We start from the raw sequence: 114,561 nt of genomic DNA, 5'->3' as shown, positions 1-114,561 counted from the left end.
ACGTAGCGCTGCCTCCGCCTGGTCTGACTGCCCTGCCCACGCAAGGGATTCCACAAGATCAGCGTCCACAAGGAACATAGCTGGGTCCGTGTAACCGACCTCGCGCAAGGTCGCCAGGCAGCTGCCGAACAGTCGGGCAGCGGCGCGGTGTTCCCCGCGCAGCACCGCGACCCGGGCGCGCAACCCGCTGGCGTACGCCGCCCACTCGCCGTCCCTGGCCTGTTCGTCGGCCTCGGCCGCCTGGGCCAGCAGGGTGCTCGCCTCGTCGAGGCTGCCGGTGTTCAGCTCGGCGAGCGCGCGCAGGGTGAGCCCGATCCCGGGGTGCTGGTCGACGTCGACGCGCAAGCGGGCGCCCCACAGCGCGGCGCGGCGGGCGTCGGCGCAGCGGCCGGCGCGTTCGTAGGCCGAGGTCAGCGAGTACAGCACGGCGATGAGGTCGCGGATGCGGCCAGCCGCCTCGGTCTCGTGGCGCAGCCGCTCCAGCATCTCGACCGCCTGGACCGTCTCGCCGCGGCGCAGGGTGATCACCGCCAGGTAGACGCGCGCGAAGACCACGGGCTCCGACAGCGGCAGACCCGCGGTGTGCCGGGCCAACCGGCGGAACAGGTCGGTCTCGGTGTCCGGGCCGGACGCGGCGGCGAACGGGATGCGCATGATCAGCGACCGGATCACCAGCGTCGGGTCGTCGGCGCGGGCGGCCAGCGCGTCGGCGTGGTCGAGGTGCGCGAGCGCCTCGGCCGTCCGTCCTATGTGGGCGGCGAGTTCCGCGCGGCGCAACACCAACGCGCACCGCAGCGCCGGGTCGTCACCCCCGTCGGCGGCGACCTCGTCGAGCAGACCCGAGAACGCCACCATGTCCCGACCGGCCAGGTCGAACAGCAGCAGCCGCGCCCACGCCCTGGTCGGACCGGTCGCGATCCGGGCGACGGCGCGGCACAGCTCGGCGGCGGCAGCGGTCAACCCCGCCTCCGCGGCGGCTCGGGCGGCCCCCAGCAGGCGTTCGGCGCGCTGCGCCGGGGCAGGCGTGCGGTGCGCGGCGAGTCGCAGCAGGTCGGCCGCGGTCGCCGGGGCACCTCGGGCGGTCGCGAGCCGGGCCGCCTCGACCAGTTCGGCGGCGATCGGGCCGTCCGGCCGCGGGGTGGCCAGCGCGCGGTGGCGGGCGCGTTCGATCGGGTCGGTCACCAGCGCGGCCATCCTGGCGTGCGCGGCGGTCCACTGCGCCGCGGTCGCCTCGGCGGCCACCACCTCGGCCACCAGCGCGTGGCTGAACCGCAGCGCCCCGTCCTCGTCGGCGACCAGGACCCCGGCGGCCATGGCGGCGTCGAGCCCCGGGTCGCCCAGCGGCAGCAGGTCGAGCCCCGGCCGGACCGCGACGGTGACCAACCTGAGCACGTCCCACGCGCCGTCCGGCAGCGGGGCGAGCCGGTCGCCCACCAGCTCGCGCAGCCTGCCCGGCACCGGCAACGGCTCGTCCGCGCCGACCGAGCCGCCGTGCCTGGCCAGCGCGCGGCCCAGTTCCAGCGCGTAGAACGGGTTCCCGCCGCTGGCCGCGACCACCCGGCTGACCGTGGCCGACGACAGCGGCCGCACCAACCGGGTGCGCAACAACTCGGCGACCGACCCGGCGTCGATCCCGGTCAGCTCCACCTCGACCACCGGCGCGGGCGCCAGGTCCGCCGTGGTCGGCGCGCCCTCGGTCCGCTCGGCGACCAGCACCCGCACCTGGTGGTCGGTGAGCCTGCGCGCCGCGAACGCCAGCACCTCGGCGCTGGCCGGGTCCAGCCACTGCGCGTCGTCGATGACCAGCAGCACCGCCTGGCGCTCGGCGAGGCCCCGCAGCAGGTCGACCACCGCCAGCCGCAACGCGAGCGGGTCGACCGGGTGCCGCGGCGCGGCCCGCAGCAGGGCGGTGTCGAGGGCGGCCCGCAGGTGCGCGGGCAGCTCGACCGCCGCCAGCACCTTCGCGAACAGGTCGTACAGCGCGACGTGCGGCAACTCCCGGTCCGCCGCGGCCGGACTGGTCCGCAGCACCAGCTCCGCCCCCGCGCCCGCCACCAACACCTCGACCAGCAGCGACTTGCCGATCCCGGCGGGCCCGTGCAGCAGCACCCCACCCCCGTCGGCCAACCCACCCCGACAGCGGGCGATCACCGAGGCCCGGCCCAGCACCGGAGGAACAGCCGCCATCCCCCGAACGTACCCAACCCGCTCAAATCCGACGAGACCGAACTACGTCAACGGCCGAAAGGGGACACCACCCTGCCGCACCCCCACCACCACATGTTGCTGTTCGCACCACCCGATGATGGCTCCCAACCACCCCCTTATACCCGCCTCCCGCCCAACGTAGCCATCACACGGAAGGCTGACGCCACACCTGGTCGCGCTGCCCCTCCTCCCACAACTCCCTCATCTCACGGACGAACGGATCCACCTCCCGCCCCACCCGCCGCCGCACCGCGCCTTGAACCACCATCCCCACCACAACCCCCACGACGGCGCAGGCGGCAACCACCCAGAACCAAGTCACACCACACCCCCGCCCACAGCCAATCGCGCATACCCGTGCCCACAACGGATCCGCACCTCAGCAGGCTCGCTTCCCCCGGCACCTCAGCACCCCGGCACCCGAAACCCCGGCAAGCCGGATCCCGTCGCGGCCAAGATCAACTCCGCTCCCGAGGCCCTCCCTCCCGGGGGCCGGGAGCCCATCTCTGAACCTATCGAAGTGGGCGGCTTGTCAATAGGGGCGCGGTGGGGGCTGTGGATGGATGAGGGCGTTGTGGACAAGTGAGTGATCAGTGGAGATGGAGCGAGGCAGGGAAAGGGAACCGGAACCGGGGGAAGTGGAGGCTACTTCTCGGCTTCGGTGAGCAGGATTCGGGCCAGTTCGCGGGGTTGGGAGAACATGGGCCAGTGGCCGGTGTTCAGCTCCACCAGTCGCCAGTGGGGTGGGGGCGGGTCGGTGGGGGTGCCGTGGGGGAGGAGGGAGGCGATGTAGGTCGTGGGGGTGGTGTCGAGTGGGTGGGGGAGTTCGGCGGGTTCGGTGAGGGAGGAGCCGGGGTGTGGGGTGGAGTTGGTCAGGATGCGGGTGATCTGGTCGTCGGTGAGGTCGTGGCCGGCGAAGTGGCTCGCGGGTGCGACGGGCCACCAGCCTCCATTCGCGACGATCAGGGCCTGGAGTTCCGCGCCGCCGTCCTGCCAGGATGCGGCGAATGACTCCCCGTCGACCGCGACGGACGCGTCGATGAGGAGTACGCGGTTGAGTCGGTCGCCTATCCGCTGGGCGGCCTGGCAGACCGGGATGCCCGCGTAGCTGTGTCCAACCAGGACCACGTCCCGCAGTCCTATCGCGACGTCCACAATGTCCTGGACGTGGATCTGTTGTCCCGCAGGCACATCCTGCTTCTCCGCGAGTCCGGACAGCGTCACCGCGTGGACGCCGTGACCGGCCGCGCGCAGGTGCGGCACCACGTCATCCCACGCCCACGCCCCGAGTCGCGCACCGGCGACCAGTACGAAGTTCCCCATACCTCAGCGTATCTAGCTCACGCGGGCGTGGGCCGGGCGGGAGCCGCGCAGGACCTCGACGTGGTCGCTGCCGGGGCGGCCGAGGATCCAGCTGGAGCCGGGGACGGACTTGGCCCGCTTCTTGAGGGGTGCCAGCAGGCGGGAGGCCTCGCGGTAGGAGCGGACCGAGCCGACGCCGCACACCAGGGAGGCCAGGGAGACGCTGACCGCCATGCCCTCGGTGACCCACTGGCGGTCGACCAGGCGGGCGGCGAGGGCGCTGATCTCGTCGAGGTCGGTCACCACCAGGAAGTCGTCGCCGCCGACGTGCGCGACGCGGGTGCCGGGCAGGTCGCGCTCGGCGTCGGCGAGGCAGCGGCCGATGTGGCGGATCAGGTCGTCGCCAGCCGCGAAGCCGACCGTGTCGTTGACCTGCTTGAACGAGTCCACGTCCAGCCAGGCCACCACGAACATCTCGGCGGCGTGGATGCGCCGGTCGATGTCGCGGTCGACGGTGTCGCTGCCCGGCAGGCGGGTCAGCGGGTTCAGCGCGGCGGCCTGCTCGATCTTGGCCTCCGCCACCCCGCGCACGACCTCGGAGATGCGCGCCACCCCGACGCACACCCGTTCCGCGTCGACCACCACGACCTCGTCGCCGTGCCGGTCCCAGTCCGTGTCGCCCACCAGGTCGAGCAGTTGCAGGCTCCCGGCGTCCGCGCGGATGGTGCGGGGGATGTCGCCGTGGCGCACCGCGGGCTTCTTGGCGTTGAGCGCGTGCCCGTACGGACCGGTGACGGCCAGCAGGAACCGGCTGCGCGGCAACGTGCTCACCGGCCTGCCCTCCGGGTCGACGAGCACCACGCCGCTGATGGTCGGGTTGGCGGCGAAGGTGTCGCGGACCTCCTCGGCGCTGGCGTCCTGCGCCATCGTGGTCGCGGGCCGCAGGTAGTCCGACACCAGCGGGACCGGTGCGGCGCCAGTGGTGGCGTTGAGCTCGATGATCTCGGCGACCGGCCGGGGCAGCGGCAGCGCGATCCCGCCCTCCTGGCTGGCGCCCGCGAGCAGGTTGCCCTGCGCGAGCCGCACGCCGAGCCGGTTGAGGCACAGCAGCTGCTCCTCGGACTCGACGCCGACCGCGGCCAGCCGGGTGCCGGTGCGGGTGCAGTACTGCGCCAGGCACTCGACGACGGCCAGGCACGCCGGGTCGTCCGGAAGGCCCGCGATCAGGTGCGCGTCCAGCTTGATCAGGTCGGGGCCGACGTCGGTGAGCAGCGACAGCGGCAGGTCGCCGTCGCCGATGGCGTCGAAGGCGATCCCGCACCCGGCCTCGCGCAGCACCTCCAGGCCGCGGATCAGCTCGGCGCGGTGCACCCGGCTGAACGGCGGGGTGATCTCCAGCACGATGTCGCGGGGCTTGCGGCCGGTCTGGTTGAGTGCGGGGCGCAGGAACCGCAGCAGTTCCTCCGGCGCCGTCGCGGTCGCGGCCACGACGTTGACGTGCAGTGGCAGCGGTGGGTCCTGGCGCGACGAGGCGAGCACGGCGCGGCTGGCCAGCGAGATGTCGGTCTGCACCAGCCTGCCCGCCTTCCCGGCGGCGCGGAGCAGGTCGTAGATGTCGCCGGTGCGCGGTCGGGCCAGGGCCTCCACGGCTATGGCCTCACCGGTACGGGTGCTGAGCAACGGCTGGAACGCGAAGCTGACGTCCGGTGCGACGGTCACCCTGCCATCGTGCCCGGTACCCGCGCGGAGGTGATGGTTAGTCACCATCTGTTCATCCAGCTGTGCCCGGAAGCACCACACCGCGCCGAGCCCCCGTCATCCTGGTGGGTAATCGCGCGATAGCAGCAGCTTCCGGCGAATTCCCCACGGGGTCGACCTGAACACCGCGGCCATCGCGGCAGCGGTCCCCGCCACGTCCTCGCGTCCGCTGAGGTAGGCGCGCTGCAACCGGGGGGACAGGGCGAAGAAGGCGCCGAAGAACTCCGGCAATAGGGCTGGTGGGAGGCCCAGCAACGCTCTTAGACCGTGCGACCGCATGGCGTGCACGGCGCGAGCTTGGGGTGACCACACCGCGGCCCGTCCCGCCGCTGCGGCCGCTGCTGGCCCCCGCGTCATCGCGGATGTAATCGCGTCCGCCACCGCTGGGGCCAACGCGAGCGCGTCACCGACGCTGTAACCGGTGGCCGGGTGCACCATCCCCGCTGCCGCGCCGAAGGGCACCGAACCCCTGTACCACAGCGGCGTCGGCGGTAGATCTACCGGGAACCGGACCCGCTCCACCGCAAGCGCTTCCGGTTCATACCCCAGCCGTTCGGACAATCGGCGCCGCAAGACGTCCCAGCTCATGCCGGGGCGGGCTGCCAGAGAGGTCTCCTCCAGCAGTACCCGGTCGGTCGCCACCCCGACGGCGTAGAGGAAGGTCGGCGGCCTGCCCCAGTCCATCAGGACCGCGTCACCCGATCGGACAATCTCCTCAGCGGCGGCCGAAGGAACCACGACCCCGTAGGCCGTTTGCTCCACGCGGACTCCCGCGGCGGGCCCGCCCGAGACCACCCGCCGGGCGCCACTCGCGTCGACGACCACCGCGCACGCCAGCCGCCGCCCGGACCCGAGGACCACCGTCGCGCCCCGCCGCCCGAACTCCGCGCCGACCACCTCGTCGTCCACCGCGGTGGCGGGGCCGCGCCACAGCTCCGCGCACACCGCCGCGTTGTCCAGCACCAGGTACTCCCGCGCGATCTCGTGCCCGGCCGCCAGCACCCGCGTGCTCGACACACCCCGGTACCGGTCCAGCGGCACCTGGTCAGCCCACACCCCGAACGTCGCCGCCCACACCCGCCGCCCACCCGGCGCGACCACCACGGTCCGCAACCCCACCCGCCCACACGCGTCCGCGACCGCCCACCCCGCCGGACCACCGCCGACCACCACCACATCCACCCTGCTCACCCCCTCTCGCTACCACGCCCCACCCCTCCACAACAGCGCAAGCCCCCAAGCCCACCCGACAACCACAGGCGCCGAGCGATCCGCGCCGGCCGAACCCCAGTACGTCTTGTACTGGCGACTACCGTCCGCGCACCTGGGAACCGTGCGGGTGCCAATCCCGTGCGCCACGCCGACGCGGCCCCTCGGCGGGGAAGCCCGACTGCGTCCAGCACGAGCGGCTCCCCGTCCGCACACCCGGATCGCGAATCCCGCGCGCCGCCCCCACCGGGCTGCACCTAGGCTCGCGGCATGTCGGATCTCCACGAGCGCCGGGTTGACCGCAGGGACGGCAAGGGGGGCACGGACCTCACCGCGAACCCGTTCCGGGCCGATCGCGACCGGATCGTTTCCTCGCCGTTCTTCGCGCGGCTCGGTGGGGTCACGCAGGTGGTCAGCGCCAGTGGGTCGGGGTTGTTGCACAACCGGTTGACCCACAGCCTCAAGGTCGCCCAGATCGGTCGGGCCATCGCGGAGCGGTTGACCGCTGACCCCGATCACGCCCCGCTGCTGGAGCGGCTCGGTGGCTGTGACCCGGACGTGGTGGAGGCGGCGGCGTTGGCGCACGACCTGGGGCACCCGCCGTTCGGGCACCTCGGGGAGCAGGTGCTCGACCGGCTCGCCCGGCACCGGTTCGGGTTGCCCGACGGGTTCGAGGGCAACGCGCAGAGCTTCCGGATCATCACCACCACCGACACCAGGGGGCCGTCCGCGGCGGGGCTCGACCTCACCGCCGCCGTTCGGGCCGCGACGCTCAAGTACCCGTGGACCCGGCTCTCGCACCCCGACCCGCACCCCCGCGACCTGGCCGACCCGCCGCGCGGGGCCGCCGAGCCGCCGGAGGCGCCCGGTACCGGGTCGAGCAAGTTCTCCGCCTACGTCACCGAGCTCGAGGACCTGATCCAGGCGCGCGCGGTGTTCGACGGGCTCGTGCCGCCGTGGCAGCAGACCGTCGAGGCGTCGGTGATGGACAACGCCGACGACATCGCCTACGCCATCCACGACCTGGAGGACTTCCACCGCATCGGGGTGCTGCAGCACGCGCCGGTGTCGGCCGAGCTGGGCCAGTGGGAGGCCGACCGGGCCGAGTTCGCCCGGCTCGACGCCGCCGAGCTGGACTCCGGGCGGCGCCCCGGCCAGTCGTTGGAGCGCTTGCGCAGGCGGCTGCACGCGCGCGACTCCTGGGTGGTCGACGACGACGCGTTCGCCGCGGCGGTGTCGCGGGTGCGCGCGGAACTGGTCGACGACCTGCTGTCCATGCCCTTCGACGGCTCGGTCGACGCCGAGCAGGCGTTCGGCCGGTTCTCCTCCGGGTGGACCGCGCGGCTCGTGGCGGGCGTGCACGTGGTGGCCGACCCGCCGACCCGCTCCGGGCACGTGCTGCTCGGCGCCCGGCAGTGGCACGAGGTGCAGGTGCTCAAGTTCGTGCACCGCCGGTTCGTGCTGCTGCGCCCGGACCTGGCGCTGCACCAGCGCGGCCAGGCCAGGTTGCTGACCAGGCTGGTCGAGGCGCTCGAGCAGTGGCTCGGGGACCGCTACGAGGCCGACCGGCTGCCGCGCAGGCTGCACGACCTGGTCGAGCTGGCCCGCGTGGAGTACGACTGGCTGGCCCGCGAGCACCCGCGCGCGCTGGTCGGCGCGACGGGGGAGTGGCCGGAGGGGCAGGGCACCGTGGCCGCCCTCGCCCGCGGCCGGGCCGTGATCGACTTCGCCGCCTCGCTCGCCGACGGGCAGGCCGCGACGCTGCTGGAGGCGCTGTCCGGCCGGACCGGACAGTTCTGGTCGGACGCCTTCGTGCTCTGAGCCACCGGCAGTTTTGCCACGGTGGGAAAAATACCGAGCGTGACACCTGGACAGTGAGTATCACTCGAACGGTAGATGTCACCTCGTTGGTGTGAACCATACGTTCACCTGGCCGGGAGTACTCCCGGCGTCGGTGGGCGTGGGTCGGGGCACGCACTAGCGGGGGAGGACCCGTGCGTTCGTCCGATCGCTCGAAGTTATCCACACGCGCCACAACCGGTCTGACGGCGGGGGTTTCCGCCCTCGCCCTCGTGGTCGGGATGACCACCCCGGCTTCCGGGCAGGCCCTGCCCGCGAACCAACTCACCGCGGCCCAGGAGAACGCGGCCCGCCAGATCTCGGCACTGCAGAAGGTCAAGCAGACGCAGTCCAAGGCGGAGTCCAAACTGGACAGCAAGCTCGCGGTGGAGAACCGGCTGCGCAAGGACCGCTCGCTCGTCTCGGCCGCGCCCCGGCTGCAGAGCGGGGTCACGCTGTCGGTGTCCGACACCGTGCTCGTCGACATCAGCGTCGAGAAGGTCACCGACGACCTGGTGGCGGCGCTGACCAAGTCCGGCGCCGGGATCCGCGCCGTGTCGACCGGCCTGGGGGAGATCCGGGCCGAGGTCCCCTTCGCCGCGCTGACCGGCATCTCCGGCCGCGCCGACGTCCGCAAGGTCGAGACGGCCAGTGGCGCGATCACGGCGTCGGCGAGGCCGCGTGGGACCGCCCCGGCCAAGACCGAGACCAAGGAGCAGAAGGAAGCCCGGCTCGCCGCGCAGGTCCAGGCCGCCCTCGAGCAGCGCGGCACGGCGGCGCTGGTGACCAGTGAGGGCGATCGCGCGCACAAGGCCGACACCGCCCGCGCCGAGTTCGGCGTCACCGGTGTCGGCGTGAAGATCTGCGCACTGTCGGACGGCGTCGACTCGCTCGCTGTGTCGCAGGCCGCGGGTGAGCTGCCCGCCGTCGACGTGCTGCCCACCCAGGAGGGCGAGGGCGACGAGGGCACCGCGATGCTGGAGATCCTGCACGACCTCGCCCCCGGCGCCGCGCTCGGCTTCGCCTCGGCGTTCAACAGCGAGGCAAGCTTCGCCGACAACATCCGCGCCCTGCGCCAACAACTGCGCTGCGACATCATCGTCGACGACGTCCTGTACTTCGTCGAGTCGCCGTTCCAGGACGGCCTGATCGCGCGCGCGGTCAACGACGTCACCGCGGACGGCGCGCTCTACTTCTCCTCCGCGGGCAACGAGGGCAACACCGCGGACGGCACCGCCGGGCACTGGGAGGGCGACTTCCGCGACTCCGGTCGCATCGTCGGCAAGTTCGCGGGCACCGCCCACGACTGGGACCCCTCGGCGACCACCCAGGTGTTCCAGCCGATCTCCAACGCGTCCTCCGCGCAGGTCCCCGTGACGCTGCACTGGTCCGACCCGCTGGGCGCCTCCGCCAACGACTACGACCTGTACCTGTTCGACCGCACCGGCAACGTCGTGACCTTCAGCCAGGACGTGCAGGACGGCGAGCAGGACCCGTACGAGATCCTGCAGACGCCCACCTTCGGCGGCAACGGGTTGCGGCTCGCGGTCGTGAAGTTCTACGGCGAGAACAGGTACCTGTCGCTCTCGGCGCTGCGCGGCCGGTTCGCCGACTCCGCGGACGGCCTCAAGGCGTTCAACACCCCCGGTGTCACCGTGGGCCACTCGGCGGCCAAGCAGGCGTTCAGCGTCGCCGCCGCGCCCGCGGCCGGTCCGCTGCCGTTCGACCTGGAACCGGGCGACCCGGCCAACCCGCGCGGCCCGTTCCCCGGCTCGTTCAGCGCTTCCTCGGCGCTGGAACGGTTCTCCTCCGACGGCCCGCGCCGCGTGTTCTACAAGGCCGACGGAACCCCGATCACCCCGGGCAACGTCAGCGGGACCGGCGGCGAGGTGCGCGCCAAGCCCGACATCACCGCCGCGGACGGTGTCCTGACCAGTGTGGACGGTTTCGACCCGTTCTTCGGCACCTCGGCCGCCGCCCCGCACGCGGCCGCGATCGCCGGGCTCGTGCTCTCCGGCAACCCGGGCATCGCTCCGGCGGAGGTGCGCGAGGCGCTGGTCAACACCGCCATCGACCTCGGCCCGGCCGGCTTCGACGGCCGCACCGGTGCCGGGATCGTCCTGGCCGACCGCGTGCTCGCCTACACCGGCGCCAGCCCGCAACCCCGTGCCCTGGCGCAGAACCCGACCACCGCCCCGACCGATGGCGGCGACCTGGTCGACCCGGGCGACACCGTGTCGGTGACCCTCCCGGTCCGCAACACGGGCGACGCCGACGCCGTGTCCACGAGCGTGGTGCTGACCTCGCCGACCGCGGGCGTCACCATCGCGCCGCGCTCGCAGAACTACGGCACTGTCCCGAAGGGACAGACGGTCAGCAAGGCCTACACCGTCACCGTCCCGTTGAGCCACCCGGTCGGCACGCCGGTCGTCCTCGACGCCCGGGTGACCTTCGCGGCGTCCTCGTCCCCGACCCGGGCGACGTTCAGCTTCTCGGTGGGACGGCCCTCGCCGGTCACCCGGGACTTCGCCTACGGCGGGGCGCCGGTCGCCGTGCCGGACAACAACCCGCTCGGTGCGAGCGTGACCATCCCGGTCACCGGCGTGGGCCGCGCGTCCAAGGTGAGCTTCTCGGTCGACGGTGCCACGTGCAGCACCGCCACCGGGGCGACCACCGTGGGCCTGGACCACACCTTCGTCGGCGACCTCGTCGGCACCCTCACCGCCCCGAACGGCGCCGTGGCCACCCTGCACTCCCGCAGCGGCGGCGGCGGCAACAACCTCTGCCAGGTCGTCTTCGCCGACTCGGCCACCGCGGCGTTCTCCTCGGTGACCTCCGCCAACGCCCCGTTCACGGGCACCTGGCGGCCCACGTCCCCGCTGAGCGGCTTCGCGTCGCTGGTCGCGGACGGGGCGTGGACGTACAAGGTGGTGGACCTGGCCGGTGGCGACACGGGCTCGATCCGCGCGGTGTCCTTGCACATCAACGGATACGCCACCCCGGGCGCCTGACTGATCGCGCTTGACTGATCGCTGGAGGCGGTCGCCCTGCCAGGGCGGCCGCCTCTCGGCGCAGTGGTGGACCTGCGCCGTAGCGTGGGGCGGTATGAGCAGGACGCGGGTGGTGGCCGGGGGTGGACGGGCGGTCGAGGTGCCGGTGGAGCGGGTGGCCGGGTGGTTCGCCCGGTTCGGCGACCGCCACCACGGCGTCACCCACACGTCCCTCGGGGCCGCGGCCGTGGTGTGCACGGCGGCTGACGGGGCCACCGCGAGTGCCGAGGTGCCGTTCCCGCCGCTGGCCGCGGTGGGGGAGCGGGCGGGGTTGGCGATCGGCGACCTCCTCGACCACCTCGCCGTCCCGCGGCGGGTGGGACTGGTCCTGGTGCGCCTCGGCGGGCACAGCGTCGGGGTGGTCGAACCGGGGCGCGTGCTGGTCTCGCGGACCGACCGCCACCTCGTCCAGGGGCGCAGCGCCGCGGGCGGCTGGTCCCAGCAGCGCTTCGCCAGGCGCCGCGAGGGCCAGGCCAGGCACGCGCTCGAGGCCGCCGCGCACGACATCGCCGAGGTCCTGCTCCCCCGCCTCCCCGACCTCACCACCATCACCCTCGGCGGCGACCGCCAGGCCCTCGACACCCTCCGCGCCGACCGCGCCCTCGCCCCGGTCTTCGCCCTCGCCACCCCCCGCGTCCTCGACGTCCCGGAACCCCGCCGCACAGTCCTGGACGACGCCGCCGCCCGCGTCTTCGCAGTGGAGATCGTCGTTCGCGATCCGACGTGATTCGCGGGCCGGTGGCGGGACTGGGGCGTTCACAGCGGGCACACAGGTTCGGGGAGGACAGTGTGCGGCATGAGCACGACCCCGTCCCCTGGTGAGCCCGCTGCCGAGCCCGTTCGCGACCAAGCACCGCCTGCCGCGGTGCCCGAGCCGGAACCCGCGCGGGTCGAGGGGCCACCGGCCGAGGTGGTCGTCGATTCGCGGCGGACGGTGAGTCTGCTCGTCGCGGGGTTGGCCGGTGCGGTGCTGCTGCTCGTCGGTGGCATCGTCGGGTACGCGATCGGGAACTCCGGGGACCGCCCGGGCAGGCACGGCGGACCAGGCCACTCGTGGCAGGTCGGGCCCGGTCGCCACGGTGGGCCCGGCGTGGACCGGCCCGGGCAGCCCGGCTTCCCGCCCGAGCGCGGCAGGCGGCCCAACACCCCGCCCGCGCCGTCGCCGTCCAGCGTCCTCCCGACGCCGAACCCGACGCCCGCCCCCACCCCGAGCAGCTAGCCCAGGGTTCCGGTGGCCAGCAGGCCGCCGTCCACCCGCACCGTCTCCCCGGTGATCCACGACGCCGCCGGGGAGCACAGGAACGCGACCAGCTCGGCGACGTCCTCCGGCGTGCCCAGGCGCTTCATCGGGTAGGCGGCCGCCGCCTCTTCCTCCCGGTTCTCGTACAGCGCCGTCGCGAAGCGGGTCTTCACCACCGCAGGCGCGACCGCGTTCACCCGGATCCCGGGGCCGAGCTGCCACGCCAGTTCCTCGGTGAGCCGCACCAGCGCCGCCTTGCTCGCCCCGTACGCCGCGATCACCCCCGACGACCGCAGGCCCGCCACCGAGGCGATGTTGATCACAGCGCCGCCGTGCTCCGCCATCCACGCGCGGTAGGCCAGCTGCACGAACCCCAGCGCCGCGACCACGTTCGTGTCGAAGATCTTGCGCACCCCGTCGAGGTCCACGTCCACCAGCGGCCCGTACACCGGGTTGATGCCGGTGTTGTTCACCAGCACGTCCAGCCCGCCCAGCTCGGCGACCACGCGCGCCACCACCGCCGCGCGGTCCTCGTCGCGCCCGGTGTTGCCCGCCACCGCCAGCACCCGCGCGTCCGGCACCGCGGCCGTGATCGACGCGGCGGCGGCGTCCAGGTCGGCCTGCTTGCGGGAGCTGATGGCGACCGCGGCGCCCCGGCGGGCCAGCTCGGTGGCGATGGCCAGGCCGATGCCCCGGCTCGCCCCGGTGACCAGCGCCGCCCTGCCCGCGTACTCGGCTGTTCCCATGGTCGGACTCTAGCCGGCGGGAAACCCGTGGCGCGGCGCGGCTAGACTGGGTCCCGTGGTTATCACCGAAGGGGATCGAGCGGGCAGGGCTGTGCTCACCGACTGATGGGCCAGTGGGCTCGCGGGTCACGGCACGCGAGCGGATCACCCCTGCCCACGACCACCGCACCCACGGAGCTCCCCCTTGATCACCGCAACTGACCTCGAACTGCGCGCGGGCTCGCGCATCCTGCTCTCCGACGCCTCCCTGCGGGTGCAGGCCGGGGACCGCATCGGCCTGGTCGGCCGCAACGGCGCGGGCAAGACCACCACCCTGCGCGTGCTCGCGGGCGAGGGCGAGCCCTACGGCGGCGACCTGCGCCGCACCGGCGAACTCGGCTACCTGCCGCAGGACCCCCGCGAGGGCGACCTGTCGGTCACCGCCAAGGACCGGGTGCTCTCCGCGCGCGGCCTCGACGAGCTGCTGCGCGAGATGGAGAAGGCGCAGACGGCCATGGCCGAGCACGCCGACGACTCCGTCCGCGACAACGCGGTCCGCAAGTACGGGCGGCTGGAGGAGCGCTTCTCCGCCCTCGGCGGGTACGCCGCCGAGAGCGAGGCCGCGCGGATCTGCTCCAACCTGGGCCTGGCCGACCGGGTGCTCGCCCAGCCGCTGCGCACGCTCTCGGGTGGTCAGCGCCGCCGGGTCGAGCTGGCCAGGATCCTGTTCGCCGCGTCCGAGGCGGGCGCTGGCGGCGGTTCCGGCACGATCCTGCTGCTCGACGAGCCGACCAACCACCTCGACGCCGACTCGATCACCTGGCTGCGCGGGTTCCTCAAGGGCCACAGCGGCGGCCTGGTGGTCATCAGCCACGACGTGGAACTGCTCGGCGACGTGGTCAACAAGGTGTGGTTCCTCGACGCCATGCGCGGCGAGGTGGACATCTACAACATGGGCTGGAAGCGCTACCTCGACGCGCGCGCCGCCGACGAGAAGCGCCGCAGGCGCGAGCGGGCCAACGCCGAGAAGAAGGCGGGCGTGCTCATGGAGCAGGCCAACAAGATGCGCGCCAAGGCCACCAAGGCGGTCGCCGCGCAGAACATGATCAAGCGCGCCGAGAAGCTGGTCTCCGGCCTCGACGACGTCCGCCAGTCGGACAAGGTCGCCAAGATCCGCTTCCCCGAGCCCGCGCCGTGCGGCAAGACCCCGCTGCTGGCCGAGGGGCTGAGCAAGTCCTACGGCTCGCTGGAGATCTTCTCCGGCGTCGACCTGGCCATCGACAAGGGCTCCCGGGTCGTCATCCTCGGCCTCAACGGCGCGGGCAAGACCACCCTGCTGCGGTTGCTCGGCGCCATGGAGACCCCCGACTCGGGCGAGGTCATCGCCGGTCACGGCCTGCGGTTGGGCTACTACGCCCAGGAGCACGAGACCCTCGACCACTCCGCCAGCGTGTGGGCCAACATCCGGCACGCCGCGCCCGACACCGGCGAGCAGCAACTGCGGTCGCTGCTGGGCACGTTCCTGTTCACCGGCGAGCAGCTCGACCAGCCCGCCGGGACGCTCTCCGGCGGCGAGAAGACCAGGCTCGCGCTGGCCGGGCTGGTCTCCAGCGCCGCCAACGTCCTGCTGCTCGACGAGCCCACCAACAACCTCGACCCGGCCAGCCGCGAGCAGGTGCTCGACGCGCTGCGCCGCTACTCCGGGGCGGTCGTGCTGGTCACCCACGACCCCGGCGCGGTCGAGGCACTGGAACCCGAGCGGGTGATCCTGCTCCCAGACGGCAGCGAGGACCACTGGTCGGCCGAGTACCTCGAACTCGTTCAGCTGGCCTGAAATTGGCCGTTTTGCTGGGATCTTGTATTCACAGATCACGCTGAGTCCCAGAGGTGCCGCCGCCGGTGATCAGCGGCGGCGGCAACCATTTGCGCGTCTCGTCTGGCATTTCGCGCGGCGGTGTTCGATCATTGCGGCGGTAGGGGCCACCCGTGGCCCCGGCCACACGTGACGGAAGGCGGACAACGTGGCTGACCTCAAGAAAGGCGCACGGATCACCGGCGCCCTGCGCGACAAGCTCGCCACCGACTTGAAGAAGAAGTACGAGAAGGGCGCCAGCATCAGGGCGCTCGCGGAAAGCACCGGCCGTTCCTATGGATTCGTGCACAGAGTGCTCTCGGAGTCCGGCGTGACGCTGCGCGGGCGAGGCGGAGCGACGCGGACGAAGAAGAAGTAAACCCCGCCTGGGTGCGGCGGCGTCGGCTCAGGCCGTGCGCGGTCCACCCGGCGGGCTGTCCACACCGGAGCGATCGGCCGGTGCGGGCACCCCGGTTCCCACCCGGGCCGGTCCACCGCGGCCCTGGGCCCTGCCTGCCGCGATGGCGGCGCCCGCCAGCACCACGGGGTACACCAGGTAGCCCCAGCGGGTCGCGGGCGCGAGCACGATCGCCAGGCCGATGCCGACCGCGGTGCACGCCAGCGCGTCCCCCGCCGTCCTCGGTGGACGGACGAGCACCCAGGTCGCCGTGGCGGCGGCGGCCAGTCCCAACAGGACGAGTGCCACGGCGTGCCCGACCGGCCCGAGCCCGGCGACCAGGTGCCCCGGCAGCGGGCTGGACGCGGGCGAGGACGCCTGGCCGAGGCCGACCGGGAACTTCAGCACGTGCTCGACGAACGACGTCGGGTCGGCCAGCAGCACCGGGAGCACCACGGCCGACCCGACCGCGACGAGCGCGGCGGTGAACGCGCCCGCGGCCCGCCACCCCCGGGTGGCGGCGACCCCGATGGCGAGCACCGCGACCGCGGGCAACGCGGTCAACTTCATGGTCACCAGCACCGCGCCGAGAGCACCCGCGCCCCAGGCGCCAGCCGGGTCGGCGCGGTAGGCGAGCGCGGCCGCGGCCACGATCAGCGCCACCACGGCGACGTCATCCCCGGCGGCGGCGAGGGTCAGCGCGGTCAGCGGGCTGGCCACGACCAGATGCCCGGCGCGCACCGGCAGCACCGGTTTGCCCAGCGCGTACCAGGCGAGCAGGAGCGCGCCCGCGGTCACCAGCAGGAACGCCACCCTGGCGTCGGTCAGCGGGTGGTCGCCGAACAGCGCGCGCGGGAACCCGAACACCGTCATCGACGGGCCGTACGGGGTGTAGTCGTCCGGGTGCGGTGCCCGGCCGAGGGTCGCCAGGTCGGTGTACGGGGTGCCGTGCGCGAACAGGTCCCGCGCGGACCGCTCGATGACCCAGACCTCCGGCTGCGCCGGGAACGACCACGGCCACGGACCCCAGGTGAACGTCGGCGACCGCCGGAACGCCAGGTACAGCAACGGTGCCACGGTCGCCACGACAGCGGTCACCCACACAGGTAGCCACCGGGACCCCCGACCGGTGATGGCGATCCACGCGGTGACGAGCAACGCGGCCAGGTACCCGGCGATCGCGAAGTCGCCCCACACGCGGTAGCCGTAGAACTCCGAGGCGAACGCGGTGATCACGGCGAAGACGAGGGCGCCGCCGTAGAGGGCGAGGTCCAGCCAGAGCGCTCGACGCGCGGGAGCACCCTGCATAGCCTCCGCTGTCCTCCTCGCGCCGTTGTTCCCAGATTACCGAGCACCGATCCGGCACCGGTGTCGGGGCCGAGGGGTGGGCCTGCTGGGGTTGGGGAACGTCGCGGGGTGGCACGGCGTTGCACAACGGCGTCCGGTCGACACCGGAGGGCCGAGGAGAGGGGACGCGTGGACAGTCCGCGCAGGCTGATGGCGGGAGCGGTGCGGGCAGCCGACGCGCCGAAGGGGATCCGACCGGGGACGGTGCGGCGGGTGTGGGATTTCAGCGCCCGGCACCGGCCGCGGCTGGCGCTGTTCCTGGTGCTGACCGTGGTGTCCTCGGCGCTCGGGGTGACCACGCCGCTGTTGGCCGGCCGGGTGGTCGACGCGATCGTGGGTCGGCACGCGGTGTCGACGGTGGTGTGGCTGGCGGTGGCGATCGCGGGGCTCGCGGTGGTCGGCGCCGGGTTGGGGCTGGCCGAGCGCAAGCAGTCGGCGATGGTGGGGGAGGGGCTGATCCACGACCTGCGCCGCGCGGTGTTCGAGCACGTGCAGCGGATGCCGGTGGCGTTCTTCACCAGGACCAGGACGGGCGCGCTGGTCAGCAGGCTCAACAACGACGTGATCGGGGCGCAGCGCACCTTCACTTCGGTGCTGTCCGGTCTGGTCGGCAACAGCATCCAGCTGGTGCTGTCCCTCGGGGTGATGCTCACGCTGTCCTGGCAGGTGACCGTGCTCGCGCTGGTGATGCTGCCGGTGTTCGTGCTGCCCACCAGGCGCGTGGGGCGGCGGATGGCGGACCTGCAACGCGAGTCCGCCGGGCTGTCCGCGGCGATGACCACGCAGATGACGGAACGGTTCTCGGCGCCGGGCGCGACCCTGGTCAAACTGTTCGGGCGACCAGCGGACGAGGCGGCGGAGTTCGGGGCGCGGGCTGCGCGGGTGCGTGACATCGGGGTGCGCACGGCGATGGCGGGCCGCTGGTTCCTCACCGGGTTGCAGCTGGTGTCGGCGTTGGCGCAGGCGTTGGTCTACGGGCTCGGCGGGTACCTGGCGCTGACCGGCAGCATCGCGCCGGGCACGGTGGTCGCGCTGGCGCTGCTGCTGACCCGGCTGTACTCGCCGCTCACCGCGCTGGCCAACGTGCGGGTGGACGTGATGACGGCGCTGGTGTCGTTCGAGCGGGTCTTCGAGGTGCTGGACCTGACGCCGATGGTGGCGGAGAAGGAGCGTCCCGTGCCGCTGCCCGCCGGTGGGGTGTCGGTGGAGTTCGACGACGTGCGGTTCGGATACCCGGCGGCGGAGAAGGTGTCACTGGCGTCGCTGGAGGACGTCGCGGTACTGGACCAGCGCGGCGGGCAGGAGGTGCTGCACGGGGTGTCGTTCCGCGCTTCGCCCGGGCAGTTGGTCGCCCTGGTGGGGCCTTCCGGCGCGGGCAAGTCGACCATCGCGGGGCTGGTGCCGCGGCTCTACGACGTCGACTCGGGAACGATCCGGTTGTCCGGTGTGGACGTACGCGACCTGTCGTTCGCGGACCTGCGCGCCGCGGTCGGGGTGGTCACCCAGGACGGGCACCTGTTCCACGACACGATCATGGCCAACCTGCGCTACGCCAACCCCGCGGCGACCGAGGCCGAGGTCCGCGCCGCGGTGGCCGCCGCCCGGCTGTCCACAGTGGTCGACGCGCTCCCCGACGGCCTCGACACCGTCGTCGGCGAACGCGGCTACCGCCTCTCCGGCGGCGAACGGCAACGGCTGACCATCGCCCGGCTCCTGCTGGCGCGGCCCGCGGTGGTGGTGCTGGACGAGGCCACCGCGCACCTGGACTCGGAATCGGAGGCGGCGGTCCAGGAAGCCCTGGCCGACGCCCTGCGCGACCGCACCGCCCTGGTCATCGCCCACCGGTTGTCGACGGTCCGCGCCGCCGACCTGATCCTGGTCGTCGAGAACGGCTCGATCACCGAACGCGGCACCCACCACGACCTGCTCGCCGCCAACGGCCGCTACGCCACCCTCTACCGCACCCAGTTCACCGACGACCCGACCCCCACAGCGAGCTGAGCGGAGAGGTTCGCCGCTCCTCCCCGGCCTGGGAGTCGGCGTCAGTGATGCGACTGACCCGTGGGCGAGGCCCGCTAGATCCAGCCCTCTTCCCAGGCGAGGCGGGCGGCGTCGTGGCGGGAGGTGACGTCGAGCTTGGTCATGGCGGAGGACAGGTAGTTGCGGACGGTGCCGTGGGCCAGGTGGACGGCGGTGGCGATGTCGAGCACGGAGCCGCCTGCCCTGGTGTGGCGCAGGACTTCCAGCTCGCGCGCGGTCAACGGGCAGGCGTCCTCGGTCAGCGCGCTCGCGGCGATCTCGGAGTCGACGTACCTGGCACCCGCGTGGACATCCCGCAAGATCGCGGCAAGCCGCGCCGCGGGGGTCGTCTTGGGCACGAACCCCCGCACCCCGGCGGCCAACGCCCTCCGCAACACCCCCGGCCGAGCATGCCGCGTCACGATCACCACAGCCGTCCCAGCCCCGATCTCAGCCGCCGCGGCGATCCCGTCCACCTTCGGCATCTCCAGATCCAACACCGCGATATCCGGCTGGTGCACCCCCACCGCCACCACCGCCGCCGCCCCATCACTGGCCTGCGCGACAACGGAGATATCCGGCTCCAACTCCAACAACGCCGCCAACGCCCCCCGAATCAGGTCCTCGTCATCGGCCAGCACCACCCGGATCACGCCACCGCCGCCTCGCTGATCAGGTGGAAGGTGCCTGGTTCCTGTTCGGTCCGCACCGTCCCGCCCACGATGGCGAAGCGTTCTCGCAGGCTCTGCAAACCGCTGCCCGGTATCGACACGCGGGGCTCGACGCCGTCGTTTGACAGCACTACCCGTACTCGGCCACCGTCCACATCGATCGTCAGTGAGCACTCTCCAGCCGCACTGTGGCGCAAGATGTTCGTAGTCCCCTCCCGCACCAGGATCCCGAACAGCGGCTGTAGCGGCGGCGGCACGTCGGTAGCGCTACCCCGGACAGTCGCGTTGATCCCCGCGGCTCGCAAGATGTCCACCGCGTTCCCGATCTCCGTGGACAGGCTCGACCGCCGGTACCCGTGCACCACCGCGCGCGTCTCCCGCAGCGCCGTCCGGGCCAGTTCGCTGACCTCGGTCGCCTGTGCCCGGGCCGCCGCGTCGTCCTGGCCGACCAGGCGGGCCGCCAGTTCGCCCTTGAGGGCGATGACCTGGAGGTGGTGGCCCTGGATGTCGTGCAGTTCGGCGGCGAAGCGCAGGCGTTCCTCGGCCACCGCGAGCTCGCCAGCCACCCGCCGGGCCTGGTCGAGTTGGCGGACCATGGACCACAGCCAGACCTGCAGGTAGTTGCAGAAGGTGAAGAACGGCACCGTCAGGGTCACGACCACCACCCACACCGCGGCGCCCTCGCGCGTGGGCTGACCGGCCACCGCCCCGGCGACCAGGCCGGACACCGCGACCACCAGACCGGCGGCCACCGACAGCGGCCAGCGCCACCAGGTCTCGACCATCGGCAGCCACGCGGCGAGCACCAGCGCGCACGGCAGCGTCCAGCCGAACCCCATCGGCTCCTGCGCCACGGCGACCCACCAGCCGACCAGCGTGATCGCGATCGTCACCGCGACCTCCCCGCGCCGCGCCGTCGCCGTGCGCAGCCCGGGCATGCTGAACCCGCTGATCCGCACGTACTGCACGAGGCCGAGCGCCGCGGCGGGGGCGAGCAGCGCGGTGGTCGGCGCGCTGTAGCGCAGCCCGACCAGGTCCAGCACCAGCACCAGCGCGACGAAGACCACCGCCACCATCAGCGAGACCAGGATGTAGCGCCGCACCCGGTCCATGAGGTTGCGCGACAGTCGGTCCACACGGTGAATGTAGGGGACACCCCGCCCCGCCCGCCGGGGCCCGGTGGTAGTCCTGACATTTGTCACGCCGGGGACGTGTCGAAACTCCCGGGTACGCCTGATCGGTGGCGCTACCCGCCCGCAACCCGGTTCGAGCAGACTCCGGGACATGAGGAAACCGGTGATCGAGGTGCGGGGGCTGCACTGCCGCTACGGCCCGTTCGAGGCCGTGCGCGGGGTGGACCTCGACGTGGCCGAGGGGGAGTTGTTCGCGCTGCTCGGCACGAACGGCGCGGGCAAGACCACCACCCTGGAGGTGCTGGAGGGGCTGCGGGCGCCCAGCGGGGGAACGGTGCGGGTGTTCGGCCTGCGCCCCGACGCCGACCGGGCGCGGATCCGCCCGCGCACCGGGGTGCTGCTGCAGGACAGCGGCGCGGGCGGCACGCTGACCGTCGTCGAGACGCTGCGGTTGTGGCGGTCGCTGACCTCCCGTCCCTCCGATGTGGACGGGGCGCTGGCCGCGGTCGGGCTCGACCACCGCGCCGACGTGCGGGTGAACGCCCTCTCCGGCGGTGAGCGCAGGCGGCTCGACCTCGCCGTCGCGACCCTCGGCGAGCCGGAGCTGCTGTTCCTCGACGAGCCGACCACCGGCCTGGACCCCGAGTCGCGCAGGCGGACCTGGGCGCTGGTGCGCGACATGGTCGCCCGCGGCACGACCGTGCTGCTGACCACCCACTACCTCGAGGAGGCCGAGCACCTCGCGCACCGGCTGGCGATCATGCACGAGGGCCGGGTCGCGGTCAGCGGCACGCTGGTCGACGTGCTGGAGCGGGAGGCGTCCCGGATCGGGTTCGTCGTCCCGCCCGGGATCACCGCCGCCGACCTGCCCGCCGTCACCGGCACCCTCGACCGCGACGCCTTCGCCGCGGGCCGGGTCGAGATCCGCACCCGCGCCCTGCAGGACGACCTGGCCGTGCTGCTGGCCTGGGCCGCCCACCGCGACCTGCAACTGGCCCGGCTGCGCGCCACGCACGCGTCGCTGACCGAGGTCTTCCACAACGTCCAGGACAAGGGGGTCGCGGCATGAACCCGGTCATCGCGCTCGCCCGCGCCGAGGTGCTGCAACTGCTGCGCAACAAGACCACGGCGGCGATGGTGCTGGTGCTGCCGGTCGTGTTCGCCGCGATGTTCCTGTTCGGACCCGGTGCGCAGGACTGGGACCTGGCCATCACCATGCTGCTCGTCGGCGCGCAGGGGCTCAGCGTCTACATCAGCACGACCGCCGCGATCGCCGCGCGCCGCCAGGACCTCTCGCTCAAGCGGTTGCGGGCCGGGGAGCTGCCGGATCTGGCGATCCTCGCGGGCGTGCTCTCGCCGTTCGCCGTCATCGGCGTCGCCCAGTGCGTGCTGCTGACCGGCGTGGTGTTCATCGCGGGGGCGCCGGTGCCGGACAACCCGCTGGGGCTGGTCGTCGCGATCGTCGGGGGAGTGGCGGTGAACGCGGCGGTCGGACTGCTCACCGCCGCGTTCACCGCCTCCGCCGAGGCCGCGCAGATCACCACCGCGCCGTTCTTCTTCGCCGGGCTCGGCGGCGCGATCTGGGCACTCACCACCGCCACCCCGTGGGCCACCGTGCTGCCGGGCGGGGCGATCGCCGCCCTGGTCGGCGGCGGCGACGTCCTGCGCCCACTGGCGTCCCTGGTGGTCTGGACCGCGGTGGCCGCCGCGCTCGGCCTGCGGTACACCAAGTGGGACCCCCGGGACTAACCCATGTTCGCACCCCTTCCGGCGCCCTGACCGCAGCGAGCGTGCCAAGTCGGGGACGATGCCGGGTGGGGACGAGGGGGTGGGTGGCGGGAGGGATCAGCCCAGCTGCGGGACGCGGTCGCCGTAGCGCTCCAGCAGGCTCGCGTTGGCCGCGTCGCCGCCCTCCACGTTCGAGCTGCGCCACAGCGGCAGGTCGACACCCGCGGCGGCGGCCTTGTCGAACACCCTGGCCAGCACCTGGTTCCACAGGTAGGCGTTGCTCAGCGTGGACAGCGACGCGGTCACCGGCGACTGCTCGGGGTAGCTCACGTCGCCGGGGCCGGTCAGCGTGTCCAGGATGATCGTGGCGTTGAGCGAGAGCTTCGTGCCCGCCCGCGGCGGGGTGTCGGCGGAGGCCACCGGCGAGGTCACCGCCACCACCGGGCACCCGGCCTCCAGCGCGGTCACCGCGAGCTCCACCGGGTAGTGGTTGATCCCGGAGTTGGAGAAGATGAACAGCACCTCGTGCCCGGTGCGGGTCACCAGCCCGAACACCGACCTGGCCAGCCCCGGCCGCCGCTCCGCCGCCGTCGCCCGCCGCGCCCCGCCGAAGACCTGCAGCTCCTCGGTGAACAGCGGCCGCACGCAGGCGAGGCCGCCCGCGCGGAAGAACGTCTCGGCGACCGCGGCCAGCGAGTGCCCCGCGCCCGCGGTCAGCACGAGCCCGTCCGCGCGGACGCAGGCGAGCACGAGGTCGGACACGTCGTCGAGGGCGTCCGCGTTGTGCGCGCCGACCTTGGCCAGGTGCGTCAGAACCTGGTCGCCGTAGACGTCTTCTGGCATGGTGCCTCCTCGTATCGTGGTCAGTCGAGATCTTCGGGACGGTCCGCGTCGGCACCGTCGGCGACGTCCTCGCACGCGACGTCGACGAACGGGTGCCCGGCCAGGTAGGGCCGCGCGCCGGTGTCGCCGACGGCCAGCTCGGCGACCCCCGCCCAGTGCGCGCGTCCGATGAGGACTGGATGACCGGGGACCCCGGCGTAGGTGGCTCGGGCCAGCGCGTCCGGCGCGGCGTGGGCGGCGAGCCTGGCGACCGCGGCGGCCGTCACGCCGGGAGTGTCCACGGGGAGCACGACGACCGCGTCGGCCCCGGAGTCGGCGAGCGCGGCCAGACCCAGCCGCAGCGACGACCCCATCCCGGTGGTCCAGACCTCGTTGTGCACGACGGTCGCGGGTAGCGGCGGCACCCGCTCCGCGCCCGCGCCGAGCACGACGACCACGGGCGCGCAGTCGGCCAACGCCAGGATCGCGTGCTCCACCAGCAGTCCACCGCGGTAGGGGGCCAGCGCCTTGGGCATGCCGAAGCGCCTGCCGCCGCCCGCGGCGAGCAACAGCCCCGCCACGCGCGCACCGCCGGAAACCGCCATGGCGGCAGCCTAGAGGCAGCTACCGCAGATGATCGAGTAGCAGGCCCGCCACCAGGTCGGGAGCTTCCTGCGGCACCCAGTGCGACGCCTCGTCCACCAGTTCGAATCGGTATAGACCATTCACCCACGCGCCGCAGCTCAGCGCCGCTGTGGACCCCACCGCGACGTCCTCGCCACCCCACACGTACATCGTCGGGACCGACACCGGGTCGGGGAGCACGTTCCACCGTTCGGCCCGGAACCAGTTCAGCGCCGCGGTCAGCGCACCCGGCTCGGAAAGCCGCGAAACGTACTCGTCGACCTCCGACCGCGGGATCCGCCACTCGAACAGCTGCCGCAACGCCGCCCCGTTGTCCGCCAGCAACCGGCGCTCGGCGGAGCGCTCCTTGAGGACCGGCACGTGCTGCGAGCGCATCCGCTGGTCCTCGTCCTCGCGCACCGCCGCCGCCAGCGCGGCCGGGTGCGGCGCCGACACCGCGGTGAGCGTGCGGACCCGCTCGGGGTGCGCCGCCGCCAGGTGCCAGGCCACCACCGCGCCCATGTCGTGGCCGACCAGGTCGAACTCGGCCATGTCCACCGCGTCGGCCACCGCGAGCACGTCCCCGACCAGCGCGTCCACCTGGTAGTCGGCGACGTCGTCTGGGCGCACGGAGGGTGAGTAACCGCGCTGGTCGAACGCGATCGCGCGCAGCCCGGCGTGCCCCAGCACATCCACCTGGTGCTCCCACGCGGTCGCCGCCTGCGGAAACCCGTGCAACAACAACACCGGTCGCCCACCGGCCGGACCAGCCCCCAGCGCGTCGAAGGTCCCCGCCTCGGTGGTGATCTGCCGGTGCTCGCTCACCGCGGCAGGTTACCGACCGCGACCGACACCCCCGACCCGCATCCACCGACCCCTCGACCACGATGGCGACCGGCACTCCGACCGCGACCGGCACCCTGCTGCGACGACGTCCCGGCCGCGATCCACCGACAGTGACCGGCACCCTGCCCTCCGGCCACAACCGACGCCCCGGCCGCGATCCACCGAGTGCGATTCGGTGGCCACGATCTGTTGACCTCGTCGTCGGTGGGTTTGTTCCACCAAGCCGAATCGCGGGTTTGCGCGAAGATGTTGCTGTGACCCCCGCGAGCCACCCGAGGACCCCAGCGACCGGCCCAGCGCCGAAGATCACCGTGTACGGGGCGGACCCGAGCGATGTCCGCGCGGTCGTGCTCGTGCTGCACGGCGGTCGTGAGCACGGTCACGGCCGGGTAGCCCGGCATCAGCTCGCCTATCTGCGGATGGTGCCCTTCGCCAAGGCCATTGCCAGGGTCGGTGCTGAGCACGGCATCGCGGCCTGGCTGCTGCGCAATCGCTACCGCGGCTGGAACGCGCCCGATCTGCACCCCGTGCAGGACGCCAGGTGGGCGCTCGACGAGGTGCGCCGCGTGCACGGTGACGTGCCGGTGCTGCTGGTCGGCCACTCGATGGGCGGCCGGGTCGCGTTGCGCGTTGCCGACGACCCGTCCGTGGTCGGGGTGTGTGCGCTCGCGCCGTGGACGCCCCAGGGGGAGCCGGTCGAGCAGTTGGCCAACCGCGAGGTGCTCATCGCCCACGGGGTGCTCGACCGGATGACCGACCCGCGGCTGTCCTACGACTACGCCCGCCGCGCCAAGGCGATCACCGAGCGGGTCGCCCGGTTCGACGTGCGCGGGGAGCGGCACGCGATGCTGCGCCGCGCCGACCAGTGGACCGAGTTGGTCACCGGTTTTGTCCTCGGGGCCTTCGCCACCCAACCGGGGGACCCCCGGATTACGAACGCCATGCGACAGCCCTCACCCGGAGGGCTGCGGGTGCCGCTCTAGCGGCGACCGGGAGGAGGAGCAGTGGCCGGTGGCGACAGACGGCGGGTGGCGGTCATCGGGAGTGGGGTCGCGGGCCTCACCGCCGCCTACCTGCTCCAACGCCGCTACGACGTGACCCTGTTCGAGGCGGACGACCGCGTCGGCGGGCACGCGCACACCCACGACGTGCCCACGCCCGACGGTGGCCTCACCCAGGTCGACACCGGGTTCATCGTGCACAACGAGCGCACGTACCCGAACCTGCTGCGCCTGTTCGGCGAGCTCGGCGTGGCGACCAGGGACACCGAGATGTCGATGAGCGTGCGCTGCGACGGCTGCGGCCTGGAGTACGCGGGAGCGCGCGGGCTACCGGGCGTGTTCGCCCAACCACGCAACCTGCTGCACCCGCGCTACCTGGCCATGTTGGCCGAGGTGAAGCGGTTCCACCTGCACGCCAAGCGCGTTCTGCGCGCCGACGACCCGGGCGATCTCACCCTGCGCGGGTTCGTGGTGGTCGGCGGGTACTCGCAGTACTTCGTGGACCACTTCCTCATCCCCGTCGTGTCCGCCGTGTGGTCGTCGGGCCCCGAGCTGAGCATGCGGTACCCGGCGCGGTACCTGTTCCGGTTCCTCGACAACCACGGCCTGCTGTCGGTCACCGGGTCCCCGCTGTGGCGGACCGTGGTCGGCGGCTCCCGCACCTATGTGGACCTGATCGCCAAGCAGGTGACCTCGGTGCTGGTGTCCACCCCGGTCCGCGCGCTGGTCCGGCACGGCGACCACGTCGAGGTCCGCGACGGCGCCGACCACGCGCACCGGTTCGACCGCGCCGTGGTCGCCACCCACCCGGACCAGGCGCTCCGGCTGCTGGCCGAGCCGACCGCCGACGAGCGCGAGGTGCTCGGCGCGATCGAGTACTCCACCAACGAGACGATCCTGCACACCGACCCGTCAGTCCTACCGCGCACGGAGAGGGCCAGGGCGTCCTGGAACTACCTCAAGCCCGCGTGCGACTCCCACGACGGCCCGGTGCAGGTCAGCTACCACATGAACCGGCTGATGGGCCTCGCCGAACCCGAGGACTACGTGGTCACGCTCAACGCCACCGACCTGGTGGCAGAGAAGTCCGTCTTGCGGCGGATGACCTACCACCACCCGATCTACACCCCCGAGTCCGTGGCGGCCCAACGCAGGCTGCCCGACCTCAACGACGGCGTTGTCGCCTACGCCGGTGCCTACCACGGGTGGGGCTTCCACGAGGACGGCTGCCTGTCCGGCGTCCGCGCGGCGGCGTCCCTCGGGTCTGGCTGGGACGGATGACCCCCGCGCTCTACGACGCGACCGTCCGGCACGTCCGGATGGAGCGGATCGACAACGCCTTCGAGCACCCGGTGTACCTCTGGTACGTCGACCTCGACGACCTGCCCAGGCTGCCCCGCCTGCTCCGGCCGTTCGCCCGGTTCGAGGCGCGCGATCACCTCGGCGACCCCGAGCGGTCCATCAAGGACAACCTGACCGCCTGGCTGGCCGGGCAGGGCATCACGGTCACCGGTCGGGTCCTGATGCTGGCCAACGCCCGCGTGCTCGGCCACGTGTTCAACCCGCTCACCGTCTACTGGGTGCACGACGCCGAGGGCGCGCTGGAGTGCGTCGTCGCCGAGGTCCACAACACCTACGGCGAACGGCACTGCTACCTGCTGCGCACCGACGAGGCCGGGCGCGCGGACACCGACAAGGAGTTCTACGTCTCACCCTTCCTCGAGATGGGTGGCCACTACCAGATGCGGTTACCCCGGCCGGGGCAGCGGCTCTCCCTCACGGTCACCCTGCGGCAGAACGGAACCGTCCCGTTCACCGCGACCCTCACCGGGGACCACCGCCCCGCCACCACCAACCAGGTCGCGCGCATGGTGCTGCGCCGACCGCTGATGACGCTGCGGGTCACCGCCCTGATCCGCGCGCACGGCATCGCGCTGTGGCTGCGCCGGGTCCCGGTGGTCCGCCGCCCCCAGCACGCCCGGCAAGAAGGAGTCCAGTGACCGAGCTGACCACCCGCCCCGCCAACGACGCCCACGACTGGGGCGACCTGTTCACCCCGCCGTGCGACCCCACCAGGGCGCGCATCGCCAGGGCGCTGTTCCAGCACGCCGTGCGCACCCTGCCGGTGCGCGTGGTGTTCCCCGGCGGCCGCAGGCTCGGCGCGGGCGGCCAGGACTCGCCGGTCATGCGGGTGCACCGGCCGTCGGCGTTCTTCCACCGCCTCGGCGTCGACTCCAAGATCGGCTTCGGCGAGTCGTACATGGTCGGCGACTGGACGTCGACGATGCTGCCCGAACTGCTCACCGCCTTCTCGGCGCGGATGGCGCGGCTGATCCCGACGCCGCTGCAGGTGTTCCGCAGGCTGGTGGACCGCCGCCAGCCGGAGGCGGAGGAGAACACGCTCACCGGGTCCCGCAACAACATCCACCGGCACTACGACCTGTCCAACGAGCTGTTCGAGCAGTTCCTCGACGAGACCATGACCTACTCGTCGGCGCTGTTCGAGCCGGGCTCCACCGACCTGGTCGCCGGTCAGCACCGCAAGCTCGACAGCGTCCTGGACTACGCGGGCGTGCGCGCGGGCAGCCACGTGCTGGAGATCGGCACCGGCTGGGGGTCGCTAGCCATCCGCGCCGCCCAGCGCGGCGCCAGGGTGACCTCGCTGACCATCTCCGCCGAGCAGAAGGCCCTCGCCGAGCGGCGGGTCGCCGAGGCCGGGCTGTCCGACCGGGTGCAGGTGCTGCTGCGCGACTACCGCGAGGCGCACGGCAGCTACGACGCCGTGGTCAGCGTGGAGATGATCGAGGCGGTGGGGGAGCGGTACTGGCCCACCTACTTCCAGACCGTGGACCGGCTGCTGCGGCCGGGCGGGCGGTTCGGCCTCCAGTCGATCACCATCCCGGACGACCGGCTGCGCGCCACCCGCGGCGGCTACACCTGGATCCACAAGTACGTGTTCCCCGGCGGCATCCTGCCGTCACCGGAGGCGATCGACCGGTCGCTGGTGGGCACCGGCCTGCGGGTCGGGCAGTACCGGGACTTCGGGCTCGACTACGCCGAGACGCTGCGGCAGTGGCGGGAGCGGTTCCTGGCCAACTGGGCGGGCATCGCCGCGCTCGGCTTCGACGACACCTTCCGGCGGCTGTGGGAGTTCTACCTGGCCTACTGCGAGGCGGGGTTCGCCTCCGGGTACATCGGGGTCCGGCAGATGTCGATCGGGCGCTGACGCCGTAGGTGCCCCGTGGGTGGCCGAGCGCGGCGGGCGCTGACCCTCGGCTCGGGTGCTGACCCTGGTGATCTTGGTGGGGGCCCGCCGGCTACGGTGTGCGCGCGGTGCGCCGCCGGTGGGCAACCCATCCCGGTCGTCCCGCGTCCTGACGGGTGAGGTGGGAGAATCCCACGGGTGAGGGGTCGGTCTGTGACGCGCCAGGTGGGTGGGCTCCGATGAGTTCTGGGATGGGTCCTGGGCAGCAGCCGAGGCCGCGCTACAACCCGACCAGGAAGATGGAGCAGCCCGGGTCCGACAACCGGCCGCCGCCCTATCGACCGGAGCCGGTGCCGAAGTACCAGCCGACGTCCTACCAGCCGCAGCCGAACCAGAACCGGTCCCAGCCGCCGCCCCGGCAGCAGCCCCGCGCGTACCAGCCGGAGCAGCCGCGCACGCCCTCCGGTCCGCCCGGACCGCCTGCCCGTCCCGGCTCGCCCGGGTTCGCCGGTGGGGTGCCGCCGCGTCGGCGCAGGCGCAAGGGCCGGATCGCGCTGATCGCGTTGGCCGTGGTGGTGGCGTTGTTCGCCGGGGTGTGGGTGTACCTGGAGACCTCGATCAACCGCGTGGCCGCGCTGACCGACTACGAGGGCAGGCCCGCGGCGGGCTCGGGCACCAACTGGCTGATCGTCGGGTCCGACAGCCGCGAGGAGCTCTCCGCCGAGGACGAGGCGCGGCTGGCCACCGGTGACGCGAAGGGCAAGCGCACCGACACGATCATGCTGATGCACCTGCCGGACAACGGGACCAAGCCGACGCTGGTGTCGCTGCTGCGCGACTCGCTGGTCGACATCCCCGGCAAGGGGCAGAACAAGCTCAACGCCGCGTTCGCCTTCGGTGGCGCGCCGCTGCTGGCGAAGACCGTCGAGCTGGAGACCGGGCTGCGGCTGGACCACTACATCGAGATCGGCTTCGGTGGGTTCGCCAACGTCGTTGACGCGGTCGGTGGCGTGGAGATGTGCCTGGACGCTCCTATGGAGGACCCGCTCGCGGGCATCAACCTCCCCGCGGGTTGCCAGGAACTCGATGGTGCCAACGCGCTCGGTTATGTCCGCACTCGTAAGGGCCCGCGTGCCGACTTGGACCGTGTGATCCGGCAGCGCGCGTTCATCGGCGCGCTCACCGACAAGGCCACCAGCTTCGGCACGCTCATCAACCCGTTCCGCGTGATCCCGCTGCTCGCCAGCGCGCCCGACGCCATCACCCTCGACGAGGGCGACCACCTGCACAACCTCCCCGGCCTCGCGCTCGCGATGGGCGCGGGCGACGGGCTGCTGACCACGACCGTCCCGTTCAGCGGCTCCAAGAGCGTCAAGGGCGTCGGGTCGGCGATCGTCTGGGACGAGGCCAAGTCCAAGAAGCTCTTCGGGGCGCTGCGCACCGACGCCGAGGTCCCCGCCGACGTGATCGTCGCGCCGCCCAAGTAGCGATCCGTGGACCCGGCCGCAGGGGTGCGTGGTCGGGTCGCGGAGGGTGCGGGAAACCGCAGGGGCGCGGGGTGTTTGGGCCATTCGGCCGTGCCGGGGTGCCGTCGCGCGCACCTGTTCTGGTGACGGCGCGACGGCCTACCCTCGCCGTCGGCGCCCGATACCCGGGCGCCGACTAGGAGGAACTCGTGACGTCCGTGCTCATCCGCGGTGTTGTCATCGCGGCGATGGCGTTGTCCGCCGCCGTGGTCGTCCCCGGTGCCGCTTCGGCCGCTGTGGACCAGCCGCCGAAGGTGACCAAGGGTCCGTGCCAGTACACCGAGACCCCGGACGACCCCGCCGCCCGCCCGGTGGGCCTGCCCCGCGACCCGCGGCACACCCCGAGCCGGGGGACGGTCAAGGTCGACCTGCCCACCAGCCAGGGCTCCATCGGCCTGACCCTGGACCGGGCGAAGGCGCCGTGCACGGTGCAGAGCTTCCTGCACCTGGCCGAGCACCGGTACTACGACTTCACCACCTGCCACCGCCTCACCGCCTACCCGACCCTCAAGGTCCTGCAGTGCGGCGACCCCACCGGCACCGGCGAGGGCGGCCCCGGCTACAAGTACAAGGACGAGCTCCCCACCGACCTGCCCACCTGGCCGGGTGACACCACCGGCACCCGCAAGGTCTACGCCCGAGGCCTGCTCGCCATGGCCAACGCGGGCCCCGCCACCAACGGCAGCCAGTTCTTCCTCGTCTACGGCGACTCCCGCCTCCTCGCCAACTACACCGTCTTCGGCTCCGTCGACACCCGCGGCTTGGCCACCCTCGACAAGGTAGCCGCGGGCGGCATCCAGCCCACTCCCGACAACCCCGACCCGGTGGACGGCACCCCCATCAAGACCACCAAGATCCTCCGCGCCCACGTCCGCTGCTGATCGTTCTGATCGCTGAATCGCCCTGACCGCAACAGGTCGCGCCTTTCCCAGGCGCGACCTGTTGCCATTTCTGGTACTACGTTCTCCTTCATCACGTCGACCGGAGCACCATGCCTGACACCTCGGACGAACCGATCGATACCGCGCAGGGCGGTTTGCAGCACCGCGCAGCGGGTCGGCGTCGGTGGCGGTGACGAGGTGCGGTCGAGTGCTCGGCCGGATGACATTCGGCGTAGTCAGCAGGAGTGGCTCACTGTTCGGCGGGCGCCGGGAGTGCGCGGGCGGGAACTCAGCGAACTGGCCGCCTGGCTCTACTCCGAGTCGGTTCGCGCCCCCGGCGGACACGTGCTCGAAGGCCCCGGTTGGCTCCTCGACCACCCCGTCGCGCTCGACGACGTGCGACTTACCTGGCGCGAGACACCACTGCCGCCAACCCGTCCCGTCGACCAGGTCCTCCCGCTGACCGATCGCGGAACGCCCTACGACGGCTACAGCCGTGCCGTGCGGGACATCGTGCGGCCTCGGCTCATGGAGAATCGCCCCAGCTACCGCCTGACCGGCATCGATACCTCCGCCGGGCTCGTCCTCGACTTCGGGCTCACCACCTTCTTCGCTGTGTTCGACGTCAAACAGGCGGTGGCGCACGAGTTCAAGGAGAAGTGGCTGCGCGGCGGACGGGCGCTACCGACCTGGGACGACCTACCGATCCGTACCGCCGTCGGTGATCCGTTCGATCCCGATACCTGGCTGATGTCCCCAGGCATCTCCACGCTCACCCTGCGCCGGGACCGCGACGGGGACCACGGGTTCGTGCTCCACGAGCGCGATGGCGCCAAGGTAGCCGATGGTGGCGGCCTCGCTCACGTCATGCCCGCGGGCGAGTTCCAGCCGGTGTCCGACCCGCAGGCTGACTTCTCGTTGTGGCGCAACATCATGCGGGAGTTCTCCGAGGAGTTCCTCGGCAACCCCGAGCACGACGGCATCACCGCAGGCCCGGTGGATTACGTCTCAGCGTCGCCGTACCGCGAACTCACGGCGTTGCGCAAGAGCGGTGATCTCACGCTCTGGCACTACGGGCTCATCATGGAGCCACTGGAGTTGGGTGCCAGTCAGCTGACCGTCGCGGTGTTCGATGGTGAGGAGTTCGACGCGTTGGTGGGGCACGGCGGGTTCGTCAATGACGAGGGGACCGCCGTGCTGCACCCGTTCACTGTGGACAGTGTGGCTCGGTTGGAGCCGAGGTTGTCCGGTAGTGCGCTGACCCTGCTCCGCAAGGCGTTGCGGGATCGGGAAGTGCTGCTCGGTTAGGCGGTCTTGGAGAGGCGTTCGCGGAGGACTTCCAGGGCCTTGTCGGCGTGGACGGCCATGCGGAGTTCGCTCTTGATGGCGGCCAGCACCGTGCGGTCGGAGTCGATGACGAACGTCATGCGCTTGGTCAGCAGCGGCCCGAAGCGGCGGCGGACACCGAACTGGGTGGCGACGGTGCCGTCGGTGTCGGCGAGCAGGGGGTAGTCGAAGGAGTTGATCTCCGAGAAGCGGGCCTGCTTGGCGACGTCGTCCGGGCTGATGCCGACCCGGTGCGCGCCCACCTCGGCGAACTCCTTGGCCAGGTCGCGGAAGTGGCAGGACTCCGCGGTGCAGCCGCCGGTCATCGCGGCCGGGTAGAAGAAGAGGACGACCGGGCCCGTCTCCAGCCACTCGCTCAGCGTGCGCGGCGTGCCGGTGTCGTCGGGGAGGGTGAAGTCCGGTGCGGTGTCGCCCGTCCTCATGCGCGGGTTCCTCTCTTCGGGGGGAGCGGGAAGAACCCGCTCGTGCGCGCCACGTAGTCGGCGTAGCCGGGGCGGCTGGACGACAGGTGGCGCTCGGTCAGGGGTTTGCCGGTGCCCTTGGCCAGCAGGTACGTCATGAGCACCGGCGACGCCAGGGTCGCCGCGCCGAGCCACGAGTGGCACGCGGTGAGGTACACGCCCCACCACACGCACGCGTCACCGAAGTAGTTGGGGTGGCGGGTGTAGCGCCAGAGCCCGGTGTCGAGCACGGTCCCCTTGGTCGACGGGTCGGCCTTGAAGCGGGCCAGTTGCCAGTCTCCCACGGTCTCGAACACCAGGCCGACCAGCCACACCGCGACGCCCGCGTATGTCACCGCGGTGACCCTGCCGTGCTCGGCGGCCAGCACCGGCAGCGACACGAACCACATGATCGCCGCCTGCGGGAGGAACACCCGGCGCAGCATGTGCAGCCGCGGGTCGCCCTGGGCGCCGCCGAGGATCTCGACGTACCGCCGGTCCTCGGGCCGGCCCCGGTTGCGCCGGTGGATGTGCACGGCCAGCCGCACGCCCCACAGCACGACCATCGCCGTCACCGTCAACCGCAGCGCCAAGTCCCCTGTGGACACAACGCACGCGACCACCGCGACGGCCGCGAAACCCAGTCCCCACACCGTATCGATCAGGTCCCAGCGCCCACGCCGGACGCTGACGACGAACGTGGCCCCGACGACGGCGGCCACCACACCGAGCGCGACGAGCAGGATCACACCGACTCCGAGGCGAGCAGCTCGGCGCGGGTCCGGGGCAGCCCGGCCACCCCCGCCGCGGTCGGACGAACGGCCAGCACCTGGTGCACCCCGATCCGGTTCTCCTCGAACGCCAGCGCACTGCCCGCCATGTACAGCCGCCACACCCGCGTGGTCGTCTCCCCGGCCAACGCGACCAGTTCGTCCCACCGCGACTCGATCGTCTCGCCCCACGCCCGGCACGTCCACACGTAGTGCTCCCGCAGCGCCTCGACGTCGCGGACCTCCAGACCCGTGTCCTCCAGCATGTCCACGGTCTGCCCCACCGGCCGCATGTTCATGTCCGGCGCGATGTAGGTCTCGATGAACGACCCACCGCCCTGCGCGACGGCCCCGCGCGACATCTGCTGCAACAGCAACCGGCCCTCGGGCTTGAGCATCCGGAACAGCGTCTGCGCGTACCGGGGGTAGTTCTCGGCGCCGACGTGCTCGCCCATCTCCAGCGTCCCGATCGCGTCGAACGGCTCGTCGGCGAGCTCCCGGTAGTCCTGCAACCGCACGTCGACCCGGTCGCCGAGCCCCTCGGCCGCGATCCGCTCCAGCACGAAGTCCCGCTGCTGCTCCGAGAGCGTGATCCCGGTGACGTGCACCCGGTGGTGCTTGGCCGCGTGGATCGCCAACGACCCCCACCCGCACCCCACGTCGAGCATCCGCATGCCCGGCCGCAGGCCCAGCTTCACGCAGACCAGCTCCAGCTTGTCCCGCTGCGCGTCCTCGACCCCGTAGTCGGGCGCGTCCGAGGTCCAGTACGCGCAGGAGTACGCCATGTTGGGGTCCAGCACGCGCTCGTAGAAGGCGTTGGACATGTCGTAGTGGTGCGCGATCGCCGCCCGGTCGCGGTGCCGGGTGTGCTTGCGGCCCGAGAGCCGGGCCTCCTCGGCGGGCGGGCGCGGGCGCGGACCGACCAGACCGAGCCGCACACCGGTGCCGACCAGCGACAGCTTGTCCTTGACCGTGACCTTCCGGATCCCGCCGCCACGCGCCATCGCCCAGAACAGGGACAGCGCCTCGCCGAGATCACCATCGACGTCCAGCTCACCGGAGACGTACGCGCGGGCCAGCCCGAGCTCGTTCGGGTCCCACAGCAACCGCCGCAACGCCCGCCGATCCCGCACCACCGCCACCGGCCCGCCCTCCGGCCCCGCCTCACTACCGTCCCAGGCGCGCACCCGCAGCGGCAGCGGACCACCGAGCACCCGTTCCACGACCTCCACAAGCACCGAGGCGACTGGGGATGTGGCCACGCGCGACTCCCATCTTCCGACTTCGAGCTGATACCGACCACGGGTCATTCGGTCCAGGTACCGCCGGGGATGGGTCGAGTGCGCGGGGAGGTGATGGTCGACGCTGGCGGGTGGGGCGACAGGTGACACCGTGCGGGTGTGGCCAGCACCGGATGAACGGGTCGGGCCCTGGTCGGCACTGTGCGGGCGTCATGACGAGCGAGAACGCCTCACTAGCCGCGGCACTCCGGCCGCCGCACCCTGACCGCCGCACCCTGACCGCCGCACCCTGACCGCCGCACCCTGACCGCCGCACCCCGACCGCGGCACCCCGACCGCGGCACCCCGGCCAAGATCAACTCCGCTCCGGGGGCCCACCCTCCCGGGGCCCGGGGCCCCATCTCTGAACGTATCGCCTGGGCCGACTTGTCAATACCCCTCGCGCCGGACCTGTGGACAAGTGGCGGCATTGGGGACAGCCCGCGCCTGGTCCGTGGTGGCGAGTGCCATCACCCGGTGACCACGTGCCCGATGCTCGCCCGAGCAGGGCACTGCGGTCGGCGCCGCGCGGGGTGGGGTGGTGGTTGGCGTTGGCGGGTGGGTGGGGTGGTGGTTGGCGTTGGCGGGTGGGTGGGGTGGTGATTGACACTGTGGGGGTGAGTGAGGTTGTGGTTCGGGGGAATCGGGTGGCCAGGGTGGTCAGTGAGGTGTGCTCGCCCGCGGTCGTGGTGCTGGTGCTCCCGCTGGTCGTCGCGTGGTCCGCCACCGGGGGCGATGTGGCGCGCACCCTGCTGTGGGGCCTGGAGGTCGCCCTGTTCTCCAGTGTGTTGCCGATGGTCTTCATCGTCCGCGGGGCCAGGGCGGGGCGGTGGGACACCCACCACGTCCGCGATCGGGAGCACCGGTTCGTCCCCCTCGCGGTCGGCCTCGGTTCCACGGCGGTGGGTATCGCGATCCTGGTGGTGGCCGACGCCCCGCCGGAGGTGTTGGCGTTGTCGCTGTCGATGTTCGCGACGCTCACTGTGTGCGTGGCGATCACCCGGCGCTGGAAGGTCTCGCTGCACGCGGCGGTCGCCGGGGGAGCGGTGGCCATGGTGGCGCTGCTGCACGGACCGTGGTCGTTGCTGCTGTTGCTCCCGGTGGCCCTGGTCTGTTGGTCGCGCGTGGTGCTCGGCGACCACACCGTGGCGCAGGTCGTGGTGGGCGCGCTGGTGGGTCCGGTGGTCGGTGGCGTGGTCTTCCTGGCGCTGATCTGACCCACCGTGACCGGTTGTCACCCGAACGGCGGTTGTCGGCCTGTGGTCCTTCAGGTCTGACCGGTGTGGTCGATGGGATACGTGTGGGGGTCTCGGCTGGTCGGCTCGGGAGGCGCACGTGGTGGACGAGGCCGCGCGGCTCGCCGCGCTGCACGAGTACGGAGTGCTCGACGCGCCCGCCGACGACGAGTTGGCCGCGGTGGTCCGGGTCGCCGCGATGCTGGCCTCGGTGCCCACCGCGACGCTGAACCTGTTCGACGAGAACCGGCAGTGCCAGCTCACCACGGTCGGGTTCGAGGGCTCCGACTCGCCCCGCTCGACCGCCATGTGCGAGGTGGTCGTCAGCACCGGCGTCCCCGTGCACGTCGCCGACGCCAGCACCGACGAGCGCTTCGCCGCCAACCCGTGGGTCACCGGGGAGCTGGCCAGGGTGCGCGGCTACGCCTCGGTCCCGCTGATGACCCCGGCCGGGCACGTGCTGGGCACGCTGTGCGCGTTCGACAGCGAGGCGCGCGCGTTCACCGACGAGCAGATCACCGCCCTGGAGGACCTCGCCACCGTCGTGCTGTCGCTGTTCGAGCGGCGCAGGCAGGCCAGGGTCACCGCCGCGCTGGCGGGGGAGGCGGAGCAGGCTCTGGCGCTGGCCGAGGACTACGCGCGGCAGCTGGAGGCGCGCGGGCAGCTCACCGACGCCGTGCACGAGTCGATCGACGTGGCCATCGTGGTGTGCGACGAGTACGGCCGCCTGTCGATGTTCAACCGCGCCGCCCGCGAGTGGCACGGCATCGACCCGGACGCGGGGGTCGACGCCGCCGACTGGGCGGGCCGCTACAGCCTGTACGACCGCGACGGCGTCACCCCGCTGCCGGTGCCGCAGATCCCGCTGTACCGGGCGCTGCACGAGGGCGAGGTCACCGGCCAGGAGATGGTGATCGCGCCCGCCGGTCGACCGCCGGTGCGGGTCGTGTGCACGGGCCGGGCGCTGCGCCGGGCCGACGGGAGTCCGCTGGGCGCGGTCGTGGCGATGAGCGACGTCACGGTGGAGCGGGCGCAGCGGCGCGAGCTGGCGGACCGGGAACGGCTGCTGACGACGGTGCTCGACACGGCGCAGGACGCGTTCGTGGTCACCGATCCGGACGGCGTGGTGACCCGGTGGAACCCGGCGGCCGAGGCGATGTTCGGCTGGTCGTCGATCGAGGCTGGCGGGCGCAGGCTGGAGGAGCTGGTGTTCCCGCAGCGCGCGGACGGCGAGAGCCTGCTGGCCCGTGCCGCGCTGGGCAACACCCGACTGGTGCGGGTGCCCGCGCGGCGCCGGGACGGGACGGCACTGCTGGTGGAGCTGAGCCTGGCGCCGTTCACCTGGCAGGGGGAGAAGCGCTTCCACGCCTTCCTGCGGGACGTGACCGAGCGTGAGGCGGCCCGGGAGCGGCTGGCGCTGGCCAACAGCGAGCTGGCGGCGGCCAACGACGAGCTCGACCGGTTCACCGCGATGGTCGCCCACGACCTGAAGAGCCCGCTGACCGCGATCACCGCCTACGCCGAGGTGTTCGCCGAACTGGGGGAGCGGTCACCGAGCGAGGTCAAGGCCGTCGCCGCGATCACCCGCTCCGCCGGGCGGATGACCTCGATGATCGACGACCTGCTGGCCCACGCCAAGGCCTGCCACGAACCGCTGAGCCTGCACGCGGTCGACCTCGACACCCTCGTCGACGACCTCACCACCGAACTGCGCACCTCCCGCGGCGCCCACATCACCATCACCCACGACCACCTCCCGGCCATCCCCGCCCAACCCACCTTCCTGCGCCAGGTCATGGCCAACCTCCTCGGCAACGCCGTCAAGTACGTGGCCCCCGACGTCGCCCCCCGGGTCCACATCACCGCCGAGTCCACCGACGGCTGGGTCACGATCCGCACCACCGACAACGGCATCGGTATCCCGGAACAAGCCCGGGAGAAGGTCTTCGCCCTCTTCCACCGCGAGGACTCCGGCTTGGGCTACCAGGGAACCGGTATCGGGCTCAGCACCTGCAAGCGCATCATCGAACGCCACGGCGGCCGCATCTGGATCGAACCCGGCCCGACTGACGGCACGACTGTCTGCTTCACCATCCCCGCCCGCAGCAACACCGCCCCACCACAGCGTTCCGGCCCCGACCACCGCGCTGCCGTCGACCGACCCAGATAAGCGAGTGTGGTTCGCCCTCCTGGGCGATGTGGACCTGCTGGCGCGGACTGACAAGGTAGCGGCGTCCCGTGTGCACTTGGCGCTCTTTGATGAGGTGAGCCAGCCGCACATCTTGGCGCTTTTCCGCGATCCGGCCCTGTTGATCGCTGTGCCTACACTGGGCGCTGATCATCCGAGGAGGAACCATGAATGTGGCGGCCGAACGCAAGAAATTGGACAAACTGACAGCTGATCGCGATGCGTGCGTTAAGGAGCACGTAGCCGCCGAAAGGGAGGTGACGGTAAGGAAGGACGACCTCGCCACCGCGAAGAAGCTCTTGAAGGAAGCTGAAGACAAGTTCGCATCACTCGGGCGGAACGTCAAGAAGACGAATGAGGCTGTCAAAGCTCAAGAGAGAAAGGTTGAAAGGGCAGAGGCCGCGGCCGAAAAGGCGAAGCGCTCCTGACAGTTCTGTTGGCGGAGTCGTTCGGGGTGTCGCAGTCGACGATCGGTCGGGCGATCACCGCAGTGACACCGGTGTTGGCCAGGCTGTTGGCGGAGTGCGTGCCCACGGTCGACGAGTTGGATCCCCGGTCGACTTATGTCGTGGATGGCACGTTGTTGCCGTGCTGGTCATGGGTGTCGCGGGAGAAGAACCTGTACTCGGACAAACACCGCACGACCGGGCTCAAACGTCCTAGTGGCCTGCACGCTTGATGGCCGGTTGGCGTGGGTGTCGGATCCCTTACCCGGCCATTGGCATGACACTCGTTGCCTTACCGAGTCGGGCGTCTTCGACGGAGATGTGCCCCATTGGATGAGCGATAAGGCCTATGTCGGCACGGGGATCCTCACGCCGATCCGCAAGCCCGCGCGCCGGGAGTTGGTGAAGTGGGGGCGCAACTTCAATCATGAACACAACGCGATCCGCGTCCGTGTCGAACACGCCATCGCCAACCTCAAGACCTGGCGCGTCCTCCACACCGACTGTCGACGCCCTTTCACCACCTTCGCCGCAACCATCACCGCCGTGCTTGGATTGCAGTTCTACCGCCAGGCCTGCATAGCCCTCACAGTCTTCAAAGGTCCCGCGAACTCGGCCGCTCCTTAGAGCGGGTGGCACCGTCTTCGTCGACGTGTGAGGCCATCGTTGTCGGCGGGTGAGCGTGGTCAGCGGTCGGCAGCTCAGTAGTCGGTGCGGTCGAGGCGGGTGGTCCAGGTTGTGAAGGGGGTCGACTCGGTGCCGGGGCGGAGTTGGTCGACCTTCAGCGGCCACGTGTCGCGCGGGCGGGCGAGGACGTCGTAGAACTCGCTGTCGGCGAAGCCTGCCTTGGCGGCGTCGTCTCGGTCGGCGGCGTACACGACTCGGTCCAGGCGGGACCACAGCGACGCCGACAGGCACAGGGGGCACGGTTCGCAGGAGGAGATCAGGGTGCAGCCGTACAGGCGGAAGTCGCCGAGGGTGTGGCAGGCGGTGCGGATGGCCACCACTTCGGCGTGGGCCGTGGGGTCGAGGTCGGCGGTGACGCGGTTGACGCCGCGGGCGATGACCTCGGTGCCGCGCACGACCAGGGCGCCGAAGGGGCCGCCGCCGCGGGTGACGTTGGTGGTGGCCAGGTCGATGGCCTCGGCCAGCCAGTGCTCGACGGTCGTCCGGTCGGCGGTCATCGCAGGGTCCTGCTCCTGCCGCGGAACTCGGCGACGACCTCGTCGCCCCTGGTCACCGTGACGTCGTAGATGCCGCTGCGGCCGTAGACGGTCCGCTCGGTGGCGGTGGCGACCAGGTCGTCACCCAGGTGGACGGCGGCGACGAAGGTGATGTCGGCCCCGGCGGCGACGGTGACCGGGCCGTGGCTGTTGCAGGCGCAGGCGAACGCGGTGTCGGCCAGCAGGAACACGTACCCGCCGTGGCCGATGCCGTGCCCGTTGACCATGGTCTCGGTGATCCGCATAGCCGCCGCGGCGCGACCGGGTCCGGCGTCGAGCAGCCGGATGCCCAGCGCGGTGGACGCCAGGTCGTCGGCCAGCATCCTGGTGACCGGTTCGGGTATCACCGGGCCATCCTACGGCCGTTAGTTCAGCCACACGGTACTTGCCCGTCCGAAAGTAGGACGTCAAACTAAATGGGTACGTCGCACCCCTCCTGGAGGACCCATGTCCGCCGAGCTGTACCGACCGGCCAACCCGGTCCGGTTCGTCACCGCGGCCAGCCTGTTCGACGGCCACGACGCGGCGATCAACATCATGCGCCGGATCCTGCAGTCGCAGGGCGCCGAGGTGATCCACCTCGGGCACAACCGCTCGGTCCGCGAGGTGGTCACCGCCGCCATCCAGGAGGACACCCAGGGCGTGGCCATCAGCGCCTACCAGGGCGGGCACGTCGAGTACTTCAGCTACCTGGTGGAGCTGCTGGCCGAGAACGGCGCTGGCCACGTCAAGGTGTTCGGCGGCGGTGGCGGCGTCATCGTGCCCGAGGAGATCAAGCTGCTGCACTCGCGCGGCGTCGCCCGGATCTTCTCCCCCGAGGACGGCCAGCGGCTGGGCCTGGCCAAGATGATCAACTCGATGGTCGAGGCCTGCGACTTCACCCCACCGGGTGACGTGACCCGCGACGCGCTGCTCGCCGGGGACCACGCCGCGCTGGCCAGGACGATCTCCCGGATCGAGGCGGGCACCCTGCCCGACGACGTCCGCACCGCCCTGGACCCCACCGACCGGACCGTCCCCGTGCTGGGCATCACCGGCACCGGCGGCTCCGGCAAGTCGTCGCTGACCGACGAGATCGTCCGCCGCCTGCGACTCGACCAGCAGGACAAGCTGCGCGTCGCGGTCATCGCCGTCGACCCGACCCGCCGCCGCGGCGGTGGCGCCCTGCTCGGCGACCGGATCCGGATGAACTCGCTGGAGGGCGACCGGGTCTTCTTCCGCTCGCTGGCCACCCGCGGCGCGGGCTCCGAGGTCCCCGAGGGCCTGGCAGGCGCGATCGCCGCCGCCAAGGCCGCTGGCAACGACCTGGTCATCGTCGAGACCCCCGGCATCGGCCAGGGCGACGCCGCGATCGTGCCCTACGTCGACGTCTCGCTGTACGTGATGACGCCGGAGTTCGGCGCCGCCTCGCAGCTGGAGAAGATCGACATGCTCGACTTCGCCGACGTGGTCGCCATCAACAAGTTCGAGCGCCGCGGCGCCGAGGACGCCCGCCGCGACGTGGCCCGGCAGCTGGTGCGCAACCGGGAGGCGTTCGGCAAGTCCTGGGAGGACATGCCGGTCTACGGCACCAGCGCCGCCACCTTCAACGACGACGGCGTCACCGCGCTCTACCAGGAGCTGCGCAAGCTGTTGGCGGACAAGGGGGTCGCGTTCGCCGAGGGCGCGCTCCCGCTCGTCGAGGGCAAGGTGTCCACTTCAGCCGCGACGGTCGTGCCGCCGCAGCGCGCCCGCTACCTGTCCGACATCGCCGAGTCCGTGCGCGGGTACCACCGCAAGACCGACCAGCAGGTCGACGCGGTGCGCGCCCACTCCGCGCTCTCGTTCACCCACAGGGCCCTCGTCGAGGCAGGCGCGTCCACAGAGGACGTGGAGAAGCTGGCCGCCGAGGCCGCCCGCAAGGTCGAGCGCGAGACCGAGGACCTGCTCGCCGACTGGCCGTCCACTGTGGAGCAGTATCGGGCCGAGGAGCTCGTGGTCAAGGTCCGCGACAAGGAGCTGCGCACCCAGCTGTGGCGCGAGACCCTGTCCGGCAACAAGGTTCCCCGCGTCGCGCTGCCCCGCTTCGACGACGACGCCTCGCTGGTCCGGTTCCTGCGCCGGGAGAACCTGCCCGGCCGGTTCCCGTTCGCCGCAGGCGTGTTCCCGTTCAAGCGCGAGGGCGAGGACCCGGCCCGCATGTTCGCCGGTGAGGGCGACGCGTTCCGCACCAACCGCCGGTTCAAGCTGCTGTCGGCGGGCAACCCGGCCACCCGGCTGTCCACCGCGTTCGACTCGGTGACCCTCTACGGCCGCGACCCCGACACCCCGCCGGACGTCTACGGCAAGATCGGCACCTCCGGGGTGTCCATCGCCTCGCTGGAGGACATGAAGGTCCTCTACGACGGGTTCGACCTGACCGCGCCGACCACCTCGGTGTCGATGACGATCAACGGCCCGGCGCCGACGATCCTGGCGTACTTCCTCAACACCGCGATCGACCAGCGGGTCGACAAGTTCGTGGCGGACAACGGGAGGCAGCCCACCGACGACGAGCGGGTCGAGCTGACCGCGTGGGCGCTGGCCAACGTGCGCGGCACGGTGCAGGCCGACATCCTCAAGGAGGACCAGGGCCAGAACACCTGCATCTTCTCCACCGAGTTCAGCCTGCGGATGATGGCCGACATCCAGGAGTGGTTCATCCGCAACAAGGTCCGCAACTTCTACTCGGTGTCCATCTCCGGCTACCACATCGCCGAGGCCGGGGCGAACCCCATCAGCCAGCTCGCCTTCACCCTGGCCAACGGGTTCACCTACGTCGAGTCGTACCTCGCGCGCGGCATGGACATCAACGACTTCGCGCCGAACCTGTCGTTCTTCTTCTCCAACGGCATGGACGCCGAGTACTCGGTGATCGGCCGGGTCGCCCGCCGGATCTGGGCGGTGGCCATGCGGGAGCGCTACGGCGCCGCCGAGCGGTCGCAGAAGCTGAAGTACCACGTGCAGACCTCCGGGCGCTCGCTGCACGCCCAGGAGATGAACTTCAACGACATCCGCACCACGCTCCAGGCTCTGTGCGCGCTCTACGACAACGCGAACTCGTTGCACACCAACGCCTTCGACGAGGCGATCACCACGCCCACCGAGTCGTCGGTGCGCCGCGCGATGGCGATCCAGCTCATCATCAACAAGGAGTGGGGCCTGTCGATGAACGAGAACCCGCTGCAGGGTTCCTTCGTCATCGACGAGCTCACCGACCTGGTCGAGGAGGCCGTGCTCACCGAGTTCGACCGCATCTCCGACCGCGGCGGCGTCCTGGGCGCCATGGAGACCGGCTACCAGCGCGGCCGCATCCAGGACGAGTCGATGCTCTACGAGCACCGCAAGCACGACGGCACCCTCCCGCTGGTCGGCGTCAACACCTTCCTGCCTGCCAAGGGCGAGGAGGACGAGGTCGTGGAGATCGAACTGGCCCGCGCCACCGAGGACGAGAAGCGCGCCCAGGTCGAGCGCACCCGCGACTTCCAGCAGCGCCACCGCGACGAGGCCACTGCCGCGCTGGTGCGGCTGCGCGAGGTCGCCGCGTCCGACGAGAACGTCTTCGACGTGCTGATGGCCGCGGCCAGGGTGTGCACGCTGGGTCAGATCACCGAGGCCTTCTTCGAGGTCGGTGGGCAGTACCGGCGCAATGTGTGATGCTGGCCGGGTTTGGCAGTGCTGGGTGCTGGAGCGTCGAGTGGAGATGAGGTCGCGGTGAGCGGGATCAGCCGGGTCGGGGTCGTCGGGGCGGGTCTGATGGGCTCGGGCATCGCCGAGGTGTGCGCGCGGGCGGGCCTGGACGTGGTGGTGGCCGAGGTCAGCGCGGGCGCGCTGGAGTCGGGCCGCAAGCGGGTCGAGGCGTCGCTGGCGCGCGGGGTGCGCAACGGCAAGCTGGCCGAGGACGAGCGCGACGCCGCCCTGGGCAGGCTGCGGTTCACCACCGACCTCGGCGAGTTCGCCGACCGCCAGGTGACCGTCGAGGCCGTCGCCGAGAACGAGCAGGTCAAGACCGACGTCTTCACCACCCTCGACAAGGTCGTCGAGGACCCCGACGCCATCCTGGCGTCCAACACCTCGTCCATCCCGATCATGAAGCTGGGCATGGCGACGGCAAGGCCGCACGCGGTCATCGGGGTGCACTTCTTCAACCCGGTCCCGGTGCTCAAGCTGGTCGAGCTGGTGCCGTCCCTGCTGACCGCCGCCGACACCCGCGACCGGGCCAAGGCGTTCGTCGAGGACGCGCTGGGCAAGCAGGTCGTGCTGTCGCAGGACCGGGCCGGGTTCGTGGTCAACGCCCTGCTCATCCCGTACCTGCTCTCCGCGATCCGGATGATGGAATCCGGCTTCGCCTCCGCCGAGGACATCGACAACGGCATGGTCCTGGGCTGCGCCCACCCCATGGGCCCCCTCCGGCTGACCGACCTCATCGGCCTCGACACCACCAAGGCCATCGCCGATTCCCTGTACGCGGAGTTCAAGGAACAGCTCTACTCCGCCCCACCCCTCCTGCTCCGCATGGTCGACGCAGGCCTACTGGGCAAGAAGAGCGGCCGAGGCTTTTACCAGTACTGAGGGCTAGATGCCGAGGAGGATGAGCACGCCGATTCCGATGAGGACCACGGGCAGCAGCACGTGGCCCCATCGGGTCAGGGTGCGTGCCACGACCGGCCTACTGGCGACGAACAGTCCCGCGGCGCACCACGCGGCCACCAAGACCAGGAACACGGCGGCGTAGGCCACCGTGTCCGACGGGCCGCTCGCGGCGAACACGGGCGCGTAGACCCCCACGTTGTCCCCGCCGTTGGCCAGTGTCACCCCGGCGATGGCGAGCACCCCCGGCGACGTCCGCACGGAAGGCTCGTCGTCGTTGTCCTTCCAGGCCGACCACGCCGCCCGCAGTCCCAGGCCGAGCGGGAGCAGTCCGAGCAGCGGGATCAGGTGGTCCGGCAGCAATCCGGCACCGAGTCCGGCCGCCACCGAGGCCGCCAGGATCGCCGCGAAGCCGAGGTACTGACCCGCGACCACCGCCGACCGGCGTCCGCGTTGGCTGAAGAACAGCGCCAGCAGCACGATGTCGTCGACGTTGGTGACCGCGAACATCAGCACCGCCCGGCCGACGAGAGCCAGGTCCATGGGCCGCATCCTGTCAGCACCGAGGTCGACCACGTGCGGTGACTATGCAACTCGGATGTCACACGTTCAGGTGGAGAACCGGGTCTCATCTCGCGGGTCCGGTGCGTCTCTGGGGAAGGTGGTTGCCGATCTCGGGGCCATCTCCCCGGGATTCCCAGCGCGGGAGTGAGGTGAGGGCGAGGGTGACCTCCGCCTTGTGCGACGGCACGTCCTGGGCCGGTCCGGTCGACCTGCCGCTGGCCGGGGAGATCGACGTGCAGGCCGCGTGCGGGTTGATGCACGTCAACGGTCGGCGCTTCGGTGAGCCGCGGCGGCTGGACCTGAACTACACCTGCCTGCTGGCCACCGAACTGGGGGAGACCGGTGCCGCCGCGCTCGAGTTGGCCAGGGTGCGGGGGATCGCGGTGCGGGAGGTGAGCACCTCGGCGGCGCAGGCCGCGCTGCTGGCGGTGTCGCAGTATCTCGCCTCGGCGACCGCGGACACCCCGGAGGAGATCCCCGGGCCCGGTGGCGCGCCGCTGGTGTCGGTCGAGGGCATCGGCTACGAGGTGGCGGCCGTCGACGCGGCGGTGTGGCGGCGGTTCTGGGACGCCATGGGCGCCGGCGGTGACGCGGTCGCCGGTGGGTGGCCCGTGTTCCACCGCCGCGAGCACACGGCCACCTGCCCGCTGCCCGCCGAACTCACCCTGCTCGCCGCCAGGACCTCCATCGACCGCGCCGAGCACTGCGCGCGCGCCACCGGGATGGGCCTGGTCCGGGTCGCGCACCGCCCGATCGACGACCTCGCCCCGTACGCCGCGCACCCGCTCGGCGGCCCGGCCGCGGACCTGAGGAGGGTGCCGGGACCGCTGCCGCTGTCCGGGCTGCGCGTGGTCGAGTGCTGCCGCCGCGACCACGGCGCCATGGCCGGTCACCTGCTCGGCTTCCTCGGCGCGACGGTCGTGCGGGTCGAGCCGCCCGCCGAGCACCCACCCGGCGGCGTCCCCCTGGTCGGCGGTGTCCCGGCGCGCGAGCACGCGCTCAACCGGGGCAAGCGGGTCGTGGTCGCCGACGTCACCACCCCGGCGGGCCGCGCCGCCATCGGCCACCTGGTGACCGACGCCGACGTGTTCACCCACGACTGGCCGCCCGGCCACGCCGAGGCCTGGGCGCTCGACGCCGACGCGCTGGCAGGCGTGCGACCGGGCCTCGTGCACGCCCACGCCACCGACTGGGGCTCCGCGCTCGGCCCGTGGCCCCCGCCGGGCAGCGACCCGGTGGTGCAGGCGCACGCGGGCGTCCCGCCGACGCTGATGACCGTGGTGGCCGTGTTCGCCGGGGTCGTCCTCGCCCGCGCGATCACCACCGCCCTCGTCCGCCGAGCCCAACACCGCACCGGCCGCCGCGTCGAGTCCTCCCTGCTCGCCGCCGCCGCCCGCCTCAACGCCCGCCGCGGCGCCTGCGCCACCCCACTCTCCGTCCCGGTCTGCACCGACCTCGCCGCCCTGGGCACCGACCCGCGATTCGCCAAAGCCCTGACCCGCGACGGGTGCGTGGTGCCGACCAGCCCTTGGGCTTTCCACCCCTGAGATCCGGCGGATGGCCTGTGGTGGCCTCGGGCGGCGTGTCGCGGTGGTGGCTCGCGGTGAGTGCTCCACGTGGGCTGCGGCTACCGCCTGTCGTCAGTGGCCGGTGGTCGCTGTGGGCTGTTGGGGTGGGGGTGTGGTCCGGCAGCGGTGTGGTGGTGGCTGGCGGGTGGCCGGGGGCCGGGTAGGGGTCACCCGGATGGCGGTGGGCGGTGTCCACACGCGACACGGGTGGTGGTGTTGGCTACTGGTGAGTGCTACCGGGGGGTTCGGTGGCGTCGGAAGTCGCTGGCACATAACACCTTTGGTGAGAAATCCATCACAGGCCAAGCGCTACCCGGTGGTAGTTGACCACAGTGTGCCGGTGACAGTCATCGGTTTGCGCCAGCGCCCGGGAGCGGTCGGTGCCCGGCTGGTCGGGCTCGGGTCGTACCGGCCGAGCACCGCCGTGGGCAGCGCGGAGATCGCCGCCCGGTTCGGTCGCACCGGCGAGTGGATCCGGGAGCGGACCGGCATCGTGTCCCGGCGCGTGGTCAGGGGCGAGGGCCTGGAGACCATGGCCGTCACCGCGGGGACGAGAGCGCTGACCCAGGCGGGCATGCACGCAGGCGAGGTCGACCTCGTGATCGTCGCGACGTGCAGCGCGGAGAGCCCCGTCCCGGTGCGCGCCGCCGCCGTCGCCAAGGCGCTCGGGTCGTCCGCCGCGGCCGCGTTCGACCTCAACGCCGCCTGCTCCGGTTTCTGCTACGCGCTGGCCGTGGCCGCCGACGCCGTGCGCGCCGGGTCCGCCAGCCGGGTGCTGGTGGTCGGCACCGAGACCATGTCCACCTGGGTCGACCCGACCGACCTGGGCACCTCGATCATCTTCGCCGACGGGGCCGGGGCCGCCGTGGTCGCCGCCGCCGACGAACCGGGCATCGGCCCGATCGTGTGGGGCAGCGACGGCGCCGAGGCCAACGCCGAGCTGATCGAGATCCCCCGCGGCGGCCGGATGCGGATGCAGGGCCAGGCGGTGTTCCGCTGGGCCACCACCGAGATCCACCCGATCGCCCGGCTCGCCTGCGAACGCGCGGGCATCACCCCGGCCGACCTCGCCGCGATCGTGCCGCACCAGGCCAACCTGCGCATCATCGAGGCCATCGCCCGCAAGCTCGACGCCCCCAACGCCGTCATCGCCAGGGACGTCGTCGAATCCGGCAACACCTCGGCCGCCTCCATCCCCATGGCCATGGAACGCCTGGCCGCCGAGGGCCAGGTCGCCCCGGGCGGGCTCGCCCTGCTGGTCGGCTTCGGCGCCGGACTGACCTACGCCGCCCAGGTGGTGCGCATGCCCGCCCTGGTACCCGCCCAGGTCGGCTAGGGGATGGAGTCCCAGCCCGGCTGGGTTTGACCTGCCCGCGCTCGGGTCAGCTGACCACCTGCTTGTACCAGTGGTAGGAGTCCTTCGGCGTGCGGCGCTGGGTCGCGTAGTCGACGTGGACGAGGCCGAAGCGTTCGCGGTAGCCGGCTGCCCACTCGAAGTTGTCGGTGGCCGACCACGCGAAGTACCCGCGCACGTCCGCGCCCGCCGCCCGTGCCTGGGCCAGGGACCGCAGGTGCTCCTCGTGGTAGGCGATGCGCCGGGGGTCGGGTACGCGGCCGTCGACCGGGTCCGGGTCGTGGTAGGAGCAGCCGCTCTCGGTGATGTAGATCGGGGGGAGCGCGTCGCCGTAGCGGGTGATGAAGGTCGCGATGGTCTCGCGCAGGCCGTCGGGGACCACGGGCCAGCCGAAGTCGGTGACGGGGTAGCCGGTGATCGGGCGGGGCGCGAACGGCAGCCCCGGCGGGAGCATCGCGCCCTCGACCTCGACCGTGTCCGATGTGGACTCACCGACGAGAGTGGGCTGGTAGTAGTTGATGCCGTAGAAGTCGAGCGGTTCCGAGATGACCTCGAGGTCTTCCACGACCGGCCCCGGCATGGCGGCGGCGAGTTCGGGCGCGGGGTAGGCGCCGCGCAGGATCGGGTCGGCGAACAGGTGGTTCACCAGCGTGTCGTAGGTCTGGGCGGCGGTCGTGTCCTGCTCCGCGGTCGATGCGGGCCAGACCGGCCCGTGGTTGTTGGCGATGCCGATGCCCGTGGCACCCGCCGCCCGCAGTGCCTGGACCGCGCGGCCGTGCCCGAGCAGCAGGTGGTGCACGACGGGGAGGGCGCCGAAGCCGAGGGATCTGCCGGGGGCGTGGTGCCCGAGCGCGTACCCGAACAGGGTGACGACCACCGGCTCGTTGAGCGGCATCCACAGCTTGACGCGGTCCTTGAGGCGCTCGGCGACCACGGCGGCGTACTCGGCGAACCGCTCGGTGGTGTCGCGGTTGAGCCAGCCGCCCGCGTCCTCGACGGTCTGCGGGGTGTCCCAGTGGAAGAGGGTGACGGCGGGGGCGATCCCCGCTTCGGCGAGCTCGTCGACCAGGCGGTCGTAGAAGTCCAGGCCGAGCGGGTTCGGCCTGCCCTCCGGCAGCACCCTGGACCAGGACACCGAGAACCGGTAGGCGCCGACGCCGAGGTCGCGCAACAGTGCGATGTCCTCGCGGTAGCGGTGGTAGTGGTCAGTGGCGATCGCACCCGTGTCGCCGTCGCGGATCTTCCCCGGCTCGGCGCAGAACGTGTCCCAGACCGACTTCGCCCGCCCGTCCTCGTCGACAGCACCCTCCACCTGGTAAGCCGCCGAGGCGACTCCCCACAGGAAGTCGGCGGGCAACCCCGGGAACGGCATGCGTCCTCCTCAGCGGACAGTCTTGATCCGGAACACCAGCACCGAGCCCGCGACGCCGACCACGGCGGCCACCATGTAGAGCACCGGGTACCCACCTAACGCAACGAGCGGTGCGGCGACCACCGGCGCGAGCACCTGCGGCAGCGTGTTCGCGACGTTGATCACCCCGAGATCCTTCCCCCGGTCGGCCGCGGTCGGCAACACCTCGGTGACCAACGCGAAGTCGACCGAGGTGTAGGCGCCGAACCCGACCCCGAGCACGACCGCGGCGGTGATCGCCCCGGTCCAGGTCGACCACACGGCCAGCAGCACCGCGGCCACGGCCATGACCAGCCCGGCCGCGCAGACGAACACCCGCCGCCTGCCGAGCCGGTCCGACAGCGCCCCGCCCGCGACGACGGTGCTGAGCAGGGCGACGGCGTAGATCGCGGTCAGCAGGAAGACGCCCGCGTCGGGATCGGCGACGCGGACCTCGTCCTTGAGGTAGTAGAGGAGGTAGAGCAGGGCGATCGCGTTGCCGAGGTTGATGAGGAACCGCGTCACCCACGCCCACCGGAAGTCCGGCGTCTTCTTGACCTTTGTGGACTGTCTACTGGGCACTTTCTCCTTGGCCAGGATCGTGAACGGGACCACCCCGAGGGCAACCGCTGCCGCGCACGCCAGGTATCCACTGAGGACTGTCCCGCCGACCAGCGCCAGCCCGGTCCCCGCCATGATCCCGACCGTCTGCGCCAGCCCGAACCACCCGCCGACCGTCCCCCTCCGGTTCTCCGGCACCTGGTCCGGGATCACCGCGCTCAACGCCGCGAACGGCGCGTTCAACGCCACCTGCACCCCCACCCACCCCGCGACCATCCCCGCCGTGCTCGTCGCCGTTCCCAGCAGCACCAGCCCGCCCGCGCCAGCCACCGCGCCACCGAGCACCCACGGCAACCTCCGGCCCGACCGATCCGACAACGCCCCCCACACCGGATTGGCCACCATCGACCCCAGCGCCCCTGCCGCGGCCACCAACGCCAGCACCGCCTCTTTCCCCGCCCCGTCAACCCCCTCCGCCTGCCTGGCCAACAGGACCTGCAACGGCCCGTACCACCCCACGAACACCGCGGCCGTGGCGAACCCGAACGCCACCAACCATCCACGCCCCACCGTCAGCCCCTTCCTCGACGGACCCCTGCGTCGCGTCCCGCCCGGCCGTTCGCGGGAACAGGAAGCTAGAGCGGCAAGCGCGTCGGGGGCAAGGGCTAGCGCGGGGTGAAGTCGGTGGGGCGGTCGCGCAGGCCCAGGAGCCACTGGATGGCCTGTTCGGCGCGGATGGCGGCGAAGCCGTCGCCGAAGGGGTTGTCGGTGGGGGAGGCGGCGAGGCGCTCCACGTGGGTGAGGACGAGCTTCTCGGTGATGCGGGCGATGACGGCGCGGTCGCCGCCCGCGGTCCACGGGTGGCCGGGGGCGGCGGGCTCGGTCCAGGTGCCGGGTTCGCCGCCGAGGAGCAGGACCGGGACGCCGAAGCTGGGGGACTGCTCGGCCGGGGTCGAGGTGTCGGTGACGACGGCGGCGGCGACCGAGAGCAGGCAGACCAGTTCCGGCTGGGGGAGCGGGTCGGTGATCGTCACCCGGACCAGGCGGCCGAGCATGTCGTAGGCGAGGTGGCGCAGGTGACCGCGCGCGATCGGCAGCACGACCTCCAGATCCGGGCACGCCAGCACCAGGTCCGCGATCCCGTGCAGCACCGGCGCCGCCGACTCCTCCGGCCACCGCGCGGCGTCGAGCACCACCAGCGCCAGCCGCACCTCCCCGGCCACCACGGCGTTCTCCACCGCCTGCACGCGCGCGTCGAGGTGCCGCACGTACCGGTCCAGCGCGTCGAACCCCGCGTCCACCGCGGTGCTCCCGACCGTGACGACCTTGGGGCCGCCGTGGCACTCCTGCGCGAGGTTGCCGGCAGCGTCAGGCGTCGCGGTCAGGTGCAACGACGCCACTTGGGCGATCAACCGGCGGTGACCCTCTTGCGGGAACGGCGCTGTTAGGTCGAACGACCGCACCCCGGCGTCCAAGTGCACCACCGGTACCTGTCTCCAGAACGCGGCCATCGCGGCGCTGAACGCGGTCGCCGAGTCCCCCTGCACCACCACCGCGGCGGGCGGGCGGTCCGCGAACGCGTGGTCGAGCCCGGTCAGCAGCTGCGCCGCGACCCGGGGCGTGCACTGCCCGTCCCGGACCAACTCGACCAGCACGTCGGTCGCCACCCCGAACCCGGACAGCACCTCCGTCGCCGCCCGCGCCCCGTCGCCGCACGCCAGCACCACCGGCCGCACCAGCTTGCGCGCCCGCATCGCCGCCGCGACCGGCGCCAACCGCACCGCGGCCGCCGCGTCCCCGGCCACCAGGCACACCTCGGGAACGCGTCCCCCCGGCGTCGGCGCGGGCAGCGGCACGAGCGTGTTCGGCACGGGGCGGCCCCTTCCGGTGTTCGGTGGACACCCCCGGCCGCGTCCCCGTCTCCTGCCTGCGGTATAGCGATCAACCCCATCGACGTTACCCCCGCTCCGCGCCCCACCCCCCAAGACACGCCGCCCCGGACGGGCGCACCCGGTGGCTCCCGATCGACCACAGTGGACCCCAGCCCCCACCCGCCCCGAACCGGCACCGGTCCAAACCCGACCACTCACGCCCCGGTGGCCCGGACCCAGTTGGCCCACTGGGCCGTGGCTCGGGCGCTCGTGCGGCACACCAAGCCTGACGCTGGTCGACGGCCCCGGCGGACAGGGTGCGGCGCACGGGGCGTGAGAGCGCGGTCCTCGCAGGGGTTCGCGAGCGCGCCCCCACGGGTCCGAGAACGTATGCCCCACAGGGTCTGGGAAGCGGCCCCCACGGGGCGTGAGAGCGAGGGCCCACAGGGGTCTGCGAGCGTGCCCCGCAGGCCTGAGAGCCTGCCCCCACAGGGTCTGCGAGCGCCGCCCCAGGGTTCGAGTGCCTGGTCCCCCAGGTCTCGGAGCGCGGTCCGCACGGACTCGGAGAGCGTGCCCCCCCCACGAGGTCCGAGAGCGTGGTCCCGCAGGTCTCGGAGCGCGGCCCGCACAGACTCCGAGAACGTGTCCCCCACGGGGTCCTAGTGCGTGGGCCCGCATGCAGCGTGGCCCCGCAGCGTCCGAGGGCACGGCCCCGAGATCGCCGCCTCGCGCGCGCACGCCAGTCCGGCCCCAGCCCCCACCCTCTCCGGGGGGCGTCCCAGGTCCCAGCCTACCGGCACCCCCCGACAGTGGATCTTGAAGCCACCTCGAACAAGATCCACATGTGGATAACTTCTGTCCCTGAACCGGGTGAATACGGCGACCCCGAAAAGCAAGGAACGCCAGGTCACGGCAGAACCGAGCCCGCAGCCGACACGCCGAGGCCGGGAGCGGATCGAAGAGGGGGTTTTGGGAGCTAGGGCTGGCGGTCCGAGGTGATTCCTCGTTGGAGGCGGGTGGCGTAGACGGCGGCTTCGGTGCGGCGGTCGAAGCCGAGTTTGTGCAGGAGGGTGGAGACGTAGTTCTTCACCGTCTTCTCGGCCAGGTAGAGGGCTCCGGCGATCTGGCGGTTGGTCATGCCCTCGGCGATCAGGTCGAGGATCTTGCGCTCCTGCGGGCTCAACGTTGCGTAGCGGGGGTCCTCGACTCGGCCTGCGCGCAGGCGGTCGAGCACCGTTGCGGTGACGCCTGCGTCGAGCAGGGAGCCGCCGTAGGCGAGGGTGCGGACGGCGGAGACCAGGTCGTCGCCGCTGACCTGTTTGAGCATGTAGCCCGCCGCGCCCGCCATGATCGCGCCGAAGAGGGCCTCGTCGTCGGAGAACGAGGTGAGCATCAGGCACGCGGGCGGCGGGTCCACCACCGAGCGGACCTCGCGGCAGACCGACACGCCCTCGCCGTCGGGCAGCCGCACGTCGAGGATGGCCACCCTCGGCCGCACGGCCGGGATCCTGGCCAGCGCCTGCGCCGCGGTCGCCGCCTCGCCGACCACCTCGATGTCCGGCTCGACCTCGAGCAGTTGCCGCAGCCCCCGCCGGACCACCTCGTGGTCGTCGAGCACGAACACGGAAATGCTCATCCACGCCCCTCCTGGCTCTCGGCGTGCCTGGCCAGCGGCACGTCCCAGTCGACCCTGGTCCCGCCCACCCCGGGCGAGTCGATCACGCAATCCCCGTCCCACCGGCGCGCGCGTTGCACCATGTTGGACAACCCGCCGCGGTGGGCGATGTTCTCGGGCAACCCGCTCCCGTCGTCCTGCACCAGCAGCCGCAGCCGCCTGGCGTGCCGGTCGACGGACACCGTGAGCGCAACGCTGCCCGCGCCCGCGTGCCGGACGACATTGGACAGCGCCTCGCGCAACGTTGCCATCAAGTCCAGCGCGACGTCCGCGGGCACCACCGAGTCCAGCGGCCCCTCCAGCCGCACGGTCGGCTCGAAGCCCAGCGTCACGGTCGCCTCGGAGATCGCCCGCAGCACCTCGCCGCGCAGGCTGTAGGGACCGCCGGTGGGCTGCTGCAGCGAGAAGATGCTGCGCCGGATCTCCCGGATGGTCTGGTCGATCTCGGCGACGAACCCGGTCAGCCGCTCCGGCGCGTCCGGCGTGCCCGGCGCCCGCTTGAGGCCCTGCAACCCGAGGCCGATCGCGAACAGCCGCTGGATCACCAGGTCGTGCAGGTCGCGGGCGATGCGGTCGCGCTCCTCGTAGAGCGCCAGCCGCTGCCGGTCCTGCTGGGCGTCGGCGAAGTCGATGGCCAGCGCGGCGTGCGTGGCGTAGTCGGTGACCATCCGCAGGTCGTCCTCGTCGAACCGGGCGCCGCCGTGCTCGCGCGCGATCATCAGCACCCCGCACGGCCTGGCCCCGGCGCTCAGCGGCACGAACACCGCGGGGCCGAGTTCGCTGATCCCGTCCGGGAGCTGCTGGAAGGTCGAGGGGGAGCGGGTCAGCGTCGCCTTGGCGACCTCGGTGAGCACCCTGGACCGCCCGGTGACGTAGACGTCGCCGGTGATGCTGTCCAATGTGGACACGCACTCGCCGGTCAGCTCGTCGGCGAGCACCCCGTCCACCGCGCTCATCCGCAGGTGCTCCGGCCCGGCGGGCACCGCGACGAAGGCCAGCACCGCGCCCGCGGTCTCCCTGGCCCGCTCGGCCAGCAGGTCCATCCCGGCCGACTCGCACAGGCTGGTCCGCAGCACCGCGGTCACCTCGGTGGTGGCCTGCAGCCAGCGCTCGCGGCGGTGGCTGCGGTCGAAGTGGCGGGCGTTCTCCACCGCCATCCCGGCCGCGGCGGCCAGCGCGACGACCACGTCCTCGTCCTCCTGGGTGAACGCCAGGCCGTCGACCTTCTCGGTGAGGTATAGGTTGCCGAACACCTCGCCGCGCACCCGGATCGGCACCCCGAGGAACGAGGTCATCGGCGGGTGGTTGGCCGGGAACCCGGCCGCCTCCGGGTGCTGCGCCAGGTCGGCCACGCGCAGCGGCTCCGGGTGCTTGATCACCAGCCCGAGCACCCCCTTGCCGACCGGCAGCGTCCCGATCTCCGCCTCGGTCCGCCCGGTCATCCCGGTGTGGGTGAACTCCACCAGGTGGCCGTCCTGCCCCAACACCCCGAGCGCGCCGTACCTGGCCCCAGCCAACTCGCAGCCCGCGGTCACGATCCGCCGCAGCACGTCTGGCAGCGACAGGTCGCTGGCCACCGACAGCACCGCGTCCAGCAGGTGCCGCATCCGCTCCTGCGACACCTCCGCCGCCGCGGCCCGGTCGACCAGCCCCCGGAACAGGTTGTCCCGGTGCGCCGCGGTCACCACGGCGGCCGCCTTCGCACCCGGCGCAGGCGGGATGGACCTGGTGGCACCGTTGCCGGACACCGGACCGCGAGGCGCGCCGGCACCACGTGATGCGTCGGCGGGTGTCGCGGAGGTCGGCGTTGCGGTGTTGGATGCCGGATTGCCGGACGCGGCGCCGTTGTGCGGCGAGCCGGTAGTGGCGTCGTTGGACGGCCGCAGTTCGGGCGTGGTCGTGTTCGGGCCGTCTGAGGGGCCCGTGCCAGCCTGCACCACGGCGTCACCGCTCTCTCCGCGCGCCCGTCCCGGTCGTGTGCGCCTGATCACGAGCCCGGTGGCGCCCGCGCGGCGGCGCGCCGGGGAAATCCTCGGGTGTGATCGGTGCGTTGAGCGTCCACGAGATAGCCGCACCGCGCAAGGGCGTCGCGTCGATGCCCCCGAATTGACCAGTGATGTTGCCGCCTCTCGGGTGCTCGACACGGTTGGTGACCTTATGGCCGCGATCACCTTCGGTAGCGCGGTCGCGACCCGAGGTGCGGTCAGCGCGCCCGTGGGGGACGGAGCGGGGCCACGGACGGCGCAGCCGGTGGTGTCGCTGGGTCACCGCCGATACGCGGGACTGATGGCCTGTTCGGCCCAAATGGCGCAGGCGATTCACGCCGATGCCTTTTCCCACAATGGCCGGGCGCATTGCGGGAAAGGCGACTCAGCCGGTGCCGGGGACAATCCAGCGCAGTGTCCAGCGACCGGGTCCGCCACGCAGCGTGGTGCGCGACAACGGCGCGATGTCGACCCGCCAGAACGCGGCGGGACCGGCCCCGAGCGCGTGCCCGATCGCGGCCCGGATGACCGCCGGGTGGGTCACCGCGACGGTGCGGGCGAGCTCCAGCGACCGGTCGTCGAGCCAGCCGCCGACCCGCCGGGCGAGGTCGGCGACCGACTCGCCGCCGTGCGGGGCCGACTCGGGATCGGTGAGCCAGCGCGCCATGCCCGCCGGGTCGGCCACGGCGACCTCGTCGAGGGTGCGGCCGCTCCAGTCGCCGTGGTCGAGGTCGCGCAGCCGCTCGTCCGGTTCGGCATCGATGCCGAGCACCGCGGCGGTTTGCGCGCACCGCAGCGACGGCCCGCACAGGGCCGCGTCGACCCGCCCGAACCCGGGCCCGGGGTCCTCGACGGCGGTGCGCAGCAACGGTTCGTCGAGCGGGAACCCCGCCCGCCGCGTCGCCTCCGTCGCACCGTGGCTGACCAGCACGACCCGCAGCGATGACATATCCCACCCACCAGAACCCCGAGACGGCCGACGACCGCGTTGACACCGCCTCTTGCGCTGACCTACGTTGCCGAATCGACCATGATGGTAGAAGGAAGCCGGTGCGACTCCGGCACGGCCGCGCCACTGTGACCGGGACCAGCCCCCAGGCCGGACCCGCAGTCAGACCCTTCGCCGTCGACCGTTCCACCCACTGGGCCGCGTGAAGCCCCGAGGAGGTTCGCCATGGCGGTAGCCGCTGCCATCCCCACCGCTCTGCCCGTCCCCGCCATCCCGGTGCGGCAGATCCTGCCGTACGCCGTGTTCGCCGGGATCATCTCGCTGATCGCCCTCTACTTCGTCGGCGCCGAGCAGGGCGCCCTCGCGGTCTTCGAGGGGACCGCGGTCCACGAGCTGGTCCACGACGCGCGGCACCTGCTGGGCTTCCCGTGCCACTGACCGAGACCGACGCACCACCGGCGTCCGCCACCCTGACCGTCCGCTCCCTGCTGGTCTGGGGCCTGCTCGCGGGTCTGATCGGCGGGCTGCTGGCGTTCGGGTTCGCCTCCGCGTTCGGCGAGCCCTCGGTGGACGCCGCCATCGCCATCGAGGAAGCCGGGGCGGGCCACTCGCACGGTGACGACCACGCGACCCAGGGCGAGCACGGCCACGGCGCGGAACCGGCGGAGGAAGAGGTCGTCTCGCGCGCCTTCCAGTCCACCGGTGGCCTCGGCATCGGCGCCGTCGCCTACGGCCTCGGCCTCGGTGGGCTGTTCAGCCTGGCCTTCGCGTTCGCCTACGGCCGGGTCGGCTCGCTGAGCCCGCGGGCCACCTCGCTCGCGGTGGCCGGTCTCGGCTACCTGGCGGTCGTGCTGGTGCCGTTCCTGACCTACCCGGCCAACCCGCCCGCCGTCGGCAACCCGGACACCATCGGCGACCGCACCGGGCTGTACTTCGGGATGATCGCCATCTCGCTGGCGCTGCTGGTGGCCGCGGTGGCCACCGCGCGGGCGCTGGCGCCGAGGCTGGGCGGCTGGTGGTCCACTGTGGTCGGTGGCGTCGGCTACGCGGTCGTGGTGACCGTGATCGCCAAGCTGCTGCCGTCCTTCCAGGAGGTGCCGGACGGGTTCCCCGGCTGGTTGCTGTGGGAGTTCCGGATCGCCTCCCTCGGCACCTCCGCGGTGCTGTGGGCGGGCATCGGCATCACCTTCGCCGCACTGCTGCAGCGCGGGCTCACCCGAACCCGCGTGGCGTAGAACAGACCCGACTCCGGCCCCGCTCTCCACTGTGGAGGGTGGGGCCGGAGTCGTTTTCACACCGGTCGCAACTCCGGCTTGGTGTCCACTGGGGCCGGTGGCCAGAGGTGCAGCCAGAGCCGGGCCTTGATCCGGTCGGCAGGCGCCCACCCGTACTCGCGGGAGTCCTCGGACACCGCCGGGTTGTCCCCGATGACCCAGTACTGTCCGGTTGGGACGGTCACCTCCGCGTCGACCCCGCCGCGTCCGCTCGTCTCGCAGCACTCCCGCGGCGGACGGCCCCACGGGTCATCCGCGCCGGTCACGACCTCCAGCCACGGGCCGGTGCCGCCCGGCCGCACGAGAACCCGCCCGCCGGTCATCCGCACGTGATCACCCGGCACCCCGATGACCCGCTTGACCACCGGCGCGTCGCGGCCCGGCGGAGACAGCACCACGACGTCGAGCCGTCCGGGGGAGTAGTCGCCGCTGAACGGGTTGGTCAAGACCTGCTCGCCATCGGCCAGTGTCGGCGCCATGCTGCGGCCGTCGACCCGCATCGACAGGGCGTACCCCAGCCCGGCTACCGCGGCGGCCAGCACGACCACGACGCAGAGCGTGACCGCCACCGCCCTCGCCCAGCGCGGCCGGACTTTGGCGTCCTCGGGCACGCGGCTCTCCTGTCGTCCGGCCCGGCCGCTGGTTCGGCCGGTCGGCGGTAACGAAACCCCGCCGGGCGGCCCAGGTGAACACCCGGATACTGCGATGTTGCGTAACTGTTACCTGTGGTCAAAGGTAACTCTGGGTGCCCGTAGAAGGCGAAAGCGACTCATCTCCGTGCGGTGTCGACCACGCTCGGTGTCGATTCGGAGTCAGATTGCGGGTGGTCGCTAACGTGCGTCACGTTACCTGTTACCCGCCGTTACACAACGCGCCCGGAGCGGCCCCGGAGCGGCTCGGACGGGTGCTTGTGGGCTGGCGCACACCCGGGCACCATCTGCCCACCCACGCAACACGGCGTACCCGATCCCCGGCCGCGGCACGGCGCGCGGCAGCCCCCACCTGGGCGTTCGCTCACGACGAACGCGGGTGGCGGATGCCCGGCCGCGGTCGGCCTGCGCCGGGGGCGGTCGGCGCACACGGCGCTCGGCCGGACGACCTAGGGAGGCTCGCGTCCTATGACAGAGGAAGACACGACCGCCAAGCGGGGCCGGACCCGGTGGGGCCGCACGGCCCTGGTCGGCGTCCCCGCTCTCGGTGCCATCGCCGCGATCACCGCCGCGATGGCCCAGGGGCTGCTCGCCGCCTCGTTCGCGGTGTCGGGGGTGCCGATCACGCTGACGTCGCAGAGCGTGGCGGGCGACGGGTTCGCGGGCACCGTCTACAACGCGGGCAACCAGGGTGTGGCCTACGCCGGGTTCAGCTCGGCGCAGCTCAGCGGCCTGTGCGCGGGCGCGATCCCGACCGTGCCGATCGTCGGCCAGGTGACCTTCAAGATCACCGCGGGCGACACCGACCCGGCGACCAAGGAGCTGCAGGCGTCCAACCTGCTGCTCGACGCCAAGAACCTCAGCGGCAACGGCGTGTTCACCGGCCTCGACCTCGGCGTGGCCGGCAACGCGCTGAGCAAGGGCCCGGCGGAGGTCCGCAAGGGCGCGGGCGACTTCGGCCTCCAGGCCGACACCGCGACCATCGGCAACCTGCGCGCCGACGCCCTCTCGGCGCAGATCGCGGGCAGCTTCAAGCTCGACAACCTGTCCCTCAGCATCGTCCCCGGCGCCGCGGGCTGCTGATCCCCCTCGGCCCGGCGGCGCGCCCCGCCGCCGGGCCACCACTTCTCCAGGAGGCCATCGTGGTCGGCAGGCTCTGGCGCTCGTTCACCGGTTGGCGGCGCACCCGCCCGTTCTGGGGCGGCCTGTTCGTCCTGCTGGGCGCCGTCCCGATCTTCGTGCTGCCGCTCGCGCCGATCAAGGTTCTGGTGGCCAGCGGCATCGCGGGCGTGTCCGGGCTGCTGCTCGGCTCGATCATGGCGGTGCTGGCGCTGAGCCTGTGGTTCAGCCCGCCGACCAGGGTCATCGCCGGGCTGATCGCGGTGCTGGTCTCGGTCGCCGCCTTCCCGCTGACCAACCTCGGCGGCTTCTTCCTCGGCTCCCTCCTCGGCATCCTCGGCGGCGCCATGGCCGCCTCCTGGGCACCCCGCAAGCCCAAGAAGACACCCGAGCCCGTGGACGCCGTCGCCGCCTAGGTCGCCGCCCGGACGAACCTGGTGATCGAGTCCGGGGTGCCCGCGGGGTGGGTGTGCAGGTACGAGGCGTGCAGGGTGGGGGTGGTGAAGCCCTCGCCGTGCGGGGTGCCCTCGTGGTCGCGCCAGGTCCAGGCGGGACGGGTGGCGTGGGCGGGGGTGAGGCGAGTGCGGTGGAACTCGTGGCCGGTGACCCGGGCGCCCTCCTGGTGCAGGACCGAGGGCGCGGTGGCGACGGCGTCGCGGTAGCCGAGCAGCAGGCGCGGCGTCATGGTGGCTTCGGCGTCGAGCACACCGCACATGGCGTGGCCGTCGAGGTGCTTGGCCAGGTACAGCAGGCCGCCGCACTCCGCGTGGACCGGTTTGCCGGAGCGGGCGAACGCGGCGACGTCGTGGCGCAGGAGTTCGTTGGCGGACAACGCCTCCGCGTGCGCCTCGGGGAAACCGCCGGGGAGCACCAGGGCGGCGGCGCGCTCGGGGAGGCGTTCGTCGCGCAGCGGGTCGACCACGACGACATCGGCCCCGGCGGCGCGGAGCAGCTCGGTGTGCTCGGCGTAGCCGAAGGTGAACGCGGGCCCGCCCGCCACGGCCACCACCGGCCGGGTCGACACGGCCGCGACCTCGTCGGACGGCGACCACGCAGGACCGTCGAGCGGACTGGCCGTCCGCGCGAGCCGCACCACCGCCTCGATGTCCACAGAGGACTCGATGAGCGCGGCCATCGCCGCCACCGCGCGCACCGCGGGCGACCCGTGCTCCGCGGCGGGCACCAGCCCCAGGTGCCGGGACGGCACGTCGACCTCGGCCGCGCGCCGGACCGACCCGACCACCGGCAGCCCGACCTCGCCGCACGCCTCGCGCAGCACCTGCTCGTGCCGGTCCGACCCGACCTGGTTGAGCACCACCCCGGCGATGCGCACACCGGGCCGGAACGACCGGAACCCGTGCAGCAGCGCGGCCAGGCTCGTGCTCTGCCCGCGCGCGTCGACCACCAGCAGCACCGGGGCCGCGAGCAACCCGGCGACGTGCGCGGTCGACCCGAGCCCGCCTTCCTCGACGTGGTGCCCCACCCGGCCGTCGAACAGCCCCATGACGCCCTCGACGACCGCGATGTCCGCGCCCGCCGAGCCGTGCCGGAACAGGGGGCCGATCCGGTGGGTGCCGACCAGCACCGGGTCGAGGTTGCGGCCGGGTCGACCCGCGGCGAGCGTGTGGTAGCCGGGATCGATGTAGTCGGGGCCGACCTTGAACGGCGCCACGGTGTGCCCACGCCCGCGCAGCGCCGCCATCAGCCCGGTCGCCACCGTGGTCTTGCCGCTCCCGGACCCGGGAGCGGCGATGACGACGCGGGCTACCACTCGATGCCCTTCTGGCCCTTGTGGCCCGCGTCCATCGGGTGCTTGACCTTCGTCATGTGCGTGACCAGATCGGCCGCGTCCACAAGGGACCGCGGCGCGTCCCGACCGGTGATGACGACGTGCTGGTGCCCCGGCCGCTGGGCCAGGGTCGCCACGACCTCGTCGGTGTCGATCCAGCCCCACTTGAGCGGGTAGGTGAACTCGTCGAGCACGTACAGGTCGTGCTGCTCGGCGGCCAGCCTCCGGCTGATCTCCGCCCACCCCTCGCGCGCGGCCTCGGCGTGGTCCTCCTCGGATCCAGCCTTGCGCGACCACGACCACCCGGCGCCCATCTTGTGCCACTGCACTGGACCACCCTCACCGGTCTGCTCGTGCACCTTCCCCAGCGCCAGGAACGCGGACTCCTCACCGACCCGCCACTTGGCCGACTTCACGAACTGGAACACCCCGATCGACCAGCCCTGGTTCCAGCCCCGCAACGCGAGCCCGAACGCCGCCGTCGACTTGCCCTTCATCTCTCCCGTGTGGACGACGACGAGCGGGCGGTTGCGGCGCTGCCGGGTGGTGAGCCCGTCCCGGGGGACGACGGCCGGTTTTCCCTGTGGCATGGCGGTTCCCCCTCAGGCCGCGCGGGCGGCGCGAACGACACCCGCGACGGCGTCAGCGGACAGTTCTTCCAAGCGAAGACCAGTGGCGCCAAGCGCGGTGGTCAGCTTCGTGGCAAGACCAAGGCGCACAGGGCCGGTCTCGCAGTCGACCACCACACTGGCCACACCGTCAGCGGCGATCGCGGAAGCGGCCCGCAAGGCGTCGGTGACGGCATCGTGGGACGAACGGCCGTTGCGGGTCACCGCCACGGTCGCGCGGCCATCGGTGACGACCACCAGCAGGGCTCGCCTGCGCGGGTCACGCATCCGTTCGACCTCAAGGGTCTTGCGGGCGCGCAGAAGGCCATCCGCCAAGGGAGTGCGCCCGCCGGTCCGCAGGTCGCGCAGTCGAGCGACCGCCGCCTCGACCGAGGAAGTGGGCGGCAGGGCCAACTCGGCGTCGCCACCACGGAAGGTGATCAGCCCGACCTTGTCCCGCCGCTGGTAGGCGTCGCGCAGCAGCGAGATCACCGCGCCGGTCACCGCGGACATCCGCTTGCGCGCGGCCATCGACCCCGAAGCGTCCACAGCGAACAGCACGAGGTTGGACTCACGCCCCTCCCGTACCGCCCGGCGCACATCACCGGACCGCACAACCAATCCCGGGCCACTACGACCCCGGGTCTGCTGGAACGGCGCGGCAGCGGTGAGCGTGCCGACCAGGTGGATGCCGGTGCCCTGGTTCTGGGCCGCGCGCAACGCCCGGCCCCCACCGGCGCGTGACCGGGAACGCCTGCCCGGCGCGCCCTCGCCGACGCCGTCGATCTGCAGCACCCGCGCCCGGAACGCCTCGTCCGGACGGGCGGCCGCCTGCGAGCGGTCACCACCCTGCGGCGCCTCGGTGTCCTGTTTGCCCGGTGACTCGCCACTGCCCTGATCCGGCTCAGGCCCGGACTCGGGCTCCGGCGAACCGCCGCCGGGGCCACCATCCGGCGTGTCATCGGGGTCGCGGTCGGCTTCCTCGGCCGCGTCGCGCAACGCCTGCGACAGCTGCTCCTGGTCCAGGCCAGGCTCGTCGAACGGGTCACGGCGACGGCGGTGCGGCAACGCGAGCCGGGCGGCCACCTCGACGTCGATCTCCTCGACCTCGAGGGCACCCCGCCACGCGGCGTGCGCCACGGAGGCGCGGGCCACCACCAGGTCCGCCCGCATACCGTCCACATCGAACGCGGCGCACACGGCGGCGACCCGGCGCAGCTCGGAGTCGGGCAGCACGACCTCCGGCAACGCCTTGCGGGCGGCCACGATCCGGGTCGCCAGCTCGGCGTCCGAAGTGGACCACGTCGCCGCGAAGCCAGCCGGGTCCGCCTCGTAGGCCAGCCTGCGCCGGATGACCTCGGTGCGCGTGTCCACGTCCCGCGCCGCCCGCACCTCGACGGTCAGCCCGAACCGGTCCAGCAGCTGCGGCCGCAGCTCGCCCTCCTCCGGGTTCATCGTCCCGACCAGCAGGAACGCTGACGCGTGCGACACCGACACGCCCTCGCGCTCCACGTGCGCCCGCCCCATCGCCGCCGCGTCGAGCAGCAGGTCGACCAGGTGGTCGTGCAGCAGGTTGACCTCGTCGACGTAGAGCACGCCCCGGTGTGCCGCCGCCAGCAACCCCGGCTGGTACGCCCGGACACCCTCGGTGAGCGCGCGCTCAAGGTCGAGCGAGCCGATCACCCGGTCCTCGGTCGCGCCGACCGGGAGCTCCACCAGCCGCGCGGGCCGGGTGTCGGACTCGGGGGCGGTGTGCGGGCCGTCCGGGCAGGCCGGGTCGGGTGCGGCGGGGGCGCAGGAGAACCGGCAGCCCGCGACCACCTCGGCGTCGGGCAGCAGTGCGGCCAGCGCGCGCACCACGGTCGACTTCGCGGTGCCCTTCTCGCCGCGCACCAGCACCCCGCCGATCCCGGGGTGCACCGCGTTGAGCAGCAGGGACAACCGCAGGTCGGCGTGGCCGACGACCGCGGCGAACGGGTAGCCGGGCAGGGCTGGACGGGACACGTCGTTCCTCACTCCGGGTCCGCGCCCGGATCGATGGGGCAGCGGGGCCGAGTGTCCTGGCTCCCGGATCGCGGCACCGCCCCGGCCTTCCCGGGCTGCCCCGGTGGCACGCGAGGGGACGGCACTCCCCGGTCACAGTGGCGGGACCGCACCGGATTCGCACCGGCTTCCTCGCTCACCCTGCTGGTTCTTCTCTTCAGTTGGCTCCATCGCATCGTCGCAGACCGCGTGGCCGGTGGCCAAGGCACGTGGTGGGGATCTCGGGTCGGTTAGGGTCTTGGCCGGTGTCCGACAGGCAGGGGTGAGTGGGATCGAACCGGTGACCGTGATCGGGATCGGGGCGGACGGCGTGGCCGGGCTGTCCCCGGCCGCGCGCGCCGAACTGGACCGCGCCGAGGTCGTGCTCGGGTCGTCCCGCCAGCTCGACCTGCTGCCCGACGAGGTCACCGCCGAACGGGTCGGCTGGCCGTCGCCGATGGTGCCCGCCATCCCCGGGCTGCTTGACCGCTACCGCGACCGCGTGCTGTGCGTGCTGGCCAGCGGCGACCCGATGTTCCACGGCATCGGTACCACGCTGAGCCGGTTCACCGACGTCCGCGTCGTGCCGCACCCGTCGTCGCTGTCGTTGGCGTGCGCCAGGCTCGGTTGGGCGGTGCAAGAGGTGGCGGTGGTCAGCGCGGTCGCTCGGCCGCTGGCGCGGTTGCACGCCGTGCTGCACCCGGGACGGCGCGTGCTCGTGCTCAGCTCGGACGGGTCGACCCCGGCCGCCGTGGTGGCGCTGCTGCGGGATCGCGGGTTCGGCGCGAGCGCGGTCACTGTGCTGGAGGAACTGGGCGGACCGGGTGAACGGATCGGCGCGGACGTCGACGGGGTGTCGCCGTTGAACGTGGTCGCGATCGAGTGCGCGGCCGAGCCAGGCGCGCGCCGGTTGCCGCGGGTGCCGGGGCTGCCCGATGACGTGTACGAGCACGACGGGCAGATCACCAAGCGCGAGGTCCGGGCGGTGACGGTGTCGTCGCTGGCGCCGGAGCCGGGGCAGTTGCTGTGGGACGTGGGCGCCGGGTCGGGCAGCGTGGGCATCGAGTGGGCACGGACCCACCCCGCGTGCCGGGTGATCGCGGTGGAGCCCAGGGACGACCGGGCTGACCGGGTGGTCCGCAACGCCTCGGCGCTCGGCGTGCCCGGTCTGGTGCTGGTCCGCGGCGCGGCGCCGGAGGCGTTGGCCGGGCTTGAGGCGCCGGACGCGGTGTTCGTCGGCGGCGGGGTGACGGCCGAGGGTGTGCTGCCCGCGTGCTGGGCAGCGCTGCGGCCGGGCGGGCGGATGGTGGTGAACGCGGTGACGCTGGAGTCCGAGGTGCTGGTCGCCCGGTGGCACGCGGAGGTCGGGGGCACGCTGACCCGGCTGTCGGTGGGTCGCGCGGCGCCGGTGGGCGGGTTCACCGGGTGGCGGCAGGCGATGCCGGTGACGCAGCTTGTGGCGATCAAGGAGCTCGCATGACCGTGCACTTCATCGGCGCAGGCCCCGGGGCCGCCGACCTGATCACCGTGCGCGGGCGGGACATCATCGCCGCCTCGCCGGTCTGCCTGTACGCCGGTGCGCTGGTGCCCGCCGAGCTGCTGGCCGTGTGCCCGCCTGGGGCGCGCAAGGTCGACACGGCCGAGCTGACCCTGGACGAGATCATCGCGGAACTGGTCGCCGCGCATGCCGCTGGTCACGACGTCGCACGGCTGCATTCCGGTGATCCGTCGGTGTTCAGCGCGATGGCCGAGCAGATGCGCCGCCTCGATGCGGCCGGTGTCCCGTATGACGTGACGCCCGGGGTGCCCGCGTTCGCGGCGGCGGCCGCGTCGTTGCGGCAGGAGCTGACGGTGCCCGCGTTGGGGCAAACCGTTGTGCTGACTCGGACCTCGGCGCGGGCGACACCGATGCCCGCCGGCGAGGACCTGGGGACGTTGGGGCAGTCGGGCGCCACGATGGTGCTGCACCTGGCTGTCCAGCGGATCGACGAGGTCGTCGCCGAGCTGATTCCCAACTACGGCGCGGAATGCCCGGTCGCGGTGGTGGCCTATGCCTCTCGGGCGGACGAGGTGGTGCTTCGGGGGACGCTGGCCGACATCGCGGGCAAGGTGCACGACGCGGGCATCAAGCGCACCGCGGTGATCATCGTCGGCCGTGTGCTCGCCCCGGGCGGGTTCTGCGAGAGCCACCTGTACTCGGCGGAGCGGGACCGCTCGTGAAGGTCCTGGTCCTGGGCGGCACGGGCGAGGCCCGGGCGCTGGCGGTCGCGTTGGACGAGAGCCAGGACCACACGGTTGTGTCCTCTTTGGCCGGCCGGGTTCGTGACCCGCGGTTGCCGGTGGGGGAGGTGCGGGTCGGCGGGTTCGGTGGGCCGGACAAACTGGCCGAGTGGCTTGTCGCGCACCAGGTCGACGCCGTCGTGGACGCCACGCACCCGTTCGCCGAGCGCATCAGTGCCTCAGCTGCCCGGGCTGCTGAGCTGACCGGGGTGCCGTTGCTCATGTTGCGTCGGCCGGGGTGGCCGTCGCGTCCGGGGTGGCACTGGGTCGGGTCTTTGGACGAGGCACGTGTCGTGGCGGAGGGGCTGGGGGAGCGGGTCTTCCTGACCACGGGTCGGCAGGGGCTCGCGGCGTTCGCCGGGTCGTCGGCGTGGTTCCTGGTGCGGTGCGTGGATCCGCCCGAGCCGCCGGTACCCGCGCGGTCGGAGGTGGTGCTCGATCGCGGTCCGTACACAGTGGAGGGCGAACTCGCGGTGCTCCGCGAGCACCGGATCGATGTGCTGGTCACCAAGGACAGCGGTGGGCCGCTGACCGTGGCCAAACTGGACGCCGCTGACGAGGTGGGGATTCCGGTGGTGGTCGTGCGGAGACCGGCGCCGCCCGCGGTCCCGGTGGTGTCGGCGGTCGAGCAGGTCATGGCCTGGCTGCGGTGATCCAGGGCCTCCACCGCTGCGCGGCCACCGTCGAGTCGGCCGAGGTGGTCGCCTTCCACGGTGACGCGCTGCCGGACGGGGACGAACTGGGTGAGCTGGTGCTGGCCGGTCGCCGGGTCGCCGTGGTGCGGGTGCCGATCGCCGAGGCGGTGCCGGTTCTGGCCAGGGCCAGGCGGGATCCGCGGTGTGATCGCACGGCGGCGTTCTGGGGCGCGGTCGTGGTGGTCGCGTTGCGGCAGGTCGCGCGCGGTTCGTTGAGCCAGGAAGACCGGGACCGCCTCGCTGAGCTGGCCGGGCGGATGCCGGACGGGGCGCATGTCACGGATGCGGAACCGCTCGCCGTGGTGCGGATGTTCGTCGAGGCGATCGCCGGTCCGCCACCGGAGGACGTGCTGCGCCTGCCTGGCGGGGTGCGGCTCTCGCTGCGGCTCGACCCGGACGGCACCTGCGTTCCCCAGGTCCACTCCGGGGGAGTCGTGGTGGACGCGGGCGAGGTCGCCGAACGTGGCGATGAGGCGGCGAAGTCGGCGCTTTCCGATGCGCTGCACCGGGTTGTCCGCCGGTGGCCGCCGTTGGGGAGGCTGCTCGCGCAGGACGTGCCGGATCGGCTCGCGCTGACCGAGGCCGAGGTGGGGGACCTGTTGGTCAGTGCGACCCGGCTCGGGGTGGACGTGCACTGGCCGCGGCACATGGTCGCCACCCTGACCCGGCGCGTGGTCGTCGGGCGCATCGAGTCCGCGCACGGAGTGGTCACCGCTGACTGGGAGCTCGTCCTCGACGGGACCGCGCTGAGCAGGTCCGAAGTGGAGCGACTCGCGGCGACCCACGCCCAGGCGGTGCGACTGCGCGACCGGTGGGTGCTGCTGGACTCCGCTGTCACCCCGCGTGCCATCAGGCCGTTCACCGTCGCGGAGGCGCTGGCGGCGTCGATCACCGGCACCGCCGAGGTCGATGGCCGCGCGGTGCCGGTGGTCGCGACCGGGTGGCTGGAGGCGTTGCGCGCCAAGATCGAGGAACCTGACGACGACGTGGTCGAGCCACCGGATGGGCTGACCGGTGTGCTGCGCGACTACCAACTGCTGGGGCTGCGGTGGCTGGCGCGGATGACCCGGCTCGGGCTGGGTGCCTGCCTGGCCGACGACATGGGACTGGGCAAGACGATCACGGTGATCGCGCTGCACCTGCACCGGTCCACTGTGGAACCGACGCTGGTGGTCTGCCCGGCCTCACTGCTGGGGAACTGGGCGCGTGAGGTGGCTCGGTTCGCGCCGAGCGTGCCGGTCACGCGGTACCACGGGGCGAACCGGGTCCTCGCCGACCAGGGGATCGTGCTGACCACCTACGCCGTGCTCCGCCGGGACGCGGCGCGGTTGGCGGGGCAGCCGTGGGGGCTGGTCGTCGCGGATGAGGCGCAGCACGCGAAGAACCCGGACTCCGCTACCGCCAAGGCTTTGCGCACGATCCCCGGAGCGGCTCGGGTCGCGTTGACGGGCACCCCGGTGGAGAACAGCTTGACGGACCTGTGGGCGCTGCTCGACTGGACGACACCGGGGCTGCTCGGGACCCGCGCGTCGTTCCGGACCAAGTGGGCCGATCCGGTGGGGGTCGATCCTAGGGTGGCCGAGACGTTCGCCCGCCTCATCCGGCCGTTCCTGTTGCGGCGCCGCAAGTCCGACCCGGGGATCGTGCCGGAACTGCCGCCGAAGACCGAGACCGACCACCCCGTGCCGTTGACCCGCGAGCAGGCAGGTCTTTACACCGCCGCCGTTCGGGAGGCGATGGTGGAGATCCGGGGCGCGGAGGGGATGGCGCGGCGCGGGCACGTGTTGCGGCTGTTGACGTCGTTGAAGCAGATCTGCAACCACCCGGCGCAGTACTTGCGGGACCGTGAAGGGCGGCTGACGGGGCGGTCGGGGAAGCTCGCCTTGCTGGACGAGTTGGTGGACACGATCCTCGCCGAGGACTCCGCGGTGCTGGTGTTCACCCAGTACGTGACGATGGCCCGCCTGCTGGAACGGCACCTCCTGGAACGGCAGGTGTCCTGTGGGCTCCTGCACGGTGGAACCCCGGTGCCGCAACGAGAACGGCTCGTCGAGGAGTTCACCGCGGGCAAGTTCGGCGTGTTCCTGCTGTCCCTGAAAGCCGCCGGAACCGGTCTCAACCTCACCCGCGCCGACCACGTCCTGCACTACGACCGCTGGTGGAACCCCGCAGTCGAGGACCAGGCCACCGACCGCGCCTACCGGATCGGCCAATCCCGACCCGTCCAGGTCCACCGCCTCATCGCCGAGGGCACCGTCGAGGACCGCATCGCCGACCTGCTCCGCACCAAACGCCACCTGGCCGACTCGATCCTCACCGGCACCAACCACTTCACCGAACTCGACGACGACGAACTCGCCGCGCTGGTCGAACTCACCCGGTGACGGCGGGGTAGTGGCGCGGGGTGAAGACGACGTGGGTGCCATCGGATTTCCGGAGGTGGCGGGTTTGGGAGGAGCCGATCAGGAGCAGGCAGCGCATGTCCACTGTGGTCGGATCCAGATCGGCGAGGCGGACGACCCGGATCGACTCCTCCGGGCCGCCGACGTCGCGGCCGATGACCACGGGGGTGTCTGGGGAGCGGTGGGTGAGGAGCAGGTCGCGGGCCTCGGTGAGTTGCCAGGTGCGGGTCTTGGACGCCGGGTTGTAGATGGCGATGACGAGGTCGGCCTGGGCCACGGCGGTGAGGCGGGTGGTGATGACCTGCCACGGTTTGAGCCGGTCGGACAGGGAGATCACGCAGAAGTCGTGGCCCAGGGGCGCGCCCACGCGGCTGGCGACGGCCTGGGCGGCGGTCAGGCCGGGCAGGACGCGCACCGGGACGTCCTGCCACTGGGGGTCGGTGGCGACCTCCAGCACGGCGGCGGCCATGGCGAAGACGCCCGGGTCGCCCGACGACACGACCACGACCCGGCGGCCGCGCTTGGCCAGGTCCAACGCGAACGCCGCGCGCTCGGCCTCCACCTGGTTGTCCGAGGCATGCCGCTGCTGGCGCGGGTTGACCGGGACACGGTCCAGATAGGTCTTATAGCCGACGAGATCATCGGCCAGCGACAAGGCTTCCTGCACCTCCGGCGTCAACCACGGCCGACCGGCGGGACCAGTGCCCACCACGACAACCTCGCCCGGCACCGGAGCCGCCTCGACCGCGGGCCGCGCCGAGCTCACACCGTCGTTGACCGGGCTTGGCAGCAGCGCCAACGAGAAGTACGGCACGCTCAACGGGTCCACTTCGGACAGTGGGAGGCTGCGGCCCGTGGACCACGTCGCCCGTTCCACGTACAGCGCCCGATCCAGCTTCCCGGCCTGCTCGAACGCGTCCCGCACCTTGCCGAACGTGCGCCCCAGCTTCAGCACCGCCGCCGAATCGGTCCGCGCCAAGTGCTCCGCCAACGCCTCCCCAGGCAAGGTGCCCGGTAGGACCGTCAGAACCTCTTCGCCCTCCACCAGCGGACGACCCAAGACCGCCGCGGCAGCACTAACGGACGTGATGCCCGGAACCACCTCGGTCGGATACCGGTCACTCAGCCGCTTGTGCATGTGCATGTAAGAGCCGTAGAACAGCGGATCGCCCTCGGCTAGGACAACCACGTCCCGACCGGCGTCCAGGTGCGCGGCCAACCTCGCGGCCGCGTGCTCGTAGAACTCGGCCATCGCACCCGCGTAACCACCGGGGTGGTCCGTTGTCTCTGTCGTCAGCGGGTAGACCAACTGCTCCTCGATCTGCCCCTCACGCAAGTACGGCTCAGCCACCCCACGCGCGATAGACCTACCGTGGCGAGCGCTGTGGTACGCGATCACATCGGCAGCGCCAATCAGACGAGCGGCCTTGACGGTGACAAGATCGGGGTCGCCGGGACCGAGCCCGACGCCATAGAGGGTGCCAGTCACTCTGCCTCACTCGCGATCGCGTTGACAGCGGCAACGGCCATGGCGCTACCGCCGCGCCGACCACGAACCACCAGGTACGGGATACCGCCGCCGTGCGCGGCAAGAGCGTCCTTCGACTCCGCGGCGCCGATGAACCCAACAGGCAGCCCTAGGATCGCGGCCGGACGGCCCGCGCCCGCGCCGATCATGTCGAGCAGGTGGAACAGTGCGGTCGGCGCGTTGCCGATGGCCACCACCGACCCCGCCAACCGGTCCCGCCACAGCTCCAGCGCCGCCGCGCTGCGCGTGTTGCCCAACTCCGCGGCCCGTTCGGGCACCCCGGGCTCGGTCAACGTGCAGACGATCTCGTTGTCGGCGGGCAGGCGCTTGCGGGTGATCCCGGAGGCGACCATGTGCGCGTCACACAGCACCGGCGCGCCCGCCAGCAGCGCGGCACGAGCGGAGGCGACGACGTCGGGGGAGTAGGCGACGTCGTCGACCAGGTCGACCATGCCGCAGGCGTGGATCATGCGGACCACGACGCGCGCCACATCCTCGGGCAGCCCGGCCAGGTTGGCCTCACTGCGGATGGTCGCGAACGAGCGGCGGTAGATCTCCGCGCCGTCCCTGATGTAGTCCGTCACCGTTAGCCCTGCCTTCCTCGGGCGACCGCCTCAGTCACCCGCTCGCCGGGGATCACCCGGCCGTCGACGAGATAGCCGTCCGTTGTCGCCACCACATCGAGCACGTCCCCCGCGGGCCGCCCACACCGACGCGCACACCCCGCCCAGTGCACCGCCCGCCCCGGGACCGTCACAGCCAGCGCCGCCGCCCGAACATCCGCCAGCGCCTTGTGACAATGCGGCCGCCCCGCACACGCCGTCACCCCGATCCCAGCCGCCGCCGGGTCGGTGATCAACCCGATCTCAGGCAGCTCACCGCGCACCACAACCCCACGCCACGGAGTGATGACCACATCACCAAGCGCCCACGCCTGATCCGCGCTCAACCGCCCCAACGGCACGGCAGCACCAACACCACGCCCACCATCAGCGAACACGACCGCCCCGACCGGTCCTGCGGTGGGTGGTGTGCCCGGGATCACCCGATCAGGGCTCGCCGCGAAGCCGGCCGCGGTGTCAACGAGCGCGGCCGGGATGACCCCTGTGTCCGGTAGTTCGGCGATCCGCCACTGCTCGTCCCGGACCAGCAGGAATGCCTTCGCGCAGGCGATCATCGCTGGGACGACCTGGTCGCGTGTCAAGCGGATGCCGTGGTCGGTGCCGCCGATCAGCAGGGGCACGCGGTCGCCGACCGGTAGGGCCGCGAGGTCCGCGCGTGACCACGCCACGTCACCGGCGCCGCTGTCCAGGGCGAACAGGAAGCGTCCCGGCAGGGCGGCCAGGTCACTCTCCGCGCACACCGCCGCGTCCAGCTCGGCCACCAGGTCACCGGGGCCCAGCGGGGACGCCATGATGTTGCGCACTTTCTCGTGGGTCCGCGACGGCAGCAGCCCGATGGCCGCCAGTTCCGCGCCCAGTTCCTGCTCGGCGCCCTCGGCCAGCCCGCGCAGCTGCAGGTTCGCCCGCGACGTCAGCTCCAGGGCGCCGTCACCCAGGTCGGCGGCCAGATCGGCCAGCCGGTGCAGCTGGTCGGCGCGCAGTCGCCCACCCGGGACCCGGACCCGCGCCAGGCCGCCGTCGGCCGCCCGGTGCACGTCGAGCGCGCCGGGGCAGGCGTCGGCGCCCGTTCGGCGCTGGGAGGAAGGCACCTGCCGAATATAGGGTGAGGTCCAAGCAGCGATGGCATGTGGAGGAAGCCGGTGAGACTCCGGCGCGGTCCCGCCACTGTCACCGGGGAGCGGACCCTGAACACGCCACGGCACCAGCCGGAAGGCCAGGGCGAGCACTGATCCGGGAGCCAGGACACTCCGGCCGTCGCCACCCACGACCCGGGGCGAGGACCCCAGGAAGGGCCTCATGATCCTGCTCTTGTCGACCTCGGACACCGATCTGCTCTCCGCGCGCGCCAGCGGCGCCGAGTACCGGCTGGCCAACCCGGCCCGGCTGCACCTCGACGACCTGCCCGGGCTGCTGGAGGGCGCCGACATCGTCGTCGTCCGGCTGCTGGGCGGGCGCCGGGCGTGGGAGGAAGGCCTGGACTCGCTGCTCGCCGGGCCGCGGCCGGTGGTCGTCCTGGGTGGTGAGCAGGCGCCGGACGCGGAGCTGATGGAGCTGTCCACGGTGCCCGGCGGGGTCGTCGCCGAGGCCCACCGCTACCTCGCGTTCGGCGGCCCGGACAACCTCCGTGAGCTTGTTCACTTCCTGTCCGACACGATCCTGCTCACCGGCACCGGGTTCGCCGCGCCGGTCGACCTGGCGCCGTGGGGTCACCTGGAGCGCGAGGCCCGCCGGACCGAGGGGCCTCGCGTCGGCGTCCTCTACTACCGCGCGCACCACCTGGCCGGGAACACCGCGTTCATCGCCGCCCTCGCTGACGCTGTCGAGGACGCCGGAGCGGTAGCGGTACCGGTGTACTGCGCGTCGTTGCGTACCGCGCCGCAGGAGCTGCTGTCGGTTCTAGGCACGCTCGACGCTCTTATCGTCACCGTGCTCGCCGCCGGAGGGACGCTGCCCGCTGCCGCTAGCGCTGGCGGGGACGACGGCGCGTGGGACGTGGGCGCGCTCGCTGACCTGGACATCCCGATCCTGCAGGGTCTAGCGCTGACCTCCGACCGGGCGACCTGGGAGGAGAGTGACGACGGCCTGTCGCCGTTGGACACCGCGACCCAGGTAGCGGTACCGGAGTTCGACGGCCGTCTGATCACTGTGCCGTTCTCGTTCAAGGAGCAGGACCGCGACGGGCTCTCGGTATACGTACCGAACCCTGAGAGGGCTGCCCGGGTCGCTGGCATCGCGGTCAAGCACGCCGTACTGCGTCACACCCCGCCCGCCGAGCGCAAGATCGCGCTGATGCTGTCGGCGTACCCGACGAAGCACTCTCGCATCGGTAACGCTGTCGGCCTCGACTCGCCGGTTAGCGCTATCCGCCTACTGGACGCACTACGCGCCGCGGGCTACGACCTGGGCCCCGAGGACGCGCTGCCGGGTGTGGCCAACGGCGACGGTGACGCGCTCATCCACGCGCTGATCGAGGCGGGCGGCCAGGACCCGAACTGGTTGACCGAGAAGCAGCTGACCGGCAACCCGGTGCGCATCTCCGCCGCCGAGTACCGCGCCTACTTCGACACCCTGCCCGAGGACCTGCGCGCCTCGATGGAGCAGCACTGGGGTCCCGCGCCGGGCGAGCTGTTCGTCGACCGCTCCGCCGACCCCGAGGGCGAGATCGTGCTGGCCGCGCTGCGCGCCGGGAACCTGGTGCTGATGGTCCAGCCGCCGCGGGGCTTCGGCGAGAACCCGGTCGCGATCTACCACGACCCGGACCTGCCGCCGAGCCACCACTACCTCGCCGCGTACCGCTGGGTCGCGAGCACCTTCGGCGCGCACGCGATGGTCCACTTGGGAAAGCACGGCAACCTGGAGTGGTTGCCGGGCAAGAACCTCGGCCTGTCCGCGTCGTGCGGGCCGGACGCCGCGCTGGGTGATCTGCCGCTGGTGTACCCGTTCCTGGTCAACGACCCGGGCGAGGGCACGCAGGCCAAGCGGCGCGCGCACGCCACCCTCGTCGACCACCTGGTCCCGCCGATGGCCCGCGCCGAGAGCTACGGCGACATCGCCCGGCTGGAGCAGCTGCTCGACGAGCACTCCAACATCGCCGCGATGGACCCGGCGAAGCTGCCCGCCATCCGCGCGCAGATCTGGACGCTGATCCAGGCCGCGAAGCTCGACCACGACCTCGGCCTCGACGACCGCCCGCACGACGTCGAGTTCGACGACTTCCTGCTGCACGTCGACGGCTGGCTGTGCGAGATCAAGGACGTGCAGATCCGCGACGGCCTGCACACCCTCGGTGACGCCCCGGTCGGGGCCGCGCGGGTGAACTTGGTCAACTCGATGCTGCGCGCCCGCCAGATGTGGGGCGGGCAGGCCGCCGCGCTGCCGGGTCTGCGCGAGGCGCTCGGGCTGGCGGAGGACGGGTCGGAGAGCCGTACACGCGTAGACGAGATCGACGCGGTCGCGCTGTCACTGGTGCAGGCCATGGAAGACGCGGGCTGGGGTGACGCACGACAGGCCTGTGTGGACGTTCTCGGGAAGTCGAATCCCGCTGTGGAGGCGGTTCTGGGCTTCGCGGCCGAGGAGATCGTGCCGCGCCTGGCCCGCACGACCGACGAGCTCGACAACATCCTGCACGCCCTGGATGGCGGGTACGTGCCCGCGGGGCCGAGCGGATCCCCGTTGCGCGGCTTGGTGAACGTGCTGCCGACGGGGCGCAACTTCTACTCGGTCGACCCGAAGGCGATCCCGTCGCGGTTGGCGTGGGAGACGGGTTCGGCGATGGCCGAGTCGCTGCTCGCCCGGTACCGCAAGGACACGGGGGAGTGGCCGCGCTCGGTGGGGCTGTCGGTGTGGGGGACGTCCGCGATGCGCACCTCCGGCGACGACATCGCCGAGGTGTTGGCACTGCTGGGTGTTCGGCCGGTGTGGGACGAGGCCTCGCGCCGGGTCAGCTCGCTGGAGGCCATCCCGCCGGCCGAGCTGGGTCGGCCGCGCGTGGACGTGACGGTCCGCATCTCCGGCTTCTTCCGCGACGCCTTCCCGCACGTGGTCTACATGCTCGACGACGCCGTGCGCCTGGTCGCCGACCTCGACGAGTCCGATGAGGACAACTACGTCCGCGCCCACGTGCTGGCCGATTCCGACGCCGACGCCCGGACCGCGACCACCCGCATCTTCGGCTCCAAGCCGGGCGCGTACGGCGCGGGCCTGCTCCCGCTGATCGACAGCCACAACTGGCGCGACGACTCCGACCTCGCCGAGGTCTACGCCGTCTGGGGCGGCTTCGCCTACGGCCGCGACCTCGACGGCGTCGCCGCCCGCCCCGCCATGGAAGCCGCCTACCGCCGAATCAACGTAGCCGCCAAGAACGTCGACACCCGAGAACACGACATCGCCGACTCCGACGACTACTTCCAGTACCACGGCGGCATGATCGCCACGGTGCGCGCCCTCACCGGACGCGCTCCGGCGGCTTACATCGGGGACAGCACTCGGCCGGAGTCCGTGCGAACGCGGACCTTGGCCGAGGAGACGAACAGGGTCTTCCGGTCGCGTGTGGTCAATCCGCGCTGGATCGAGGCCATGCGGCGGCACGGGTACAAGGGTGCGTTCGAGTTGGCGGCCACCGTGGATTACTTGTTCGGGTATGACGCGACGACCGGCGTTGTGGCTGACTGGATGTACGACAAGTTGGCGCAAACGTATGCGTTGGATCCGGAAAACCGGAAGTTCTTGAGTGAGTCGAATCCTTGGGCGCTGCACGGGATCGCGGAGCGGTTGCTGGAGGCGGCTGAGCGGAAGATGTGGGCAGAGCCGGATCCGGAGACGTTGCGGGAGTTGCGGGAGTTGTATTTGCAGGTGGAGGGGGATATCGAGGCTGGGTCGGAGTAGCTGGGGCGGACTTGGCGGGCGGGTTGTCCACAGGGTGGTGGCTCGCTCTGCCTGTTTTGTCGGTGGTCGCCGGTAGGCTGTGTGTTGGGGGGTGCTTGGGGCGGTTTGATCTTGTGGAGTGGGGTTGTCCACAGGGGTGCTGCTCGCTCTGGGCGTTTTGTCGGTGTGCGCCGGTAAGCTGTGTATCGGGGGCTGCTGTGGCGGGTTTGATCTTGAGCTGAGGGGTGTCTGGCTCTCGGTCTCGGCTGCGCCGTCGACGGGTAGACCTCGCCTGCGGCATTGGCCTGGGCGCGAGTTTCGAGCTTTGCTCGATGCGGCGGACTTGTTTTGCGTGGGGCCCCTGCAACACCCGTGGCAGAACCACAAAGCGGGGGCCGAAAAGCAGGCCCTGCCGCGTGGACGACGCTACGGCTGCTGTCCCCCCACACAAAACAAGTCCGCCCCATCGAGCCGGCTTGGCACCAGCGACTCCGAGGAGCGTTGTTCGGCCACCGCCTGGGAGGGGCGCGTGGCTGGCCAACGTTTGTGAGGGCTGGGTGAGGGCCAACGTCGTAGAGGGGCGTGTTCAGGGCTATTGCCTGTGAAGGGGACATGAGGGCGGATGGCCGTGGCGGGCGCGTAGAGGCCAGTCGTACAGGGGGCGAGTCAAGGACCGTCGCCTGTGAGGGGTGTGCGTGGGCGGACGTCTGGGAGGGGCGCGTTGAGGACCGTCGCCTGATGGGGTGGTGTGGGGGGACGGGGTGGGGGGACGGGCCTAGCGTGGCTGGGAGGGTTGATTGGCTGCTGGTAGGGGTACTGACCGGGTGGGGGAAGACCAGGTTGGGAGGCGGGCAGTGTCCGGAGACGTCATCGAGTTGATCCTGGCTGATCACCGGCGGTTCGAGGACTTGTTCCGGCGGTTGCGGGACAACTCCGAGGACCGGGTGGGGGCGCTCAGGGACCTCGCCGAGTTGCTGGTGGCGCACGCGGAGGCCGAGGAGGGGGAGGTCTACCCGGCGCTGCGGCGGTTCCAGGACATCGATGCGCACGAAGTCGAGCACGGGGCCGAGGAGCACGCCGAGGGGCACCAGGCGCTGTTGGCGTTGATGGAGGTGGGGGATCCCGAGGCGCAGGAGTGGGACGAGAAGCTCGAGGACCTGGTCAAGGCCATCAACCACCACGTCGACGAGGAGGAGCGGACCATCCTCAACGCCGCCCGTGACACCGTGCCCGAGCAGCGGCGGGTCGAACTCGGCGAGAAGTTCGTCGAGGCCAGGGCCGCGCGCGTGTCGGCGGGGTGCGGGGACATCTCGCACGTGCGTGACCTGGTCGAGCAGACCAAGCACCGGGTCGACTGAACCAGGCACGAGACAGAGAGGGACTAGATCATGATCCTGCGCAGGCTGGCCCGTCCGATGCTCGCCGCCATCTTCATCAGCGGGGGAATCAACGCGCTGCGGTCCCCCGAGGCGCACGCCGAGGCCGCGAAACCACTGCTCGCCAAGGTCGGCGACAAGCTCCCCGAGCAGGTGCCCACCGACCCGGTGGCGCTCGTGCGCATCGACGGCGCCGTCAAGGTCGCCGCCGGGGTCGCGCTGGCGCTGGGCAAGGTGCCGCGCCTGGCCGCGCTGCTGCTCTCGGCCAGTGTGGTCCCGACCACTGTCGCCGCGCACCCGTTCTGGGAGGAGAAGGACCCGGCCGAGCGCAAGCAGCAGCTGATCCACTTCCTGAAGAACGTCGGCCTGCTCGGCGGGCTGCTGCTCGCTTCCGCCGACACGCACGGCAAACCGTCGGTCGCGTGGCGTGCCAAGCGGGCCACCCACGACCTCGGCGACTGGATCTCCGACACCAGCGACCACGTCGGATCCGCCGTCGTGAGCGCGCCGCGCAAGGCCAAGAAGGCCGTCGTCGGGGTGCTGCCCGGCTGAGTCCGGAATCACCAGGGCCGGGTTTTCGTCCATACCGGTGGATAGGTTGGACGAAGCCACTCCCTGGAGGTGCCGTGACCCTGCCCGTGCCCACCGACTCCGCGCTCCGACGTGCCCTGCGCCGGGCCCGCGACGGCGTCGCGGTGGACCAGACCGAGGCCGAGATCCTGCTGCACGCGCGGGGTGAGCACCTGGCCGACCTGTTCGCCACCGCCTCGCGGGTGCGCGACGCCGGGCTGGCCGAGGTCGGCAGGACCGGGGTGATCACCTACTCGCGCAAGGTGTTCATCCCGCTGACCCGGCTGTGCCGTGACCGGTGTCACTACTGCACCTTCGCGACTGTCCCCGGTCGGCTCCCCGCGCCGTTCCTCAGCCCCGACGAGGTGCTGGAGATCGCCAGGCAGGGCGCGGCGATGGGCTGCAAGGAAGCCCTGTTCACCCTCGGTGACCGCCCGGAGGACCGGTGGGCGGCGGCCGCGGAGTGGCTGGAGGCCGCGGGCTACCCCGACACCCTGTCGTACGTGCGGGCGATGGCGATCCGGGTGCTGGAGGAGACCGGCCTGCTGCCGCACCTCAACCCCGGCGTGCTCGGGTGGACCGACTTCCAGCGGCTCAAGCCCGTCGCGCCATCGATGGGGATGATGCTGGAGACCACGGCGGAGAGGCTGTGGTCGGAGAAGGGCGGGCCGCACTACGGGTCGCCGGACAAGGAACCCGCGGTGCGGCTGCGGGTGCTGGAGGAGGCGGGCCGCTCGGCGGTGCCGTTCACCACCGGCGTGCTGATCGGCATCGGCGAGACCCTGGCCGACCGGGTCGAGTCGCTGTTCGCGATCCGCCGGATCTCCCGGCAGTACGGCGGGATCCAGGAGACGATCATCCAGAACTTCCGGGCCAAACCGGACACCGCGATGCGCGGCATGCCCGACGCCGAGGCCGAGGAACTGGCCGCCACCGTCGCCGTCGCGCGGGTCGTGCTCGGCCCCAAGGCCCGGATCCAGGCACCGCCCAACCTCATCGGCGACGAGTTCGAGCTGTTGCTGCGCGCCGGGATCGACGACTGGGGCGGCGTCTCACCGCTGACCCCCGACCACGTCAACCCCGAGCGCCCCTGGCCGCAGATCGACACCCTCGCCGAGCGCACCGCCGCGGCCGGGTTCCGGCTCGCCGAGCGGCTGACCATCTACCCCGAGTACCTCAAGCGCGGCGAGCCCTGGCTCGACCCCCGGCTGGCCGCGCACGTCGCCGCGCTGGCCGATCCGGACACCGGGCTCGCCGTCGAGGACGCACCCGTGGTCGGGAGGCCCTGGCAGGAACCGGAAGTCGCGCTGGTCGACTCCGGGCGGACGGACCTGCACAGCACGATCGACACCACCGGCCGCACCGCGGACCGCCGCGACGACTTCGACTCCGTGTACGGCGACTGGGACTCCCTGCGGGAACTGGTCGTCCACGCCGACCGGGTCGTGGGCGGCGGGGGAGCGGTTCGACCCGAGTTCGCGACCGCGTTGCGGCACGCGGAGAAGAACCCGTCCGGTCTGTCCGATTCGGACGCCCTGGTGCTGCTGTCGGCCGGGCCGGGGGCCGAGATCGAGGCGCTGGCGTCCTTCGCGGACGCGTTGCGGCGCGAGGCCGTGGGCGACGTCGTGACCTATGTGGTCACTCGGAACATCAACTTCACCAACGTGTGCTACACCGGCTGCCGGTTCTGCGCGTTCGCCCAGCGCCGCACGGACGCCGACGCGTACACGCTGTCGCTGGAGCAGGTCGGCACCCGGGCCGAGCAGGCGTGGGCGGTCGGCGCGACCGAGGTGTGCATGCAGGGCGGCATCCACCCGGACCTGCCCGGGACGGCGTACTTCGACATCGCGGCCGAGGTCCGCAAGCGCGCGCCCGGGCTGCACGTGCACGCGTTCTCGCCGATGGAGGTCGTCAACGGTGCCACCAGGTCCAACCTGTCCATTGCGGACTGGTTGACGGCCGCCCGCGAGTCCGGTGTGGACTCGTTGCCCGGCACGGCGGCCGAGATCCTCGACGACGACGTGCGCTGGGTGCTCACCAAGGGCAAACTGCCGACCGCCGAGTGGATCGAGGTCGTGACGACCGCGCACCGACTCGGCATCCCGACCACGTCGACCATGATGTACGGCCACGTCGACACCCCAGCGCACTGGGTGGCGCACCTCAAGCTGATCGGCGCGCTGCAGGACGACACGGGCGGGTTCAGCGAGTTCGTCCTGCTGCCGTTCGTCCACACCAACGCCCCGCTCTACCTCGCGGGCATCGCCCGCCCCGGCCCCACCCACCTGGAGAACCGCGCCGTCCACGCCCTGGCCAGGATCCTGCTGCACGGCCGCATCCCCAACATCCAGACCAGCTGGGTCAAACTCGGCGATCCCGGCGTCGTCGACGTCCTGCGCGGCGGCGTCAACGACCTCGGCGGCACGCTCATGGAGGAGACCATCAGCCGGATGGCAGGCAGCGCCAACGGCAGCTACAAGACGATCGCCGACTTGGAAGCTCTGGCAGCGCTCGCGGGTCGTCCTTCGCGGCAACGGACTACTACGTATGGGGAGGTGTCGGTGGAGCGGCGCGCGGCGGCTTTGGCGGCGGATGGGGTGTGGAAGCCGAACCTGCTGCCGTTGGTGTGATCTTGGTGGGGTTGGTGGTCGGGTGGGAGTTGTCCACAGGCTGCTGCTCGCTGCGCCCGTTTTGTCCGGTGCTTTTCGGTAGGCTGTGAGGAGCGTTGTTTGGCCAACGTTGTAGAGGGCGCGTTGGGGCCAACGTCGTAGAGGGCCGGGTAAGGGCCAACGACTGTGGCGGGCACGCTGGGGCCAATGCCTGGGAGGGGCACGCTGGGGCCAACGACTGCAAGGGGCGCGTGGTTGGACCCAATATTTGGGGGCGGGTTGGGGCTGGACGCACTCGGGACAACCCGTTCCGGCGGTGCTTCGAGGCGGAGGACGCCCGTATCGATGATCGGGCGTCGGTGGTCGCCGGGTGACCGCGCCGCTGGACGAGGGCGGCGCGGTCGAGGAGGTGGGGGTTAGGACTTGGCGGCTTGCCAGCCTAGGAGGGCGGCGCCTACGCGGCCTGCGTCTTGGCCTAGGGCGGCGCGGACTACCTCTGGTTTGCGTTGGAACTGGAGGCGGTTGAGGAGTTCCTCGCGCAGCGGCGCGATGAGGGCCTCGCCCGCTTCCGCGACGCCGCCGCCGATGACGATGATGGAGGGGCCGAACAGGGTTACCGCGGCCTGGAGGGCGGTGGCCAGGGCGTCGACGGCGTCGCGCCAGACGGCGCGGGCGTCGGGGTCGGTGGAGAGCAGGCCGGCTACCCCGGCGGCGTCGGTGATGGTGCGGCCGGTGCGCTCGGCGTAGCGGCGGGCGAAGGCGGGGGCGGCGGCGAGGGTCTCCAGGCAGCCGCGGGCGCCGCAGCCGCAGGTGGCGCCGCCCGGGTCGACGATGAGGTGGCCGATCTCACCGGCGTAGCCCGAGGCGCCGAGCACGGAGCCGTCCACCTGGACCGCGGCCGCGATGCCGGTGCCGACGGGCATGAACATGGCGTCCGGCGCGCCCTTGCCCGCGCCGACGGTGAACTCGGCCAGCCCGCCCGTGCGGACGTCGTGGCGCACCAGCAGCGGCACCGACGTCGCCGCCTCCAGCTCCGCGCGCAGCGGCACGTCGTGCCAGCCCAGGTTGACCGCCGTGCGGACCAGGCCCAGCTCGTCGTCGACCACCCCCGGCACCGCCACTCCCGCGCCCACCACGTCGTGGCCCGCGCCGAGCCGGTTGACCAGCTCGGCGATCTGGCCCACGTCGGCCACCTCGCCGGTCCGCCTGGTCGGCTCGCGCAGGGTCTCGACGGCGCGCAGGTCCCGGTCGACCAGCGCGGCCTTGATCGAGGTACCTCCGACGTCCACCGCGACCACGTGCTGGTCCGCTGCCATGCGCTTCCTTCCCCTTGGGCGTCCATCTCGGCGCTCGAGCGCTCGAACCTGCTCGCGCGCGCACCGAATACTGCGTGATCAGTCAGCCGATGCCAAGCGTTTCGGTCGTTGAATGTGCGTTCACTTGGCGATACCTTGCAACGCCGCGGGTGTGCGCGGGAGAGCGGGGAGGGTGGTGCACGGGTGGACCGGTACGAGCGGCTCAGCACGCTGCTGGACATGCTCGGGCAGCGCGGCAAGGTCGACGTCGACGACCTCGCCGACGAACTCGGGGTGAGCGCGGCCACCATCCGCCGCGACCTCGACCACCTCGCCGAGCAGCAGCTGCTCACCCGCACCCGCGGCGGCGCCGTCGCCAACAACGTCGCCTACGACCTGCCGCTGCGCTACAAGACCGCCCGGCACGCCTCCGAGAAGGAGCGCATCGGCAAGGCCGCCGCCGCGATGGTCGCCCGCGGCACCGTGGTCGGCCTCAACGGCGGCACCACGACCACCGAGATCGCCCGCGCGCTGGCCATCCGCCCCGACTTCAACCAGACCGACGAACCGGCGCTGACCGTGGTCACCAACGCGCTCAACATCGCCAACGAGCTGGCCGTCCGCCCGCACGTCAAGATCGTCGTCACCGGCGGCGTCGCCCGCCCGCAGTCCTTCGAGCTCAGCGGCCCGCTGGCCACCAGGATCCTCGACGAGATCACCCTGGACGTGGTGTTCCTCGGCGTCGACGCGGTCGACCCGGTGCACGGCGCCTACGCCCACCACGAGGGCGAGGCCAGCATCAACCGGCTGATGGCCGAGCGGGCCCGCCGGGTCATCGTCATCGCCGACAGCTCCAAGCTCGGCCGCCACGCCTTCGCCCAGATCTGCCCGGTCTCGGCCATGCGCCTGCTCATCACCGACTCCGCCGCCCCCGCCGAGGCCGTCGCCGCCTTCGAGGACGCCGGTGTAGAGGTGCACACGGTCTAATCCTGGGCAGCGGCGCGGACCTTGGCCAGGGCCGAGCCCACGGCGGCGAGTTCGTCGGTGTCGAGCACGTCCACCACCAGCCGCCGCACCTCCAGCACGTGGTCGCGCGCGGCCGCCTCCAGCCGGGCCCGACCCGGGTCCGTCAGCGCCGCGTGCACCCCCCGGCGGTCCTGCGGGCACGGCGAGCGCGTCACCAGACCCGCGCGGACCAGCCGGTCCACGGTCTGGGTCACCCGCGCCCGCGAGTGGCTGACCTGCGCGGCGAGCTCGGACATGTGCAGGTGCCCCTCGGACAGGTGCACCAGGATCTCGTACTCGGCCAGCGTCAGGCCGTGGCTGTCGCGCAGGTGCTTGTCGACGCGGGCCAGCAGCAGGCCCGCGCCCTCCACGAGCGCGCGCCAGGACCGCTGCTGGGCGGCGTCCAACCAGGGCGTCACCGGTCCAGCCTACGCAGCACCCCTCTCGTTGACATCACAACTACCCGGGGCTACAGTCGCAGTAGTTAATTCATTAACTAGTTGGAGGAACGGTGACCGAGCAGGTCAAGGTGGCGGTCGTGTACTACTCGGCGACGGGCAGCGTGTACGCGCTGGCCAGGGCCGCCGCCGAGGCGGCGGAGAAGGAGGGCGCCGAGGTCCGCCTGGTCAAGGCCAGGGAGCTCGCCCCGGCCGAGGCGATCGCGTCCAACGAGGGCTGGGCCGCGCACGCCGCCGAGACCCAGTCGGTGCCCGAGGCGACGATGGACGACCTGGACTGGGCCGACGTCGTCCTGATCGGCAGCCCGACCCGCTTCGGCCTGCCCGCCGCGCAGGTCAAGCAGTTCATCGACCAGGCAGGTCCGTTGTGGTCGCAGGGCAAGCTGGTGGACAAGGTGGCATCGTCGTTCACGTCCACCGGTACCGCGCACGGCGGCCAGGAGACGACCATCACGGCGATCAACAACACCTTCTACCACTGGGGCGCGATCATCGTGGCCCCCGGCTACGCCGACCCGATCCAGTTCCAGGCGGGCAACCCCTACGGTGCCAGCCACATCTCCCACAACGGCGCCACCCCGCCGGGGGAGACCGAGTTGGCCGCGATCTCGTTCCAGGCGAGCCGCGCGGTCAAGGTCGCCGCCCGGCTCAAGCGCGGCGCCTGAGACACCCGAACCCGGAAGGCGGAGAAACCATGGCACTGCCGGACAGCCGCGTCGCCGAGCTGACCGCGGAACGCGACCGGCTGCGGGCCGAGGTGCTGCGCGAGCGCGGACAGCGCCCGGCCAGCAGCGCCCGCGGCATCCACCACACCGCGCTGATCAGCGGGGACGTGCGCCGGACGGTCGAGTTCTACCAGGACGTGCTCGGGTTCCCGTTGACCGAGATGTTCGAGAACCGCGACTACCCGGGCTCGACCCACTTCTTCTTCGACGTGGGCAACGGCAACGCGGTCGCGTTCTTCGACCTGCCCGGCCTCGACCTCGGCGACTACGCCGAGGTCCTGGGCGGGCTGCACCACCTGGCGATCTCCATGGCGCCGGACCAGTGGCACGCGGCCAGGGCGCGGCTCGACGCCGCCGGTGTGGCCTACGTGGAGGAGAGCGGCACCTCGGTGTACTTCCGCGACCCCGATGGCGCCCGCGTCGAACTCATCGCCGACCCGCTCGGCGAGATGTACGGGGAGTTGGTCGTATGAAGGACAACAGCATGAACATCGACACCACTGTGGATGTCCGGCGGGCCGGGGACCGGTTCAAGACGAACATCGGCTGGCTGGACTCGAAGCACTCGTTCTCCTTCGGCCACCACCAGGACCACCGCAACACCCACTTCGGGTTGCTGCTGGTCAACAACGACGACGTGGTGACCCCCGGCTCCGGGTTCGACACGCACCCGCACCGGGACATGGAGATCGTCACCTGGGTGCTGCGCGGCGCCCTGGTGCACCAGGACTCCGAGGGGCACAGCGGCATCATCTACCCGGGCCTGGCCCAGCGGATGAGCGCGGGCACCGGGATCCTGCACTCGGAGAAGAACGACTCGTGGCGGGTCTCCGGTGGTCCGAAGCACGCCGACCCGGTGCACTTCGTGCAGATGTGGGTGGTGCCGGACGAGGCGGGCAAGGCACCCGGGTACGAGCAGCTGGAGATCGACAACGAGCTGCTCGCGGGCGGTCTGGTGCCGGTCGCGTCGGGGATGCCCGAGCACGAGGGCGCCTCGGCCATCCGGATCGGCCAGAAGCACGCCGCGCTCTACGCCGCCAGGATCGCCCCCGGTGGCACGGTGACGCTGCCGGACGCGCCGTTCGTGCACCTGTTCGTGCCGGTCGGGTCGGTGGTGCTGGAGCGGTCCGGGGCGCTGGCCACCGGTGACGCCGCGCGCATCACCGCCTCGGGCGGTCAGCGGGTCACGGCCGGGCCGGAGGGCGCGGAGATCCTGGTGTGGGAGATGCACGCCACGATCCGCCTCGGCTGACCCCCTCGGCGCCTGACCTGCCCGGTCAGGCGCCGGTGTCGTCGGTGCGCGGGGGAGTGGGGCGGCGCACGTAGAGCACGCCCGCGTCCAGGTCGATCGGGCCGGTGGTCAGTTCCTCGACCCGGTCGAGGGCCGGGTCCTGGCCGTTGCCCGCGTCGTCCTGGCTCTCCTTGCGGAGCTTCTGGCTGCCGAACAGCTCGCCGAATGCGCTCATGGGGTCGACTGTAGGGGCAGGTCCACCAGCGGGGCGAGGGTCGCGCGGTGCCTGCCGGGGGTGCCGAGCGCGATCTCGTCGGCCTTGGCGCGCTTGAGGTACAGGTGCGCGGGGTGCTCCCAGGTCATGCCGATCCCGCCGTGCAGCTGGACGCACTCCTCGGCCGCGCGCACCGCGACCGCCGAGCACAGCGACTGCGCGACCGACACCGCGATGTCCACGTCGACCCCGGTGGCCAGGGCGTCCGCGGCGTGCCGGGCGGCGGCGGTGGCGAGCACGATCGACTGCCACAGGTCGGCGACGCGGTGCTTGAGCGCCTGGAACGACCCGACCGGCCTGCCGAACTGGTACCGCGCCTTGATGTGGGCGACGGTCGCGTCCAGGCACCACCGGGCGACGCCGACCTGCTCGGACGCCAGGATGCCCGCCCCCGCGACCAGGGCGGCGTGGACGGCCTCGTCGCCGGGACCGGTGAGCGGCGTCGTCGGGGCACCGCTGATGTCGACGTCGGCGATCGGCCGGGTCTGGTCGAGCGAGGTCACCGGCGTGACCACCGCGTGACGGGCCTCGACCAGGTGGACCGTCCCCTCGACGGGGACCAGGAGCACCTCGGCCGCCGCGGCATCGGCGACGCTGCGCGCCTTGTACCCGCCTGCTGTCGGCCCCCAGGACGACAACGGCACCACCAGGGCGGCCGTGGTCTCACCCTGGGCGAGCCTGGTCAGCAGCTCGCGGGCTGCCGGGTCGTCGGCGAGGTGGGTCAGGATGGCGGTGGCCAGGATGGCGCTGCCGAGGAACGGGACCGGCGCCACCGATCGCCCCAGCTCCTCAGCGACTACTGCTGTCTCGCGGTAGCTCGCGCCTTGGCCGCCGAGGTGTTCGGGGACGTGCAGTGAGGTGGCACCGATGCGCGCCAGGTCTCGCCAGAGGGCGGTGTCGGCCCCGTTGTCGATCTGCGCGAGCACGGAGGCCGGGCTGGCGCGGTCGCCGAGCAGGTCGGCCACACTCGCCCGGAGCTCGTCCTCGACTTCGGTGTAGAGCAGGTTCACCGGGGGAGGTCCTTCCAGGGGATGTCCTTGTCGGACCTCGGTTCGGTGGGGAGGCCGAGGACTCGTTCGGCGATGATGTTGCGGAGGACTTCCGAGGTGCCGCCCTCGATGGAGTTGCCCTTGGCGCGCAGGTAGCGGTAGCCGGCGTCGCGGGCGGTGAAGTCGACCGCGGTGGGGCGGCGTTGGGTCCAGTCGTCGTAGCGGAGGCCGTCTTCGGCGAGGAACTCGACCTCCAGGGCGGAGAGGGCCTGGGACAGGCGGGCGAAGCCGAGTTTCATGGCCGAGCCCTCCGGGCCGGGGGAGCCCGCGGCGAGTTGTTGGCGCAGGCGGATCCCGGCCAGGCGCAGTGCTTCCGACTCCACCCACAGGCTCAGCAGCCGGTCGTGCAGCTCGGGCGTCCTGCGCTCCGGGTGCGCCCGCCAGGTGTCCGCGACCACCCCGACCATGCCGCCCTCGCGCGGGACCGGGCGGCCGCCGATCGCGACCCGCTCGTTCATCAGCGTCGTCTGGGCGATCCGCCAGCCCGCGCCGACCTCGCCGATCCGGTGCGCGTCCGGGACGCGCACCCCGGTCAGGAACACCTCGTTGAACTCGGCCTCGCCGGTGATCTGCCGCAGCGGCCGGACCTCGACGCCCGGCGCGGTCATGTCGCACACGAAGTAGGTGATCCCCGCGTGCTTGGGCACGTCCGGGTCGGTGCGGGCGAGCAGGATGGCCCACTGGGCGTTGTGCGCGCTGGAGGTCCACACCTTCTGCCCGGTCACCACCCAGTCGTCGCCGTCGCGCCGCGCCCGCGTCCCCAGCGCCGCCAGATCCGAGCCCGCGCCCGGCTCGCTGAACAGCTGGCACCACACCTCTTCCCCGGTCCACAGTGGACGCAGGAAGCGCAGCCGCTGCTCCTCGGTGCCGTGCGCCAGGATCGTCGGCGCGGCCATGCCCAGCCCGATGCCGATCCGCCGCGGGCTGTTGTCCGGCGCCCCTGCCTCGGCCAGCGCCAGGTCGACTTCCTGCTGTGCGTCCCTGGGCGCGCCGAGCCCGCCGAGGCCGACCGGGAAGTGCACCCACGCCAGGCCCGCGTCGAACCGGGCGCGCAGGAACTCCAGCCGCCCGGTCGTCGCCGGGTCGTGCGCCGACAGCAGCGCCGCGACCCTGTCCCGCATCCCGCTCACCGTTGCTCCTCCATGCCCGAACGCCATCAGTCCGCGGGTCCACCGGCGACGTAGATCACCTGGCCGGAGACGAACCCGGCCTCCTCGCTCACCAGGAACGCCGCCGTGGCCGCGACGTCCTCCGGTTGCCCGATCCGGCCGACCGGCACCGAGGCCGCCACGCCCGCCTTGAAGTCCTCGAACGGCATCCCGATCCGCGCCGCGGTCGCCGCCGTCATGTCGGTCTCGATGAACCCCGGCGCGATCGCGTTCGCGGTGACCCCGAACCTGCCCAACTCGATCGCCAACGTCTTGGTCAGCCCCTGCATGCCCGCCTTCGCGGTCGCGTAGTTCGCCTGACCGCGGTTGCCCAGCGCCGAGGTGCTGGACAGGTTCACGATCCGCCCGTACCGCTGCTCGGTCTGGTGGCGCTGCACCGCGCGGCTCATCAGGAACGCGCCCCGCAGGTGCACCCCGATGACCGAGTCCCAGTCGTCGTCGCTCATCTTGAACACGAGGTTGTCGCGCAGGATCCCGGCGTTGTTCACCAGCACCGTCGGCGGCCCGAGCTTCTCGGCGACCTCCGCCACCGCGGCCTCGACCCGCTCGGTCACGCTCACGTCCGCCCCGACCGCCAGCGCCGTCCCGCCCGCCCCGGTGATCGACTCGACCGTGCCCGCGCAGGCCGCGGCGTCGAGGTCGAGCACCGCGACCGCGAACCCGTCGCGCCCGAGCCGCGTCGCGATCGCGGCACCGATGCCCCGCGCCGCCCCCGTCACGATCGCGATCCGCTGGGTCACTGGCCCTCCACTGGTCGTCGCCGCCTGCGAATCGTCACCGCACCGGAAGTTACTCCCGGGTCCGTTCGAGTGTCCACCATCTCGCTGGCCCCGACCGAACGGCCGTGACAGGGTGGGGTCAGACCCACCGATGGAGGCTCAACGTGGAGAACTCTGTCCTTCCGTACAGCGGTATGGCCTTGGATCGTGCCGGTGCGCGACGTGCTGACGCGGCCTGGATCGACGCGCGGCGACCGACCGGGCACGCCCTGGCGTTCTGGCGCGACCGGTGCCTGGTCCGCGACGGCCGACCGCTGCTCACCACCGTCACCGACGACGCGGTGTTCCTCGGCATCGACGGCGACACCGCCCTGTTCGCCTGTGACCTGTCCGAAGTGGACGAAAGCGTCGCGCTTGCCGAGACCGGCGCGCACGGTGCCATCGACATCCGCGTGCTGTTCACGGACCTCGGTCCAGAAGACGCCACCCGCCTCGCCTACGCCAGGGGGATCCTGCACTGGCGGCGCAACCAGCGCTTCTGCGGCGCCTGCGGTAGCGCCGCCATCGACTCGCACGGCGGGCACGTCCGCAAGTGCACCGGCTGCGGCAAGCTGCTGTTCCCGCGCATCGAACCGGCGATCATCGTCCTGGTCGAGCACGGCGACCGCTGCCTGCTCGGCCGCCACCGCGGCGCCACCGGCTTCTCCACGCTGGCGGGGTTCGTGGAGATCGGCGAGAGCATGGAGGACGCCGTGCGCCGGGAGGTCGCCGAGGAGTCCGGGGTCGCGGTCGGCGCGGTGCGGTACCTGGCCTCGCAGGCGTGGCCGTTCCCATCCGGACTGATGCTCGGTTTCCGCGCCGTGGCGCTGTCCCCGGACATCGCGGTGGACCTGGACGAGTTGGCGGAGGCCCGCTGGTTCACCAGGGCCGAGGTCGCCGCGCTCGGTGACCGCAGGCCGGACTCGGTGGAATCGTTCCTAGTGGACCGCTGGCTGGTCACTCCCTAACTCCCGCAACGCATCCGGCGGTGACCCCGGTCACCCCTAGGGGGTCGTCCCCTGGCCAAGATCGGGGACGAATCCTGATTCGCCCGTGCCGCGGCGCTGACACTCTTCTGCCCAACAGCGAAGAGTCGTTTCCGTCAGTGGGGGGAACCCAGACATGTCAGGCAATTCGGCGACGCAGGCAAGACCGATGGCGACGGTGCGGATCGCGCGGTGGAGCGCGGAGCACCCGTGGCGCGCGATCACCGCGTGGCTGGTGTTCGTCGCGGTGTGCATCGGCGTCGGCAACATCGTCGGCACCAAGACCACCGACTTCGACGACGCCGCCAAGGGCGAGCTCGCGGTCTACCAGAAGATGGTCGACGACGCGGGCTTCAACCGCCCGGCCAGCGAGAACGTCCTGATCACCGCCCGCTCCGGCGCGCTCGACAAGGCGGCAGCGGGCAAGGTCGCCGAGGACGTGCGCGCCAGGATGTCCGGCCTCAAGGAGGTCGGTGAGGTCAGCGAGGCGCTGCCCTCGCCCAACGGCAACGCGCTGCTGGTCGGCGTCGAGATCGCCGGTGACCGCAAGACCGCGGACGAGCGGCTGCAACCGCTGCTCGACGCCACCGCCGCGGTCCAGGCCGCGCACCCCGACCTGCTGGTCGAGCAGGTCGGCGGCGAGTCGCTGAACAAGGCGCTGTCCACCGCGCTCGGCGACGACTTCGCCAAGGCCGAGCTGATCAGCATCCCGGTCACCCTGGTGATCATGCTGATCGCCTTCGGCGCGGTCATCGCCGCGGGCATCCCGGTGCTGCTGGCGCTCTCCGCCGTCGGCGCCGCGATGGGCCTGTCGGCGCTGGCCTCGCAGCTGGTGCCCGCCTCCGAGAACACCTCCAGCATGATCCTGCTGATCGGCATGGCCGTCGGCGTCGACTACTCGCTGTTCTACGTCCGCCGCGAACGCGAGGAACGCGCCAAGGGCCGCACCCACCTCGACGCGGTGGAGATGGCCGCGGCCACCTCGGGGCACGCGATCGTGGTCTCCGGGTTCGCCGTCGTGGTCGCCATGGCGGGCATGTTCGTCGCCAACGACGTCATCTTCACCTCGATGGCCATCGGCTCCATCCTGGTCGTGCTGGCCGCCGTGATCGGCTCCATCACCGTGCTGCCCGCGATGCTGGCCAAGCTCGGCCGCTGGATCGACAAGCCCAGGGTGCCGTTCGTGTGGCGGCTCTCGGCCAAGGGCGGCGAGCCCAGGGTGTGGAAGGCGATCCTGCGCCCGTCGCTGCGCCGCCCGGCCACCACGCTCACCGTGGCGGGCCTGGCCCTGGTCGCGCTGGCCATCCCGGCGCTGGGCATGAAGCTCAACTCCCCGTCCGACGCCGACCTGCCGCGCAGCATCCCGGTCATGCAGTCCTACGACCGGATGACCGCCGCGTTCCCCAGCACCGGCGCCACCCACGCGGTCGGCGTGCGGGCCCCGGCCGACAAGGTCGCCCAGACCGAGGCCGCGGTGACCGCGCTCACCGAGCGGATCAAGGCCGACGCCGGGTTCGCCCACGAGCGCGAGATCGAGGTCACCCGCTCGCCGGACGGCCGGGTGTTCCTGCTCAACGCGGCCATCTCGTCCTCGGCGGCCAGCCCGGAGGCGGACAACTCCCTCACCTGGCTGCGCACGGTCGCCCTGCCGCAGACCGTGGGCACCGTCGCGGGCGCCGAGTTCGCGGTGAGCGGCCAGACCGCGGGGGAGAACGACTTCGTCGACTCGATGAACGAGTCGCTGCCGTGGGTCATCGCGATCGTGCTGCTGCTGACGTTCATCATCATGACCTGGACGTTCCGCGCCCCGCTGATCGCGCTGTCGTCGATCGCGCTGAACATGCTCTCCGCCGCGGCCGCCTACGGCGTGCTGGTGCTGGTGTTCCAGAACACCTGGGCCGAGGGCCTGCTCGGCTTCACCTCCACCGGCGGCATCGTCGCCTGGCTGCCGCTGATGCTCTTCGTCGTCCTGTTCGGACTCTCGATGGACTACCACGTGTTCGTCGTCAGCCGCATCCGCGAGGCGCGGGACTCCGGTGTGGACACCAGGGCGGCGATCTCCAAGGGCATCACGTCCTCGGCGGGCGTGGTCACCAGCGCCGCGGCGGTGATGGTCGGCGTGTTCTCCATCTTCGCCACGCTCAGCACGATCGACATGAAGCAGATGGGCGTCGGCCTGGCCACCGCGATCCTGCTCGACGCCACCCTCATCCGCGCCGTCGTGCTGCCCGCGCTGATGGGCGTGCTCGGCGAGCGGAACTGGTGGACGCCGCGGATCCTGCGCCCCCGCCGGGTTCCCGCGCCGGTCGAGGCCGAGCAGACCCGCGAGCTGGACCCGGTCGGCTGATCCGGGGAGAGCACTGAACAAGCACCGACAACGAGCGGAAGCCCCGACCAGCGAACTGGTCGGGGCTTCCCGCAACCCTGTACTTCCCACTGCAACTCTGTTTACCGCAACCCTGTTTACCGCAACCCTGCTACATCCCCTGCGTGGCTGGTCTCTGCCCGGTCAGCCCGCGGGTTCACCGGTGGACGTGGCTACGCCCGTAGAAACCGGCGACCAGCGCCACACCGAGCGCGGCGAGGCCGACCTGGAAGATGATCTCGATCCAGTCCACGCCAGCGGTCGTGCCGACGCCGACCGCGTTGGCCAACGCGGTACCCAGGAAAGCCGCGACGATACCGACCACGATGGTCAGCCAGATCGGGATCGACTGCTTGCCGGGAACCACCAGGCGGCCCAGTGCGCCGATGATCAAACCGATGATCAGCGCGGTGAAGATGCCGGTGACGGTCATTGTCCGCTCCCTCGAATCTCGGTGGGGTCTCGACACTGAGGTACCCGGCGAACGCGATTCTCACTCAATCCGGCGGATTTTTTCTCGCCCGGCGGCGGCGGAACCCGGGGCCCACACTGGGGGGATGCACTACACCGACCGCGTTCACGCCGGTCGGGTGCTCGGCGCGAGGTTGGAGTACCTGCGCGGCGAGGACCCGGTCGTCCTCGGCCTTCCCCGCGGCGGCGTACCGGTCGCCGCCGTGGTGGCCGCCCTCCTCACCGCCGAACTCGACGTCGTGCTCGTGGGCAAGGTCGGCGCTCCCGGTGCCGCGGAACTCGCGGTCGGCGCGGTGGGGGAGGGCAGGCACGGGTCGGACTGGGTCGAGGTCAGGGCGGAGGCGGTGCTCGCCCTGCTGGAACTGTCCTGGTCGGACGTCGCCGACACCGTCGCCAGGGTGAAGGCGAACCTCGCCGATCAGTCCCGGCGACTGCGCGGCGGCGTGGAACCGCACTCGCTGCGCGGCCGCACCGTCGTGGTGGTCGACGACGGCGTGGCCACCGGGTCCACCGTCGAGGCCGCCGTCCGGGTGGTGCGCGGACTCGGCGCCGAACGGATCGTGCTCGCCGTACCGGTCGCCCCGGCCACCGTGGTCGACCGGCTCACCGAGATCGCCGACGACGTCGTCTGCCCGCTCGCGCCGGACGACCTCGACTCCGTGGGGCGGTGGTACGAGGACTTCACCCAGGTCGACGACGCCGAGGTCCGGGAACTGCTGTCCCGGTGACCATTCCGGCTCGTCCGGTGGCTAGTCGACGGTGACACCCGCGGCGCCGACGGCCGGACCCAACAGGTCCAGGATGCGCCGCATGGACTCCGGTGGGTTGCGCAGCACCAGCCTGCTCTGACCCGGCAGCGTCCCGGCCGCCCGCAACAGGGTGATCACACCGGACACGTCGATGAAGTCCAACTCCGCCAGGTCCAAGTGGACGTCGCCGGTGGCCTGGGTGCACAGCGCCACCAGCAGCTGCTCGAAGTCCGGCCGGGTGCGCAGGTCCGCGTGCCCGGTCAACCGGCCCTGCCGGGGAACCACCCCGTCCGGGGTGGCCCGCCCCGGCCGCCGGTCGGCCCGGTGCTCGGCGCGCGGTGGCGGCTGCTCAACGATCGCGACCACCACCCCGGTGCGGGCGGGTGAGCCGGTGGGGCCGGGCGGCCGGGGAGGGCGTCGCGTCGTCGAGCACGGCGAGCCTCCCAGCGGCGTCGGAACCGAGTGGACGGCAGCCTACGCGGCACCGCCGCCGCTGTCCCAGGTCCAAAGACCCCAGCCGGGCTCAGCCCGCGCCGACCGCCAGGTCGTACACCGTCTGGCCGCCAATCGTGACCTGCGCGAAGTTCTCCTGAACCCAGGTCGCGATCTGACTCCCGCCGCCGAAGCCGCCGCCGCGGCCGCCCTCGACGTAGTAGCGGACCTGTCCGGACTCGACGTACGCCTGGAACTGCGCCAGCGTCGGCGCCGGGTCACCGCCGTTGAACCCGCCGATCGCCATCACCGGCCTGCCACTGGCCAACTGCAACGAGGCAGCGCCCTGCGACCCGGTGCTCGCCGCCGCCCAACGACCCGTGGTCGCCCGCAACGCCGCCACCAGTTCCGCGCTCACCGACCCGGTGTCGCCCATGCCGCCACCCATGCCGCCGCTTTGCGACACCGGGCCGGACAGCGGGATCGAGCCACTGTGCGCGGTCGCCGCGGTGGCCACCGTGTAAGCCGATGTCGCACCGAGACACGCCACCAGCGCCAGCACCGCCACCGGCACCGCCGCCCCGCGCAGCAGGTGCACGCCGGTCGCGATCGCCGCGGCCGCCAGCACACCCGCCACCGCGACGACCCACCGCAGCCACGGCAACCAGGTGCCGTCCCAGCCCAACATCACGAACGCCCAACCCGCGGTCAGCGCGACCATCGACGCCAACGCGATCCGCGCGGGCAGGTGACCACGGCCGCGCCACAGCTCGCGGCCGGAGATCGCGACGACACCGGCGATCCCGGGCGCCAGCGCGATCGCGTAGTACGGGTGGACGGTGCCCTGCATGTAGCTGAACACCAGCGCGGTCACCACGGTCCAGCCGCCCCACAGCAGCAGCCCGGCCCTGGTGCGGTCGGTGCGCGGCGCGCGGCGGGTGAACCACAGCCCGGCGACCAGGCCGACGAGCGCGGCGGGCAGCAGCCAGGACACCTCGGGGCCGAACGCGGCGCCGAACATCCGCGACAGCCCGGTCTCCCCGCCGAACCCGGTGTTGCCGCCGCCACCGCCCCCACCGCCGCCGTTGCCGTCACCGCCGAAGATCCGGCTGAGGCCGTTGTAGCCGAGGGCGAGGTCGAGCACGGTGTTGTCGGTCGACCCGCCGATGTACGGCCGGGACGCGGCGGGCCACAGGTCGGCCACCACCACGTACCACCCGGCGGCCACGACCACCGCGACCCCGGCTGCCAGCACGTGCAGCGCGCGGCGCAGCGGGCTGGTCGGCGCGACCACCAGGTACACCAACACGAACGCGGGCAGCACGAGGAACGCCTGCAGCATCTTGGTCAGGAACCCGAAGCCGATCGCGGTACCGGCCAGCACCAGCCAGGTCGCGCTCGCCTTCTCCGCCGCGCGCACCGTGCAGTACGCGCCGACGGCCAGCAGCAGCACCAGCAGCGCGTCGGGGTTGTTGAACTTGAACATCAGTGCCGCCACCGGGGTCGCGGCCAGCGCCGCCCCCGCCGGCAGCCCGGCGCCCGGCCCCGACCAGCGGCGCACGGCGCGGTAGAGCAGCCACACCGAGCCGATCCCGGCCAGCGCCTGCGGCAGCAGCATACTGAACGACGAGAAGCCCAGCACCCGGCCCGACAGCGCCATCAGCCACAGCGCGGCGGGCGGCTTGTCGACGGTGATCAGGTTGCCCGCGTCTAGGGACCCGAAGAACAGCGCCTTCCAGTCCTGGGTGCCCGCCTGCGCGGCGGCGGCGTAGAAGCTGTTGCCCATCCCCGACGCGCTGAGGTCCCACAGGTACAGCACGGCGGTGGCGACCAGCAGCGCGATCGCGGCGGGCAGTTCCCAGCGGGGGTGTCGGGGGGCCGATGCCGTGCTGGGCCTGGGATCGGTGGGGGTGTCGGTCACGGGGACGGCGGACTCGGCGGTCACGGTGCTCACAGCGCGCTCTCCAGGACGGGCTCGGTGGGACGGCGGAAGACCCAGCTGCGCAGCAGCAGGAACCGCAGGACGGTGGCCAGCAGGTTGGCCGCGACCAGCACGGACACCTCGGTGAGACCGCTCGGCGCGGTGAGCCCGTGCAGCAGCGCGAGCGCGCCGCTGGTGAGCCCCAACCCGAGGACGAACACGAGCAACCCCTGGAACTGGTGCCTGGCCGCGTCGGCGGACCCGCGCACCCCGAAGGTCAGCCGCCGGTTGGCCGCGGTGTTGCCGACCGCGGTCACCAGCAGCGCCACCAGGTTCGCCGGCTGCGGCCCGACCTGGCCGCGCAGCAGCACGTACAGCACCAGGTACGCCAGGGTGCTGACGACGCCGACCGCGGCGAACCGCACCAGCTGCCGCAGCAGTCCACGGGGGACACCCGGCGGGTCCTGGGTGATCGCGCCGCGGCCCAGTTGCGCGCGCAGGTCGGCGATCGGCAGCCGCCCGGTGGCCAGGCCGCGGCCGAGCCGGGCGATGCCGCGCAGGTCGGCGACCGCGGTGCGCACGATGTCGACCCGGCTGTCCGGGTCGTCGACCCAGTCCACCGGCACCTCGTGGATGCGCGACCCGGCCCGCTGCGCCAGCACCAGCAGCTCGGTGTCGAAGAACCAGCCGGTGTCGGCCACGTGCGGCAGCAGCGCCCTGGCCACGTCCGCGCGGATCGCCTTGAACCCGCACTGGGCGTCGGAGAACCGCACCGCGAGGGTGCCGCGCAGCAGCAGGTTGTAGGCGCGCGAGATCAGTTCCCGCTTCGGCCCGCGCACCACCCGCGCGCCGCGCGCCAGCCTGCTGCCGATCGCCACGTCCGAGTGCCCGGAGATGAGCGGCGCCACCAGCGGCGAGAGCGCGTTGAGGTCGGTGGACAGGTCGACGTCCATGTAGGCGAGGACCTCGGCGTCGGAGCCGAGCCAGGTGGTGTGCAGCGCCCGGCCGCGGCCCTTCTGCTCCAAGCGCACCGCCCGCACCCCGGGCAGCGACCCGGCGAGCGACTCGGCCACCGCCCAGGTGCCGTCGGTGCTGGCGTTGTCGGCGACGGTGATCCGGAACCGGTAGGGGAAGTGCGCGTGCAGGTGCGCGTGCAGCCTGCGCACGCACGGCTCCAGGTCGCGCTCCTCGTTGTGCACGGGCACCACGACGTCGAGCACCGGTGCCGGTCCCGACGTGCGCACCGGGCCGCGGGCCGCCTGCTGGGGGAGAGCGGCCGCGACCTCGGGGTCCGCGGCCGCCGTCTCAGTGGGGGTCATGCCGTTGACGATCGGGCGCCGCGCTGGGTGGTCGGTGTGCGGTGGCTGTGCGCCCGCTGTGGGAACGCCGGACGTGGTGGTCATCTCAGCGGCTCACGTCGTAGAGGGTGACGCCGCCGACCGTGGTGGCTTCGTAGTTTTGTGCTACCCATTCGGCGATCTCGTGCGCGTCGTCGCTGCCGGTCGAGCCCTGCATGAACGAGCTCGCGATGTACCAGTGCACCTCGCCGTTCGCGGCCATCCGCTGGAACTTGGCCAGCGTGGGTGCCGGGTCGGTGCCGTTGAACCCGCCCAGCGCCAGCACCGGCACACCGGACCCGAGCTGGTACCCGGCGGCGTTGTTGGACCCGATCACGGCCGCGGCCCAGGTGTACTGGTCGGCACCGGAGGCGATGGCCGCCGACAGCTCCGCGCTCGGCGTCGGCGCGCCCAACAGCCCGCCCATGCCGCCGCCGCCCATCCCGCCGCGGCCGCCACCGCCACCGGGACCGCTCGACGCCGATGGACCCACGGACGGCAACGCCCCGGAGTGCGCCTGCGCCGCTGTCGCCACCGAGTACATCCCCGGCGCGACACAGCAGAGCACCAGCGCGACCACCGCCACCGCGCGCCCGGCCACCCTCGGCAGCACCGGGACGAACACCACCGCCATCGCCGCGGTCAGCCCACCGCCCAGCACCAGCGGCGCGAGCCACGGCAGCCAGGTGTCCTCGCGGGAGAGCAGCAGCCACGCCTCCAGCGCCGTCACCGCGATCCCGGCCGACAGGAACCCGATCGCCGCCGGATCGCCCCGGTCGCGCCACACCGTGACCGCGCCGATCCCGAACAGCGCCGCCACGGCCGGGGCCAGCGCGACCGCGTAGTACGGGTGGATGATGCCGTCCATCAGGCTGAACACGGCCCCGGTCACCACCAGCCACAGGCCCCACAGCAGCGCCGCGGCCCGCGTCCGGTCGGTCCGGTCCGCGCGGCGGGTCAGCCACACCAGCGCGACGAGCGCCAGCAGCGCCGCGGGCAGCAGCCACGCGATCTCGCTGCCCATCTCGCTGCCGAACAACCGCGACCAACTGGCCGTGCCCCAGCCGGCGCCACCGCCGACGCTGCCCACCTCGTCGCCGGTGAGCCTGCCCAAACCGTTGTAGCCCAAGGCGAGTTCGAGCACGCTGTCGGTCTGCGAGCCGCCGATGTAGGGCCTGCTGCCGGACGGGATCAGCTCGACCACCGCGACCCACCACCCGCCCGCGCAGACGACCGCGCCGACCGCCGCGCACAAATGCGCGATGCGTTTGCCGAGCGATGTCGGTGCCGCGAGGAGGTACACCAAACCGAACGCGGGCAGCACGAGGAACGCCTGCACCATCTTGGTGAGGAAGCCGAAACCGACCAACGCGCCCGCGAGCACCAACCACCGCACGCTCGCCCGCTCGACCGCGCGGACCGTGGCGTACGCGGCCGCGGTGAGCAGCAGGACCAGCACGGCGTCGGGGTTGTTGAACCGGAACATCAGCGCGGCCACCGGCGTCAGCGCCAGGGCGGCACCGGCGACGAGACCGGCGTGGTGCCCGGACCAGCGACGCACCGCCGCGTACAGCAGCCAGACGGACCCGACACCGGCCAACGCCTGGGGCACCAGCACGCTCCACGGGCCGAGCCCGAAGACCCGCACCGACAGGCCCATCACCCACACCGCGAACGGCGTCTTGTCGACGGTGATGCCGCCCGCGCTGTCGGTGGCGGCGAAGAACCAGGCCGACCAGCTCTGCCCGCCCGCCTGGGCCGCGGCCGAGTAGTAGGCGTTGGCCCACCCGGACGCGCCGAGGTCCCACAGGTAGAGCGCGGCGGTGCCGAGGAGCAGGACGGCCACGGAGAGCCTGCGCGGCAACGGGGTGCGCGCGGTGTCCGGGGTGGGGACGGCCACCGGCCGGTCAGCGACGAGTGTCATGCCCTCACGGTCGGGCAGCGCGCTGGGGCGGGGATGTGCGTTCCCTGTGCGGGAACTGTGCGCCCGCTCAACCGTTGCAGTGCCGGTCGCCCTCGTCGGGCGCGGTGGGCGTGCTGCCTGCTCCCGGGCTCTCGGCGTCCTTCACCGTGACGCACCGGGGGCTGGTGCCGCGCCGGAACAGCACCGACACCAGGCCGGGGGAGTCCTGCCTGCTGAACGGCCGCATGGTGCTGGTGGGCAGCCCGAGGCAGTCGTCGTTGTGGAACACCAACGCACTGCGGTTCGTGTCGTTGTCCAGGTGCCGCACGGTGAACCCGAGCTGGTAGCACCAGTCGTCGTCCGGGTTGACGATCCCCAACCCGCCGTCGAACTCGTAGTAGAGGAAGATCCCGGTCGCCGCGGCCGCTTGCGGTACCAAGGTCCCGCTCATCGCGAACCCGGTGGCCACAAGCGACCCGACTATTCGGCGAACACCTTTCACCGCAACTCCTTCCGCCGCGAACACGTCGCCGGAATTGTTGCCGCGCCCGCCGCGTGATCGCCCGAAAGACACCCGATCGTGGTGATCATCAGTGGGTGACCGCGACCGCCTCGCTCGCCGCCGGGACCTTGACGGTGAACACGGTCCGACCAGGCCCGCTGACCACGTCGACCGACCCGTGGTGCGCCGCGACCACCGCCGAGACGATGGCCAGCCCCAGCCCCGTGCTGCCCTGCGCGCGCGAGCGCGACTCGTCGCCGCGGGCGAACCGCTCGAACACCTCGGGCAGCAGTTCCGCCGGGATGCCGGGGCCGTCGTCGGCCACCGACAGCACCGCGTCCGACCCGTCCACCCGCAGCGCCACCGTGATCGTCGTGCCTGCCGGGGTGTGCGTGCGCCCGTTGGCCAGCAGGTTGGCCAGCACCTGGTGCAGCCGCGCCTGGTCGCCGACCGCCAGCACCGGCTCCGCGGGCAGTTCCAGCCGCCACGCGTGCTCGGGCCCGGCGACCTTGGCGTCGCCGACGGTGTCGAGCACCAGCCGGGACAGGTCGACCGTCTCATAGAGCAACGGGCGCCCGGAGTCCAGGCGGGCCAACAGGAGCAGGTCCTCCACCAGCGTCGTCATCCGGCGCGCCTCCGACTCCACCCGGGAGATCGCGTGCGCCACGTCCGGCGGCACCTCGTCGCCGCGGCGGCGCGCCAGCTCGGCGTAGCCGCGGATCGCCGCCAGCGGGGTGCGCAGCTCGTGGCTGGCGTCCGCGACGAACTGGCGCACCCTGGTCTCGCTGGCGTGCCGCGCGGTCAGCGCCGCGCCGATGTGGCCGAGCATCCGGTTCAGCGCCGACCCCACCTGCCCGACCTCGGTACCGGGGTCGGTGTCCGCCTTCGGCACCCGCACCGACAGCGCCACCTCGCCCCGGTCGAGCGGCAGCTCCGCGACCCTGCGCGCGGTGGCCGCCATCCGGTCCAGTGGGCGCAATGTGCGCCGCACGATCAGCACCCCAACCACGCCCGCGATGGTCAGGCCGAGCAGCGACACCCCACCGAGCACCAGGCCCGTGGTCCACAGGGTGTCCTCCAGCGCCTCGATCGGCAGCCCGATCAGCGCCACCACCCCGTTGCCCGCCTGGGTGGGCACCGCGATGAGCCGGTAGCGGCCCAGGTCGCCGAGATCGCGGTCGCGGGCGACGCCGTCCGCGGGCAGCGCGGTCAGCACCGAGTCGTACGCGGTGGTGGTCAGGTTCTCCTTGCCGGAACTGGTCTGCCGCTGCGCCGAGAACACCACGCCGTCCACGATCGCGGCGTTGATGGCGCCCAGGTCCTGGATCGGCCCGCTGCCCGGTTGCCGGTTGCGGTCGCCGGAGGGCGGTGGGCCGCCGCGGCCGAGGAACTCGGCGGCGCCCTTGCTGGCGTCGGTCAGCCGCGCGTCGAGCTGGTCGACCAGGAACGCGCGCAGGCCGACCACCGTGACCACGCCCGCGACCAGCAGCACCAGGCCGAGCAGCACCAGCTGCTCGGCGATCAGCCGCGCCCGCAGGGACATCGCCCTGCCCGGCTCCTCAGGCCGGCTTGAGGACATACCCGGCGCCCCGCATCGTGTGGATCATCGGGTCGCGGCCCGCGTCGATCTTCTTGCGCAGGTACGAGATGTAGAGCTCGACGATGTTGGCCTGGCCGCCGAAGTCGTAGTTCCACACCCGGTCCAGGATCTGGGTCTTGCTCAGCACCCGGCGCGGGTTGCGCATCAGGTAGCGCAGCAGCTCGAACTCGGTCGCGGTCAGCGTCACCGGCGCACCGGCCCGGAACACCTCCCTGGTGTCCTCGTCCAGCGTCAGGTCGCCGACCACCAGCGCGGACCCGCCGCCGGACTCGGTCACCCCGGTGCGGCGCAGCAGCGCGCGCAGCCGCAGCACGACCTCCTCCACGCTGAACGGCTTGGTGACGTAGTCGTCGCCGCCCGCGGTCAGGCCCGCGATCCGGTCCTCCACCGAGTCCTTCGCGGTCAGGAACAGCACCGGCATGCCGTCCACCTCGGCGCGCAGCCTGCGCAGCACCTCGATGCCGTCGAAGTCGGGCAGCATCACGTCGAGCACCACGGCGTCGGGCTTGAACTCGCGCGCCACGCGCACCGCTGAGGAGCCGTCGAGGGCGCTGCGCACGTCCCAGCCCTCGTAGCGCAGCGCCAGGGTCACCAGCTCGGCCAGCGTCGGCTCGTCGTCGACGACGAGTACCCGGACCGGCTGGCCGTCTGGCCTGCGCAGCTCCGGGCGGGACGAGGTGTTCACGGTCATGCCCCCGATCTTGGCCGGTGCCGTTGGGCGCTACCTGTGCCGATCCTGTGTACCACCTGTGTCCGTTTCCCTCTTGTCGCGCCCCGGGCACATAGGGGATGCCCACCCCGCGCACAGCGTGCGCACAGCCTTGATCCCGATGGTTGTCGGTACCGGGGCCACGAGGCCGCGGACGAACCAGGAGGAACCATGACGGAGCAGACCCCCCAACCGGAGCAGCAGCCCGCGGCCTGGGGCGCGCCGGTTCCGGAGCGCACCCAGCCGCGCTGGTCGTGGAAGAAGTCCGCCGTCGCCGGTGTGGTCGCCGTGGGCATCGCCGGTGCGGGCGGGTTCGCCGTCTACGCGGCCGGCGACGCCACCGCGGACAACGCGGGCGGGCGCTCCGGCGGCATGGGCGGCCCCGGCGGCGGGATGGGCGGCGGCCGCGGCGGCATGGGTGGCGCGGGCGGTGTGGCGGGCGCGCTGCACGGCGAGTTCACCGTGTCCGAGGGCGACGGCAAGTACGGCACCCGGCTGCTGCAGACCGGCGAGGTCACCGCGATCAGCGACACCTCGGTCACCGCCAAGAGCACCGACGGCTACACCAAGACCTACACGATCGACGCCAAGACGGTCCAGCAGTCCGTCGAGCAGGGCGACACCGTCACCATCGTCGCCACCACCTCCGGGGACACCGCGACCGCGACCACCATCAGCGAGCGCGGCGCGGGCGGGCCCGGGATGGGCCAGGGCGGGGCGCCGGAGGGCCGGCAGGGTGTCCCGCCGCGCCGCGAGGACGGCACCGCGCCGGAGGGCGCCCCGCCGACCGAGTGAGGCGGCCGTGGTGGGCCCGGCGTCACTTGTCGACCGGGTCCACCACCTTCGACGCGGCGGTGATGATCGACCACAGTGGACTGCGGGTGCGCTCGTAGTACACCCGCCGGTTGGCCGGTTCCCGGTGCTCGGTGAGCATCCCGAGGTCGACCAGCCTGGTCAGCTCGACCCCGCACGCGCTCTGCGCGATCACCGTCTTCGGCGGCTCCGACTGGAAGAACCGCGGCCCGGCGTGCTGGTGGATCCACAGCGCCACCCGCAACCTGCTCGGCCGCCCGAACAGCAACCGCCCGACATCCCCAGCGTCCATGTCCGCGCGCTCCCAGTGCTCTGCCGTGGGCCAGTAGTACGGGTCCAGTATCAGGAATCAAGATACCGGCGGGGACGGGCGGTGTCGAGGGCGTCGCGCGCGGTGAACGGGTCGACCGCCGGTTCCGGTGCGGCCTGCCGTGCGCCTGCACGGTCGGATGTCCGCACCGGACACCGTTCCCGGCCGGACGCCGCGCAGGCGGACCCGGGTTCGCTGCCGGACTCCTGCGCCCACCGGCTGCCGCCGTCCACCGGGAACCCCGGTGCCTACCGGACGCCGCGCGGGCGGAACTGGACGCTGACGCGGGGTCCGGTGGGGCGGCTGGTCTTGGGGACGCTGTGGTCCCAGGTGCGCTGGCACGAGCCGCCCATCACCAGCAGGTCGCCGTGGGCGAGCGGGAAGCGGCGGGACGGTCCGCCGGTGCGCGGGCGCAGCAGCAGGGGTCGGGTCGCGCCGAGCGAGACGATCGCCACGCAGGTGTCCTCAGTGGACCCGCGGCCGATCCGGTCGCCGTGCCAGGCGACGCTGTCGCGGCCGTCGCGGTACAGGCACAGACCCGCCGTGGTGAACTCGATCGGGTAAAACCGCGATAGCGCTTCCTTTGCCTCCGACAGCACCGGATTCGGCAGCGCGTCACCCTCCCGGTAGAAGGCCAGCAGTCGCGGTACGTCAACGACTGCGTCGTACATCGCGCGCCGCTCCGCTTGCCACGGCACGCCTTCCACCAATGCGGTGAACACGGCGTCTGCTCCGTGTAACCACCCGGGCAGGAAGTCCACCCACGCGCCACCGGACAGCTCGGTGCGGTGCGCCAGGGCGAGATTTCCCAGGCCGGAGCCGGAATCCAGCAGCGAGGCCTGGAACGGGACGGACATGCCCGGCAGCATACTCGAACACCTGTTCGACCTGCTGGGTTTGCGCTGGTCTGGCAGACTGGCCGCTGGTGACGTCGCACCTCACACCGGGACGAGGTTTCGCACCGCCGCGATCGGGGTACCCGCCGCCGCCCACCCGCGTCCGGCGCGCCGCGCTCCCGTGAGAGATCGAGGTACCCCCATGGCCACACCCGTCACCGAGCCGCACCCGCAAACCCCTGCCGCGCAAGGCCGTCCGCTCGCGACCGCCCCGACGAGAGTCGCGGGGGGACAGGTGCCCGGTCGCGGCCGGACCGTCCGCCAGGCGCCGAAAGCGGTCCACCCCGGCCTGCACCTGCGCGCCGCCGTCCAGCGCGTGCTGGCCGACCCCGCCGGGCCGAGCGCGGTCGCCGAGCTGATGGCCGGGTTGGCGTGGACGGCGGCGGCGGGGGAGACCTGCCTGCTCACCCGTCCGGTGGCCGACGTGCGCCGCGCCATCGCCGCGATCGCCGTCGCCGACACCCCGGCCGCGCGCGCCGCGCTCGACCACGCCGCGGCCGCCCTGCTGGACGTGCCCGCGCTCCCGGTGCCGCGCCCCGCGACCGCGTTCGAGCGCCGTTCGATCTAACGTCTTTAACCCGGACGAGTGGACCCTGCCGCTCCGAGTTCAGCCCCCGCCACCTGAGCGGGCAATCTCAGCTGACTGGCTCAACGAAGCGCCGGACCCCTGGGAGAACTCATGACACGGCAACTGGACGCACTGCCCTTCCCCGGAACCCCGTCCCCCGGTCTCGACCTCCGCCGCGCGGTCGACACCGCCCTCGCCGCACTGATCACCCCGCCGTCCGCGGCGGCGGCCCGCGCCATCGCCGACGACCTGCTCGGCGCGCTCGCCAGGACCGCCGCCACCGGCGACACCTGCCTCGTGCTCACCGCGGCCGAGGCGGTCGGCCTGGCCAGGGGCCACCTGGTGGCCGCCCGCGACATCGAGGCCCGCGCCGCCCTGGTCCGCGCCCGCGGTCTGCTCGACCGCAGGGCACCGTGACCCGCGCCGCGCCCGTGCTCCCGCGCCGGACCCCGTGACCCGACCGGGTCGTCCCGCGATCCCCCGAATATCCCCACTCACCACCGGGTACTGACGACACGTGACACCGAAGACCTCCCCGGCCGACGCCCCCGACACCGCCCACCGCCGCCCCGCCGGGGTGGACGACGCGACCGTCGAGGCGGTCGGCAAGCTCACCGAGGCGCTGGAGACCATCGAGCGCGCCCGCGGCCACCTGTACTCCTTCCACCAGCTCACCGGCGGCGCCGACTTCGAACTCGGCGAGGCGGCCGACCTGCTCGAGGCGGCGGGGCACGCCGAGATCGCGCGGCGGCTGCGCACCGAGCTCGTCGGGCGCAACGTCCTGCCCGGCCGGTGGACGTTCCAGATCGTCGAGGAGTACGACGACGGCTACTACGAGCGGGTCCGCGCCGAGGAGCGCTCGGTCCGCGACGAGCTGCTCCAGGGCAGGCGGCACGTGTTCGAGTCCGAGCTCAAGGAGTCCCGCCGCACCCGCGGCGCCGAGGGACACGAGGCCCGCCCGTGAGCCCGCCCCCGCGGTCGCGCGAGGGAACTGGCGTCACCGGACGCGCTACGGAATCCTGGTGACCATGCGGACTCACGCGCGGAACACCATGACGATGCACGGTCAACCCAGCCTCCCGGTCCGGACCGGCGAGTGCCCGGAGTGCCTCGGCTCCGGGCTGGCCCCCAACCGCAAGGACTTCTGCCCGCGCTGCGGGGGGATAGGGCAGGTGCCCCGTGCCGCCTGACCCCCCCGAGTCGCCCGACCGCACTGGCGCGCCCTGCCCGCACCAGTGCGGACCGGACGGCGTCATCCGCTGGCACCAGCCCCGACCGGACGGTCGCGGCGGGACCGAGTTCGCGCTGATGGAGCTGCCGTGCCCGGAGGGGCACGCGGGCCAGTGGCGCCACCCGGCCGCCGAGCGCGACCGGGTCGTCGACCCCGGCGCGCCCGGTACCCCCACCCGGCTGCCCTCGCTCCCGACCCGGCTGCCCGGCGCCACCGACGCGGTCAACCAGCTCCCGCCGGGGCTGGCCAAGCTCCTCACCGACATCCACCGCCGCGCGGGCCACACCGACTGACCGGCCCCGACGGGATAACCCCATCCCTAACCCCGGTACGGGGTATGGTCGAGGCCATGGCGCTGGCAGACCACCCCCGCATCCCGCTCACCTTCGGCCCCTCGCCGCTGCACCCGCTCGACCGGCTCACCGCGCACCTGGGCGGGGCGCGGATCTGGGCCAAGCGGGAGGACTGCAACTCCGGCCTCGCCTTCGGCGGCAACAAGGTCCGCAAGCTGGAGTACCTGGCGGCCGAGGCCGTCGCGACCGGGTGCGACACCCTCGTGTCCATCGGCGGCGTGCAGTCCAACCACACCAGGTCCGTCGCGGCCGTCGCCGCGTACCTCGGCCTCAAGTGCGTCCTGGTCCAGGAGTCCTGGGTGGACTGGCCGGACTCGGTGTACGACAAGGTCGGCAACGTCCAGCTCAGCCGCCTGCTCGGGGCCACTTCCCGGTTCGTCGAGGCGGGTTTCGGCATCGGGATCAAGGAGAGCTACCAGCAGGTCCTCACCGAGGTCGACCTCTCCGGCGGCAAGCCGTACCCGATCCCGGCTGGCGCGTCCGACCACCCGCTCGGCGGCCTCGGCTTCGCCCGCTGGGCCGCGGAACTGCTCGAGCAGGAACGCGCCGCGGGCGTCCGGTTCGACACCGTCGTCGTCGCCTCCGGCACCGGCAGCACCCAGGCGGGCATGGTCGCCGGGTTCGCCGCCCTCGGCGAGCGGCGCAGGGTGATCGGCGTCGACATCACCGCCAAACCGGTCGAGACCCTCGCCGCCGTGCAGCGCATCGCCCACCGCACCGCGGCCCTGCTCGACACCGAGATCACCGACGAGGTCATCCTCGACGAGCGCTACCACGCGGGCACCTACGGCATCCCCGACGAGGAGACCCTGTCGGCGATGCGGCTGGCCGCGCGCACCGAGGCCCTGATCACCGACCCGGTCTACGAGGGCAAGTCGATGGCGGCGCTGATCGACCTGGTCGGCACCGGGGAGATCCCGCGCACCGACACCGTCCTGTTCGCCCACCTCGGCGGCCAGCCCGCGATCAACGGCTACAGCGCGGTCGTCTAGGCCACCGGCGAGTCGCCGGTCTCACGTTCGGCGCGCGCCCCACGGTCACCGCACGGATCCACGGCTACGATCTGGCGACTGGGTAGACGCCCAGAGTGCCTGGAGCCGGTGTTTGTATGGATGCTGTGGTGGCGGCGCGGGACGTGGTGCGCGTCCTGCTCGTCGAGGACGACGCGGGTGACGCGCTGCTGGTCGAGGAACTGCTCGCCGATGTCGACGCCCCCGTGGTGCTGACCAGGGCGCAGAGCCTGGCCGAGGCGCAGCCGCTGCTGGCTGGCGTCGACTGCGTGCTGCTCGACCTCGGCCTGCCCGACGCGAGCGGGTTGCAGGGGCTGCGCAAGCTGGAGGAGGCGGGCGGCGGTGTCGCCGTCGTCGTGCTCACCGGCCTCGCCGACGAGCAGCAGGGCGTCGCCGCGGTCGCCGCGGGCGCCCAGGACTACCTGGTCAAGGGGCAGGTCGACGGCGACCTGCTGAGCCGGGTCATCCGCTACGCGGTGCAACGCGTGCGCAGCGAGGAGATCCAGCGGCAGCTGCGCGAGGAACGGCTCTACGCCGAGGAGAAGGCCCGCCTCGAACGCGGCCTGCTGCCCACCCCGGTGCTCTCGGACCCCCGGCTCGACCGCGACTTCACCTACCAGCCCGGCAGCCAGCGGATGCTGCTCGGCGGCGACTTCTACGACCTGGTCGAGACCGAGGACGGCACCGTGCACGCGGTGATCGGCGACGTCTGCGGCCACGGCCCGGACGAGGCCGCGCTCGGCGTCCACCTGCGCGTCGCCTGGCGCGCGCTGGTGCTGGCCGAGCGCCCGGTCGACGAGGTGCTCAGCACCATGCAGCGGGTCCTGGTGCACGAGCGCCACCTCGAGGGCCTGTTCGCCACCGTCTGCATGCTCTCGGTCGACCCCGACCGGCGCACCGCCCGGCTGCGGCTGGCCGGTCACCCGCCGCCGGTGCTGGTCGCCGAGGGCCGGGTCAGCCTGCTGGAGGCCCCGGTCGGTGTCCCGCTCGGCGTCCGGACCAAGGCCACCTGGCCGTCGACGACCGTCGAGCTGGGCGAGCGGTGGTCGGTGCTGCTCTACACCGACGGCCTGATCGAGGGCCGGATGGGCACCACCTCGGAGCGGCTCGGCTTCGCCCGCCTCGCCGAGATGGTCGGCACCCTCGCCGGGGCCGACCCGCGCTGGCGGGTCACCGTGCTCGCCGACCTCATCCGCCAGGCCTGCGCCCTCAACGAGGGCGAGCTGGTCGACGACGTCGCCGCGATGCTGCTGAGCCGGGTCGGTGACCCCGATGTCTGAGCGCGGTGCCCCCGCGTCCCGCCGGGTGAGCTCGCGCTGGCCGCTGCGGCGCTGGCTGACCCTCGCCATCGGCGTGCTGGTCCTGGTGTTCATCGGCGCCGTGGTCGCCGGGTCGCTGGCCATCGCCGGGCTCACCGAGGCGCGCACCACCATCGTCGACCGCGTCGACCCCGCCGTGCAGCACGCCCTGCGCCTGGACACCGCGCTGGTCGACCAGGAGACCGGGCTGCGCGGCTACGTGCTGACCGCCAAGGACGAGTTCCTCGAACCGTACGACTCCGGCGTCGAGCGGCAGCGCGCCGCCATCGCGAACCTGCGCCGCTCCATCGTCGTGCGCACCGACCTGCTCGACCGGATCACCTCGATCGAGACCGACGTCGAGCGCTGGCGCACCGACTACGCCGAACCCACCATCGACCGCGTCCGCGCCACCGGGGTCGGCGGCGACGCCCAGACCGAGGAGGGCAAGCGGCGCTTCGACCAGGTCCGCGCCGCGGTCGGCGGGCTGCAGCGCGAACTCGACCTGGCCCGCGAGGAGGGCAGGGCGACCCTGGCGAGCGCGGCGAGCACCCTGGTCATCGTGTGCGCCACCATCGCGATCGTGCTGCTGGTGGTGTTCCTGCTGGTCGCCGTGGTGCTGCGGGCCGCGGTGGCCGGGCCGCTGGCGCAGCTGACCGGGGGCGTGCGCCGGGTCGCCGACGGGGACTTCCAGCACGAGCTGCGGGTCACCGGGCCCCGGGAGGTCACCGAACTGGCCGGGGACGTCGACTCGATGCGCAGGCGGATCCTGGCCGAGGTGTCGGTGCAGCGCGAGGTCAACGCCGCGCTCGACGCCCGCACCGAGGACCTCAAGCGGTCCAACGCCGAGCTGGAGCAGTTCGCCTACGTCGCCTCGCACGACCTGCAGGAGCCGCTGCGCAAGGTCGCCAGCTTCTGCCAGCTGCTCGAACGCCGCTACAAGGGCCAGCTCGACGACCGCGCCGACCAGTACATCGGGTTCGCCGTGGACGGCGCCAAGCGGATGCAGGTGCTGATCAACGACCTGCTCGCGTTCAGCCGGGTCGGTCGGCACGCCCGCGACCGGGTGCCGGTGGCCGGGGCCGACCTGGTCGCGCAGGCCGAGACCAACCTGGCCGAGGCCATCGGGGAGGCGGGCGCGGTCGTCGAGGTCGGCGAGCTGCCCACCGTGCTCGGCGAGGCGCCGCTGCTGACCGCGGTGTTCCAGAACCTGATCGGCAACGCGGTGAAGTTCCGCGGCACGCAGCCCCCCGTCGTGCGGATCACCGCGGAGCGCGACGGCGAGCACTGGCTGTTCACCGTGGTCGACAACGGCATCGGCATCGAACCGGAGTTCGCCGAGCGGGTGTTCGTCATCTTCCAGCGCCTGCACGGCAAGGACGCCTACCCGGGCACCGGCATCGGCCTGGCGATGTGCCGCAAGATCATCGAGTACCACGGCGGCCGCATCTGGCTCGACCCCGCCGACGACGGCGGCACCCGCTTCCGCTTCACCCTCCCCGTCGCCGCCGACGCGACCACCCCGGCGGGTACCCTCGCCGAAACCCCCACGGAGAAGGCGCAACCATGACCGACCCCACCGACCTCAAGGTCATCGACGTCCTGCTGGTCGAGGACGACGACGGCGACGTGCTGATGACGCGGGAGGCGTTCGAGCACTACAAGATCCGCAACCAGCTGCACGTCGTGCGCGACGGCGAGCAGGCGGTCGCCTTCCTGCGCCGCGAGGGCCAGTACGCCGACGCCCCCCGCCCCGACCTCATCCTGCTCGACCTCAACCTCCCCCGCTTCGACGGCCGCCAGGTCCTCGCCGAGATCAAGGCCGACGCCGAGTTCCGCATGATCCCGGTCGTCGTGCTGACCACCTCGGAAGCGGAAGAGGACATCCTCCGCAGCTACCAACTGCACGCGAACGCCTATGTCACCAAGCCGGTGGACTTCGACCGCTTCATCGAGATCATCCGCAAGATCGACGAGTTCTTCGTGACCGTGGTGAAGCTGCCCCGCTAGCGCTTCCCGCCCGACGGACGGCGTGCGCAACGCACGCTGTCCAACCCCGTCGCCGTCGAAACTCGACCATGCCCGGCCTTCGGTCGCCCGACTTGCGGCCGGTCGATCCGGACCCGGAAGTCGACACGTCAGGTCCCGACCGCGAAACTCGCGCAGACCTCGTGCTCCTCCACCATCCGGACGATCCGCCGACCATCGGCCCAGCCGAGATCGACATCCCCGCGCTGGAACCGGAGGGCGGTGTTGCGCATCACCGTGTCCGCGTCCTTACCCGCGGCGATGTCGAGACAGGTGTTCTCCGCGTCGACCAGTGCGCTGTCCCACCGCGCGGTGGTGCTGGTCAAGGCGGGGTAGTACGTGCTGAGGTCGGCGATGAACCTGCTCTGCGCGAGCGGGCGGTCCGACAACGGGACGACGGGTGTCCGCGTGCGCGGCGTGCCGCCCGGCGACCGGGCATCGTGGTTGCCGCTGGTCGTGATCGCGATGACCATCAACGACACGCCGACCACGAGCCCGAACACGATCAGCAGGGCGATTCGCCCTCGGCGGCGGGCGGCTGGGGACGCGTTGATGATCTCGTTCACACCCTGCCGCGTCGCGGCAGGCCGAGTGGTTGTTACGCCGGGTGCGAACCGGGGTTGACTGGCTGGTTGGGTCGCCGACCCGTGCCGGCCGAGTCGGACACGGCGGGCACGGCCTAGTGGTGATGGTTGTGCCGAAGATCGACGAGTTCTTCGTGACCGTGGTGAAGCTGCCCCGCTAGCGGTGGTGTTCTCGCTGGTCAGCGGCCTGTGGCAGGCGGCTTGAGCGGGTTCGGTCGGCGTGTGTTCCGGCGCTGTTGCGTCAGCCGAGGTGGCGGGGGCGCGGGGCCACCGTGGTGCTCGGGCTGCTGCCGAACAGGCGGCGGGGGCCGAGTTTGCGCGGGCCGCGGGTGCGGCGGTGGCGGGGCTGGGGGTCGGTGGGCTCCGCGGGGCCGGGGTCGCGTCGGGAGACGAGGCTGGCGGCCAGGGCGGCTATCGCCACGCCGCCCAGGAGCATGGCTATCACGGTCCAGACCGTGGAGCCGCCCGAGTGGTAGGAGACCATCCCGCAGGCCGCGGCGCCCGCGGCGGCGAGGAACGCTTCGAGGAAGTACTTGCGCACGGTGACCACGGGCCTCTCGGTTGCTCTTACCCGAGAGGTACCCGTTCCGGCGCGGTTCACCCGTACCGGTTTCGGTCCACTGTGGATGGTGCTCATGTGTTGTTGGTCGCGCTGACGGTCAGCGACTGCGACACCGTCTTCGCGCCCTTGGGCCACACGGTGTACGTGTGCGTGGTCTTGCCCGGCGTGGTGTCGCACGGGAACGACAGCTCCAACTGGCCGGAGGCGGCGTAGTCGCTGCCGTACGAGCCGTACATCCCGGGGCTGTCGACGGAGATCGCCGCGCCGTCCGCGCCGGACACCTTCCACGCGATCACCACCGGCGAACCGGGGGACGAGAACGGGGCGCCCGGCTTGGCCAGCACCGGGCACGCCGGCTTGCTGACCACCGTGAAGCTGACGATCTTCGCGCCGGTGGTGACCGGTTTCGCCGACGTCGTCGTGGTGGTCTTGTGCGTCGTGGTCGGCTTCGCGGACGTGGTCGGCTTGCGCGTGCCGGTCGCCGCGGACGTCTCACCCGAGTCGTCGGGGGTGTCCGATTCCGAGGTGGCCGCGGTCGGCGTCGGCTTGGCGGAGGTCGTCCCCACCGTCGGCAGCGAGTCGGCCGCCTGCACCGAGGTGCACCCCACCGCGCCCGCCGCCAACACCGCTCCGATGACTAAACCACCCAGTGCCCGCTTGTTCATCGTCCCCACCCTCTCGCCCCGTCTTCTTGTCCACAAAGACGTGTTGGTGCGAAAGAGGTTGCGGCGGCAGGGGAATTACCAGGCCGAGGGCGCGTAGTCCTTCAGGAAGCAACCGAAGATGTCCTCGCCCGCCTCGCCGCGCACGATCGGGTCGTACACCCGCGCGGCGCCGTCGACCAGGTCGAGCGGGGCGTGGAACCCCTCGTCGGCCAACCGCAGCTTGGTCGGGTGCGGGCGCTCGTCGGTGATCCAGCCGGTGTCGACCGCGGTCATCAGGATGCCGTCGGTCAGCATCTCCTGGGCGCTGGTGCGGGTCAGCATGTTCAGCGCGGCCTTGGCCATGTTCGTGTGCGGGTGCCCCGGGCCCTTGTAGGCGCGGCTGAACTGGCCCTCCATCGCCGAGACGTTGACCACGTACTTGCGCCGCGCCCGCGCCGCCGCCATCGCGGGCCGCAACCTGCTCACCAGGATGAACGGCGCGGTCTGGTTGCACAGCTGCACCTCGAGCAGCTCCAGCGGGTCGACCTCGTGCACCCGCTGCGTCCAGCTGTTCACGTCGTGCAGGTCCGGCACCAGCCCACCGGCGTCGATGGCGGTGTTCGCGGCGATCCGGTCCGGGCTCGCCGACCCGGCGGTGAGGGCCAGCGCGGTCAGCGGGTGCAGCTCGTGCGGGGTGTTCTCGCCGCCGCCGATCAACGCCGCCGGGTGCGCCGCGCTTGCCGCGCCCAGGGTGATCACCTCGGGCAGCGGTCCCGGCGGCAACCGGTCGTTCTCGGCGGCGGCCAGCGGGGCGTACGCGCCGGGGGAGCGGCGGACCGTCTGCGCGGCGTTGTTGATCAGGATGTCCAGCGGCCCGCGCGCGGCGACGGTGTCGGCCAGTTCGACCACCTGGGCCGGGTCGCGCAGGTCGATGCCGACCACGCGCAGCCGGTGCAGCCAGTCACCCGAGTCCGGCATCGCGGCGAACCGGCGCACGGCGTCGCGGGGGAACCGGGTGGTGATCGTGGTGTGCGCGCCGTCGCGCAGCAGCCGCAGGGCGATGTACATGCCGATCTTGGCGCGGCCACCGGTGAGCAGCGCGGTACGCCCCGTGAGGTCGGCCCTGGCGTCGCGCTTGGACCGGTTCAGCGCCGCGCACTCGGGGCAGAGCTGGTGGTAGAAGGCGTCGACCTCGTGGTAGCGGCGCTTGCAGGTGTAGCAGGCCCGCGCCCGCAGCAGGGTGCCCGCGGTCGCGCCGGGAGCGGACGAGACGAGGGGGATGCCCTGGGTCTCGTCGTCGATCCGGTTGGGCGCGCCGGTCGCCGTCGCCGCGGTGACCGCGTCATCGGCCGCCGTGACCGCCGCCCGCCGCTCCGCCCGCCGCTGCTTGCGGACCTCCTTGAAGATCCGCGCTGTAGCCCGCCGCACCGCCACCGCGTCCGGATGCTCCGGCGGCAACCCGTCGACCTCGGCCAACACCGCGAGGCACTCCCGCAACCGCCCCGGGTCGATCCCCACGCCGTCCTCCGCCATACCCATCCCCACTTCGGTGAACCCCCACTGTAGAAGTGGCCCCCGACCGGCCGGTGCACGGCCTCACCAACGGGGTCTGAGGATGGGCATACAACTATCTGGATGGCTGGTAATGGGGCGCCCTCGACAAGGCTGGCGTCGGGGCCTCTCGCGCCGGGTGGTTCAGCAGGTTGCGTTGCTCGGCCCACCCGATGTTGTGCGGTCGTCCAGAAGTTCGGCGGCGGCGAGCCATTCGCGCCATTGGGCTGCTTGGGCCTCGGCTTGGTCGGCTCGGCGTTTGTCGCCTGCGGCCCTGGCTTTGGCGGCTTGGGTTTCGAACTGTTGGACGCGTTCGCGGAATTGGGCGGCCCTGGCCTCGGCCTCGGGGTCGGTGCGGCGCCATTGGGCGTCGGCGGCGGTGCGGACCTTGTCCTCGACGGCGCGGAGTCTGCCCTCGAGTTCGCGGATGCGTTCGCGGGGGACCTTGCCGATCTCTTCCCAGCGTTCCTGGACGCGGTGCAGTGCGGTGCGGGCGGCGTCGAGGTCGGTTGTGGTGATCTTCTCGGCC

General features: G+C 72.2%; 104 protein-coding genes and 2 riboswitches (1 of these 106 only partly in view). Of the genes, 53 read left to right on the top strand and 51 right to left on the bottom strand.

Translation table 11 applies throughout. The features are described 5' to 3' along the window. The 4 genes from BMY07_RS19320 to BMY07_RS19305 all read right to left on the bottom strand — a co-directional run. A protein-coding gene (locus BMY07_RS19320; RefSeq protein WP_092780261.1) for a helix-turn-helix transcriptional regulator crosses the window boundary here: on the bottom strand, positions 1-2,187 show its 5' portion. It extends 489 nt beyond the left edge of the window; the window shows 2,187 of its 2,676 coding nt (coding positions 1-2,187); it begins with the start codon at positions 2,185-2,187; its stop codon lies off the left edge, out of view. Between the two features lie 666 nt (positions 2,188-2,853). Further along, positions 2,854-3,531 (bottom strand): alpha/beta fold hydrolase, encoded by a 678-nt coding sequence (locus BMY07_RS19315; protein ID WP_092780259.1) that lies wholly within the window; start codon positions 3,529-3,531, stop codon positions 2,854-2,856. A 12-nt stretch (positions 3,532-3,543) separates the two neighbouring features. Beyond that, positions 3,544-5,229 carry a bifunctional diguanylate cyclase/phosphodiesterase gene (locus tag BMY07_RS19310; RefSeq protein WP_092780257.1) on the bottom strand — a complete coding sequence of 562 codons (1,686 nt, stop codon included), beginning with the start codon at positions 5,227-5,229 and terminating at the stop codon, positions 3,544-3,546. Between the two features lie 96 nt (positions 5,230-5,325). Continuing rightward, a complete protein-coding gene (locus BMY07_RS19305; RefSeq protein ID WP_342741546.1) occupies positions 5,326-6,459 on the bottom strand; it encodes a lycopene cyclase family protein in 1,134 nt (377 codons plus the stop codon). A gap of 288 nt (positions 6,460-6,747) precedes the next feature. Here BMY07_RS19305 and BMY07_RS19300 point away from each other — a divergent pair, with 288 nt between their 5' ends. The 4 genes from BMY07_RS19300 to BMY07_RS19285 all read left to right on the top strand — a co-directional run bounded on the left by BMY07_RS19300 (position 6,748) and on the right by BMY07_RS19285 (position 12,585). After that, the gene (locus BMY07_RS19300) at positions 6,748-8,298 is read left to right on the top strand and encodes a deoxyguanosinetriphosphate triphosphohydrolase family protein (RefSeq protein WP_092780255.1); all 1,551 of its coding nucleotides are present in this window, start codon (positions 6,748-6,750) and stop codon (positions 8,296-8,298) included. 260 nt (positions 8,299-8,558) lie between these two features. Then, a complete protein-coding gene (locus BMY07_RS19295; RefSeq protein ID WP_092781055.1) occupies positions 8,559-11,327 on the top strand; it encodes a S8 family serine peptidase in 2,769 nt (922 codons plus the stop codon). A 94-nt stretch (positions 11,328-11,421) separates the two neighbouring features. Then, a complete protein-coding gene (locus BMY07_RS19290) occupies positions 11,422-12,093 on the top strand; it encodes an acVLRF1 family peptidyl-tRNA hydrolase (protein WP_092780253.1) in 672 nt (223 codons plus the stop codon). Positions 12,094-12,162: 69 nt separating this feature from the next. Continuing rightward, on the top strand, positions 12,163-12,585 hold the full coding sequence (locus BMY07_RS19285; RefSeq protein ID WP_143073553.1) for a hypothetical protein: 423 nt from the start codon (positions 12,163-12,165) through the stop codon (positions 12,583-12,585). On the opposite strand, the gene BMY07_RS19280 is transcribed toward BMY07_RS19285, so the two are convergent. After that, positions 12,582-13,352: an SDR family oxidoreductase gene (locus BMY07_RS19280; protein ID WP_092780249.1), complete on the bottom strand. Its 771-nt coding sequence runs from the start codon at positions 13,350-13,352 to the stop codon at positions 12,582-12,584. The genes BMY07_RS19285 and BMY07_RS19280 overlap by 4 nt on opposite strands. Positions 13,353-13,536: 184 nt before the next feature. On the opposite strand from BMY07_RS19280, the gene BMY07_RS19275 reads away from it, so the two are divergent. Both BMY07_RS19275 and BMY07_RS19270 read left to right on the top strand, forming a co-directional pair. Further along, positions 13,537-15,165: an ABC-F family ATP-binding cassette domain-containing protein gene (locus BMY07_RS19275; protein ID WP_092780247.1), complete on the top strand. Its 1,629-nt coding sequence runs from the start codon at positions 13,537-13,539 to the stop codon at positions 15,163-15,165. A gap of 187 nt (positions 15,166-15,352) precedes the next feature. Beyond that, entirely contained in the window at positions 15,353-15,562 is a 210-nt protein-coding gene (locus tag BMY07_RS19270) for a helix-turn-helix domain-containing protein (RefSeq protein ID WP_092780245.1), read from the top strand. A 27-nt stretch (positions 15,563-15,589) separates the two neighbouring features. On the opposite strand, the gene BMY07_RS19265 is transcribed toward BMY07_RS19270, so the two are convergent. Beyond that, on the bottom strand, positions 15,590-16,888 hold the full coding sequence (locus BMY07_RS19265; protein WP_092780243.1) for a glycosyltransferase 87 family protein: 1,299 nt from the start codon (positions 16,886-16,888) through the stop codon (positions 15,590-15,592). A 189-nt stretch (positions 16,889-17,077) separates the two neighbouring features. Between BMY07_RS19265 and BMY07_RS19260 the strand changes: the two genes are divergently transcribed. Further along, positions 17,078-18,928, top strand: a complete 1,851-nt coding sequence (locus BMY07_RS19260) for an ABC transporter ATP-binding protein (RefSeq protein WP_425426332.1) — start codon at positions 17,078-17,080, stop codon at positions 18,926-18,928. Between the two features lie 74 nt (positions 18,929-19,002). Here BMY07_RS19260 and BMY07_RS19255 read toward each other — a convergent pair whose 3' ends face one another. Both BMY07_RS19255 and BMY07_RS19250 read right to left on the bottom strand, forming a co-directional pair. After that, complete coding sequence (locus BMY07_RS19255; RefSeq protein WP_092780239.1) at positions 19,003-19,599, bottom strand: response regulator transcription factor; 597 nt, start codon at positions 19,597-19,599, stop codon at positions 19,003-19,005. Then, a complete protein-coding gene (locus tag BMY07_RS19250) occupies positions 19,596-20,753 on the bottom strand; it encodes a sensor histidine kinase (protein ID WP_245782497.1) in 1,158 nt (385 codons plus the stop codon). The genes BMY07_RS19255 and BMY07_RS19250 overlap by 4 nt, the downstream gene beginning before the upstream one ends. Before the next feature lie 148 nt (positions 20,754-20,901). Between BMY07_RS19250 and BMY07_RS19245 the strand changes: the two genes are divergently transcribed. Together BMY07_RS19245 and BMY07_RS19240 are read left to right on the top strand one after the other, a co-directional pair. Further along, entirely contained in the window at positions 20,902-21,819 is a 918-nt protein-coding gene (locus tag BMY07_RS19245) for an ABC transporter ATP-binding protein (RefSeq protein ID WP_177215651.1), read from the top strand. Then, positions 21,816-22,499: an ABC transporter permease gene (locus BMY07_RS19240; protein WP_092780233.1), complete on the top strand. Its 684-nt coding sequence runs from the start codon at positions 21,816-21,818 to the stop codon at positions 22,497-22,499. Before BMY07_RS19245 ends, BMY07_RS19240 begins: the two co-directional genes overlap by 4 nt. Positions 22,500-22,595: 96 nt before the next feature. On the opposite strand, the gene BMY07_RS19235 is transcribed toward BMY07_RS19240, so the two are convergent. Genes BMY07_RS19235 through BMY07_RS19225 form a run of 3 tightly spaced genes read right to left on the bottom strand, consistent with a single transcriptional unit; the run spans position 22,596 to position 24,749 of the window. After that, the gene (locus tag BMY07_RS19235; RefSeq protein WP_092780231.1) at positions 22,596-23,321 is read right to left on the bottom strand and encodes a sugar isomerase domain-containing protein; all 726 of its coding nucleotides are present in this window, start codon (positions 23,319-23,321) and stop codon (positions 22,596-22,598) included. Between the two features lie 20 nt (positions 23,322-23,341). Beyond that, on the bottom strand, positions 23,342-23,905 hold the full coding sequence (locus BMY07_RS19230; protein WP_092780229.1) for a nucleotidyltransferase family protein: 564 nt from the start codon (positions 23,903-23,905) through the stop codon (positions 23,342-23,344). A 19-nt stretch (positions 23,906-23,924) separates the two neighbouring features. After that, positions 23,925-24,749 carry an alpha/beta fold hydrolase gene (locus BMY07_RS19225; protein ID WP_092780227.1) on the bottom strand — a complete coding sequence of 275 codons (825 nt, stop codon included), beginning with the start codon at positions 24,747-24,749 and terminating at the stop codon, positions 23,925-23,927. A gap of 275 nt (positions 24,750-25,024) precedes the next feature. On the opposite strand from BMY07_RS19225, the gene BMY07_RS19220 reads away from it, so the two are divergent. The 7 genes from BMY07_RS19220 to BMY07_RS19190 all read left to right on the top strand — a co-directional run bounded on the left by BMY07_RS19220 (position 25,025) and on the right by BMY07_RS19190 (position 32,691). After that, positions 25,025-25,753 (top strand): alpha/beta fold hydrolase, encoded by a 729-nt coding sequence (locus tag BMY07_RS19220; RefSeq protein WP_425426327.1) that lies wholly within the window; start codon positions 25,025-25,027, stop codon positions 25,751-25,753. A gap of 21 nt (positions 25,754-25,774) precedes the next feature. After that, positions 25,775-27,052, top strand: a complete 1,278-nt coding sequence (locus BMY07_RS19215; RefSeq protein ID WP_092780223.1) for an NAD(P)/FAD-dependent oxidoreductase — start codon at positions 25,775-25,777, stop codon at positions 27,050-27,052. After that, on the top strand, positions 27,049-27,771 hold the full coding sequence (locus tag BMY07_RS19210; protein ID WP_092780221.1) for a DUF1365 domain-containing protein: 723 nt from the start codon (positions 27,049-27,051) through the stop codon (positions 27,769-27,771). Before BMY07_RS19215 ends, BMY07_RS19210 begins: the two co-directional genes overlap by 4 nt. Then, a complete protein-coding gene (locus BMY07_RS19205) occupies positions 27,768-28,997 on the top strand; it encodes an SAM-dependent methyltransferase (RefSeq protein WP_092780219.1) in 1,230 nt (409 codons plus the stop codon). The genes BMY07_RS19210 and BMY07_RS19205 overlap by 4 nt, the downstream gene beginning before the upstream one ends. A gap of 218 nt (positions 28,998-29,215) precedes the next feature. Continuing rightward, positions 29,216-30,463 carry an LCP family glycopolymer transferase gene (locus BMY07_RS19200; RefSeq protein ID WP_092780217.1) on the top strand — a complete coding sequence of 416 codons (1,248 nt, stop codon included), beginning with the start codon at positions 29,216-29,218 and terminating at the stop codon, positions 30,461-30,463. A gap of 227 nt (positions 30,464-30,690) precedes the next feature. After that, positions 30,691-31,383 (top strand): peptidylprolyl isomerase, encoded by a 693-nt coding sequence (locus BMY07_RS19195; RefSeq protein WP_092781051.1) that lies wholly within the window; start codon positions 30,691-30,693, stop codon positions 31,381-31,383. A gap of 273 nt (positions 31,384-31,656) precedes the next feature. After that, a complete protein-coding gene (locus BMY07_RS19190) occupies positions 31,657-32,691 on the top strand; it encodes a hypothetical protein (protein ID WP_092780215.1) in 1,035 nt (344 codons plus the stop codon). Here the strand turns inward: BMY07_RS19190 and BMY07_RS19185 are convergent. Genes BMY07_RS19185 through BMY07_RS19175 form a run of 3 tightly spaced genes read right to left on the bottom strand, consistent with a single transcriptional unit; the run spans position 32,688 to position 35,172 of the window. Further along, the gene (locus BMY07_RS19185) at positions 32,688-33,152 is read right to left on the bottom strand and encodes a peroxiredoxin (RefSeq protein WP_092780213.1); all 465 of its coding nucleotides are present in this window, start codon (positions 33,150-33,152) and stop codon (positions 32,688-32,690) included. The genes BMY07_RS19190 and BMY07_RS19185 overlap by 4 nt on opposite strands. After that, a complete protein-coding gene (locus tag BMY07_RS19180; protein ID WP_092780211.1) occupies positions 33,149-33,919 on the bottom strand; it encodes a DUF1295 domain-containing protein in 771 nt (256 codons plus the stop codon). The genes BMY07_RS19185 and BMY07_RS19180 overlap by 4 nt, the downstream gene beginning before the upstream one ends. Further along, positions 33,916-35,172: an SAM-dependent methyltransferase gene (locus BMY07_RS19175; RefSeq protein WP_245782526.1), complete on the bottom strand. Its 1,257-nt coding sequence runs from the start codon at positions 35,170-35,172 to the stop codon at positions 33,916-33,918. The genes BMY07_RS19180 and BMY07_RS19175 overlap by 4 nt, the downstream gene beginning before the upstream one ends. 665 nt (positions 35,173-35,837) lie before the next feature. On the opposite strand from BMY07_RS19175, the gene BMY07_RS19170 reads away from it, so the two are divergent. From BMY07_RS19170 to BMY07_RS19160, 5 genes are all read left to right on the top strand, one after another. Further along, entirely contained in the window at positions 35,838-36,437 is a 600-nt protein-coding gene (locus BMY07_RS19170) for a hypothetical protein (protein ID WP_245782496.1), read from the top strand. A gap of 121 nt (positions 36,438-36,558) precedes the next feature. Beyond that, positions 36,559-38,625: an ATP-binding protein gene (locus tag BMY07_RS19165; protein WP_143073551.1), complete on the top strand. Its 2,067-nt coding sequence runs from the start codon at positions 36,559-36,561 to the stop codon at positions 38,623-38,625. 185 nt (positions 38,626-38,810) lie between these two features. Beyond that, positions 38,811-39,071, top strand: coding sequence for a hypothetical protein (locus tag BMY07_RS33770; protein ID WP_143073550.1), 261 nt, complete (start codon positions 38,811-38,813; stop codon positions 39,069-39,071). A gap of 26 nt (positions 39,072-39,097) precedes the next feature. Next, positions 39,098-39,322: a hypothetical protein gene (locus BMY07_RS35460; RefSeq protein WP_245782538.1), complete on the top strand. Its 225-nt coding sequence runs from the start codon at positions 39,098-39,100 to the stop codon at positions 39,320-39,322. Then, entirely contained in the window at positions 39,216-39,716 is a 501-nt protein-coding gene (locus tag BMY07_RS19160; protein WP_245782525.1) for a transposase family protein, read from the top strand. The genes BMY07_RS35460 and BMY07_RS19160 overlap by 107 nt, the downstream gene beginning before the upstream one ends. Before the next feature lie 74 nt (positions 39,717-39,790). Here the strand turns inward: BMY07_RS19160 and BMY07_RS19155 are convergent, their stop codons facing one another. Together BMY07_RS19155 and paaI are read right to left on the bottom strand one after the other, a co-directional pair. Further along, positions 39,791-40,273: a nucleoside deaminase gene (locus BMY07_RS19155; protein ID WP_092780203.1), complete on the bottom strand. Its 483-nt coding sequence runs from the start codon at positions 40,271-40,273 to the stop codon at positions 39,791-39,793. After that, the gene (gene paaI, locus BMY07_RS19150; protein WP_092781047.1) at positions 40,270-40,635 is read right to left on the bottom strand and encodes a hydroxyphenylacetyl-CoA thioesterase PaaI; all 366 of its coding nucleotides are present in this window, start codon (positions 40,633-40,635) and stop codon (positions 40,270-40,272) included. Before paaI ends, BMY07_RS19155 begins: the two co-directional genes overlap by 4 nt. Positions 40,636-40,759: 124 nt before the next feature. Here paaI and icmF point away from each other — a divergent pair, with 124 nt between their 5' ends. Together icmF and BMY07_RS19140 are read left to right on the top strand one after the other, a co-directional pair. Continuing rightward, on the top strand, positions 40,760-43,987 hold the full coding sequence (icmF, locus tag BMY07_RS19145) for a fused isobutyryl-CoA mutase/GTPase IcmF (protein WP_092780201.1): 3,228 nt from the start codon (positions 40,760-40,762) through the stop codon (positions 43,985-43,987). A gap of 57 nt (positions 43,988-44,044) precedes the next feature. Further along, positions 44,045-44,902 carry a 3-hydroxybutyryl-CoA dehydrogenase gene (locus tag BMY07_RS19140; RefSeq protein WP_092780199.1) on the top strand — a complete coding sequence of 286 codons (858 nt, stop codon included), beginning with the start codon at positions 44,045-44,047 and terminating at the stop codon, positions 44,900-44,902. 3 nt (positions 44,903-44,905) lie between these two features. On the opposite strand, the gene BMY07_RS19135 is transcribed toward BMY07_RS19140, so the two are convergent. After that, a complete protein-coding gene (locus BMY07_RS19135; RefSeq protein WP_092780197.1) occupies positions 44,906-45,463 on the bottom strand; it encodes a cadmium resistance transporter in 558 nt (185 codons plus the stop codon). Between the two features lie 182 nt (positions 45,464-45,645). On the opposite strand from BMY07_RS19135, the gene BMY07_RS19130 reads away from it, so the two are divergent. Next, complete coding sequence (locus tag BMY07_RS19130; RefSeq protein ID WP_092780195.1) at positions 45,646-47,031, top strand: CoA transferase; 1,386 nt, start codon at positions 45,646-45,648, stop codon at positions 47,029-47,031. A 355-nt stretch (positions 47,032-47,386) separates the two neighbouring features. Continuing rightward, positions 47,387-48,388 (top strand): beta-ketoacyl-ACP synthase 3, encoded by a 1,002-nt coding sequence (locus tag BMY07_RS19125; protein ID WP_092780193.1) that lies wholly within the window; start codon positions 47,387-47,389, stop codon positions 48,386-48,388. Positions 48,389-48,434: 46 nt separating this feature from the next. Here BMY07_RS19125 and BMY07_RS19120 read toward each other — a convergent pair whose 3' ends face one another. The 6 genes from BMY07_RS19120 to BMY07_RS19095 all read right to left on the bottom strand — a co-directional run bounded on the left by BMY07_RS19120 (position 48,435) and on the right by BMY07_RS19095 (position 56,837). Then, a complete protein-coding gene (locus BMY07_RS19120; protein WP_092780191.1) occupies positions 48,435-49,778 on the bottom strand; it encodes a GH1 family beta-glucosidase in 1,344 nt (447 codons plus the stop codon). A gap of 9 nt (positions 49,779-49,787) precedes the next feature. Then, on the bottom strand, positions 49,788-50,909 hold the full coding sequence (locus tag BMY07_RS19115) for an MFS transporter (RefSeq protein ID WP_281245077.1): 1,122 nt from the start codon (positions 50,907-50,909) through the stop codon (positions 49,788-49,790). Between the two features lie 113 nt (positions 50,910-51,022). Continuing rightward, on the bottom strand, positions 51,023-52,228 hold the full coding sequence (locus BMY07_RS34415; RefSeq protein ID WP_177215650.1) for a UDP-N-acetylglucosamine 2-epimerase: 1,206 nt from the start codon (positions 52,226-52,228) through the stop codon (positions 51,023-51,025). Between the two features lie 976 nt (positions 52,229-53,204). Further along, positions 53,205-53,864 (bottom strand): response regulator, encoded by a 660-nt coding sequence (locus BMY07_RS19105; RefSeq protein ID WP_092780187.1) that lies wholly within the window; start codon positions 53,862-53,864, stop codon positions 53,205-53,207. After that, on the bottom strand, positions 53,861-55,651 hold the full coding sequence (locus tag BMY07_RS19100; protein WP_143073549.1) for a sensor histidine kinase: 1,791 nt from the start codon (positions 55,649-55,651) through the stop codon (positions 53,861-53,863). Before BMY07_RS19100 ends, BMY07_RS19105 begins: the two co-directional genes overlap by 4 nt. 622 nt (positions 55,652-56,273) lie before the next feature. Further along, positions 56,274-56,837, bottom strand: coding sequence for a histidine phosphatase family protein (locus BMY07_RS19095; RefSeq protein ID WP_092780183.1), 564 nt, complete (start codon positions 56,835-56,837; stop codon positions 56,274-56,276). A 225-nt stretch (positions 56,838-57,062) separates the two neighbouring features. Here BMY07_RS19095 and BMY07_RS19090 point away from each other — a divergent pair, with 225 nt between their 5' ends. Then, on the top strand, positions 57,063-57,275 hold the full coding sequence (locus BMY07_RS19090; RefSeq protein WP_092780181.1) for a CbtB domain-containing protein: 213 nt from the start codon (positions 57,063-57,065) through the stop codon (positions 57,273-57,275). Beyond that, on the top strand, positions 57,266-58,072 hold the full coding sequence (locus tag BMY07_RS19085; RefSeq protein WP_245782495.1) for a CbtA family protein: 807 nt from the start codon (positions 57,266-57,268) through the stop codon (positions 58,070-58,072). Before BMY07_RS19090 ends, BMY07_RS19085 begins: the two co-directional genes overlap by 10 nt. A gap of 56 nt (positions 58,073-58,128) precedes the next feature. On the opposite strand, the gene lepB is transcribed toward BMY07_RS19085, so the two are convergent. After that, a complete protein-coding gene (gene lepB / locus BMY07_RS19080) occupies positions 58,129-58,722 on the bottom strand; it encodes a signal peptidase I (RefSeq protein WP_177215649.1) in 594 nt (197 codons plus the stop codon). 507 nt (positions 58,723-59,229) lie between these two features. Here lepB and BMY07_RS19075 point away from each other — a divergent pair. Then, positions 59,230-59,844, top strand: coding sequence for a DUF6230 family protein (locus BMY07_RS19075; RefSeq protein ID WP_092780177.1), 615 nt, complete (start codon positions 59,230-59,232; stop codon positions 59,842-59,844). A gap of 59 nt (positions 59,845-59,903) precedes the next feature. Next, positions 59,904-60,296: a DUF6114 domain-containing protein gene (locus BMY07_RS19070; protein ID WP_218150688.1), complete on the top strand. Its 393-nt coding sequence runs from the start codon at positions 59,904-59,906 to the stop codon at positions 60,294-60,296. On the opposite strand, the gene BMY07_RS19065 is transcribed toward BMY07_RS19070, so the two are convergent. From BMY07_RS19065 to BMY07_RS19055, 3 genes are read right to left on the bottom strand one after another with little or no spacing between them, the layout of a single operon-like run. Beyond that, entirely contained in the window at positions 60,293-61,651 is a 1,359-nt protein-coding gene (locus tag BMY07_RS19065; RefSeq protein WP_092780175.1) for a cobyrinic acid a,c-diamide synthase CobB, read from the bottom strand. The two genes, BMY07_RS19070 and BMY07_RS19065, sit on opposite strands and share 4 nt — an antisense overlap. Then, on the bottom strand, positions 61,645-62,259 hold the full coding sequence (gene cobO, locus BMY07_RS19060; protein WP_092780173.1) for a cob(I)yrinic acid a,c-diamide adenosyltransferase: 615 nt from the start codon (positions 62,257-62,259) through the stop codon (positions 61,645-61,647). The genes BMY07_RS19065 and cobO overlap by 7 nt, the downstream gene beginning before the upstream one ends. Positions 62,260-62,271: 12 nt before the next feature. Beyond that, the gene (locus BMY07_RS19055) at positions 62,272-64,281 is read right to left on the bottom strand and encodes a putative cobaltochelatase (protein ID WP_092780171.1); all 2,010 of its coding nucleotides are present in this window, start codon (positions 64,279-64,281) and stop codon (positions 62,272-62,274) included. Between the two features lie 29 nt (positions 64,282-64,310). Further along, positions 64,311-64,504: riboswitch (cobalamin riboswitch) on the bottom strand. A 96-nt stretch (positions 64,505-64,600) separates the two neighbouring features. On the opposite strand from BMY07_RS19055, the gene cbiE reads away from it, so the two are divergent. From cbiE to BMY07_RS19035, 4 genes are read left to right on the top strand one after another with little or no spacing between them, the layout of a single operon-like run. Continuing rightward, positions 64,601-65,779: a precorrin-6y C5,15-methyltransferase (decarboxylating) subunit CbiE gene (cbiE, locus tag BMY07_RS19050; RefSeq protein WP_245782494.1), complete on the top strand. Its 1,179-nt coding sequence runs from the start codon at positions 64,601-64,603 to the stop codon at positions 65,777-65,779. After that, complete coding sequence (gene cobM, locus BMY07_RS35450; RefSeq protein ID WP_092780167.1) at positions 65,776-66,519, top strand: precorrin-4 C(11)-methyltransferase; 744 nt, start codon at positions 65,776-65,778, stop codon at positions 66,517-66,519. Before cbiE ends, cobM begins: the two co-directional genes overlap by 4 nt. After that, positions 66,516-67,232: a cobalt-precorrin-6A reductase gene (locus BMY07_RS19040; protein ID WP_245782493.1), complete on the top strand. Its 717-nt coding sequence runs from the start codon at positions 66,516-66,518 to the stop codon at positions 67,230-67,232. The genes cobM and BMY07_RS19040 overlap by 4 nt, the downstream gene beginning before the upstream one ends. After that, complete coding sequence (locus BMY07_RS19035; RefSeq protein ID WP_092780163.1) at positions 67,229-69,658, top strand: DEAD/DEAH box helicase; 2,430 nt, start codon at positions 67,229-67,231, stop codon at positions 69,656-69,658. Before BMY07_RS19040 ends, BMY07_RS19035 begins: the two co-directional genes overlap by 4 nt. Here the strand turns inward: BMY07_RS19035 and cobJ are convergent. From cobJ to BMY07_RS19020, 3 genes are read right to left on the bottom strand one after another with little or no spacing between them, the layout of a single operon-like run. After that, complete coding sequence (gene cobJ, locus BMY07_RS19030) at positions 69,648-71,165, bottom strand: precorrin-3B C(17)-methyltransferase (protein ID WP_092780161.1); 1,518 nt, start codon at positions 71,163-71,165, stop codon at positions 69,648-69,650. The two genes, BMY07_RS19035 and cobJ, sit on opposite strands and share 11 nt — an antisense overlap. Next, positions 71,162-71,788: a precorrin-8X methylmutase gene (locus BMY07_RS19025; protein ID WP_092780159.1), complete on the bottom strand. Its 627-nt coding sequence runs from the start codon at positions 71,786-71,788 to the stop codon at positions 71,162-71,164. The genes cobJ and BMY07_RS19025 overlap by 4 nt, the downstream gene beginning before the upstream one ends. Before the next feature lie 2 nt (positions 71,789-71,790). Then, positions 71,791-72,915, bottom strand: a complete 1,125-nt coding sequence (locus BMY07_RS19020; RefSeq protein ID WP_092780157.1) for a hypothetical protein — start codon at positions 72,913-72,915, stop codon at positions 71,791-71,793. A 41-nt stretch (positions 72,916-72,956) separates the two neighbouring features. Further along, a riboswitch (cobalamin riboswitch) is annotated at positions 72,957-73,075 on the top strand. Between the two features lie 48 nt (positions 73,076-73,123). Here BMY07_RS19020 and cobN point away from each other — a divergent pair. The 4 genes from cobN (at position 73,124) to BMY07_RS19000 (ending at position 81,266) form a co-directional block, all read left to right on the top strand. Continuing rightward, on the top strand, positions 73,124-76,711 hold the full coding sequence (gene cobN / locus BMY07_RS19015; protein WP_092780155.1) for a cobaltochelatase subunit CobN: 3,588 nt from the start codon (positions 73,124-73,126) through the stop codon (positions 76,709-76,711). Positions 76,712-77,544: 833 nt separating this feature from the next. After that, positions 77,545-78,048: a hemerythrin domain-containing protein gene (locus BMY07_RS19010; RefSeq protein WP_092780153.1), complete on the top strand. Its 504-nt coding sequence runs from the start codon at positions 77,545-77,547 to the stop codon at positions 78,046-78,048. Positions 78,049-78,078: 30 nt separating this feature from the next. Further along, the gene (locus BMY07_RS19005; protein ID WP_092780151.1) at positions 78,079-78,618 is read left to right on the top strand and encodes a DoxX family protein; all 540 of its coding nucleotides are present in this window, start codon (positions 78,079-78,081) and stop codon (positions 78,616-78,618) included. A gap of 74 nt (positions 78,619-78,692) precedes the next feature. Continuing rightward, positions 78,693-81,266: a bifunctional FO biosynthesis protein CofGH gene (locus BMY07_RS19000; RefSeq protein ID WP_425426326.1), complete on the top strand. Its 2,574-nt coding sequence runs from the start codon at positions 78,693-78,695 to the stop codon at positions 81,264-81,266. A gap of 395 nt (positions 81,267-81,661) precedes the next feature. Here BMY07_RS19000 and BMY07_RS18995 read toward each other — a convergent pair whose 3' ends face one another. Continuing rightward, entirely contained in the window at positions 81,662-82,561 is a 900-nt protein-coding gene (locus tag BMY07_RS18995; protein ID WP_092780149.1) for an ROK family protein, read from the bottom strand. 183 nt (positions 82,562-82,744) lie between these two features. On the opposite strand from BMY07_RS18995, the gene BMY07_RS18990 reads away from it, so the two are divergent. Next, complete coding sequence (locus tag BMY07_RS18990; RefSeq protein ID WP_092780147.1) at positions 82,745-83,527, top strand: DeoR/GlpR family DNA-binding transcription regulator; 783 nt, start codon at positions 82,745-82,747, stop codon at positions 83,525-83,527. Here BMY07_RS18990 and BMY07_RS18985 read toward each other — a convergent pair. Further along, positions 83,524-83,964 (bottom strand): MarR family winged helix-turn-helix transcriptional regulator, encoded by a 441-nt coding sequence (locus tag BMY07_RS18985; RefSeq protein ID WP_092780145.1) that lies wholly within the window; start codon positions 83,962-83,964, stop codon positions 83,524-83,526. The genes BMY07_RS18990 and BMY07_RS18985 overlap by 4 nt on opposite strands. Before the next feature lie 92 nt (positions 83,965-84,056). On the opposite strand from BMY07_RS18985, the gene wrbA reads away from it, so the two are divergent. The 3 genes from wrbA to BMY07_RS18970 are packed head-to-tail and all read left to right on the top strand — an operon-like array spanning position 84,057 to position 85,980. Then, positions 84,057-84,668 (top strand): NAD(P)H:quinone oxidoreductase, encoded by a 612-nt coding sequence (gene wrbA, locus BMY07_RS18980; RefSeq protein WP_092780143.1) that lies wholly within the window; start codon positions 84,057-84,059, stop codon positions 84,666-84,668. A gap of 29 nt (positions 84,669-84,697) precedes the next feature. Beyond that, a complete protein-coding gene (locus BMY07_RS18975; RefSeq protein ID WP_092780141.1) occupies positions 84,698-85,201 on the top strand; it encodes a VOC family protein in 504 nt (167 codons plus the stop codon). Further along, a complete protein-coding gene (locus BMY07_RS18970; protein WP_245782492.1) occupies positions 85,198-85,980 on the top strand; it encodes a pirin family protein in 783 nt (260 codons plus the stop codon). The genes BMY07_RS18975 and BMY07_RS18970 overlap by 4 nt, the downstream gene beginning before the upstream one ends. A 25-nt stretch (positions 85,981-86,005) precedes the next feature. Here BMY07_RS18970 and BMY07_RS18965 read toward each other — a convergent pair whose 3' ends face one another. Genes BMY07_RS18965 through BMY07_RS18950 form a run of 4 tightly spaced genes read right to left on the bottom strand, consistent with a single transcriptional unit; the run spans position 86,006 to position 89,191 of the window. Next, positions 86,006-86,194 (bottom strand): hypothetical protein, encoded by a 189-nt coding sequence (locus BMY07_RS18965; protein WP_092780139.1) that lies wholly within the window; start codon positions 86,192-86,194, stop codon positions 86,006-86,008. Further along, positions 86,191-87,243, bottom strand: coding sequence for an acyl-CoA dehydrogenase family protein (locus BMY07_RS18960; RefSeq protein ID WP_245782491.1), 1,053 nt, complete (start codon positions 87,241-87,243; stop codon positions 86,191-86,193). Before BMY07_RS18960 ends, BMY07_RS18965 begins: the two co-directional genes overlap by 4 nt. After that, on the bottom strand, positions 87,240-88,403 hold the full coding sequence (locus BMY07_RS18955) for an acyl-CoA dehydrogenase family protein (protein ID WP_218150708.1): 1,164 nt from the start codon (positions 88,401-88,403) through the stop codon (positions 87,240-87,242). The genes BMY07_RS18960 and BMY07_RS18955 overlap by 4 nt, the downstream gene beginning before the upstream one ends. Before the next feature lie 35 nt (positions 88,404-88,438). Next, positions 88,439-89,191: an SDR family oxidoreductase gene (locus tag BMY07_RS18950; protein WP_092780135.1), complete on the bottom strand. Its 753-nt coding sequence runs from the start codon at positions 89,189-89,191 to the stop codon at positions 88,439-88,441. 173 nt (positions 89,192-89,364) lie between these two features. Between BMY07_RS18950 and nudC the strand changes: the two genes are divergently transcribed. Both nudC and BMY07_RS18940 read left to right on the top strand, forming a co-directional pair. Continuing rightward, positions 89,365-90,177, top strand: a complete 813-nt coding sequence (gene nudC, locus BMY07_RS18945; RefSeq protein WP_092780133.1) for an NAD(+) diphosphatase — start codon at positions 89,365-89,367, stop codon at positions 90,175-90,177. A gap of 154 nt (positions 90,178-90,331) precedes the next feature. After that, positions 90,332-92,542: an MMPL family transporter gene (locus tag BMY07_RS18940; protein WP_245782490.1), complete on the top strand. Its 2,211-nt coding sequence runs from the start codon at positions 90,332-90,334 to the stop codon at positions 92,540-92,542. Positions 92,543-92,717: 175 nt separating this feature from the next. On the opposite strand, the gene BMY07_RS18935 is transcribed toward BMY07_RS18940, so the two are convergent. Continuing rightward, complete coding sequence (locus BMY07_RS18935) at positions 92,718-92,993, bottom strand: GlsB/YeaQ/YmgE family stress response membrane protein (RefSeq protein ID WP_092780129.1); 276 nt, start codon at positions 92,991-92,993, stop codon at positions 92,718-92,720. Between the two features lie 124 nt (positions 92,994-93,117). Between BMY07_RS18935 and BMY07_RS18930 the strand changes: the two genes are divergently transcribed. Then, a complete protein-coding gene (locus BMY07_RS18930) occupies positions 93,118-93,759 on the top strand; it encodes a phosphoribosyltransferase (RefSeq protein WP_092780126.1) in 642 nt (213 codons plus the stop codon). A gap of 21 nt (positions 93,760-93,780) precedes the next feature. Here the strand turns inward: BMY07_RS18930 and BMY07_RS18925 are convergent, their stop codons facing one another. From BMY07_RS18925 to BMY07_RS18895, 7 genes are all read right to left on the bottom strand, one after another. After that, positions 93,781-94,146 (bottom strand): STAS domain-containing protein, encoded by a 366-nt coding sequence (locus BMY07_RS18925; RefSeq protein ID WP_177215648.1) that lies wholly within the window; start codon positions 94,144-94,146, stop codon positions 93,781-93,783. A 157-nt stretch (positions 94,147-94,303) separates the two neighbouring features. Beyond that, a complete protein-coding gene (locus BMY07_RS18920) occupies positions 94,304-96,157 on the bottom strand; it encodes an ArnT family glycosyltransferase (RefSeq protein ID WP_092781026.1) in 1,854 nt (617 codons plus the stop codon). Between the two features lie 5 nt (positions 96,158-96,162). After that, complete coding sequence (locus BMY07_RS18915) at positions 96,163-97,452, bottom strand: bifunctional glycosyltransferase family 2/GtrA family protein (RefSeq protein ID WP_245782489.1); 1,290 nt, start codon at positions 97,450-97,452, stop codon at positions 96,163-96,165. An 85-nt stretch (positions 97,453-97,537) separates the two neighbouring features. After that, positions 97,538-99,394, bottom strand: coding sequence for an ArnT family glycosyltransferase (locus tag BMY07_RS18910; protein WP_092780122.1), 1,857 nt, complete (start codon positions 99,392-99,394; stop codon positions 97,538-97,540). A 67-nt stretch (positions 99,395-99,461) separates the two neighbouring features. After that, positions 99,462-99,824, bottom strand: coding sequence for a hypothetical protein (locus BMY07_RS18905; protein ID WP_143073548.1), 363 nt, complete (start codon positions 99,822-99,824; stop codon positions 99,462-99,464). Between the two features lie 139 nt (positions 99,825-99,963). Further along, positions 99,964-101,418, bottom strand: coding sequence for a sensor histidine kinase (locus tag BMY07_RS18900; RefSeq protein ID WP_281245076.1), 1,455 nt, complete (start codon positions 101,416-101,418; stop codon positions 99,964-99,966). Between the two features lie 16 nt (positions 101,419-101,434). Beyond that, complete coding sequence (locus tag BMY07_RS18895) at positions 101,435-102,166, bottom strand: response regulator transcription factor (protein ID WP_092780115.1); 732 nt, start codon at positions 102,164-102,166, stop codon at positions 101,435-101,437. A gap of 189 nt (positions 102,167-102,355) precedes the next feature. On the opposite strand from BMY07_RS18895, the gene BMY07_RS34410 reads away from it, so the two are divergent. Next, positions 102,356-102,979: a hypothetical protein gene (locus tag BMY07_RS34410; protein ID WP_177215647.1), complete on the top strand. Its 624-nt coding sequence runs from the start codon at positions 102,356-102,358 to the stop codon at positions 102,977-102,979. Between the two features lie 22 nt (positions 102,980-103,001). On the opposite strand, the gene BMY07_RS18885 is transcribed toward BMY07_RS34410, so the two are convergent. Together BMY07_RS18885 and BMY07_RS18880 are read right to left on the bottom strand one after the other, a co-directional pair. Beyond that, entirely contained in the window at positions 103,002-103,289 is a 288-nt protein-coding gene (locus BMY07_RS18885; protein WP_092780111.1) for a hypothetical protein, read from the bottom strand. Between the two features lie 266 nt (positions 103,290-103,555). Further along, on the bottom strand, positions 103,556-104,164 hold the full coding sequence (locus tag BMY07_RS18880; RefSeq protein ID WP_092781020.1) for an alpha-ketoglutarate-dependent dioxygenase AlkB: 609 nt from the start codon (positions 104,162-104,164) through the stop codon (positions 103,556-103,558). A 181-nt stretch (positions 104,165-104,345) separates the two neighbouring features. Here BMY07_RS18880 and BMY07_RS18875 point away from each other — a divergent pair, with 181 nt between their 5' ends. From BMY07_RS18875 to BMY07_RS18840, 8 genes are all read left to right on the top strand, one after another. Further along, positions 104,346-104,771 (top strand): hypothetical protein, encoded by a 426-nt coding sequence (locus tag BMY07_RS18875; protein ID WP_143073546.1) that lies wholly within the window; start codon positions 104,346-104,348, stop codon positions 104,769-104,771. 111 nt (positions 104,772-104,882) lie between these two features. Next, positions 104,883-105,188 (top strand): hypothetical protein, encoded by a 306-nt coding sequence (locus BMY07_RS18870; RefSeq protein WP_092780107.1) that lies wholly within the window; start codon positions 104,883-104,885, stop codon positions 105,186-105,188. 160 nt (positions 105,189-105,348) lie between these two features. Beyond that, on the top strand, positions 105,349-105,735 hold the full coding sequence (locus BMY07_RS18865; RefSeq protein WP_218150707.1) for a hypothetical protein: 387 nt from the start codon (positions 105,349-105,351) through the stop codon (positions 105,733-105,735). Positions 105,736-105,950: 215 nt separating this feature from the next. Beyond that, positions 105,951-106,295, top strand: a complete 345-nt coding sequence (locus tag BMY07_RS18860) for a hypothetical protein (RefSeq protein ID WP_092780103.1) — start codon at positions 105,951-105,953, stop codon at positions 106,293-106,295. Between the two features lie 56 nt (positions 106,296-106,351). Next, positions 106,352-107,347 (top strand): 1-aminocyclopropane-1-carboxylate deaminase, encoded by a 996-nt coding sequence (locus tag BMY07_RS18855; protein ID WP_092781017.1) that lies wholly within the window; start codon positions 106,352-106,354, stop codon positions 107,345-107,347. A gap of 116 nt (positions 107,348-107,463) precedes the next feature. After that, positions 107,464-108,645, top strand: coding sequence for a PP2C family protein-serine/threonine phosphatase (locus tag BMY07_RS18850; RefSeq protein ID WP_177215646.1), 1,182 nt, complete (start codon positions 107,464-107,466; stop codon positions 108,643-108,645). Continuing rightward, positions 108,638-110,233 (top strand): sensor histidine kinase, encoded by a 1,596-nt coding sequence (locus tag BMY07_RS18845; protein WP_092781013.1) that lies wholly within the window; start codon positions 108,638-108,640, stop codon positions 110,231-110,233. Before BMY07_RS18850 ends, BMY07_RS18845 begins: the two co-directional genes overlap by 8 nt. Beyond that, the gene (locus tag BMY07_RS18840) at positions 110,230-110,673 is read left to right on the top strand and encodes a response regulator (RefSeq protein WP_092780101.1); all 444 of its coding nucleotides are present in this window, start codon (positions 110,230-110,232) and stop codon (positions 110,671-110,673) included. The genes BMY07_RS18845 and BMY07_RS18840 overlap by 4 nt, the downstream gene beginning before the upstream one ends. A gap of 128 nt (positions 110,674-110,801) precedes the next feature. Here BMY07_RS18840 and BMY07_RS18835 read toward each other — a convergent pair whose 3' ends face one another. The 5 genes from BMY07_RS18835 to BMY07_RS18815 all read right to left on the bottom strand — a co-directional run. After that, a complete protein-coding gene (locus BMY07_RS18835; RefSeq protein ID WP_092780099.1) occupies positions 110,802-111,257 on the bottom strand; it encodes a hypothetical protein in 456 nt (151 codons plus the stop codon). A 259-nt stretch (positions 111,258-111,516) separates the two neighbouring features. Beyond that, complete coding sequence (locus BMY07_RS18830; protein WP_092780097.1) at positions 111,517-111,825, bottom strand: hypothetical protein; 309 nt, start codon at positions 111,823-111,825, stop codon at positions 111,517-111,519. A gap of 83 nt (positions 111,826-111,908) precedes the next feature. Then, positions 111,909-112,502, bottom strand: a complete 594-nt coding sequence (locus BMY07_RS18825; RefSeq protein WP_092780095.1) for a hypothetical protein — start codon at positions 112,500-112,502, stop codon at positions 111,909-111,911. A 75-nt stretch (positions 112,503-112,577) separates the two neighbouring features. After that, positions 112,578-114,014 carry an SDR family NAD(P)-dependent oxidoreductase gene (locus tag BMY07_RS18820; protein WP_092780093.1) on the bottom strand — a complete coding sequence of 479 codons (1,437 nt, stop codon included), beginning with the start codon at positions 114,012-114,014 and terminating at the stop codon, positions 112,578-112,580. A 162-nt stretch (positions 114,015-114,176) separates the two neighbouring features. Further along, a partial coding sequence (locus tag BMY07_RS18815) for a DUF349 domain-containing protein (protein ID WP_483860464.1) occupies positions 114,177-114,561 on the bottom strand: 385 nt, incomplete at its 5' end.

The organism is Actinokineospora terrae (assembly GCF_900111175.1).
In the GTDB taxonomy this organism is placed as follows: domain Bacteria; phylum Actinomycetota; class Actinomycetes; order Mycobacteriales; family Pseudonocardiaceae; genus Actinokineospora; species Actinokineospora terrae.
This window is presented reverse-complemented; position numbering and strand designations above follow the sequence as displayed.

Excerpts from the sequence above, each read along its gene's own strand:
- BMY07_RS19315 (WP_092780259.1), bottom strand. The coding sequence starts at position 3,531 with ATGGGGAACTTCGTACTGGTCGCCGGTGCGCGACTCGGGGCGTGGGCG.
- BMY07_RS19300 (WP_092780255.1), top strand. The coding sequence starts at position 6,748 with ATGTCGGATCTCCACGAGCGCCGGGTTGACCGCAGGGACGGCAAGGGG.
- BMY07_RS19295 (WP_092781055.1), top strand. The coding sequence starts at position 8,559 with ATGACCACCCCGGCTTCCGGGCAGGCCCTGCCCGCGAACCAACTCACC.
- BMY07_RS19290 (WP_092780253.1), top strand. The coding sequence starts at position 11,422 with ATGAGCAGGACGCGGGTGGTGGCCGGGGGTGGACGGGCGGTCGAGGTG.
- BMY07_RS19285 (WP_143073553.1), top strand. The coding sequence starts at position 12,163 with ATGAGCACGACCCCGTCCCCTGGTGAGCCCGCTGCCGAGCCCGTTCGC.
- BMY07_RS19280 (WP_092780249.1), bottom strand. The coding sequence starts at position 13,352 with ATGGGAACAGCCGAGTACGCGGGCAGGGCGGCGCTGGTCACCGGGGCG.
- BMY07_RS19265 (WP_092780243.1), bottom strand. The coding sequence starts at position 16,888 with ATGCAGGGTGCTCCCGCGCGTCGAGCGCTCTGGCTGGACCTCGCCCTC.
- BMY07_RS19260 (WP_425426332.1), top strand. The coding sequence starts at position 17,078 with ATGGCGGGAGCGGTGCGGGCAGCCGACGCGCCGAAGGGGATCCGACCG.
- BMY07_RS19245 (WP_177215651.1), top strand. The coding sequence starts at position 20,902 with ATGAGGAAACCGGTGATCGAGGTGCGGGGGCTGCACTGCCGCTACGGC.
- BMY07_RS19240 (WP_092780233.1), top strand. The coding sequence starts at position 21,816 with ATGAACCCGGTCATCGCGCTCGCCCGCGCCGAGGTGCTGCAACTGCTG.
- BMY07_RS19235 (WP_092780231.1), bottom strand. The coding sequence starts at position 23,321 with ATGCCAGAAGACGTCTACGGCGACCAGGTTCTGACGCACCTGGCCAAG.
- BMY07_RS19230 (WP_092780229.1), bottom strand. The coding sequence starts at position 23,905 with ATGGCGGTTTCCGGCGGTGCGCGCGTGGCGGGGCTGTTGCTCGCCGCG.
- BMY07_RS19210 (WP_092780221.1), top strand. The coding sequence starts at position 27,049 with ATGACCCCCGCGCTCTACGACGCGACCGTCCGGCACGTCCGGATGGAG.
- BMY07_RS19200 (WP_092780217.1), top strand. The coding sequence starts at position 29,216 with ATGAGTTCTGGGATGGGTCCTGGGCAGCAGCCGAGGCCGCGCTACAAC.
- BMY07_RS19195 (WP_092781051.1), top strand. The coding sequence starts at position 30,691 with ATGGCGTTGTCCGCCGCCGTGGTCGTCCCCGGTGCCGCTTCGGCCGCT.
- BMY07_RS19185 (WP_092780213.1), bottom strand. The coding sequence starts at position 33,152 with ATGAGGACGGGCGACACCGCACCGGACTTCACCCTCCCCGACGACACC.
- BMY07_RS33770 (WP_143073550.1), top strand. The coding sequence starts at position 38,811 with ATGAATGTGGCGGCCGAACGCAAGAAATTGGACAAACTGACAGCTGAT.
- BMY07_RS19160 (WP_245782525.1), top strand. The coding sequence starts at position 39,216 with ATGGCACGTTGTTGCCGTGCTGGTCATGGGTGTCGCGGGAGAAGAACC.
- BMY07_RS19155 (WP_092780203.1), bottom strand. The coding sequence starts at position 40,273 with ATGACCGCCGACCGGACGACCGTCGAGCACTGGCTGGCCGAGGCCATC.
- paaI (WP_092781047.1), bottom strand. The coding sequence starts at position 40,635 with ATGCTGGCCGACGACCTGGCGTCCACCGCGCTGGGCATCCGGCTGCTC.
- icmF (WP_092780201.1), top strand. The coding sequence starts at position 40,760 with ATGTCCGCCGAGCTGTACCGACCGGCCAACCCGGTCCGGTTCGTCACC.
- BMY07_RS19135 (WP_092780197.1), bottom strand. The coding sequence starts at position 45,463 with ATGGACCTGGCTCTCGTCGGCCGGGCGGTGCTGATGTTCGCGGTCACC.
- BMY07_RS19120 (WP_092780191.1), bottom strand. The coding sequence starts at position 49,778 with ATGCCGTTCCCGGGGTTGCCCGCCGACTTCCTGTGGGGAGTCGCCTCG.
- BMY07_RS19105 (WP_092780187.1), bottom strand. The coding sequence starts at position 53,864 with ATGAGCATTTCCGTGTTCGTGCTCGACGACCACGAGGTGGTCCGGCGG.
- BMY07_RS19095 (WP_092780183.1), bottom strand. The coding sequence starts at position 56,837 with ATGTCATCGCTGCGGGTCGTGCTGGTCAGCCACGGTGCGACGGAGGCG.
- BMY07_RS19090 (WP_092780181.1), top strand. The coding sequence starts at position 57,063 with ATGGCGGTAGCCGCTGCCATCCCCACCGCTCTGCCCGTCCCCGCCATC.
- BMY07_RS19075 (WP_092780177.1), top strand. The coding sequence starts at position 59,230 with ATGACAGAGGAAGACACGACCGCCAAGCGGGGCCGGACCCGGTGGGGC.
- cobO (WP_092780173.1), bottom strand. The coding sequence starts at position 62,259 with ATGCCACAGGGAAAACCGGCCGTCGTCCCCCGGGACGGGCTCACCACC.
- cobM (WP_092780167.1), top strand. The coding sequence starts at position 65,776 with ATGACCGTGCACTTCATCGGCGCAGGCCCCGGGGCCGCCGACCTGATC.
- cobN (WP_092780155.1), top strand. The coding sequence starts at position 73,124 with ATGATCCTGCTCTTGTCGACCTCGGACACCGATCTGCTCTCCGCGCGC.
- BMY07_RS19005 (WP_092780151.1), top strand. The coding sequence starts at position 78,079 with ATGATCCTGCGCAGGCTGGCCCGTCCGATGCTCGCCGCCATCTTCATC.
- BMY07_RS18995 (WP_092780149.1), bottom strand. The coding sequence starts at position 82,561 with ATGGCAGCGGACCAGCACGTGGTCGCGGTGGACGTCGGAGGTACCTCG.
- BMY07_RS18975 (WP_092780141.1), top strand. The coding sequence starts at position 84,698 with ATGGCACTGCCGGACAGCCGCGTCGCCGAGCTGACCGCGGAACGCGAC.
- BMY07_RS18970 (WP_245782492.1), top strand. The coding sequence starts at position 85,198 with ATGAAGGACAACAGCATGAACATCGACACCACTGTGGATGTCCGGCGG.
- BMY07_RS18965 (WP_092780139.1), bottom strand. The coding sequence starts at position 86,194 with ATGAGCGCATTCGGCGAGCTGTTCGGCAGCCAGAAGCTCCGCAAGGAG.
- BMY07_RS18955 (WP_218150708.1), bottom strand. The coding sequence starts at position 88,403 with ATGCGGGACAGGGTCGCGGCGCTGCTGTCGGCGCACGACCCGGCGACG.
- nudC (WP_092780133.1), top strand. The coding sequence starts at position 89,365 with ATGGCCTTGGATCGTGCCGGTGCGCGACGTGCTGACGCGGCCTGGATC.
- BMY07_RS18940 (WP_245782490.1), top strand. The coding sequence starts at position 90,332 with ATGTCAGGCAATTCGGCGACGCAGGCAAGACCGATGGCGACGGTGCGG.
- BMY07_RS18935 (WP_092780129.1), bottom strand. The coding sequence starts at position 92,993 with ATGACCGTCACCGGCATCTTCACCGCGCTGATCATCGGTTTGATCATC.
- BMY07_RS18930 (WP_092780126.1), top strand. The coding sequence starts at position 93,118 with ATGCACTACACCGACCGCGTTCACGCCGGTCGGGTGCTCGGCGCGAGG.
- BMY07_RS18915 (WP_245782489.1), bottom strand. The coding sequence starts at position 97,452 with ATGACCCCCACTGAGACGGCGGCCGCGGACCCCGAGGTCGCGGCCGCT.
- BMY07_RS18910 (WP_092780122.1), bottom strand. The coding sequence starts at position 99,394 with ATGACACTCGTCGCTGACCGGCCGGTGGCCGTCCCCACCCCGGACACC.
- BMY07_RS18905 (WP_143073548.1), bottom strand. The coding sequence starts at position 99,824 with ATGAGCGGGACCTTGGTACCGCAAGCGGCCGCGGCGACCGGGATCTTC.
- BMY07_RS18900 (WP_281245076.1), bottom strand. The coding sequence starts at position 101,418 with ATGTCCCTGCGGGCGCGGCTGATCGCCGAGCAGCTGGTGCTGCTCGGC.
- BMY07_RS18895 (WP_092780115.1), bottom strand. The coding sequence starts at position 102,166 with ATGACCGTGAACACCTCGTCCCGCCCGGAGCTGCGCAGGCCAGACGGC.
- BMY07_RS34410 (WP_177215647.1), top strand. The coding sequence starts at position 102,356 with ATGACGGAGCAGACCCCCCAACCGGAGCAGCAGCCCGCGGCCTGGGGC.
- BMY07_RS18885 (WP_092780111.1), bottom strand. The coding sequence starts at position 103,289 with ATGGACGCTGGGGATGTCGGGCGGTTGCTGTTCGGGCGGCCGAGCAGG.
- BMY07_RS18880 (WP_092781020.1), bottom strand. The coding sequence starts at position 104,164 with ATGTCCGTCCCGTTCCAGGCCTCGCTGCTGGATTCCGGCTCCGGCCTG.
- BMY07_RS18875 (WP_143073546.1), top strand. The coding sequence starts at position 104,346 with ATGGCCACACCCGTCACCGAGCCGCACCCGCAAACCCCTGCCGCGCAA.
- BMY07_RS18870 (WP_092780107.1), top strand. The coding sequence starts at position 104,883 with ATGACACGGCAACTGGACGCACTGCCCTTCCCCGGAACCCCGTCCCCC.
- BMY07_RS18855 (WP_092781017.1), top strand. The coding sequence starts at position 106,352 with ATGGCGCTGGCAGACCACCCCCGCATCCCGCTCACCTTCGGCCCCTCG.
- BMY07_RS18850 (WP_177215646.1), top strand. The coding sequence starts at position 107,464 with ATGGATGCTGTGGTGGCGGCGCGGGACGTGGTGCGCGTCCTGCTCGTC.
- BMY07_RS18845 (WP_092781013.1), top strand. The coding sequence starts at position 108,638 with ATGTCTGAGCGCGGTGCCCCCGCGTCCCGCCGGGTGAGCTCGCGCTGG.
- BMY07_RS18840 (WP_092780101.1), top strand. The coding sequence starts at position 110,230 with ATGACCGACCCCACCGACCTCAAGGTCATCGACGTCCTGCTGGTCGAG.
- BMY07_RS18825 (WP_092780095.1), bottom strand. The coding sequence starts at position 112,502 with ATGAACAAGCGGGCACTGGGTGGTTTAGTCATCGGAGCGGTGTTGGCG.
- BMY07_RS18820 (WP_092780093.1), bottom strand. The coding sequence starts at position 114,014 with ATGGCGGAGGACGGCGTGGGGATCGACCCGGGGCGGTTGCGGGAGTGC.